We start from the raw sequence: 114,631 nt of genomic DNA, 5'->3' as shown, positions 1-114,631 counted from the left end.
TTTGCAGTAGTGACTGCGCATTAATGGTGGCGTTCAGCGCCTGCTTGTCGACCGAAGGCGTACCGCCAAGCTGCCCGACGGCGATTTGCGCATTCTGCGACTCAATTGCATCGGTCACGTCTTTCGTGGTCATCTGAAAACTATTCAATTTGGCAGGATCGAGCCAGATACGCATAGAGTACTGTGAACCATAAGCGTCAATATCGCCCACGCCGTTGACGCGGCTGAGCGGGTCCTGAATATTACTGGCGACGTAGTCGGCGATATCCTGCTTGTCCATAGAGCCGTCGGTAGAGACGAAAGCGATGGTCAAAATATTGGTATCGCCCGTTTTGCGTACCGTGACGCCTTGATCCTGTACCGCCTGCGGCAGTTTACGCATCGCGGACTGTAACTGGTTTTGCACCTGCTGAACCGCCTCATCAGGATCGGTTCCCGCAATAAAGCTCAGCGTGATGGTCGCCTGCCCGGTTCCGCTGCTTTGTGATGACATGTACATCAGATTATCGAGGCCCGTCATATTCTGCTCAATAACCTGGGTTACGGTATTTTCCAGCGTTTGCGCCGACGCTCCCGGATAATTCGCGGTAATACGTACGTTGGGCGGCGCCAGATCGGGATATTGTTCAACAGGTAAAGAGAAAATGGCTAACGCCCCTGTCAGACACAACAGGATAGCCAGCACCCAGGCAAAAATGGGGCGATCGATAAAAAAATTCGCCATTAAAGGGGAACCTCGTGTTTCTACATATCGTTATAGATTTGAACTGCTTCACTGTAGCGGCAAGCTACGAGCCAAACGTGGAGAAATAAAGGAGATAATGTAAATTATCATGCGCTTTTACAGCATACTTTTTGTGCCAACGCCGGAAAGCCTGACATCTGGCCTTCCGGCGATTTGCCGTTCTTTACGTTAACTGACTCTCTTCCTTGTTGGAGGAGCGAAAACTGATACTGACCAGTGTGCCGCCGCCGGAGGGTTGCGAAAAATTCAGCGTGCCGCCAAGGCGCTCCGCGCGCTCACGCATTATATTCAGACCATAGTGTCCGGCAGGCTCATGCGGTTCGCCGATACCAATGCCATTATCACGAATATAAACGGTATGATCGCCGTCAGGCGCGGTGACGCAGCTCACGGCGATTTCGCTCGCGTTGGCGTGTTTAATGGCGTTCAGGACCGCTTCACGCACAATTTGCAACAAATGCACCTGCATTTGCGCATCCAGCGCCAGCGTGGGTAAACGGCAATCCAACGTGAGTTTGGCCGGGGTCTGACTCTGTAAATCTTCCAGCATCTCATGCAATGCGGAGGGTAAATCGGCCTGCTGTAACGTCAGACGGAACGTGGTGAGTAGCTCGCGAAGCTGACGGTAGGCGTCGTTCAGCGCTCTGGAAAAATCCGCCATGATGCTTTGCGCGCCGGCGTTATCCTGAGGAATGGCGCGCTTCAAAAGCGTTAACTGAATACGTAAATAAGAAAGTACCTGCGCCAGCGAATCGTGTAGCTCACGGGCAATCGTCGCGCGCTCTTCCATTAACAAAAGTTGCTGGAAGTGTTTTTGCGCCTGATTAAAGTACAAACCACGCCCCAGCATCGTGGAGACGCTGTTCAGCAGCGGCGTAGAGGCATTAACGTTGGGGCTTTGCCAGTGGAGTTCGCCATAGACCGTGTCCTGCATCGTCACTGGCAGCATTTGCATCGGCAGGTCGGGGCTTTGCGTGCCTTCGCTAATCCGCCAGTTATCGCCCACGGTTAACTCCAGATACCAGGCGGCGTCATGTTCACGGACAATTTGCAAAATATGGCGAAAACAGTGGACATCGATTTGGCTGGTATTCAGCGCCTGGGAGCACTGGTATAACACCTCCAGGCGGCGATGGGCTTCGTGCAGATCGTGCGTTTTTTCTTCCACCGAGGCTTCCAGCGAACGATAAAGTTTATGCAGCTCGCTCGACATCTGACTAAACGTTTTCGCCAACAATCCCAGCTCATTGGGTAAGCTGGTATCCAGCGGCAGCGGGGCGAACTGACCATGTTCAATACGCTGACTGGCGGTGACCAGTTGATTCAGCGGGCGAACAACCTGCTGGCGAATACGCCGTAGGGTAAAAAAGACCAGCGTAAATATGCCGATACCGCCCGCCAGCGATATGGCGACGACCAGCATGACTTTACGCTCGGCGTAATGCTGTAACGCCAGAACGAAGAGATCAATTTGATCGACGTAATTGTTGATATTGGTCTGATACCAGGCAATGTCGCCGTCCTGTAGGCGGCTATTCATCTCCAGCCAGTTGGCGTGCAGGCGCGCGTAGCGAGTTTTCACCGCCTGCGGCACATACCAGGCGTTGAGATTTTGCAGTACCGGCGAGTTGAGCGCGTGCTGGAAAAGTTGACGATGCGCATTAATCTGCGGGCTACGGCTTTGCAGATCGTAACCCAGCCGATAGCTCTGCATTCGTAGCGAACCGGCGATATTGATCGCTTCGGCATCCCGTAAACTGCTGGTCAGCGTCAGTAATGCGCTGCCGGTGGACAGAATAGACAACAGCACAATATAGAAAAAAGCCTTAGCCAGACTGGCTGAGACCGGGCGTTTAACCGTCACGCTGGCACTCCCCGCATTTAGCTGAATCGCAATTGCATTTGCTTTGAAATAAATTGATCTGCCACAGGTTCTGGACAGATAGTTGTGCTTCCTGGGCAGATGAACATTGCCGACCCCGCCTTCGTCAGTTAATAACAATGCTCATATAAAGAATAAGGTTTTTACAACCGAAACAGAAGGATGCCATGAATCGTTTTATTATGGCCAATAGCCAGCAGTGTCTGGGCTGCCATGCCTGCGAGGTCGCCTGCGTAATGGCTCACAATGATGAGCGACATGTCCTGACGTCACAGCGCTATCAGCCCCGAATTACTGTCATCAAACATCAGCACCAGCGCAGCGCGGTCACATGTCACCATTGCGAAGATGCGCCCTGCGCCCGTAGCTGTCCGAACGGCGCGATCGCGCATATTAACGACAGCGTGCAGGTCAATGCGCAGAAGTGTATCGGCTGTAAATCCTGCGTCGTCGCCTGCCCATTCGGCACCATGCAGATGGTATTGACGCCCGTCGCGCCAAACCAGTTCAAAGCCAGCGCGCATAAATGCGATCTGTGTCAGGGACGTGAACAGGGTCCGGCCTGTGTGGAAAATTGTCCGGCGGATGCGCTGCAACTGGTCACCGAAGACTCGTTGACCCGTCTGGCTAAAACGCGACGGCTGCGTACCGCCCGGCAGGAGATTCGCCCCTGGCATACCGTGGATACACAACACAGTGGGACAGCAAGCAGCAAAGTCGAGCGTATGCAGGCGACGCCGCCGCGCGGCGAACCGGATAAACTGGCGATTGAAGCGCGTAAAACCACCTTTGAGGAAATTTATCTGCCGTTTCGCGCCGCGCAGGCGGAGCGTGAAGCGTCCCGCTGCCTCACATGCGGGGAACACAGTATCTGCGAATGGACCTGTCCGCTGCATAACCATATTCCCCAGTGGATCGAACTGGTGAAAGCCGGCGATATTGATGCGGCGGTAGAGCTTTCCCACCAGACCAACTGCCTGCCGGAAATTACCGGGCGCGTCTGTCCGCAGGACCGGCTATGTGAAGGCGCGTGTACACTCCGCGATGAGTATGGCGCGGTTACCATCGGCAACATTGAGCGCTATATCTCCGATCGCGCTCTGAGCAAAGGCTGGCGTCCCGACCTGTCGGACGTACAGAAGAGCGATAAGCGCGTGGCGATTATCGGCGCGGGGCCGGCAGGTCTTGCCTGCGCTGACGTGCTGGCGCGCCATGGCGTAAGCGCCACCGTCTACGATCGCCATCCGGAAATCGGCGGTTTACTCACCTTTGGTATTCCGGCTTTCAAACTGGATAAATCTCTGCTGGCGCGCCGTCGGGAGATCTTCAGCGCGATGGGGATTCGTTTCGAGCTTAACTGCGAAGTAGGGAAAGATATTTCTCTGGAGACGCTGCTGGAGAGTTATGACGCCGTCTTTGTCGGGGTAGGAACCTATCGTTCCATGAAGGCTGATTTACCGAATGAAGACGCGCCGGGGGTATATGATGCGTTGCCATTCCTCATCGCCAATACCAAACAGGTGATGGGGCTTCCGGCGTTGCCTGACGAGCCGTTTATTGATACTGCGGGTCTTAACGTGGTTGTGCTGGGCGGCGGTGACACCGCAATGGACTGCGTACGTACGGCGCTGCGTCATGGCGCAGCCAACGTCACCTGCGCTTATCGCCGCGATGAGGCCAATATGCCGGGGTCGAAAAAAGAGGTGAAAAACGCGCGGGAAGAGGGCGCGAACTTTGAATTTAACGTTCAGCCGGTTGAGTTGGTGCTGGATACGCACGGGCGCGCCAGCGGTATTCGCTTTTTGCGTACGCGGCTTGGCGAACCGGATGGTCAGGGGCGACGCCGCCCGGTACCTGTACCGGACAGCGAGTTCGTGATGCCGGCGGATGCGGTCATTATGGCATTTGGTTTTCATCCGCATGGTATGTCGTGGCTCGAATCGCATGGCGTGAAGGTGGATAACTGGGGACGTATTGCCGCCAGCGTCGAGAGCGAGTTTCGTTACCAGACGTCCAACCCGAAAATTTTCGCCGGCGGCGATGCGGTGCGCGGCGCCGATCTGGTGGTGACGGCGATGGCAGAAGGCCGACATGCCGCGCAGGGGATACTCGACTGGTTAGCTAAATAAGCGTATTTGTAGGCCGGTTAAGGCCTGGAACGGTTAAATGATTGAGTGATAAAAAATCTTAAACTTATTGGCTAACCTTACTCCGTTTGCAGAAATGTTGACGCTCGCAGGGCTGGACGCCCTGCGATAAACATTTTCCCGTCGGGTCGACGTTTAACAGGCCTGATGAGGCCAATCTTAGTATTGAAAATAGAGTGTAAATTGAAGGAAGGGACGCTATCAGAATCCCTTCTTAGAGCCTATCCCATTAGGGCTATTTTACTTGCCATTTTGGACCTGGGCAGTGCTCGCCAAAACGCGTTAGCGTTTTGAACGCCGCTAGCGGCGGCCCGAAGGGCGAGCGTAGCGAGTCAAACCTCACGTACTACGTGTACGCTCCGGTTTTTGCGCGCTGTCCGTGTCCAAACTGGCTGCGCCAATAACGCCTGGTGGGATAGGCTCTTAATTTTTATTTTAAGGAACCATATATCTGGTCAACAATCCAGCCATACGTCGCCGCAGGTAATAATCCACTGACAAAAACATTCGGATTCACTTTAGGATTTTCTACCGGCGAGTGCGGCCTGTTACCTAAAATCACAATCGCCATATGATTAACCGGATCGATAGACGTCAGCGTTCCGGTCCATCCGGTATGTCCATACGTTTGCGGACTGGCTAATACCCCGAACGTGGGGGTCATTGAGGCGTTGCCGTTAACGCGCCACCCCAGACCAAAGGTAGCGTCTTCTGGCGAGCGGCGAGTAAACTGCGCAACCGTTTTGTCGTCGAATAGCTTCACGTTACCGTAGCCGCCCCCATTGAGCATGACTTGCATTAACACAGCCATATCATGGGTGTCAGAAAACAGTCCGGCGTGTCCTGAAACGCCGCCCATTGAGTACCAGGCTTTTTCATCATGCACCTGGCCCCATAGTGTATTGGTGCGAATATTGGGGAAATGAATCACGCCGTCACGCGTATTGCCGTGTAGTTCCGTTGCGGCGATTTGCGGCGGCGTGAAGCCTTTCATCAGCGGGTTAAAGACGGTATGTTTTAATCCGAGCGGTTTATAAATGGTGGTTTCGACGTAGCGATCTAATGGCATTGCCGTTATCGATTCAACGATAAAACCAAGAATCATATAATCCACGTCGCTGTAGATATGCTTTGACCCAGGTTGATATTCCAGCGGCGTCTTTTTAATCATCTCCAGAGTAGTGCTTTTACTCTGTGAAAATAATTTACCGGCGACGTTTTTATTAGGATATTGTGGGTCGGCAGGAAAGCCCGCGACGTGATGAAGAATATCAATAATGCGGAGTTTATCTTTGCCTTTTATTTTATCCCCAGGCATATCCTTAAAGCCGGGGATGTATTTTGATACCAAATCATTGACATCTATTTTTCCTTCATACACCAGTTTTTGCAATGCAAAGTTAGTGGCATACATTTTTGTGTTTGAAGCCAGGTCATACATCGTGTTAGTGGTCGCCCGAATAGGATAGGCTAACAGCGTGGAACCGTCATATTTTTTGGCATAGCCCCAGGCTTTTTGTAGAACAATATGATTATCTTTTATCACCAGAAGATTAATACTGGGATATCCGGCATCAATTTGATTTTGAATCCAGCCATCAAGTCGGTGAAGTTTTTGGCTATCAAACCCCACCTGATCAGGACTCGCGGTGGTCAATACCGGATACTCAACGGCAAAAGCTGAAAGGGAAAACGTCAGTAGAACCGTCGCAACGAGAGTAAATTTCATGATGATTCCCTCAGTCTCACCCCGGCCGTCAAATCATATCGCGAGCATGGACTCTGCGGCCCGGAGAAGCAGAATATGGTCATGGCAGTGACAGAAAAATATGGCTGTACGTCCGTTCAGTTGGCATTAAGGATTAACCCTTCAGCAGACAAAACCGGCCTCACGGCGTAATATTAATGCTCTTTTTACACCCTGGAGCCAGCATGTCGCAAACCATTACGCTTATTAAGGATAAAATTCTTTCTGATAATTATTTCACTCTGCGCAACATTACCTATGACCTGACCCGTCGTAATGGCGAGGTTATCCGTCACAAGCGTGAGGTTTACGATCGCGGGAATGGCGCAACCATTCTGCTTTACAACTCAACTAAAAAAACCGTGGTTCTGGTTCGTCAGTTTCGCGTGGCGACATGGGTCAACGGTAATCAAGACGGTATGTTAATTGAAACCTGCGCTGGCCTGCTTGATAACGACGAGCCGGAGGTCTGTATCCGTAAAGAGGCCATTGAAGAGACAGGGTATGACGTTGGTGAGGTACGCAAGATATTTGAGCTTTATATGTCGCCAGGCGGCGTCACGGAGCTGATTCATTTCTTCATTGCCGAATATCATGATAGCGAGCGTGCCAGCATCGGCGGCGGCGTGGAGGACGAAGAGATTGAGGTGCTTGAACTGCCGTTTTCCCGGGCGCTGGAAATGGTGCGCTCAGGCGAGATTCGGGACGGTAAGACCGTGTTATTGCTTAACTATTTACAGACATCTCATCTAATGGACTGAAAAAAAAGAAATATATTTCTTTACACAAAAAAGACCAATCCGATAAATCTGATTGAGAACCCTGAGGCGCGCAAGGAAGATACCGCCTTAGCTGTGTTGTTCTGAATCTGGGGTTGTTCCGTTCATGCGCTACCGCGTTATTCTTTTTTGTCTGTTTGGCCTGTTGCCGGTCCAGCTACTGTGGGCTGCGCCAGCGCAACGGACTTTTTCCGACTGGCAGGTCACCTGCAATAACCAAAATTTTTGCGTAGCGCGCAATACTGGCGAACATCATGGGCTGGTGATGACATTAAGCCGCAGCGCCGGGGCGCGTACCGATGCGGTACTGCGTATCGACCGCGGCGGTTTGGCGCCGCCCGACGCTAAAGAAGCCGCAATTGCGCCTCGCTTATTGCTGGATGGCAAACCGCTTTCGTTCAACAGTCCACACTGGCGCGTGTCGCCCTGGCACCTCATGACCGGCGATCCTGCCACCATCACCGCATTTTTACAGACGATTCAGGATGCGCAAGCTATCACCTTAAAAAACGGCGTTCAGACGCTTTCGCTGGCGGGATTAAAAGCGGCATTACTGTTTATCGACGCGCAACAAAAACGTGTGGGCAGCGAAACCGCCTGGATTGAAAAAGGAAACGAACCGCCGCTCAGCGTGCCCCCGGCACCGGCATTAAAGGGGATCGCCGTGATTAATCCAACGCCCGTACCGCTGAGTGAGGAAGAACGCGACGATCTGCTGGACTACGCAGCATGGCGGGTAAACGGCATTCGCTGTTCGCTTGACCCGCTGCGTCGCGAGACGCAGGTCAGCGCGTTGACGGATGATAAAGCGTTATTGATTGTTAACTGCGAAGCCGGCGCCTATAACACTATTGATCTCGCCTGGGTAGTTTCACGCAAAAAAACGCTCGCCTCGCGCGCCGTACGTTTGCGGCTGCCGTTTAATCGCGGCGTCGAAAGTAATGACATGGAGTTGATGAACGCCTTCTTTGACGAGAAAACGCGCGAGCTGGTGACGTTGGCGAAAGGGCGGGGGTTAACCGACTGTGGTATCCAGACGCGCTGGCGTTATGATGGCGATCGTTTTCGTCTGGTACGTTATGCCGAAGAACCGAGCTGCGATAACTGGCACGGGCCGGATGCCTGGCCTACGCTGTGGATCACGCGTTGAATCCTGGTTGTTATCCCCCTTTTCAGAATAGGGATACACCTATTGAGGTTTCATTTATGGTATAGAGATTGCTACGTTACGGTAGGATTGTTATTTTACCCGATAGCCTCACCACAGCAGGAAATAGTATGAAAATAAATAATGGCCCCGTATTATGCCCCCATTGTGGCTGCCTGAGCGCTTATTATGAAATAGATCGGCTGGCGGCGATAAGAGAAAAAGTGAATAAAGAAGGCGGATCAGCGGCGTGGGATTCAACATTGCAGGCGCATAAAAAAAAGGCCTTTTGCCTGATGTGCCATAAATCCATTGATGAGGTCGTCATCGGGCAGTCAGATGCGCCTGAGTCTACGAAGTAATTTTGCACAGCCTACAGAACAGGTCTGCAGACTGCGCAAAGTCTGTGTTGCTAACGCTCGCCTTAGCCTTTGATGTTCAGCACCCGGCGGGCTTTTTCTACAATATTTTCCACGGTAAAGCCAAAATACGGGAACAGTTTGTCAGCCGGGGCGGATTCACCGTATCCCGTCATGCCGATAATTGCGCCTTTTAGGCCAACATATTTATACCAGTAGTCGGCTATACCGGCTTCCACCGCGACGCGGGCGGTCACGTGCGCCGGTAGCACTGATTCGCGATATGCCTCGTCCTGCGCATCGAAAATATCCGTTGAAGGCAACGACACCACGCGAACGTTATGCCCCTCGCCAGTCAATTTTTCCGCCGCCTGGAGGGTAATTTCCATTTCCGATCCGGTAGCGATCAGAATGATATCCGGCTTGCCGCCGCTATCCTTCAGAATATAACCGCCGCGAGCAATTGCTTTCACCTGTTCCGGCGTGCGTTCCACCTGCGCCAGATTCTGCCGCGAGAGAATCAACGCCGTCGGCCCGTGCTGACGTTCAATGGCCAGCTTCCAGCCGACCGCCGCCTCAACCTGATCGCAGGGACGCCAGGTGCTGAAGTTAGGCGTTAAGCGCAGGCCCGCCAGTTGTTCCACGGCCTGGTGCGTCGGGCCATCTTCGCCCAAACCGATGGAGTCGTGGGTATAGACCATAATCTGCCGGGCTTTCATTAAGGCCGCCATACGCGCCGCGTTACGCGCATATTCGACAAACATCAGAAACGTGGCGGTATACGGTACAAAGCCGCCGTGGTGGGCGATGCCGTTGGCAATGGCGGTCATGCCGAATTCGCGCACGCCATAGTGGATGTAATTACCTGCCGGATCCTCTTTCAACGAGGTCGAACCTTTCCAGATAGTCAGGTTGCTCGGTGCCAGATCCGCCGATCCGCCCAACAGTTCCGGCAACAGGGGACCGTAGGCATTGAGCGTATTTTGCGATGCTTTACGGGTGGCGATTTTGGCCGGATTAGCCTGCAAGTCGTTAATAAATTTTTGCGTGGCGGATTCCCATGTCTCCGGCAGTCCGCCGCTCATCCGGCGGGTAAACTCTGCGGCCAGCTCAGGATAAGCCTTCTCATAAGCAGCAAACTTTTCCTGCCACTGCTGCTGCGCTTTCTCGCCTTTTTCACGGCCATCCCACGCGCGGTAAATCTCTTTTGGGATCTCAAACGCCGGATGATGCCATCCCAGCTTCTGGCGGGTCAGCGCCACCTCTTCTTCGCCCAGCGCCGCGCCGTGCGACTCCTCCTTCCCGGCTTTATTCGGCGAGCCAAAACCTATCACCGTCCGACAGATAATTAGCGAAGGTTTATCTTTTACACTCTGGGCTTCGAGAATGGCTTTTTTCACCGCTTCCGGATCGTGCCCGTCAATGTCATGCACGACATGCCAGTGGTAGGCTTCAAAACGTTTGGCGGTATCGTCGGTAAACCAGCCTTCGGTTTCGCCATCAATGGAGATGCCGTTGTGATCGTAAAAGCCGATCAGTTTGCCCAGTCCCAGCGTACCAGCCAGCGAACACACCTCATGCGAGATCCCCTCCATCAGACAGCCGTCGCCCATAAAGACATAGGTGTAGTGGTCGACAATCTCGTGGTCCGGCCGGTTGAACTGTGCGCCTAACGTACGCTCGGCAATCGCCAGCCCGACGGCATTCGCCAGCCCCTGGCCCAGCGGTCCGGTGGTGGTTTCAACGCCGGGCGTATAGCCAATCTCCGGGTGACCTGGCGTTTTGGAGTGCAGTTGACGGAAGTTTTTTAGCTCCTCCAGCGGCAGGTCATAACCGGTTAAATGCAGCAGACTATAGAGCAGCATGGAGGCGTGACCGTTGGAAAGGATAAAACGATCACGGTCATACCAGGTCGGATCGGTGGGGTTATGTTTAAGAAAATCGTTCCATAGCACTTCAGCGATATCCGCCATCCCCATCGGCGCGCCGGGGTGCCCGGAATTGGCTTTTTGAACGGCATCCATGCTCAGCGCACGAATCGCATTGGCAAGGTCTTTACGGGACATAAATCACTCCATGCAAGGTTTATAGTTTGGCGGCAAGCAGGTCTTCCAGTTTGCGCTGGTCAACAGCAAAAAGACGGATACCTTCCGACAGCTTCTCTACGGCCATCGCGTCCTGATTATGTTCCCAGCGGAACTCCGCTTCCGTCATTGGCGTAGGACGGTGGAACATCTGCGAGGAAGGCACCAGTTTACGGATCACCGGTTCTTCTTTTTCTTTCAGCTCTTTAAGCAGATTAGGGGAGATAGTCAGTCGATCGCAGCCGGTTAGCGCGAGGATTTGCTCAGTACGGCGGAAACTTGCGCCCATCACGATGGTTTCATAGCGATGCTGTTTAAAGTAATCGTAGATATTGCGTACCGATTTCACGCCGGGATCTTCCTCCACGACATACGGCTCCAGCGGACTACGCGCCTGATACCAGTCGTAAATTCGGCCCACGAACGGAGAGATCAAATAGACGCCCGCTTCGGCGCAGGCGCGCGCCTGGGCAAAAGAGAACAACAACGTCAGGTTGCAATTAATGCCCTCTTTTTCGAGCTGCCCGGCGGCGCGGATACCTTCCCAGGTTGCGGCGAGCTTGATCAGAATGCGCGATTTATCAATACCCTGCTGCTGGTAGAGATCCACCAGATGGCGCGCTTTCTCGATACTTTTTTCTTTATCGAATGATAACCGCGCGTCGACTTCAGTGGAGACGCGACCGGGAATACTTTTCAGTATTTCCGCGCCAAAATTGACCGCCAGCTTATCGCTGGCTGCTGCAACCTGCTGTTCCTGCGTACCGCCGTGTTTTTTTCCCCAGGCAATCGCATCCTCAATCAAATGACCATACTGCTCAAGCCCGGCGGCTTTCAGCAGTAAAGAGGGATTTGTCGTGGCATCCTGCGGCTGGTAGTGGCGGATGGACTCGATGTCGCCGCTGTCGGCGACGACGGTAGTGAATTGTTTGATGCCGTCTAGCTGGTTCATAGGAAATACTCCTTGAAAAGTAAAGTGTTAGATGAGTGTGTTGATTCACACTTCTGAAAGATTGATACACTACATAACCAAAAAGCATAGCAGACAGGCATGGTATTGCTGGTATAAGCAGGTAACATGACCGTTATAAGTTGATAACAAACTCTTGCGCCGCGTCGTGATAGTTTGCAGACCTTCAAAGTTTGTGTTGCGCAGTACGGTGATAATGTGCGGCGCACCAGGCCGCGTCACTTTTTGAACGATACGTGAAAGGAACAACAAGATGGATGAGCAGTTAAAACAAAGCGCCCTTGATTTCCACGAATTTCCGGTACCCGGTAAAATTCAGGTTTCTCCGACTAAGCCCCTTGCCACCCAACGCGATCTGGCGTTGGCTTACTCGCCAGGCGTGGCGGCGCCCTGCCTGGAAATCGAAAAAGATCCGCTGGCAGCCTACAAATACACCGCGCGCGGCAACCTTGTCGCGGTCATTTCCAACGGTACAGCGGTGCTGGGGTTAGGCAACATTGGCGCGCTGGCCGGCAAGCCGGTCATGGAAGGCAAAGGCGTTCTGTTTAAAAAATTCGCCGGCATCGATGTGTTTGACATTGAAGTCGATGAGCTTGATCCGGACAAATTTATCAATGTGGTCGCAGCGCTGGAGCCGACCTTTGGCGGCATTAACCTCGAAGACATTAAAGCGCCGGAATGTTTCTATATTGAACAGAAACTGCGCGAGCGCATGAACATCCCGGTTTTCCATGACGATCAGCACGGAACGGCGATCATCAGTACTGCCGCCATTCTTAATGGCCTGCGAGTCGTAGAGAAAAATATTTCCGACGTGCGGATGGTCGTCTCCGGCGCAGGGGCGGCGGCAATCGCTTGTATGAACCTGCTGGTCGCGTTGGGGATGCAAAAGCACAACATCGTGGTGTGCGACTCTAAGGGCGTTATTTACAAAGGCCGTGAGCCGAATATGGCGGAGACCAAAGCGGCCTATGCGGTAGACGACAGCGGCAAGCGCACGCTGGATGAGGTCATTGACGGCGCGGATATTTTCCTCGGCTGTTCAGGCCCGAAAGTGCTGACTCAGGAGATGGTGAAGAAAATGGCCCGCGCGCCAATGATTCTGGCGCTGGCTAACCCGGAACCGGAAATTCTGCCGCCGCTGGCGAAAGAAGTGCGCCCGGACGCCATTATCTGTACCGGTCGTTCCGACTATCCGAACCAGGTGAACAACGTATTGTGCTTCCCGTTTATCTTCCGCGGCGCACTGGACGTCGGCGCGACGGCGATCAACGAAGAGATGAAACTGGCGGCGGTCCGTGCGATTGCTGAGCTGGCGCACGCCGAACAGAGCGAAGTGGTGGCCTCGGCCTATGGCGATCAGGACCTGAGCTTTGGGCCGGAATACATTATTCCGAAACCGTTTGACCCGCGTCTGATTGTCAAAATCGCTCCGGCGGTCGCGAAAGCGGCAATGGATTCCGGCGTGGCGACGCGCCCGATTGCTGACTTTGATGCCTATATCGATAAACTGACCGAGTTTGTCTACAAAACCAACCTGTTCATGAAGCCGATCTTCTCGCAGGCACGCAAAGATCCGAAGCGTGTAGTGCTGCCGGAAGGGGAAGAGGCGCGCGTGCTGCACGCAACCCAGGAGTTGATCACCCTGGGGCTGGCGAAACCCATCCTGATCGGACGTCCGAGCGTGATCGAAATGCGTATCCAGAAACTGGGGCTACAGATCAAAGCGGGCGTTGATTTCGAGATCGTGAATAATGAATCCGATCCGCGCTTCAAAGAGTACTGGAGCGAGTATTACCAGATCATGAAGCGTCGCGGGGTAACTCAGGAACAGGCGCAGCGTGCGATGATCGGCAACCATACGGCCATTGGCGCGATCATGGTGCAGCGTGGGGAAGCGGATGCGATGATCTGCGGCACTATCGGCGACTACCATGAGCATTTCAGCGTAGTGAAAGCCGTCTTTGGCTACCGTGACGGCGTGCATACGGCAGGGGCGATGAACGCCTTACTGCTGCCAAGCGGCAACACTTTTATTGCCGATACTTATGTTAACGAAGATCCCACGCCGGAACAGTTGGCGGAGATCGCCGTAATGGCGGCGGAAACCGTTCGCCGCTTTGGTATTGAGCCGAAAGTCGCGCTGTTGTCGCACTCTAACTTTGGTTCCTCAAATTCGCTGTCCGCCAGCAAAATGCGCGAAACCCTTGAGCGGGTACGCGAACGAGCGCCCGATCTGATGATTGACGGTGAGATGCACGGTGATGCGGCGTTGGTGGAAAGTATTCGTAATGACCGGATGCCGGATAGCCCGCTGAAGGGAGCCGCCAATATTCTGGTGATGCCGAATATGGAAGCCGCCCGCATTAGTTACAACTTACTACGCGTCTCCAGTTCCGAAGGCGTCACGGTCGGCCCGGTCCTGATGGGCGTGTCTAAACCGGTACATGTATTAACGCCGATCGCCTCTGTACGCCGTATCGTGAATATGGTGGCGTTAGCGGTAGTTGAAGCGCAAACCACGCCGCTTTAATAACACATTACTCTCTCTTCTGGCGCAGGTTCTCCTGCGCTTTTTTTATGCGCCGTTGGGCTTCGCCATGGCATGAAAGGCTCGGGTGGGGATATTCTGGAACCTATTGCGTTACCCCTACTTATTTCACTGAATCTGTACTATGCACAAATCGCGTGATACGCATTATTTTTATCAATAGTAGTAATACAAAGAATAGCCGGTGGGTATTTATTGCGGAATAAGCTTAAATTCAGAATGACGCCTGAAAATGTGATGCACCACGATATTTATCGGTAACACCTTCGACAGAAGTCCCTTTTATTTTCTTTCTCTTAGTGATCTACCTCACCTTTTACATCACCTTGCCGAATTTTGTTATTTACTCCGACAAAAAATTGCCACGATGACGGCAGTTTCAGTGGAGATGGTGAGCAATGAATAAAGAACGCATTATTCAGGAATTTGTGCCGGGCAAACAGGTCACGCTGGCGCATCTCATTGCGCACCCTGGTGAAGAACTGGCGAAAAAGATCGGCGTTCCCGATGCCGGCGCGATTGGCATTATGACCTTAACGCCGGGGGAAACGGCCATGATCGCTGGCGATTTAGCGATGAAGGCTGCGGATGTACACATCGGTTTTCTCGACAGATTTAGCGGCGCGCTGGTGATTTATGGCACCGTCGGCGCAGTAGAAGAAGCGCTATTACAGACGGTCAGCGGGCTGGGGCGATTATTAAACTTTACCCTGTGTGAGTTAACAAAAAGTTAATTGGTGGCGGTAATGAAACGTATTGCTTTTGTCGGCGCGGTCGGTGCCGGAAAGACAACGCTTTTTAACGCGTTACGGGGAAATTATTCCCTCGCCAGAAAAACGCAGGCCGTGGAATTTAATGACCATGGCGATATCGATACGCCGGGTGAATATTTTAGCCATCCCCGTTGGTATCACGCCTTAATTACCACGTTGCAGGATGTGGACACGCTGATTTATGTCCACGCGGCAAACGATAAAGAAAGTCGCTTACCTGCCGGGTTATTGGATGTTGGAACCCGTAAACGACATATCGCCGTTATCAGCAAAACGGACATGCCGGATGCCGACGTCGCCGCTACGCGGCAGTTGCTTTGCGAGATTGGATTCCGGGAGCCGATTTTCGAGCTCAACGGCCACGACCCGCAAAGCGTGCGGCAGTTGGTGGATTATCTGGCGGCTCTCAGTGAACAGGAGGAAGAGGCAGGTGAAAAAACTTATCACAGCTAACGATATTCGTGCGGCCCACGCCCGCGGCGAACAGGCGATGTCGGTAGTGCTGCGCGCCAGCATTATTACCCCGGAGGCTCGCGAAGTGGCGGAACTACTGGGCTTCACGATTACCGAATGCGACGAGTCCGTCCCGGCATCCACATCGGCGCAGGCGTGTAAAAGCGAAAGCCAGCGCATTCGGGAAGCCATCATCGCGCAGCTCCCGGAAGGGCAGTTTACTGAAAGCCTGGTGGCGCAGCTGATGGAAAAAGTGCTGAAGGAAAAGCAGTCGCTGGAACTGGGGACGATGCAGCCGAGCTTTACCTCCGTCACGGGTAAAGGCGGCGTGAAAGTCATTAACGGCAGCAGCGTGAAATTTGGCCGCTTCGACGGCGCCGAACCGCACTGCGTCGGCTTAACCGATCTGGTTACAGAGCAGGACGGCAGCAGCATGGCCGCCGGGTTTATGCAGTGGGACAACGCCTTTTTCCCGTGGACGCTGAACTACGACGAAATCGACATGGTGCTGGAGGGCGAACTGCACGTACGCCATGAAGGCGAAACCATGATTGCCAAAGCCGGAGATGTCATGTTCATCCCTAAAGGCTCCAGCATTGAATTTGGCACGCCAACGTCCGTGCGCTTTCTGTACGTCGCCTGGCCTGCGAACTGGCAATCCGTATGAACGATTTCATCACCGAAACGTGGCTCAGAGCGAATCATACGCTCAGCGAAGGATCGGAAATCCATCTGCCCGCTGATGCACGACTGACGCCCTCGGCCCGGGAACTGCTGGAAAGCCGCCGCCTGCGCATTAAGTTTCTGGATCAGCAAGGCCGGCTGTTTGTTGATGATGACGAACAGCAGCCGCAGCCGGTACATGGCTTAACCAGTAGCGATACGCACCCACAGGCCTGCTGTGAACTGTGCCGCCAGCCGGTGGTGAAAAAGCCCGATACGCTGACCCATCTGACGGCGGACAAAATGGTCGCCAAAAGCGACCCGCGCCTCGGCTTTCGCGCCGCGCTCGACAGCGCCATCGCGCTGACCGTGTGGCTACAAATCGAACTGGCGGAACCCTGGCAGCCGTGGCTTTTCGATATCCGTTCGCGGCTGGGCAACATTATGCGCGCCGACGCTATAGATGAACCGCTGGCGGCGCAGTCTATCGTCGGGCTGAACGAGGATGAGCTGCATCGGCTTTCCCACCAGCCGCTGCGCTATCTCGACCACGATCACCTGGTGCCGGAGGCCAGCCACGGTCGCGATGCGGCGCTGCTTAATCTCCTGCGAACCAAGGTCCGCGAAACGGAAACCCTCGCCGCACAAGTGTTTATTACCCGTAGTTTTGAGGTCTTGCGCCCGGACATTTTACAGGCGCTGAACCGTCTCTCCAGCACGGTTTACGTGATGATGATTTTGAGCGTGGCGAAACATCCGCTGACGGTCGCCCAAATTCAACAACGGTTGGGAGAGAAGCCATGATCATTGAACGCGCCCGCGAACTGGCGGTACGCGCCCCCGCCAGAGTCGTCTTTCCCGATGCGCTGGACGAACGCGTGCTGAAAGCGGCGCATTACCTGCAACAGTACGGTTTGGCTCGCCCCGTTCTGGTCGCCAGCCCGTTTGCGCTGCGTCAGTTTGCCCTGAGTCATCGTATGGCGATGGATGGCATTCAGGTCATCGACCCACACAGCAACCTGAGTATGCGCCAGCGTTTTGCGCAACGCTGGCTTGCCCGTGCCGGAGAAAAAACGCCGCCGGACGCAGTGGAAAAGCTTAGCGACCCGCTGATGTTCGCTGCCGCCATGGTGAGCGCCGGTGAGGCTGATGTGTGTATCGCAGGCAACCTGTCGTCAACGGCGAATGTGCTGCGCGCAGGGCTGCGGGTGATTGGCCTGCAACCCGGGTGCAAAACATTGTCGTCTATTTTCCTGATGCTGCCGCAGTATGCCGGTCCGGCATTAGGGTTCGCCGATTGCAGCGTAGTGCCGCAGCCGACGGCGGCGCAGCTGGCGGATATCGCTATCGCCAGCGCCGACACCTGGCGGGCTATTACCGGCGAAGAGCCGCGCGTGGCGATGCTGTCATTTTCAAGCAACGGCAGCGCCCGTCACCCCAATGTTGCCAACGTGCAGCAGGCGACAGAGCTCGTTCGCGAACGTGCGCCGCAACTGCTTGTGGACGGTGAATTGCAGTTTGACGCCGCTTTCGTCCCGGAGGTCGCCGCGCAAAAAGCGCCTGACAGCCCGCTGCAAGGCCGCGCCAACGTGATGATTTTCCCGTCGTTGGAGGCGGGCAATATTGGCTACAAAATCGCTCAGCGTCTGGGAGGCTATCGCGCTGTTGGGCCGCTAATTCAGGGGCTTGCCGCGCCGCTTCACGACCTCTCCCGAGGCTGTAGCGTGCAGGAAATTATCGAACTGGCGTTGGTGGCAGCCGTGCCGCGCCAGGCTGACGTGAGCCGCGAACGCAGCTTACACACACTGGTTGAATGAACGGTCCCGTTCTGGACCCCTTTAATGAGAGGAAAACACGATGGAAGCATTAGGAATGATTGAAACCCGGGGCCTGGTTGCGCTGATTGAGGCCTCAGATGCGATGGTAAAAGCCGCACGCGTGAAGCTGGTCGGCGTGAAGCAGATTGGCGGTGGCCTGTGTACGGCCATGGTACGTGGCGACGTGGCGGCGTGCAAAGCCGCAACCGATGCTGGCGCCGCTGCGGCGCAGCGCATTGGCGAGCTGGTCTCCGTACACGTGATTCCACGCCCGCACGGCGATCTGGAAGAAGTGTTCCCGATCAGCTTCAAAGGCGACAGCAACATTTGATGGTAGGCCGGATAAGACGCGCAGCGTCGCCATCCGGCATGAATGCGCGCCATTGCCTGATGGTGCGCAGATTCAAGGCCTACGACCCAACGGGCAATCCATGGAGGCGGATATGAAACTGGCAGTCGTCACAGGACAAATCGTATGTACCGTCCGCCATCAGGGACTGGCGCATGACAAATTGCTGATGGTGGAAATGATCGATGCCCAGGGCAACCCCGACGGGCAGTGTGCCGTCGCTATCGACAGTATCGGGGCGGGAACCGGAGAGTGGGTACTGCTGGTCAGCGGCAGTTCCGCACGCCAGGCGCATCGCAGCGAATTATCACCGGTCGATCTGTGCGTCATTGGCATCGTCGATGAAGTGGTGGCTGGCGGGAAAGTGGTTTTCCATAAATAGGACTGAACATCATGAATCAACAGGATATTGAACAGGTGGTGAAAGCGGTACTGCTGAAAATGAAAGACAGCAGCCAGCCGGACAGCACTGTTCATGAGATGGGCGTTTTTGCCTCCCTGGATGACGCAGTGGCGGCAGCAAAACGGGCCCAGCAGGGGCTGAAGAGCGTGGCGATGCGCCAGCTTGCCATTCATGCCATTCGCGAAGCGGGCGAAAAACACGCCCGAGAATTAGCGGAACTTGCCGTCAGCGAAACCGGCATGGGACGCGTTGACGATAAATTTGCTAAAAACGTGGCGCAGGCGCGCGGCACGCCGGGCGTCGAGTGTTTATCTCCGCAGGTGCTGACCGGCGATAACGGCCTGACGCTGATTGAAAATGCGCCGTGGGGCGTGGTGGCCTCGGTCACGCCGTCCACCAATCCGGCGGCGACGGTGATTAATAACGCCATCAGCCTGATTGCCGCAGGCAACAGCGTCGTGTTTGCCCCGCATCCGGCGGCGAAAAAGGTCTCTCAGCGGGCAATCACCCTCCTCAATCAGGCGGTGGTCGCCGCCGGTGGCCCGGAAAATTTGCTGGTCACCGTGGCGAACCCGGATATCGAAACCGCCCAGCGGCTGTTCAAGTATCCCGGTATTGGCCTGCTGGTGGTGACTGGCGGCGAAGCGGTGGTGGACGCGGCGCGCAAACATACTAATAAACGCCTGATTGCCGCTGGTGCCGGCAATCCCCCGGTGGTGGTGGATGAGACCGCCGACCTGCCGCGCGCTGCACAATCCATCGTCAAAGGCGCGTCGTTTGATAACAACATCATCTGCGCCGACGAAAAAGTGCTGATTGTGGTGGATAGCGTCGCCGACGAGCTGATGCGTCTGATGGAAGGTCAGCACGCGGTGAAACTGACCGCCGCTCAGGCCGAACAGCTCCAGCCGGTGCTACTGAAGAATATCGATGAACGCGGTAAAGGCACCGTCAGCCGTGACTGGGTCGGTCGTGACGCGGGCAAGATCGCCGCAGCCATCGGCCTGAACGTCCCGGATCAAACGCGCCTGCTGTTTGTGGAAACGCCCGCTAACCATCCGTTTGCCGTCACTGAAATGATGATGCCGGTACTGCCGGTGGTGCGGGTCGCCAACGTCGAAGAAGCCATCGCCCTGGCGGTACAACTTGAAGGCGGTTGCCACCATACGGCGGCGATGCACTCGCGCAATATCGACAACATGAACCAGATGGCGAACGCCATCGACACCAGCATTTTCGTCAAAAACGGGCCGTGCATTGCCGGGCTTGGATTGGGCGGAGAAGGCTGGACCACCATGACCATCACCACGCCAACCGGCGAAGGCGTGACCAGCGCGCGTACCTTTGTGCGGCTGCGTCGATGCGTGCTGGTGGATGCGTTTCGCATTGTATAAGGGATGACTCATGGCGCACGACGAACAACTCTGGCTCACCCCAAGACTGCAAAAAGCGGCGGCCCTGTGTAACCAGACGCCCGCCGCCAGCGACACACCGCTGTGGCTGGGCGTCGATTTGGGCACTTGCGACGTGGTGTCGATGGTGGTCGACGGCAACGCCCAGCCGGTGGCGGTGTGCCTTGACTGGGCCGACGTTGTGCGTGACGGCATCGTCTGGGATTTCTTCGGCGCCGTCACCCTCGTGCGCCGCCATCTCGACACCCTTGAACAGCAGCTCGACTGCCGCTTTACCCACGCGGCGACCTCGTTCCCGCCAGGCACCGACCCGCGTATTTCGATCAACGTGCTGGAGTCTGCTGGGTTAGAAGTCAGCCACGTACTGGATGAGCCGACGGCGGTGGCGGATCTGCTGGCGCTTGATAATGCAGGCGTGGTGGATATTGGCGGCGGTACTACCGGCATTGCCATCGTCAAACAGGGCAAGGTGACTTACTCCGCCGATGAAGCCACTGGCGGGCACCATATCTCCCTGACGCTGGCGGGCAACCGCCGTATTCCCCTGGAAGAGGCGGAACAGTACAAGCGCAGCAATGCGCAGGAGATTTGGCCGGTAGTGAAGCCGGTGTACGAAAAAATGGCGGAAATCGTTGCTCGCCACATTGAAGGGCAAGGAATTGCTGATTTATGGCTGGCGGGCGGTTCCTGTATGCAGCCGGGCGTGGAGGCGTTATTTCGCCAGCGTTTCCCGGAGTTACAGGTGCATTTACCGCAGCACAGCCTGTTTATGACCCCGCTGGCGATAGCCAACAGCGGGAGAGCGAAAGCGGAGGGACTCTATGCAAGCTGAACTACAGACGGCGCTGTTTCAGGCATTCGACACCCTGAATCTGCAACGGGTGAAAACGTTCAGCGTACCGCCGGTCACGCTGTGCGGACTTGGGGCGCTCGGCGCCTGTGGACAGGAAGCGCAAGCGCGAGGCGTAAGCCATCTGTTTGTGATGGTCGACAGCTTCCTGCATCAGGCGGGAATGACCGCGCCGCTGGCACGTAGCCTGGCGATGAAGGGCGTGGCGATGACGGTCTGGCCGTGTCCGCCAGGCGAGCCGTGCATCACCGATGTCTGCGCGGCGGTGGCGCAACTGCGTGAGGCGGCGTGCGACGGCGTAGTGGCCTTTGGCGGCGGTTCGGTGCTGGACGCGGCGAAAGCGGTCGCCCTGCTGGTGACTAACCCTGACCAGACGCTGAGCGCCATGACCGAGCGCAGTACATTACGCCCGCGTCTGCCGCTGATTGCGGTGCCGACCACCGCCGGAACCGGTTCTGAAACCACCAACGTGACGGTGATTATCGACGCGGTCAGCGGGCGCAAGCAGGTGCTGGCGCACGCGTCACTAATGCCGGACGTAGCGATTCTTGATGCTGCCGTGACCGAAGGCGTTCCGCCAAACGTGACGGCGATGACCGGTATCGATGCGTTGACGCATGCGATTGAGGCCTACAGCGCGCTCAACGCCACGCCGTTTACCGACAGCCTGGCGATTGGCGCGATAGCGATGATTGGCAAATCGCTGCCGAAAGCCGTGGGTTACGGCCACGATCTGGCGGCGCGTGAAAATATGTTGCTGGCCTCCTGTATGGCGGGAATGGCCTTTTCCAGCGCTGGTCTGGGGCTGTGTCATGCGATGGCGCACCAGCCAGGGGCGGCGCTGCATATTCCGCACGGCCAGGCCAACGCCATGCTGCTGCCAACGGTCATGGGCTTTAACCGGATGGTATGCCGCGAACGCTTCAGTCAAATCGGCCGGGCGTTAACCAATAAGAAATCGGACGATCGCGATGCGATTGCGGCGGTGAGCGAGCTGATTGCCGAAGTAGGGCAGAGCAAACGGCTGGCTGACGCTGGCGCCAAACCCGAACACTACAGCGCATGGGCGCAAGCCGCGCTGGAGGATATTTGTCTGCGCAGTAACCCACGCACCGCCACACAGGCACAGATTATCGACCTGTACGCGGCTGCCGGGTAATGCCTGTAGGCCGGATAAGGTGCTCGCACCGCCATCCGGCAATAACACGGCGTTAATGCCGGAGGCGACGTAAACGTCTTATCCGGCCTACAAATCATAAATGGCAGGGAGTAAGGGCTATGGGAATTAACGAAATCATCATGTACATCATGATGTTCTTTATGCTGATTGCCGCCGTGGACAGAATCCTGTCGCAGTTCGGCGGGTCGGCGCGCTTCCTCGGTAAATTTGGTAAGAGTATTGAGGGGTCTGGCGGCCAGTTTGAAGAGGGCTTTATGGCGATGGGCGCTCTGGGGCTGGCGATGGTCGGTATGACCGCGCTGGCGCCGGTGCTGGCGCATGTACTGGGGCCGGTTATTATCCCGGTATACGAAATGCTGGGCGCGAACCCATCCATGTTTGCGGGTACGCTGCTGGCCTGTGATATGGGCGGATTCTTCCTCGCCAAAGAGCTGGCCGGCGGTGATGTCGCGGCGTGGCTATACTCAGGGTTAATCCTTGGGTCGATGATGGGGCCGACCATTGTGTTCTCCATTCCGGTGGCGCTCGGCATTATCGAACCATCTGACCGCCGCTACCTGGCGCTTGGCGTACTGGCGGGTATCGTCACCATTCCCATTGGCTGCATTGCGGGGGGATTGGTCGCCATGTACTCAGGCGTGCAGATCAATGGTCAGCCAGTGGAGTTTACCTTCGCGCTGATCCTGATGAACATGATCCCGGTATTGATCGTCGCGGTGCTGGTAGCGCTGGGGCTGAAGTTCATCCCGGAAAAAATGATCAACGGTTTCCAGATTTTCGCCAAATTTCTGGTGGCGCTGATCACCATCGGCTTGGCAGCTGCGGTGGTTAAATTCCTGTTGGGTTGGGAGTTGATTCCGGGACTCGACCCGATCTTTATGGCGCCAGGCGACAAACCCGGCGAAGTGATGCGCGCCATTGAAGTGATCGGCTCTATCTCCTGCGTGCTGCTCGGCGCGTATCCGATGGTGCTATTACTGACTCGCTGGTTTGAAAAACCGTTGATGAATGTCGGTAAACTGCTGAACGTAAATAATATTGCGGCGGCAGGCATGGTAGCGACCCTGGCGAACAATATCCCCATGTTCGGCATGATGAAGCAGATGGATACCCGCGGCAAAGTGATTAACTGCGCATTTGCCGTCTCTGCGGCGTTCGCGCTGGGCGACCATTTAGGCTTCGCCGCCGCCAACATGAACGCCATGATCTTCCCGATGATCGTTGGCAAGCTGATCGGCGGCGTGACGGCGATTGGCGTGGCGATGATGCTGGTGCCGAAAGATGACGCCGCCCAGGTGAAAACCGAAGTGGAGGCGCAATCGTGAACACTCGCCAGCTACTGAGCGTCGGTATCGATATCGGCACCACCACCACGCAGGTGATCTTCTCGCGCCTGGAGTTGGTTAACCGTGCGGCGGTGTCGCAGGTGCCGCGCTACGAATTCATCAAACGCGACATTAGCTGGCAAAGCCCGGTCTTCTTTACGCCCGTGGATAAGCAGGGCGGTCTGAAAGAGGCCGAACTTAAAGCGCTGATTCTGGCCCAGTATCAGGCCGCAGGCATCGCGCCTGAATCGGTGGACTCCGGGGCTATCATTATCACCGGCGAAAGCGCCAAAACCCGCAACGCCCGTCCGGCGGTCATGGCGCTCTCGCAGTCGCTGGGCGACTTTGTGGTCGCCAGCGCCGGGCCGCATCTGGAATCAGTCATTGCCGGTCACGGCGCCGGAGCGCAAAGCCTGTCTGAACAGCGGATGTGCCGGGTGCTGAATATTGATATCGGCGGCGGCACGTCTAACTACGCGCTGTTTGACGCGGGAAAAGTCAGCGGCACCGCCTGCCTTAACGTCGGTGGTCGCCTGCTGGAAACCGACGCTCAGGGGCGCGTGGTTTATGCCCATCAGCCGGGGCAGATGATTATCGATGAGGTGTTCGGTTCGGGTACTGATGCTCGCGCCTTAGCTGCCGCACAGTTGGGGCAGGTGGCGCGGCGGATGGCGGATCTCATCGTCGAGGTTATCACTGGCGCGCTCTCGCCGCTGGCGCAATCGCTGATGCAAACCGGGCTGCTGCCCGCCGATATTACGCCGGAGGTGATCACCCTTTCCGGTGGGGTAGGTGAATGCTACCGCAACCAACCTGCCGATCCGTTCTGCTTTTCTGATATCGGGCCGCTGCTGGCGACCGCGCTGCATGAGCACCCGCGTCTGCGCGAGATGAACGTGCAGTTTCCGGCGCAAACCGTGCGCGCCACGGTGATTGGCGCGGGGGCCCATACGCTCTCGCTTTCCGGCAGTACTATCTGGCTGGAAGACGTCCAACTGCCGCTGCGCAACCTGCCGGTGGCGATCCCGCAGGATGACGCCGATCTGGTGAACGCCTGGCGGCAGGCGCTTCTCCAGCTTGATCTCGACCCGCAAACCGACGCTTACGTGCTGGCGCTTCCCGCCACGCTCCCGGTGCGTTACGCCGCATTACTCACGGTCATCAACGCGCTGACGGCTTTTGTCGCGCGTTATCCCAATCCACATCCCCTGCTGGTGGTGGCCGAGCAGGATTTTGGTAAAGCGCTGGGCATGTTATTGCGCCCACAGTTACCGCAACTTCCGCTGGCGGTCATCGATGAGGTGGTCGTGCGGGCGGGAGACTATATCGACATTGGTACGCCTCTTTTTGGCGGATCGGTTGTGCCGGTGACGGTGAAATCACTCGCATTTCCTTCCTGAGGGAACGACTTATGAAACTAAAGACCACATTGTTCGGCAATGTTTATCAGTTTAAGGATGTAAAAGAGGTACTGGCTAAAGCCAACGAACTGCGTTCGGGGGATGTGCTGGCCGGGGTTGCCGCGGCAAGTTCGCAGGAGCGCGTAGCGGCAAAACAGGTACTGTCGGAAATGACGGTGGCGGATATCCGCAACAATCCGGTGATTGCCTATGAAGAGGACTGCGTGACGCGCCTGATTCAGGACGACGTCAACGAAACGGCCTATAACCGGATTAAAAACTGGAGCATCAGCGAACTGCGTGAATACGTGCTGAGCGATGAAACCTCCGTGGACGACATCGCGTTTACCCGCAAAGGCCTGACCTCCGAAGTGGTGGCGGCAGTGGCGAAAATCTGCTCCAACGCCGACCTGATCTACGGCGGCAAGAAAATGCCGGTGATCAAAAAAGCCAATACCACCATCGGTATTCCGGGCACTTTTAGCTGCCGTTTGCAGCCGAACGATACCCGTGACGATGTACAGAGTATCGCCGCGCAAATCTACGAAGGGCTTTCTTTCGGCGCAGGTGATGCGGTGATCGGCGTTAACCCGGTGACCGATGACGTGGAGAACCTGACCCGCGTGCTCGACACCGTTTACGGCGTTATCGATAAATTCAATATTCCGACCCAGGGCTGCGTGCTGGCGCATGTCACCACCCAGATTGAAGCGATTCGTCGCGGCGCGCCGGGCGGACTGATTTTCCAAAGCATTTGCGGCAGCGAGAAGGGCTTAAAAGAGTTCGGTGTGGAACTGGCGATGCTCGACGAAGCGCGGGCTGTGGGGGCGGAGTTCAACCGCATCGCCGGGGAAAACTGCCTGTACTTTGAAACCGGACAGGGCTCGGCGCTGTCGGCTGGTGCGAACTTTGGTGCCGACCAGGTGACGATGGAAGCGCGTAACTACGGGCTGGCTCGCCACTACGATCCGTTCCTGGTGAACACCGTGGTGGGCTTTATCGGGCCGGAGTATCTCTACAACGACAGGCAGATTATCCGCGCCGGTCTCGAAGATCACTTTATGGGCAAGCTGAGCGGCATCTCGATGGGCTGCGATTGCTGCTATACCAACCATGCCGACGCCGACCAGAACCTTAACGAAAACCTGATGATTCTGCTCGCCACTGCCGGCTGTAACTACATCATGGGGATGCCGCTCGGCGACGACATCATGCTCAACTACCAGACCACCGCTTTCCACGATACCGCCACCGTCCGTCAGTTGCTGAATTTACGGCCATCGCCGGAGTTTGAACGCTGGCTGGAAACGATGGGCATTATGGCAAACGGTCGTCTGACCAAACGGGCGGGCGATCCGTCACTGTTCTTCTGATGACGCGGGGATAACACCATGGATCAAAAACAGATTGAAGAAATTGTACGTAGCGTGATGGCGTCAATGGGACAGGACGTACCGCAGCCCGTCGCGCCGTCAACGCAGGAAGGCGCAAAGCCGCAGTGCGCCGTGCCGACGGTGGCCGAAAGCTGCGCGCTGGATTTAGGTTCTGCGGAGGCAAAAGCCTGGATTGGCGTCGAGAACCCGCATCGTGCGGACGTGCTGACCGAACTGCGTCGCAGTACTGCGGCACGTGTCTGTACGGGTCGTGCCGGGCCGCGTCCACGTACCCAGGCGCTGTTGCGCTTCCTGGCGGATCACTCCCGTTCGAAAGACACCGTGCTCAAAGAAGTGCCGGAAGAGTGGGTAAAAGCGCAAGGGCTGCTGGAGGTGCGTTCGGAAATCAGCGACAAAAACCTGTACCTGACGCGCCCGGATATGGGGCGTCGCCTGAGCCCGGAAGCCATTGACGCGCTGAAGTCACAGTGCGTGATGAACCCGGATGTGCAGGTAGTGGTCTCCGATGGCCTCTCTACGGATGCGATCACCGCCAACTATGAAGAGATCCTGCCGCCGCTGCTTGCCGGTCTGAAGCAGGCCGGGCTGAACGTCGGCACGCCGTTCTTTGTGCGCTATGGCCGCGTGAAGATTGAAGATCAGATTGGCGAAATTCTCGGCGCGAAGGTCGTCATCCTGCTGGTGGGCGAACGTCCGGGGCTGGGGCAGTCGGAAAGCCTCTCCTGCTACGCCGTCTATTCCCCGCGCGTGGCGACCACCGTCGAGGCCGACAGAACCTGTATTTCAAACATTCATCAGGGGGGGACGCCGCCAGTAGAAGCCGCCGCCGTGATTGTGGATTTGGCCAAACGGATGCTGGAGCAGAAAGCGTCCGGCATCAACATGACCCGTTAAGGAGACATCATGCCTGCATTAGATTTGATTCGACCTTCAGTGACTGCCATGCGCGTGATTGCCTCCGTGAATGACGGCTTTGCGCGGGAACTTAAATTACCGCCACATATCCGTAGCCTCGGACTCATCACGGCAGATTCTGATGATGTGACCTATATTGCCGCTGATGAAGCGACAAAACAGGCGATGGTGGAAGTGGTCTATGGTCGCTCCCTCTATGCCGGGGCGGCTCACGGGCCGTCGCCGACCGCCGGTGAGGTGTTGATTATGCTGGGCGGACCGAACCCGGCGGAAGTGCGCGCCGGTCTGGATGCGATGGTCGCCAGCATTGAAAACGGCGCGGCGTTCCAGTGGGCGAACGATGCGGAAAATACCGCGTTCCTGGCGCATGTGGTTTCGCGTACCGGCTCGTACCTCTCGTCTACCGCAGGTATCGCGCTGGGCGATCCAATGGCCTACCTGGTGGCGCCGCCGCTGGAAGCGACATTCGGCATTGACGCGGCGATGAAATCCGCTGACGTTCAGCTGGTGACTTACGTGCCGCCGCCGTCGGAAACCAACTATTCGGCCGCGTTTTTAACGGGAAGCCAGGCCGCGTGTAAAGCCGCCTGCAACGCCTTTACCGACGCCGTGCTGGATATCGCCCGTAACCCTGTCCAGCGTGCGTAACGGAGGCTGCCAATGATCAATGCCCTGGGATTACTGGAAGTGGACGGAATGGTCGCCGCCGTCGATGCGGCGGATGCCATGCTGAAAGCGGCCAACGTGCGTTTGCTCAGTCATCAAGTGCTCGACCCTGGCAGGTTAACGCTGGTGGTGGAGGGCGATCTGGCGGCGTGTCGTGCGGCGCTGGATGCCGGAAGCGCCGCCGCGCAGCGCACAGGCCGTGTGATTAGCCGCAAAGAAATTGGTCGTCCGGAAGAGGACACCCAGTGGCTGATTGGCGGGTTTGCGCGTGCGACAACGCCGACTGAGAAAGCGCCCCAGGTACCCGCAACGCCTGAGTTCGCTGAAGCGTTACTGGCGCTGCTGGCATCAGTACGCCAGGGAATGACGGCGGGAGAGGTTGCCGCGCATTTTGGCTGGCCGCTGGAGCAGGCCAGAAACGTGCTGGAACAACTCTTTTCTGACGGAGCGTTGCGTAAACGCAGTAGTCGCTATCGCATCAAAAATTAATCTGTCGGAGGGCCGGGCGTCCTGGCGGGCGTCCGGCATAGAAGATCATGAAAAAGACCCGTACAGCGAATTTGCACCATCTTTATCATGAAGCGTTACCCGAAGACGTTAAACTTACGCCCAGAGTCGAGGTGGACAATGTTCATCAGCGACGGACGACGGATGTCTATGAACATGCTCTGACTATCACCGCCTGGCAGCAGATCTACGATCAGTTACACCCGGGTAAATTTCATGGCGAGTTCACGGAAATCCTGCTTGATGAGATTCAGGTGTTCCGTGAATACACCGGCCTGGCGCTGCGTCAGTCGTGTCTGGTTTGGCCAAACTCTTTCTGGTTTGGTATTCCGGCGACGCGCGGCGAACAGGGATTTATCGGCGCGCAGGGGCTCGGCAGCGCCGAGATTGCCACCCGACCGGGAGGCACCGAGTTTGAACTGAGCACGCCGGATGATTACACCATTCTGGGCGTCGTTATCTCGGAAGATGTTATTTCCCGTCAGGCCACGTTTTTGCATAACCCGGAAAGGGTGCTGCATATGCTGCGTAACCAGTTAGCGCTGGAGGTAAAAGAGCAGCATAAAGCGGCGCTGTGGGGCTTTGTGCAGCAGGCGCTGGCCACCTTCAGCGAGAGTCCTGAAACCCTGCATCAACCTGCGGTGCGTAAGGTCTTGAGTGATAATTTATTGCTGGCGATGGGCACGATGCTGGAAGAGGCGAAGCCGATTCATAGCGCCGAGAGCATCAGCCATCAGGGATATCGTAGGCTACTGTCGCGGGCGCGGGAATATGTGCTGGAAAATATGTCGGAGCCGTTGACGGTGCTCGACTTATGTAACCAGCTACACGTAAGCCGTCGCACGCTGCAAAATGCGTTTCACGCCATTTTGGGCATTGGCCCCAATGCGTGGCTGAAACGTATTCGCTTAAACGCGGTACGCCGGGAGTTGATTAGCCCGTGGTCGCAGAGCACCACGGTCAAAGATGCCGCGATGCAGTGGGGATTCTGGCATCTGGGGCAATTTGCCACCGATTATCAGCAATTATTTGCCGAAAAACCGTCGTTGACGCTGCATCAACGGATGCGGCAATGGGCTTGATATTGATGGGTAGGCTCTCCGGTTGCTGATAACGTGCGCGTGTCGGGAATTGCCCGGTGGCGGCTGGCGCCTTACCGGGCCTACGGATTCGCTGCTGTCTGTGGTTGGTAGCCCGGACAAGGCGCGCCAGCGCCGCCTCCGGGGAACCGCGCGCAATTTTGTCTCCGCAGATAAACCCGTAAAGCATCCCATCGGCATATTTCTCAATATCTTCATAACTTATTTGTGCGAGGAACATCATCGTTTGCGCGCACGTTGGGCACGTTGGATATTCCGCATCCTGAACCCAGGCCGGGTGGCCGCCGAGCTGTGAGAAGGTCGTGGGTGAATTAGGAACGGCCGTGGCGAAAACGGTGTTATATGCCGTACAACACTACCAGGTCAGAATGCGAATTACCGAGTTCTTTATCTACAATGAACTCGTTTATTTCTACGAGCCTGCTTTTATTCAACGACCAACCGGATAGGCGATAAACAAACCGGCTATCGTCAAAATACATGCCAGTATGCATAGCAAGATACAGTTAACGCTTTTACGCGGAATATGAATAATAAAGCAGAGTAATGCTATCAGGGCCATGACCACAGGGATGGTCACCATATTGACAACCAGAAGCACGATCAGACCGAAGCTCACCCCTCCGCTATGAGGGATGAATATTCTTTCTTCAAAATATATTTCTAGCGTAATGGCAAGCAGGCAGCCAATAAAACTTATACCCAGATGGGGATGCCATTTGGCGTCACTGGTTACTACTTTCCGTGTATTTGTTTGCATTGTTTTACTTTATAAATAAGTTACACCCAGTCGCGTACCTGAATAAACTCGCTCAGCGCCGCTTCCGGGCTACCCGCTTCTGGCTGCCAGTCGTACTCCCAGCGCACCAGCGGCGGCATCGACATCAGGATAGATTCAGTGCGCCCGCCGGTTTGTAGACCAAACAGGGTGCCTCTGTCCCATACCAGATTGAACTCCACGTAGCGCCCGCGGCGATAAAGTTGAAAATTACGCTCCCGCTCGCCCCAGACCATCGCTTTGCGTCGTTCGACAATCGGTAAATACGCCTGGGTGTAGCCGTTACCGACCGCCTGCATAAAGGCGAAGCAGTGGTCGAAATCCGGCGTATTCAAATCGTCAAAAAACAGGCCGCCGATACCGCGTTGTTCGTTGCGGTGTTTGAGGAAAAAGTAGTCGTCGCACCACTTTTTATAGCGCGGATACACATCGTCGCCAAACGGCTGGCACAGGTCGCGGGCGGTGCGATGCCAGTGGACGGCATCCTCTTCAAAGCCGTAATAGGGCGTTAAATCGAACCCGCCGCCAAACCACCACACCGGATCGGCGCCCGGTTTTTCGGCAATAAAAAAGCGCACGTTAGCATGGCTGGTGGGAATATACGGATTGTGCGGATGCACCACCAGCGATACGCCCATCGCTTCAAAACTACGCCCGGCCAGTTCTGGCCGATGCGCGGTGGCGGACGCGGGCATTGCATCGCCGTGAACGTGAGAGAAATTAACGCCCGCCTGTTCGAAAATCCCGCCGTTGCGTAATACCCGGCTGCGTCCGCCGCCGCCCGCTTCGCGTCGCCAGCTATCTTCGACAAAGTTTGCGCCATCCACAGCGGATAACGTTTGGCAAATATCATCCTGCAGGCGTAGCAGAAACTGTTTTACGTGATGTGCATCGGGTTTCATGATTACCGTTTCTTCGTGTGTGCTTTCTGATTATCAAACCAGTGAAAATAACTGATGATGCCGTTGGCGATCGCCGTAGCGATTTTCTGGCGAAACGCCGTCGTGCCCAGCAGACGTTCTTCTTCCGGATTGGTAATAAACGAGGTTTCGACCAGTACCGACGGAATTGACGGTGATTTTAGCACCACGAAAGCCGCTTGTTCGGTAGTGCGGCTGTGTAATTTATGTATGGGTTTGATTTTCTTGAGAATATGCGAACCCAGCGTCAGACTGTTTTTAATCGTATCGGTTTGCACCAGATCAAACAAAACTTGTTGTAATAGATGATCCCGGTCAGTGGCTTTTTTACCCGCCACTTCGTCCGCGCGGTTTTCACGCTCGGAGAGATACTTCGCCATGGCGCTACTGGCCCCGCGGTTGGAAAGCGCAAAAACGGAAGCGCCCGCCGCTTTCGGATTGGTAAAACCATCGGCATGAATGGACATAAACAGATCCGCGCCGTGCTTATGGGCGATTTCCACTCGATCGTACAGCGGAATAAAGGTATCCCCTGTCCGGGTTAAACGCGCATCGATTCCGTGATTTCGCAAAATAGCGCGCACGTTTTTGGCAATTGCCAGCACGACGTGTTTTTCCTGAGAACCGTTGCGGCCAATCGCGCCGGTATCGATGCCGCCGTGTCCGGGGTCGAGCATCACCAACCGTTTACTGCCGGTTTTTTTGGTTTTGGGTTTGCTGTGACCATTACTGGTTTTTAGCGTTTCTTCTTTGGCTATTGCGTGCGACATACCTGACAGCGTCAGGGCCGCCAGACCTGTTTTGAGTACCTGGCGGCGCGATGTGAGAGTTTTTAGGAGTTTAAAAGTGCTCATACGGCCTGAGTTGTGAAAATTAAGTTCAAGATGTTATATCGTATCGCGTAATCCGTTACGACGGTTGGTGATGAGAATTGTTTTACTTTTCATTTCAATACGTGACACATCGCCATTATGCCATTTTTTCCGCTACATCGCGTCAGATATTGGCTGAATCAGATGTTTGCGCCATAATCTTGGTTTTTCCACCCGAAAAGGCAACGAATACCATGGAAATACGCGTTTTTCGCCAGGAAGATTTCGAAGAGGTGATTACCCTCTGGGAGCGTTGCGACCTGCTGCGTCCATGGAACGATCCTGAAATGGATATTGAACGCAAGGTGAATCACGATGTCAGCTTGTTCCTCGTTGCGGAAGTTAGCGGCGAAGTCGTCGGTACGGTAATGGGCGGTTATGACGGGCATCGCGGCTCGGCGTATTACCTGGGCGTTCACCCGGAGTTCCGCGGGCGCGGCATTGCGAATGCGTTGCTTAACCGGCTGGAAAAAAAACTCATCGCCCGCGGGTGTCCGAAAATCCAAATTATGGTGCGTGATGATAACGACGTTGTGCTGGGCATGTATGAACGTCTGGGGTATGAGCATTCTGACGCCCTAAGTTTGGGTAAACGCCTGATTGAAGATGAAGAGTACTGAGTTTCATCCAGCCGATTATGATGTACACGGACGTTTACGCCTGCCGTTTCTGTTCTGGTGCGTACTGCTACTTCAGGCGCGCGCCTGGGTACTCTTTGTCATTGCCGGTTCATCCCGTGGACAGGGTAATACTTTGTTAAACTTTTTTTATCCCGACCATGACAATTTTTGGCTGGGGCTGTTGCCCGGCGTTCCGGCGGTAGTGGCCTTTTTACTCAGCGGGCGGCGTGAAGCGGTTCCTGGTGTGTGGCGCTGGCTGCGCGGACTCCTGATCCTTGCTCAACTGGTGTCGTTGTGCTGGCTGCCGGTGATGTGGCTGGGTGGCGACCCGGTCAACGGCGTCGGGCTGGCGCTGCTGCTGGCGGACATCGTCGCGCTGATCTGGCTGTTAACCAATCAACGTTTGCGTGCCTGTTTTTCCTTTGAGAAAGAATAACGGCACTTTTTGGCGAACCCGCACTCCAACCAACGTTAATTAATAAAAGAAAGGAAGTGAGATGAAATCGCTGCGTTTGACTTTACTCGCACTGCCGCTGGCGCTGACCGGCTGCTCGACGCTTTCCTCGGTCAACTGGTCTGCCGCAAATCCATGGAACTGGTTTGGTTCCTCGACAGAAGTTACTGAGCAAGGCGTGGGAGCGTTGACCGCCGCCACGCCGCTGGAAGAGCCGGCTATTGCAGAGGCATTAGATGGCGATTATCGCCTGCGTAGCGGTATGAAAACCGATAACGGTAACGTGGTGCGCTTTTTCGAAGCGATGAAGGGCGACAATGTCGCGATGGTGATCAACGGCGAGCAGGGAACCGTGAGCCGTATTGATGTGCTGGACAGCGATATCCCAACCGCCGCGGGGGGCAAAATTGGTACGCCGTTTAGCGACCTTTACAGCAAAGCGTTTGGTCACTGCGAGCCGGTTTCCAGCGATAGCCATACCAGCGTCGAATGTAAAGCCGAGGGAAGTCAGCATATTAGCTATGTTTTCTCCGGCGAGTGGAGCGGACCGGAAGGCTTAATGCCTCCTGATGACGTCTTAAAAAACTGGGACGTGCGCAAAATTATCTGGCGTCGTTAATTTGCGCCTGAACAAACCGCTTCGCTTAAAAACAAGGTAAAATAGCCTCCATTAATGCCACGACTGCGTGGCATTCTCATTTTCAGGAGGAATCATGTCTCAGGTTCAAAGTGGCATTTTGCCGGAACATTGCCGTGCGGCAATTTGGATTGAAGCCAATGTGAAAGGCGACCTGGACGCCCTGCGCGCGGCCAGCAGAACATTTGCCGATAAACTGGCAACCTTCGAAGTCAAATTTCCGGACGCCCATCTTGGGGCCGTTGTGGCGTTTGGCAACAACACCTGGCGCGCCCTGAGTGGCGGCGTCGGGGCGGAAGAACTGAAAGATTTTATTCCTTATGGTAAAGGGCTGGCGCCGGCCACGCAGTATGACGTGCTGATCCATATCCTTTCTCTGCGCCACGATGTGAATTTTTCTGTTGCCCAGGCGGCGATGGAAGCCTTCGGCGACTGTATCGACGTGAAAGAAGAAGTTCACGGCTTCCGTTGGGTGGAAGAACGCGATCTGAGCGGCTTTGTCGACGGGACAGAGAACCCGGCGGGCGAAGAGACGCGCCGTGAAGTGGCGGTGATCAAAGATGGCGTGGATGCCGGCGGCAGTTATGTGTTCGTGCAGCGTTGGGAACACAATCTCAAGCAACTTAACCGGATGAGTATTCACGATCAGGAGATGATGATCGGGCGTACCAAAGAAGCCAATGAAGAGATTGACGGCGATGCGCGTCCGGCAACGTCTCACCTGAGCCGCGTCGATCTCAAAGAAGATGGCAAAGGGCTGAAGATTGTGCGCCAGAGCCTGCCATACGGCACCGCCAGCGGTACTCATGGTCTCTATTTCTGCGCTTACTGCGCACGTCTGCACAATATCGAACAGCAGCTTCTGAGTATGTTCGGCGATACCGACGGTAAACGCGACGCGATGCTGCGCTTCACCAAGCCGGTAACTGGCGGCTACTATTTTGCGCCGTCGCTGGATCGCCTGTTAGCGCTATAAGGTAAAACCCTGTCGGATGGCAGCGCAAACGCTTTATTCGACCTACGATTGGTAGGACTGATAAGCGCAGCGCCATCAGGCAGAACAGCATAAAAATGCCCATCCCCGCCTCCGCGGGGATTTTTTTACCTAATATTTACCTGAATTAGTGAGCTATTCCTCAGCACTTATTTGTTATTACTGTATTTTCAGTGTTAATGGAGTGTAAGACTCCATATTCAAAAGGAGACATTGAAAATGGGTAAACTCACGGGCAAGACAGCATTGATTACGGGCGCATCGCAGGGCATTGGCGAAGGGATCGCTCGCGTATTCGCACGCCACGGCGCGAACTTAATCTTGCTGGATATCTCCGATGAGATTGAAAAACTGGCGGATGAGCTGGGCGGGCGCGGACATCGCTGTACTGCCGTTAAGGCTGACGTCAGAGATTTTGCTTCGGTGCAGGCGGCGGTTGCGCGCGCCAAAGAGACTGAAGGTAGAATTGATATTTTGGTGAATAACGCTGGCGTGTGCCGTCTGGGCAACTTCCTCGATATGAGTGAAGAAGATCGCGATTTCCACATTGATATTAATATTAAAGGTGTCTGGAACGTCACCAAAGCCGTCCTGCCGGAGATGATTAAACGTAAAGATGGCCGCATTGTGATGATGTCTTCCGTCACGGGAGATATGGTGGCGGACCCGGGTGAAACGGCCTATGCGCTGTCAAAAGCCGCCATTGTCGGTTTAACCAAATCGCTGGCGGTAGAGTATGCGCAGTCCGGTATTCGTGTGAATGCCATTTGCCCCGGTTATGTAAGAACGCCGATGGCGGAAAGCATTGCCCGTCAGTCTAACCCTGACGATCCGGAATCGGTATTAACGGAAATGGCAAAAGCTATTCCGCTACGCCGTCTTGCCGATCCGCTGGAAGTAGGGGAACTGGCGGCATTTCTGGCTTCCGATGAGTCCAGCTATCTTACCGGAACGCAAAACGTCATTGATGGCGGCAGTACCCTGCCTGAAAGCGTAAGCGTAGGCGTCTGATTGATGCCGGTCTCCTCCCCGCGCCGCGTGGGGAGGGATTCTCTTATTCCCTTTTCAACTTTCAAATCATCAAACGGTATATAAAACCGTTACTCCTTTAGCGCTGGTTATAAATATGATGGCCATAAGAAAGTCATTAAATTTATAAGGGTGCGCAATGGCCGTTAACTTACTGAAAAAGAGACCCCTGACGCTGGCAGCAATGCTGTTACTGGTAGGGCAGGCGCAGGCAACGGAGCTGCTGAACAGCTCATACGATGTCTCCCGCGAGCTGTTTGCCGCCCTTAACCCGCCGTTTGAGCAACAATGGGCGAAGGAGAACGGCGGCGATAAGCTGACGATTAAGCAGTCTCATGCCGGGTCATCAAAACAGGCGCTGGCGATTTTGCAGGGACTGAAGGCAGACGTCGTGACCTATAATCAGGTGACCGACGTACAGATTCTCCATGATAAAGGCAAACTGATCCCTGCCGACTGGCAAAGCCGTCTGCCGAACAACAGTTCGCCATTCTATTCCACGATGGGCTTCCTGGTGCGCAAGGGGAACCCGAAAAATATTCACGACTGGAGCGATCTTGTACGTTCCGACGTGAAGCTGATTTTCCCTAACCCGAAAACCTCCGGCAACGCCCGTTACACGTATCTGGCGGCATGGGGCGCGGCGGATAACGCGGACGGCGGCGATAAAGCCAAAACCGAACAGTTTATGACCCAGTTCCTGAAAAATGTCGAAGTGTTTGATACCGGCGGTCGCGGCGCTACGACTACCTTTGCCGAGCGTGGCCTGGGCGATGTGCTGATTAGTTTTGAATCGGAAGTGAACAACATCCGCAAACAATATGAAGCCCAGGGATTTGAAGTGGTGATCCCGAAAACGAACATTCTTGCTGAATTCCCGGTCGCCTGGGTGGATAAAAACGTGCAGGCCAACGGCACAGAAAAAGCCGCCAAAGCTTACCTGAACTGGCTGTATAGCCCGCAGGCGCAGACCATCATCACCCATTACTACTACCGCGTGAATAACCCGGAAATCATGGGCAAGCAAGCAGATAAATTCCCGCAGACCGAACTGTTCCGTGTGGAAGACAAGTTTGGTTCCTGGCCGGAAGTGATGAAAACGCACTTTGCCAGCGGCGGCGAGCTGGACAAACTGTTGGCGGCGGGGCGTAAGTAATGCTTGCCGTTTCTTCCCGACGCGTGCTGCCCGGCTTTACGTTAAGCCTCGGCACCAGTTTGCTGTTTGTCTGCCTGATCCTGCTGTTGCCGTTGAGCGCGCTGGTGATGCAGCTCTCACAGATGAGCTGGGCGCAATACTGGGATGTCGTGACCAACCCTCAGGTGGTGGCTGCCTATAAAGTGACGCTACTGGCGGCATTTGTAGCGTCGATTTTTAACGGCGTGTTTGGCCTGTTGATGGCGTGGATTTTAACCCGCTACCGTTTTCCAGGGCGCACGTTGCTGGATGCGCTGATGGATCTGCCGTTTGCGCTGCCGACAGCGGTGGCGGGGTTAACGCTGGCCTCGCTGTTCTCAGTGAACGGTTTCTACGGTCAGTTTCTAGCGCAGTTTGATATCAAAGTGACCTATACCTGGCTCGGTATTGCGGTGGCGATGGCCTTTACCAGCATTCCATTTGTGGTACGCACCGTCCAGCCGGTACTGGAAGAGCTGGGGCCGGAATATGAAGAAGCGGCACAAACGCTGGGGGCCACCCGCCTGCAAAGTTTTCGCAAAGTCGTGCTGCCTGAGCTGTCGCCTGCGCTGATTGCCGGCGTGGCGCTCTCTTTTACCCGTAGCCTGGGCGAGTTTGGCGCGGTGATTTTTATCGCCGGAAATATCGCCTGGAAAACAGAAGTGACCTCGCTGATGATTTTTGTGCGTTTGCAGGAGTTTGATTACCCCGCCGCCAGCGCCATTGCCTCGGTGATCCTTGCGGCATCCTTGCTGCTGCTGTTCTCTATCAATACCTTGCAAAGTCGCTTTGGTCGACGTGTGGTAGGTCATTAATGGCGGAAGTGACTCAATTGAAGCGATACGACGTCCCCCGCATTAACTGGGGAAAATGGTTTTTGATTGGCGTCGGGATGCTGGTTTCGGCGTTTATCCTGCTGGTGCCGATGATTTACATCTTCGTGCAGGCGTTCAGCAAAGGGTTAATGCCGGTACTGCAAAATCTGGCCGATCCGGACATGCTGCACGCCATCTGGCTGACGGTGTTGATTGCCTTGATCGCAGTGCCGGTGAATCTGGTGTTCGGCATTCTGCTGGCGTGGCTGGTGACGCGCTTTAACTTCCCCGGACGTCAGCTACTGCTGACCCTGCTGGATATTCCCTTTGCCGTCTCGCCAGTGGTGGCCGGTCTGGTTTATCTGCTGTTTTATGGTTCCAACGGCCCGTTGGGTGGCTGGCTGGATGAGCATAATTTGCAAATGATGTTCTCCTGGCCGGGGATGGTACTGGTCACTATTTTTGTCACCTGTCCGTTTGTGGTGCGCGAACTGGTGCCAGTGATGCTCAGCCAGGGCAGTCAGGAAGATGAGGCGGCGATTTTACTGGGCGCATCCGGCTGGCAAATGTTTCGCCGCGTGACATTGCCGAATATTCGCTGGGCGCTACTCTACGGCGTGGTGTTAACCAACGCCCGCGCGATTGGCGAGTTTGGCGCGGTGTCGGTGGTGTCCGGCTCGATTCGCGGCGAAACGTTATCGCTACCGTTACAGATTGAATTACTGGAGCAGGACTACAACACCGTCGGCTCCTTTACCGCCGCCGCATTGTTGACGCTAATGGCGATTATTACCCTGTTTTTGAAGAGCATGTTGCAATGGCGTCTGGAGAATCAGGAAAAACGCGCGCAACAGGAGGAAAATCATGAGCATTGAGATCGCCAGAATTAAGAAATCGTTTGGTCGCACTCAGGTACTGAATGATATCTCGCTGGATATTCCTTCCGGCCAGATGGTTGCCTTGTTGGGGCCGTCAGGTTCCGGTAAAACGACGCTGCTGCGCATTATTGCCGGGCTGGAACATCAGTCCAGCGGCCATATTCGTTTCCACGGTACGGACGTTAGCCGCCTGCACGCGCGTGAGCGTAAAGTCGGTTTTGTGTTTCAGCACTATGCGCTGTTTCGCCATATGACGGTGTTTGACAACATCGCTTTTGGCCTGACGGTGCTGCCGCGACGCGACCGCCCAACTGCGGCGGCGATTAAAACTAAAGTGACGCAATTGCTGGAGATGGTGCAACTGGCGCACCTCGCGGATCGCTTCCCCGCCCAGCTTTCCGGCGGACAAAAACAGCGCGTGGCGCTGGCGCGCGCGCTTGCCGTGGAACCGCAAATTCTACTGCTGGATGAACCCTTTGGCGCGCTGGATGCCCAGGTACGTAAAGAGTTACGTCGCTGGTTGCGCCAGCTACATGAAGAACTGAAATTCACCAGCGTCTTTGTCACCCACGATCAGGAAGAAGCGACGGAAGTGGCGGATCGGGTGGTGGTGATGAGTCAGGGCAATATCGAACAGGCTGATGCGCCGGATCGGGTGTGGCGTGAACCGGCAACCCGCTTCGTACTGGAGTTTATGGGCGAGGTGAACCGCCTGACAGGCACCGTCCGCGGCGGGCAGTTTCACGTTGGCGCGCATCGCTGGCCGCTGGGTTATACGCCCGCGTACCAGGGGCCGGTCGATCTGTTCCTGCGTCCGTGGGAGGTGGATATTAGCCGCCGCACCAGCCTGGATTCTCCGCTACCAGTACAGGTCATTGAGGCCAGCCCGAAAGGTCATTATACACAGCTAGTGGTGCAGCCGCTGGGGTGGTATCACGATCCGCTGACGGTGGTGATGGCGGGTGACGACGTCCCGCAGCGCGGCGAGCGTTTGTTTGTCGGCTTACAGAACGCACGTCTCTATCATGGCGACCAGCGTATTGAGCCCCATGAGGCGCTTGCTCTTGCGGAGTCTGCCTGATAGGTTAATTTGCATAGTTATCGCCCGGTGGCGCTTCGCTTACCGGGCCTACAGCGTATATCGTGATTTTGTAGGCCGGGTAAGCACAGCGCCACCCGGCATTTTTATTGAGCTGAAAACGTGAATACATTAGAACAAACCATCGGCAATACGCCACTGGTCAAATTACAACGTCTGGCGCCGGATAACGGCAGTGAAATCTGGGTCAAGCTGGAAGGCAATAATCCAGCAGGATCGGTGAAAGATCGCGCGGCGCTATCGATGATTGTCGAGGCGGAAAAGCGCGGGGAAATTAAACCGGGCGATGTCCTGATTGAAGCGACCAGCGGCAACACTGGCATTGCGCTGGCGATGATCGCCGCGCTGAAAGGTTATCGCATGAAGCTGTTGATGCCAGACAACATGAGCCAGGAGCGTCGGGCGGCAATGCGGGCCTATGGCGCGGAGCTGATTCTGGTCACTAAAGAGCAGGGAATGGAAGGGGCGCGCGATTTAGCGCTCGCTATGTCTGAGCGCAGAGAAGGTAAACTGCTCGATCAGTTTAATAATCCTGATAATCCCTACGCCCACTACACGACCACCGGCCCGGAAATCTGGCGGCAAACGCAGGGGCGGGTAACGCATTTTGTCTCCAGCATGGGCACGACCGGCACCATTACCGGCGTGTCGCGTTTTCTGCGCGAGCAGGAAAAGCCGGTCACTATCGTTGGCCTGCAGCCGGAAGAGGGCAGCAGTATTCCGGGAATTCGCCGCTGGCCTGCGGAATATATGCCGGGCATATTTAACGCTTCGCTGGTGGATGAGGTGCTGGATATTCATCAGAATGATGCCGAAAACACCATGCGTGAACTGGCGGTGCGTGAAGGGATTTTCTGCGGCGTGAGTTCTGGCGGCGCGGTAGCGGGTGCGTTACGCGTCGCACGAGCCACGCCCGGTGCGGTAGTGGTGGCAATTATCTGCGATCGCGGCGACCGTTACTTGTCTACCGGCGTGTTTGGTGAAGAGCATTTCAGCCAGGGGGCAGGGATTTAAACGAGATGCCATCGTCGTATGACACCCGTGTGTTATAGCGTTTTATCCGTTTCCGCAATAAGCGCATGTAAATAAGGCTGCGCGTTTTCATCGCTTTTACCAGGAATTTTAACGATATAGGGTTTTCCGGTGATGGACGACGACGCGACTTTATCGATAAACTGTTCGGCGGTGTCGATACGATTGCGCGTGTTACCCAGTTTTAAGCGCAGGTGCGATACGGCTTCCTCGCAGTTATGCGCATCACCGTTACGAACGAATGTCAGATCCTGTTTCTGCGCCAGCGCATTCAGCATGGCGTTAATACGCGCTTCTTCATGGGCGTTCAGCTTCGCCCAGGCGGGTAGGGTCAGCAGGAGCGCAACGACGGCGCAGACAATTTTCTTCATGGTAAAATCCTTTTTCATGCGATAATCACTGCACCTCAGACCGTTAGCCGGGTAATAAGTTGCACTCCTGGTGGGGTTATTTCTGTGAGTGCGCCAGCGTGAGTTCATCCAGAAAACGCCACAGCTTTTCATTCATCTGCTGGTAATCCCATGCGCGCATCTCGGCGACCGAGCGGATAAAACGCATCCCTTGCGCGTCGGCCAGCTCCTGCTGCGAATGTTGGATTAATCCTTCAACCGCCTCAGCGGTAAATTCCATATGACACTGGAAGCCGTAGACAAAATTGCCGTACTGCACTATCTGACGTGGACAGCCTTCGCTTTCGGCCAGCACGGTCGCCTGATCGGTGAGTCCTGGCATATCGTTGTGCCAGTGGCCGACGGTTAACGGGGAGCCAAAGTGGGCGATAAGCGGATGCCGCAGACCGGCTTCAGTGAGCGTAATAGGGTAGTGACCAATCTCTTTTTCCGGACTTTGGCACACAGCGGCGCCCAGCGCCTCGCCAATGAGCTGCGAACCAAGACAAATGCCGATAACCATTCGCCGGGCCGTAATCGCCTGATTAATTAAGTGCTGTTCGGCGCGAGAGTCAAAGTACGGGCACTCTTCGCGGGTGGTGCGCGGCGACTGCGGACCGCCAAATACCACGAGCATATCGAACTCATCGGCATTGGGCGGTAGCGCTTCTCCGACATAGACGCGCGACCATGAAATGGTATAACCGCGATCTTCAGCCCATTTCAGATAAGCGCCAGCAGATTCAAACGACTCATGGACAACAAAATGAACTCGCACGTTATTTTCTCCTGTTAGCGATTTAGCGCCTGATGGATATCAGCCGCCAGCGTGTTGATCTCGCTGTCATTTAATGTCGACAGCGTGATACGTAGACCGTGAGACGGCGCGCTTACGCCAAAGGCTTCTCCCTCGCGTACCAGCCAGCCGGATTTTGCCAGCGTAAACGCGGTAGCCTGGCTATGGGTGTCCAGCGGGAGCCAGGCATTCACGCCGTCGCCGGGAGAAAGGGCGATGCCATATTGCTGTAGGGCGCGGGCCAGTTTTTGTTGCCGGGTGGCGTAAAACAGCCGCGTTTGCGCCAGCCTGTGCTGATACTCAGGGTCGGTCAGGCAGGCGTAGACCAGATCCTGTAACAGATGGCTGACCCACTGACTACCGGCATTTAGCCGCAGCCGAAGTTTTGCCGAGGTCGCGCTGTCGCTGGCGACAATAGCAAGACGTAAATCGGGGCCGAGGGCTTTGGAAACGGAGCGTATCACCGCCCAGTGTTGCGTTGTCTGCGCAATAACCGGCTGCCAGGGCGACGAAGAAAGTAGAGCGAAGTGATCGTCGATAATGACCACTACCTGAGGGTAACGCGCCAGCATATTTTGCAGCGCAGCGGCGCGGCGAGCGCTCAGGCTACAGCCGGTAGGGTTGTGTGCGCGCGGCGTTAAGATCACTGCCCGCGCGCCCTGATTTAGCGCCTGCTCCAGCTTTTCAGGCTGCATTCCTTCGCTATCTACGCTGACCGGGCTGGCGCTAAAACCGGCATAGCGCAGCATATTGATACTGCTTAAAAAACAGGGATCTTCCACCGCGACGCTGTCGCCCGGCAGCAGATGCGCGCAAAGCAGTCTTTCGATAGCGTCGATAGCTCCGCTGGTGATATCAATTTCGCCTGCGACGGGAGTGGCATCCCGTAGCCAGCGCGCCGCCCAGGCGTGTAGTTCAGGGGAAACGGGCGCATCGCCGTAGAGATGCGGCGTGCGGTTGAGACGGGCAAAATAATGGCTGAGGTCAGGCAGACGCTGCGGATCGGGATTGCCGCCGGAAAGGTCGTGCAGAGGCGTATGCGGATCGCCGCCTTCCAGCGCTACGGGAGACGGACTGCCTTTAATCACCGTCCCATTGCGGCCTAAACTTTGCGCCAGTCCCGCCGTTATCAGCCGTTTATACGCCGCTGCGACGGTATTGCGGTTCACCTTTAATTCGTTTGCCAGCTCCCGTACCGGCGGGAGCGAATCCTCTGCCCGTAACGTGCCGGCAATAATGTGTTGACGGATACTGTCAAAAATTTCGTTAGCGGTTTTTCCGTCGATCATTATTGACCTATGACAAAATGAATTTTAGCATATGACAATGATAATGAGGCGGTAGCCTGCTGTCCAGCGAGAGGAAAATTTTATGGGACAAGAGAGTGATATTCAGTCAGTGCTCTTCGACGACAACCATCGGGCGTTACAGACCGATATCGTCGCCGTCCAGTCACAGGTCGTGTACGGCAGCGTAGGCAACAGCATCGCTGTTCCGGCCATTAAAGCGCAGGGATTACGCGTGGCGGCTGTCCCGACGGTGCTGTTCAGCAATACGCCGCACTATAAAACCTTTTATGGCGGCATTATTCCCGCCGAGTGGTTTGCAGGCTACCTTACGGCGTTGAATGAGCGCGATGCGCTACGTGAATTAAAAGCGATTACCACCGGTTACATGGGCAGCGCAGACCAAATTGTCTTGCTTTCGAAGTGGCTAATGGCGATCCGGGCTTCGCATCCGGAGGTGTGTATTCTTGTTGATCCGGTCATTGGCGATACCGACAGTGGAATGTATGTGCAGGCGGAAATTCCGCAGGCTTATCGCACACATTTGTTGCCGCAGGCGCAGGGGCTAACGCCGAACGTATTTGAGCTGGAGATGCTGAGTGGTAAACCGTGCCGCACGCTGGAAGAGGCGGTGGCGGCGGCGCAATCGCTGCTTTCCGATACGCTGAAATGGGTGGTTATCACCAGCGCGCCGGGCGAATCTCTGGAGACCATAACGGTTGCCGTCGTTACCGCGCAGGTCGTGGAGGTCTTTGCCCATCCGCGGGTGGCGACGGAGTTAAAAGGGACGGGAGATCTCTTTTGCGCCGAGCTGGTCAGCGGTATTGTGCAGGGAAAAAAACTGACGACCGCGGCAAAAGATGCGGCGCAGCGCGTGCTGGAGGTGATGACCTGGACACAGCAGTGTGGCTGTGATGAGTTAATTCTGCCGCCGGCAGGGGAGGCGCGATGAAGAGTTATCGGCTGGTAGTTCGCCAGCAGGGACGTATCGTGGGGCATTTTGAAACGAGCGGGCTGGACGCGCTGGAAGATATTTGCGTAGCGCGGGCGATGTTTGGTATCACTGGCGGCTATCAGTGCGAGTTGCAAGTGTCCGATTCCGAACGCAGGATGCTGGAGAGTGGCCCGGATGGGATGAAGATCCTGATGCGCGAGAAGTGCTTTCGCCCGGTGACCTCGCAGTTGTAACCCGTGGATTGGCGCTGAAATGTTCGCAACCTTGTAGGCCTGATAAGCGTAGCGCCATCAGGCAGTGCGCCGCACCATCGCCGGATGGCGGCGCAAGCGCCTTATCCGGCCTACAGGCAAAAAAAATGGCGCCCAAAGGCGCCATTCTTCACTGCGGCAAGAATTACTTCTTAATGCGGATAACCGGAGTTTCACCCACGGTCACGCTACCGGACAGTTTGATCAGTTCTTTGATTTCATCCATGTTGGAGATAACAACCGGAGTCAGGGTAGACTTGGCTTTTTCTTCCAGCAACGGCAGATCGAACTCGATGACCGGATCGCCAACTTTCACGCGCTGACCTTCTTCAGCAATACGCTTGAAGCCTTCGCCTTTCAGCTCAACGGTGTCGATACCGAAGTGAACGAACAGCTCAATGCCGCTATCGGATTCGATAGAGAACGCATGGTTGGTTTCAAAGATTTTGCCGATGGTACCGTCAACAGGGGCGACCATTTTGTTACCGGTTGGTTTGATAGCGATGCCATCACCAACGATTTTTTCAGCAAAAACTACATCCGGCACGTCTTCGATGTTGACGATCTCGCCAGAGAGCGGGGCAACAATCTCAATAGTTCCGGTGTCTTTCTTATCATCAGAAACCAGAGATTTTAGTTTATCGAACAAACCCATGATCTTCTCCTAAGCAGTAAATTGGGCCGCATCTCGTGGATTAGCAGATTGTTTTTTCTTCAATGAACTTGTTAACCAGCGTCATTAACTCGTCCGTTGTCGGTTGAGCAAGAGCCTGCTCTGCTAACACCTTCGCATCTTCGAAGTTCGTGTTACGGATAATCTTCTTAATGCGCGGGATAGAAATGGCGCTCATAGAGAATTCGTCCAGACCCATCCCCAGCAACAGAAGTGTAGCACGTTCGTCGCCTGCAAGCTCACCACACATGCCAGTCCATTTACCTTCTGCATGAGAAGCATCAATAACTTGCTTGATCAAGTTCAGTACGGACGGTGACATTGGCTGGTAAAGGTGTGAAATCATATCATTACCACGGTCAACTGCCAGGGTGTACTGCGTTAAATCATTGGTGCCGATACTAAAGAAATCAACTTCTTTGGCTAAATGACGCGCAATTGTCGCCGCAGCCGGTGTTTCCACCATCACGCCAATCTCAATGCTTTCGTCAAATGCTTTACCTTCGTCACGCAGTTCCTGTTTGTAGATTTCAATCTCTTTGCGCAGCGCGCGAACTTCTTCAACAGAGATGATCATCGGGAACATAATGCGCAATTTACCGAAAGCGGAGGCACGCAGAATCGCGCGAACCTGGTCACGCAGGATCTCTTTGCGATCCATGGCGATACGCACGGCGCGCCAGCCCAGGAACGGGTTCTCTTCTTTCGGGAAGTTCATGTACGGCAGCTCTTTGTCGCCGCCAATGTCCATGGTACGGACGATAACCGCCTGCGAGCCGCACGCTTCAGCGACCGCTTTATAGGCGGCAAACTGCTCTTCTTCCGTCGGCAGCGCGTCGCGATCCATGAACAGGAATTCAGTACGATACAGACCAACGCCTTCCGCGCCGTTGCGCTCAGCGCCTTCAACGTCGCGAACGGTACCGATGTTGGCGCAAACTTCAACCTGATGTCCATCCAGCGTGATTGCCGGCAGATCTTTCAGTTTTGCGAGTTCCGCTTTCTCGGTCGCAACCTGCTCCTGGACGGCGCGCAGTTGCTCAATAACATCATTGGTCGGGTTGACGTAAACCTGGTTGTTTACGGCATCCAGAATCAGATAGTCGCCGTTTTTCACCTGAGCGGTGACGCTACCGGTACCTACGATCGCCGGCAGTTCCAGAGAACGCGCCATGATGGAGGTATGAGACGTGCGTCCGCCCGCGTCGGTGATGAAGCCCAGCACTTTCTGCAGGTTCAACTGCGCGGTTTCTGACGGCGTCAGGTCAGCGGCAACCAGGATAACTTCTTCCTGAATCGCGCTCAGATCGATAATGGCCAGACCCAGGATGTTGCGCAGCAGGCGCTTACCGATATCACGTACGTCAGCCGCGCGCTCTTTCAGGTATTCATCATCCAGTTCTTCCAGGGCAGTGGCCTGACCTTCGATAACTTCATGTGCGGCTGCGTCAGCCGTCATGTGCTTATCTTTAATCAGGGCTATGATTTCCTGCTCCAGCTCCTCATCTTCGAGCAGCATAATATGCCCTTCAAAGATGGCTTCTTTTTCTTCACCGAACGTTTCACCAGCTTTTGTCTTGATCGCTTCCAGTTGCGCAGATGCCTTGGCACGACCGCTCAGAAAACGTTCAACTTCCTGATCAACCTTGTCGGCAGAAATTTTTTTCCGGTCAATGACGATTTCGTCTTCTTTCAGCAGCAGTGCTTTGCCGAAAGCGATACCCGGGGATGCTAAAATGCCTGAAATCATAACCCTACCTTACTTGTGACTGATTTTTAAAAGAACCCGGAAAAAAACTTACTCGAGTTCCGCCATCAGTTTGACCAGATGTTCAACCGCTTTCTGCTCATCTTCACCTTCTGCGGAGATGGTGACGACGGTGCCTTGAGTCAGGCCCAGAGTCTGCAGTTTAAACAGGCTTTTCGCGCTGGCGCTTTTGCCGTTGGAAGTCACAGTAATCTCAGAAGTGAAGCCTTTTGCTTCTTTAACAAACTGAGCAGCAGGGCGGGTGTGCAGACCGTTCGGAGCGGTAATGGTAACTTCTTGCTGGAACATTGTATTTCCCCAACTTATAGGTTTAGTGTTGTGGAACTAAAGTCTAGCCTGGCGGCTCAACTTTAGCCTGTATTGTTAGCGCCGGCGTAAACGGGACGCGACACAAAAGGTGTTCTACGCAATCCGTTGCTGGCAACTTATGGCCGCTGACGTTTCGCTCGTCATTAAACATTATGCCGCGAAAGGAAGATTTGAACCAAATCATAAAATCGATTCAGCTAACGCTTTTCCTGTAACGATTAATTTCGCGCATCAAAATAATTAGTCTGGTTAAATACCAGTTCCGGCAGGGTGAATCAATGCCAGGTGAGGTGAAAGTTTGAAGCAGGCCACAAAAAAGCACCCAAAAAGGTGCTTTTTTACGCGTTTTTAACATGCTGGCATCACTGTTGCAGTTCTTTCTCAGTAAAGAGATCGGCGAACAACGCGGTGCTCAGATAACGCTCACCCGATGAAGGTAGGATAACCACAATATTCTTATTGGTAAAGCTTTCATCTTCCTGCAGCTTAAGCGCTGCAGCAACCGCGGCGCCGGAAGAAATTCCTGCCAGAATACCTTCCTCTTCCATCAGACGGCGCGCGGTAGAAATAGCTTCTTCATTGGTGATGCCAACCACTTTATCAATCAGTTTCAGATCCAGGTTGCCCGGGATGAAGCCTGCGCCGATGCCCTGAATTTTATGCGGGCCTGGTTTGATCTCTTCACCAGCCAGCGCCTGGGCGATAACCGGGGAGTCAGTGGGTTCTACCGCAACGGTGATAAGATCGGTTTTACCCTTCGTCCCTTTGATATAACGCGTGACGCCGGTTAACGTACCGCCAGTGCCGACGCCGGAGATAAACACATCCACCTGACCATCGGTGTCTTCCCAGATTTCCGGGCCGGTAGTTTTTTCATGGATTTCCGGGTTGGCAGGGTTGCTGAACTGCTGGAGCAGGAGATATTTTTGCGGATCGCTGGCGACAATTTCTTCGGCTTTCTGAATAGCGCCTTTCATCCCTTTCGCCCCTTCGGTCAGCACCAGATTCGCGCCTAATGCTTTGAGTAGCTTGCGGCGTTCAATGCTCATGGTCTCCGGCATGGTCAGGGTGAGTTTGTAACCGCGCGCGGCGGCGACATACGCCAGCGCAATACCGGTGTTGCCGCTGGTCGGCTCCACCAGTTCCACGCCAGGTTTCAGTACGCCACGCTTTTCGGCATCCCAAATCATATTGGCGCCGATACGGCACTTGACGCTGAAGCTCGGGTTGCGCGACTCCACCTTCGCCAGAATGCGTCCATTACCGATACGGTTCAGTCGAACCAGCGGCGTATGACCGATAGTCAGCGAGTTATCTTCATAAATCTTACTCATGGCCTGTCCTTAACTGTATGAAATTGGGATACCTTCCCAGCATACCTTCCAGCCAGATATGGGGAAGTAAAGATTTCGCATATCTATATGCTGATGGGAAATAATGGTTATCAGTATAGAATAAGAGACAGCATAAGAGCCTATCCCATTAGGGCTATTTTACTTGCCATTTTGGTCCTGGGCAGTGCTCAAAATCCTCACGTACTACGTGTACGCTCCGGTTTTTGCGCGCTGTCCGTGTCCAAACTGGCTGCGCCAATAACGCCTGGTGGGATAGGCTCTAAGCCATCTCTTATTTATACATTTTACGTTATTTCCATAACGCGTGTTTAGCACGCCAGCAATCAACCCACATTGCCGTCGCGCCACAGACGGCGACAGGCATAATGAAAAGGTTAAGCACTGGAATCATCGTAAAGAGGCTGGTGAGCGCGCCAAATTGCATATTCGCCACCTTCTGCGTGCGCAACGCGGCGCGCATCGTTTTAAACGGCACTTTGTGGTTATCAAACGGGTAGTCGCAATACTGGATCGCCAGCATCCAGGCGCTGAACAAAAACCACAGCACCGGCGCGATGGTTTGGCCAATGCCAGGAATAAAATAGAGAACCAGCAGCACAATAGCACGCGGCAGATACCACGCCAGCTTTTGCCATTCACGTTTCATAATGCGCGGTACATCTTTCATGATGCCGAGTATGCCGGTATCTGGCGGCGTGGCGCCGGTTAACCGCGCCTCAAGCTGTTCGGCTAAAAGGCCGTTAAACGGCGCGGCGATCCAGTTGGCGAGGGTAGAGAAAAAATAGCCAAAGACCAGCAGAACAGAAATAACCGCAATCGGCCACAGCAGATAGCTCAGCCATTGCAGCCAGTCCGGCACATGACTCATCAACGAAGGTATCCAGGCGTCAAGCTGGGTAAACAGCCACCAAAATGCGCCGCCCATCAGCACAATGTTGACCAGCAAAGGTAAAATAACAAAGCGGCGGATTCCCGGTAGGGTGACTAACTTCCATCCTTGCGAGAAATAATAGACGCCGCTATGTGGTACGGTTGTGGATGATGAAACCATATGCAGGACATACTCCTTTTTCTTAAAGCCCTGGGTAAACGTGGGATATCTTACCCGGTTATCAGACGGTGGATAGTTCGGAAATGTTCGAAAAAACAGCAAAAAGTACATTTTCCTTCATCTTTATGCTGCGAAAGCCAACAGTACACTTGCACTTGACGTAATCGGCAAATACTCTTAGTGAGTAAATGTTTGCCGTGGTGGCAAGGTGTTAGAACAACAGAGAATATAATGATGCAGGATTTGCGTCTGATATTAATCATTGTTGGCGCGATCGCCATAATCGCTTTACTGGTACATGGTTTCTGGACCAGCCGTAAAGAACGATCTTCTATGTTCCGCGATCGTCCACTAAAACGCATGAAATCGAAACGCGACGACGACTCGTATGACGACGATGTTGAAGAAGACGAAGGCGTGGGTGAAGTTCGTGTTCACCGCGTAAATCATGCCCCCGGCCAGCCGCAGGAGCATGATGCCCCTCGTCAGTCGCCGCAACACCAGTACCAGCCGCCTTATGCGTCTGCGCAACCGCGTCCAGCGGCGCCGCCGCAGCCGCAAGCGCCGATGCAACAGCCGGTTCAGCAACCGGTCCAACCTGCGCCGCAGCCTCAGCAGGTTCAGCCATCTGCGCCGCCGGTACAGCCGCCGCAACAGCAGCCTGCACCGCCGTCGCAAGCGCCGCAGCCTGTTGCGCAGCCCGCGCCGCCGCCATCAGCGCAAACCTTCCAGCCTGCGGAACCTGTGGTTGAGGCAGAACCGGTAGTGGAAGAAGCGCCGGTTGTGGAAAAACCGCAGCGTAAAGAGGCGGTCATCATTATGAACGTCGCGGCCCATCATGGCAGCGAGCTTAATGGTGAAGTGTTACTGAACAGTATTCAGCAGTCAGGCTTTAAATTTGGCGATATGAATATTTTCCATCGTCATTTGAGCCCGGACGGCAGCGGCCCGGCCTTGTTCAGTCTCGCGAATATGGTCAATCCGGGAACGTTTGATCCTGAAATGACGGACTTCACTACGCCTGGCGTCACTATCTTTATGCAGGTTCCGTCTTACGGCGATGCGCTGCAGAACTTCAAGCTGATGCTGCAATCCGCGCAGCATATCGCTGATGAGGTCGGCGGCGTTGTGCTGGATGACCAGCGTCGGATGATGACGCCGCAGAAACTGCGCGAATATCAGGACCGCATCCGCGAGGTGATGGACGCTAACGCCTGAGGTTAACGCAGGTGTGACATTTTTAACGTAACCCCCGCCTGTCGGGGGTTTTTTATCATTGATGGTGTGATATGGAACCAATCGAACAACAACTGACAGAACTGCGAACCACGCTTCGCCATCATGAATATCTGTATCATGTGATGGATGCGCCGGAGATTCCCGACGCCGAATATGACCGCCTGATGCGGGAACTACGAGAGCTGGAGGCGCAACGTCCGGACCTTATCACGCCGGATTCGCCCACGCAGCGCGTTGGCGCGGCGCCGCTGACGGCATTCAACCAGATTCGCCATGAAGTACCGATGCTGTCGCTCGATAACGTATTTGATGAAGAAAGCTTCCTGGCGTTTAACAAGCGAGTGCAGGATCGTCTAAAAAGCACGGAAAATGTCATCTGGTGCTGCGAGCTAAAACTGGATGGCCTGGCGGTCAGCATTCTGTATGAAAACGGCGTGCTGGTGAGCGCTGCGACGCGTGGCGACGGCACCACCGGTGAAGATATCACTTCAAACGTGCGCACGATTCGCGCCATTCCTTTAAAGCTGCATGGCGATAACATTCCGGCGCGTCTTGAAGTTCGCGGAGAGGTATTTTTACCGCAGGCCGGGTTCGAAAAGATCAATGAAGACGCGCGCCGTACTGGCGGCAAAGTGTTTGCTAACCCGCGTAACGCGGCGGCGGGCTCGCTGCGTCAGCTCGATCCACGTATTACGGCGAAGCGACCGCTAACATTTTTCTGCTACGGCGTCGGTATTCTGGAAGGCGGCGAGTTGCCGGATACGCATCTGGGACGTTTGCTGCAATTTAAAGCGTGGGGGTTACCGGTCAGCGATCGCGTGACGCTGTGCGATTCTCCCCAGGCGGTACTGGATTTTTATCGCAACGTCGAAAAAGATCGCCCCACGCTCGGTTTTGATATCGACGGCGTGGTGATTAAGGTCAACTCGCTGGCTTTGCAGGAACAGCTGGGCTTTGTGGCCCGCGCGCCGCGCTGGGCGGTGGCGTTTAAATTCCCTGCTCAGGAGCAGATGACTTTTGTGCGCGATGTTGAGTTTCAGGTCGGGCGCACCGGGGCGATTACACCGGTGGCGCGTCTGGAACCGGTTCAGGTGGCTGGTGTGCTGGTCAGCAATGCCACGTTGCATAATGCCGATGAAATTGAACGGCTTGGCTTGCGTATTGGCGATAAGGTGGTTATCCGTCGGGCAGGAGATGTGATCCCTCAGGTGGTCAACGTGGTTCTGTCCGAACGCCCTGAAGAGACGCGTCCGATTGTGTTTCCAACGCACTGTCCGGTGTGCGGATCGGACGTAGAGCGCGTTGAAGGCGAAGCCGTTACCCGTTGTACCGGCGGGCTGATTTGCGGCGCGCAGCGTAAAGAGTCGCTGAAACATTTTGTGTCGCGCCGGGCGATGGATGTAGACGGGATGGGCGATAAGATCATCGACCAACTGGTGGAAAGGGAGTATGTCCATACGCCAGCGGATCTGTTCCGTCTGACGGCGGGTAAACTGACCGGCCTGGACCGAATGGGGCCAAAGTCCGCGCAAAATGTTGTAAACGCGCTGGAAAAAGCCAAAGCGACGACCTTTGCGCGTTTTCTCTATGCGCTGGGCATCCGTGAAGTGGGTGAGGCGACGGCGGCGGGGCTGGCGGCTTATTTCGGCACGCTGGAGGCGCTGCAGGCCGCCACCATTGACGAGTTGCAGAAAGTACCTGACGTGGGGATTGTGGTCGCTACGCACGTCTTTAACTTTTTTGCCGAAGAGAGTAATCGTGACGTGATTGGGCAGCTACTGGCGGAAGGGGTTCACTGGCCCGCGCCGGTAGTCATTAATGTGCAAGAGATCGATAGCCCGTTTGCCGGTAAAACCGTGGTACTAACCGGTAGCCTGAGCCAGATGTCCCGCGATGACGCTAAAGCGCGTTTAGTGGCGCTGGGCGCGAAAGTGGCAGGCAGCGTATCGAAGAAAACCGATCTGGTGATTGCCGGTGAAGCGGCGGGTTCCAAACTGACCAAAGCGCAGGAACTGGGTATTACCGTGATTGATGAAGCGGAAATGATCCGCTTACTGGGTGCCTGAGATGGAAAAAGAGCAGCTGGTTGAAATCGCCAACACCGTGATGCCGTTCGGCAAATATCAGGGACGTCGATTGATCGACCTTCCGGAAGAGTATTTGCTGTGGTTTGCCCGTAAAGATCAATTTCCGGCGGGTAAACTGGGGGAGTTGATGCAAATCACTCTGCTGATTAAAACCGAGGGGCTGACGCAACTGGTACAGCCCCTGAAACGCCCGCTTTAAGCTTTCGCGGCGCGGCTTTCCTGCTGCGCCTGTAACTTCTCGGTCTGGCGTTTGTAGCGCCGCGCCAGCCCTGCGCAGACCATCAGTTGGATCTGGTGGAAGATCATCAGCGGTAATACCATCATACCCAGCACTGACGTCGGAAAAAGAATATTGGCCATCGGGATCCCGTTGGCCAGGCTTTTTTTCGAACCGCAGAAAACAATAGTGATTTCGTCGGCTTTATTGAAGCCGCATTTACGGGCGACAAAGACGTTAATAGCGATGACGATCGCCAACAGTATGAGGCTGACCACGACGATAAACAGCAGCGATCCCCAGCCGACTTTGTGCCAGATGCCGTTGACCACCGCTTCGCTGAACGCCGAGTAGACCACCAGCAGAATAGAGGTCTGATCCGTTTTCGCGATCCACTTTTTGTTGCGCGCGACCCAGTTGCCGATCCACGGGCGAGACAGGTGTCCCAGCACAAAAGGCAGCAGCAGTTGCAGCATAATTTTGCCCACCTCTTCCAGACTGCCCTGCGCGCCATGAATATTCATTACCAGACCGACCAGCAGCGGCGACAGGAAAATGCCCAGCAGACTGGACGCAGACGCTGAGCACACCGCGGCCGCGACGTTACCGCCCGCGAGTGAAGTAAACGCAATCGCAGACTGCACGGTGGCGGGCAAAATACACAGATACAGAAAGCCGCTGTAGAGCATAGGGTCGACATTGACAGGCGCCCACCAGGCAAACAGTACGCCGAGGACAGGAAAGAGCACAAAAGTGCTGCACATGACCCACAGATGCAACCGCCAGTGGCTGCCGCCAGCGATGATCGCTTCACGCGAAAGCTTCGCGCCATGCATAAAAAACAGCAGAGCGATGGCCGCTGTCGTAATGCCTTCAACGACAGGCACAAAGCCACCTTCCGCCGGGAAAAAAGAGGCCAGCAGTACCACGGTGATAAGTGTCAGCGTGAAAGGGTCAAGGATACGAAAAAGTTTCATAAAAACTCCTGAAAGTCGGTGCAGCTATTTTGCGTTTTTCGCTTTGAGAAATAAAATTGATTTATTGCATCTATATATGAATTTAGTCGATGAACTATTCACTGCGTCAACTGCGTATTTTTATTACCGTCGCCCAGGCCAAAAGTTTTAGTCGGGCAGGGGACAGGATTGGACTGAGCCAGTCTGCGGTCAGTCATAGCGTAAAAGAGCTGGAGCGGCAAACCGGCGTCAGACTGCTGGATCGCACTACGCGTGAGGTGGTGCTGACCGAGGCGGGGCAACAACTGGCGACGCGTCTGGAGCGGGTGCTTGATGAACTGAACAGCATACTGCGCGATGCAGGCAGAGTAGGGACACAATTAACCGGCACCGTGCGCGTTGCCGCGAGCCAAACCATTTCTGCGCATCTTATTCCGCAATGCATTGCCCAAAGTAATTCACTTTATCCCGCTATTGATTTTGTATTGCACGATCGTCCGCAGCAGTGGGTGCTGGAGAGTATCCGCCAGGGAGAAGTGGATTTTGGCATCGTTATCGATCCTGGCGCAGCGGTGGATTTACAGTGTGAAGCCATCTTATCAGAGCCTTTTTTACTGTTGTGTCGCCAGGATCATCCGCTGGCGCATCAGGAATGGGTAAGCTGGCAGGATCTTAAACAGGCGTCGCTGGTCTTACAGGATTATGCTTCCGGCAGTCGACCGCTGATTGATGCGGCGCTGGCCCACTTTTCGATTGATGCCAATATTGTTCAGGAGATTGGTCACCCGGCCACGCTTTTTCCAATGGTGGAAGCGGGAATCGGCATCAGCGTACTGCCCGCGCTGGCGTTACCGCTCCCGCAGGGCAGCCACTTACAGGTTAAACGGCTGACGCCCGTAGTTGAAAGGCAGCTCATGCTGGCGCGGCGAAAAAACCGTTCTTTATCCACCGCGGCGCAGGCGTTATGGGATGTAGTACGCACCCAGGCCAGCGAATTAACCGCCGCGAGGGCGAAAGATCCGTTGTATCAGCTATAAATATCTATCTGTCCGTGCGTGAGGTGCGGTCTTGCCCTGCCATTTTTGACAGGGCAGTGTATTAAAACAGGTATTTGATGGAATAAATAATGCCATCCTGCAGGAAGGATTCTCCTAACTTATTATCAGCGTAACGATATTGTACTCCTGCGGTCAGGTGAGTAGTCGCATTCCACCACAGCGCTACTGCGCCATTAATGCCATCTTTCCCGCCATTGCCCGCAGCGTAGGACGCATCGCGGTCAAACTCATACTCATTCCAGTTCGTTACGCTGAATTTCTCACTACCCAACGAGAAGCTATAGCCGGCCACCCAACCTAATACATAACCATTATCGCCTGTGTAGTAGGTCTGATCGGTATAACGTTTGGCAAAGAAGGGTTTAAACCAGTAACCGTTACCTGTGAAGTTATAGCCTAAACCATAGAGAAACATGTCATCATGGAAATTAGCGCGATGAGGTGAACCGTACGTCCCGTAGGCATGGAGATAGAGGTTTAATCCTGTATCGCCCAGATAAATACGGTTAGTATTTTTAAAGGTGTAACGCTGTTCGCTGCCGGGTTTAGCGTGGCGGCCATTGTAAAAATTTTCCCAGTCGAAAAAACCGTACATTTCTCCCCAGCTAAAATTCGCTCCGCCTTCCAGTTCCAGGTACCCAAAATCATCTTTATGAGATTTTTTACTGGTTTTTTCCGTGGTGTCTGATGTCCAGTCGAGGTAATGGAGGCCGATATCGGCGAACCCGCCTTTAAATTCCGCATGGGTGAGTGTGGGAATAATGAGTAAAGAAGAAAGCGTCAGAGTAAGAATTTTTTTCATAGCATATTTTCCTATGCCAATAATTATTAATGGGTTAATTAAAAAGAGGCAATTTATAAATATGAAAGCGGCATATTGTTAATATGAAGTGCAAGCAAAAACCAATACTGTTTTACCTCTGTATTAATACAGAAGCGATCTAAATCTATCGATATTAAATGGCTATTGATGACACGTGAAAAGTGTATTGGTCAGCAAGGGGCGATGGTCGTTATAAAAAGGAGTCAAATTAAATCCGATAGAACAAGGAAACTTATGCCTCACGCTCTTTTTTCTCATAATCCTGAGTATTGTGTTGATATTATTCATGCACATAAACCGGCATTTACCCCGCGAGTCGCGTTTATTTTAGGTTCCGGGTTGGGTGCTCTGGCGGATCAAATCGAAGATGCGGTAGCCATTTCTTACGAGAAATTGCCGGGATTTCCCGTCAGCACCGTACACGGCCATGCTGGTGAACTGGTGCTCGGCCATCTGGCGGGTGTTCCGGTGGCCTGTATGAAAGGCCGCGGGCATTTTTATGAAGGGCGTGGAATGGCGGTGATGACCGATGCCATTCGCACGTTGAAATTACTGGGCTGTGAAGTGTTGTTCTGCACCAATGCGGCAGGATCTCTGCGTCCGGAAGTGGGGCCGGGTAGCCTGGTTGCGCTTAGCGATCACATTAATACGATGCCCGGTACGCCGATGGTGGGGCCAAACGATGATCGTTATGGCGATCGCTTCTTCTCGCTGGCTAATGCTTATGACGCAGATTATCGCGCCATGCTTCAGTCCGTTGCGGCAGAGGAGGGATTCCCCCTCACTGAAGGCGTATTTGTTTCTTATCCGGGTCCGAACTTCGAAACGGCGGCAGAAATCCGCATGATGCAGATTATTGGCGGCGATGTGGTCGGAATGTCCGTTGTCCCTGAGGTGATTAGCGCACGTCATTGTGGTCTCAAAGTTGTTGCCGTCTCAGCGATCACCAATCTGGCGGAAGGGCTGGGCGATGTAAAACTCTCCCATGCGCAAACGCTGGCTGCGGCTGAACTTTCTCGGCAGAACTTTATAAATCTGATTTGCGGCTTTTTACGTAAGCTGGCCTAAACACAATGACTACGGCCCCGTATTGGGGCTTTATCTCACGGCAAGGAATAAAAAAATGGGTATTACGTCCCGCTTAAAAGTCATGTCGTTCTTGCAATATTTTATCTGGGGGAGCTGGCTGGTTACCCTGGGCTCTTACATGATCAATACACTGGATTTTACCGGCGCGAATGTCGGTATGGTCTACAGCTCAAAAGGACTGGCAGCGATTATCATGCCGGGCATTATGGGGATCATTGCTGATAAATGGCTGCGCGCTGAACGAGCCTATATGCTTTGCCATCTGGTTTGCGCGGGGGCGTTATTGTACGCCACCACCGTTACCGATCCCCAGACGATGTTCTGGGTGATGTTGGTTAATGCGATGGCGTATATGCCAACGATTGCATTATCCAATAGCGTTTCGTACTCCTGTCTGGCGAAAGCAGGTCAGGATCCGGTAACGTCATTTCCGCCTGTGCGCGTTTTCGGCACAATAGGTTTTATTGTTGCGATGTGGACGGTGAGCCTGATGGGGCTGGAACTGAGCAGTGCGCAATTATACATCGCTTCTGGCGCATCGTTATTGCTGGCCCTGTATGCGCTGACGTTACCGAAAATTCCGGTAGCCGAGAAGAAGGCGAACACCACGCTTGCCAGTAAGCTCGGACTGGATGCTTTTGTTCTGTTTAAAAATCCACGCATGGCAATCTTCTTTTTGTTTGCGATGATGTTGGGGGCGGTGCTGCAAATTACCAATGTCTTCGGTAATCCGTTCCTGCATGATTTTGCCCGTAATCCTGAGTTTGCCGATAGTTTTGTGGTGAAGTATCCCTCTATCTTGCTTTCAGTTTCGCAGATGGCGGAAGTGGGCTTTATCCTCACCATTCCGTTCTTCCTTAAACGCTTTGGTATTAAAACGGTAATGCTGATGAGCATGCTGGCATGGACGCTGCGTTTCGGCTTCTTTGCCTTTGGCGATCCATCCCCGTTTGGCTTTGTGCTATTGCTGCTGTCGATGATTGTTTATGGCTGCGCATTTGATTTCTTCAACATCTCAGGGTCGGTATTTGTAGAGCAGGAAGTGGACTCAAGTATTCGCGCCAGCGCGCAGGGGCTGTTTATGACCATGGTTAACGGCGTGGGGGCGTGGATTGGGTCTCTTTTAAGCGGTATGGCCGTGGATTATTTTTCTATTGATGGTGTAAAAGATTGGCAAACCATCTGGCTGGTCTTTGCCGCCTACGCTCTGGCATTGGCCGTTATTTTTGCATTGTTCTTTAAATATCAGCACCATCCAGAAAAATTGTTGACCAAATCATTAGCACATTAATTTTATTTGACTGGCGAGAGGATGTTCGCCAGTCCATTTTTATGAACAAGGACACAGCATGAAAGAAATTATTCTCTCCTCCGGTATTGGATTTGGTATTGGCGCATTTTTTACTTTATGCCGTATACCTATTCCTGCACCAAATGTTTTACCCGGGGTGTTATCTATTGTATTTATGTATATTGGGTATCTTGTCGTTAAATCTATTTTTTACTAGGTAATATGGTAAATTCCAGACGTTATCCCTTATTGCTGGAGTGCGATAGTGATGGAACGAGCCCATCGTATTGATCTAAAGCTATTACGTTATTTCCTCGCTGTTGCAGAAGAATTGCATTTTGGCCGGGCTGCTGCCCGGTTAAATATGTCACAACCTCCCTTGAGTATCCATATCAAAGAACTTGAACAGCAACTGGGTACATTGTTGTTTATTCGTCATTCCCGCAGCGTTGCATTAACCCATGCTGGGAAAGTTTTAATGGAGGAGTCACGTCGCTTGTTAGCCAATGCAAATCAGGCGCTGGCGCGAGTGGAGCAGATTGGTCGCGGTGACGCGGGGCGCATTGAACTGGGTGTGGTTGGTACGGCGCTGTGGGGAAGAATGCGCCCTGCGATGCGTCACTTTTTGAAAGCAAACCCCAATGTTGAAGTACTTTTTCGCGAAAAGTCTCCAGGTATGCAAATGGCGTTGTTAGAGCGTCGGGAGCTTGATGCAGGGATCTGGCGTATGGCTATCGAACCGGCAGTCGGTTTTACCAGCATACGTTTGCATGAATCTGCATTCATGGTTGCAGTTCCGGAAGATCACGATCTGGCATCCAGAGATTCTGTGCCGCTGGCGGCGTTGCGCAATGAATATTTTGTCACGCTGCCTTCCGTGCATTCTGATTGGGGATTTTTACAACGTGTATGCCAACAGGCGGGTTTCTCGCCAATGATTATTCGGGAAGTGGTTGAGCCGCAAACGGTGTTGGCGATGATCAGTATGGGGATTGGGATTACGTTGATGGCTGATGGCTATGCGCAAATGAGCTGGCCGGGTGTGGTGTTCCGTCCGTTAGAGGAACGTATTCCGGCGGATTTGTATATTGTGTATGACCAGCAGCAGGCAACGCCAGCACTGGAGAAACTGGTGGCGGCGTTGACGGTATGATGTCTGCGCCGGATGGCGACTAACGTCTTATCCGGCCTACGCGTGCGGTGTCGTCTGTGCCGGATGGCGACTAACGTCTTATCCGGCCTACGCGTGTGGTGTCGTCTGTAGGCCTGATAAGCGCAGCGCATCAGGCAAGACCCGAACCTGTGGCAGGTTCGAATCTTCCATATCGCAGATAGCAAAAAAGCGCCTTTAGGGCGCTTTTTTACATTGGTGGGTCGTGCAGGATTCGAACCTGCGACCAATTGATTAAAAGTCAACTGCTCTACCAACTGAGCTAACGACCCGAAGTGGTGGGTGATGACGGGATCGAACCGCCGACCCCCTCCTTGTAAGGGAGGTGCTCTCCCAGCTGAGCTAATCACCCACTTCGGTACTTCACAATAAGAAATTTAGCTGGCGAGAAAGTGGTGGGTGATGACGGGATCGAACCGCCGACCCCCTCCTTGTAAGGGAGGTGCTCTCCCAGCTGAGCTAATCACCCACTTCTCAATTTCTTATCTACACGGCGGAGACTACATAAAGTAGTTGGTGGGTGATGACGGGATCGAACCGCCGACCCCCTCCTTGTAAGGGAGGTGCTCTCCCAGCTGAGCTAATCACCCCCGCTGTGTGGAGTCGCATTATAGGGAGAGTTGAAAATGAGTCAACGCATTTTCTAAAGTTTTTGTTTGTTCGTCGTAAAATTAAACAAAACGATCGTGAATTACCCCGCACTGCATGATTTCTATACGGAAATAGCAAAGCGCAGCGTTCTGACCGGATCAACATTGAGGAATCAAGCCACAGTGATAGAATACAAGGCTATTCATCTTTCCAGGATTTGCCGGTTGTCGGCATCTTTATAAACGTAAGGCCATTTCATGAAAATCAAAACTCGCTTCGCGCCTAGCCCGACAGGTTATCTGCACGTCGGCGGCGCGCGTACTGCTCTTTATTCCTGGCTTTTCGCACGTCACCACGGCGGTGAGTTCGTGCTGCGTATTGAAGACACCGATCTTGAGCGTTCCACGCCGGAAGCCATTGAAGCCATCATGGATGGTATGAACTGGCTGAACCTGGAATGGGACGAAGGCCCATATTTTCAGACCAAACGTTTTGATCGCTATAACGCGGTGATTGACGAGATGCTGGAGGCGGGAACGGCCTATAAATGCTACTGCTCTAAAGAGCGTCTGGAGCAACTGCGTGAAGATCAGATGGCGAAAGGCGAGAAGCCGCGTTATGACGGGCGCTGCCGTCACAGTCACGAACATCATGCCGACGATGAGCCATGCGTGGTGCGCTTTGCCAACCCGCAGGACGGTTCCGTTATTTTTGATGATCAGATCCGTGGCCCGATCGAATTCAGCAATCAGGAGCTGGACGATCTGATCATTCGTCGTACCGACGGTTCCCCAACCTACAACTTCTGTGTGGTGGTGGACGACTGGGATATGGAAATTACCCATGTGATTCGTGGCGAAGACCATATCAACAATACTCCGCGCCAGATTAACATTCTGAAAGCGTTAAACGCGCCGGTGCCGATGTACGCACATGTGTCGATGATTAACGGCGACGACGGTAAAAAGCTGTCTAAACGTCACGGTGCGGTGAGCGTGATGCAGTATCGCGATGACGGTTATCTGCCGGAAGCGTTGCTGAACTATCTGGTGCGTCTGGGCTGGTCCAGCGGCGATCAGGAGATCTTCACCCGCGAAGAGATGATCAAGCTGTTCTCCCTCGGTGCGGTGAGCAAGTCTGCGAGCGCGTTCAACACTGATAAACTGCTGTGGCTGAACCACCACTATATCAATACGCTGGCGCCGGAATATGTGGCGACGCATTTGCAGTGGCATATCGAGCAGGAAAATATCGACACCCGTAACGGCCCGCAGCTTGCTGAACTGGTGAAGTTGCTGGGCGAGCGCTGCAAGACTCTGAAAGAGATGGCGCAGAGCTGCCGCTACTTCTATGAAGACTTCAGCGAGTTTGACGCTGATGCGGCGAAAAAACACCTCCGTCCGGTGGCGCGTCAGCCGCTGGAAGTGGTGCGCGACAAGCTGTCGGCGATTACGGACTGGTCAGCAGAAAACGTCCACCACGCGATTCAGGCCACGGCGGATGAGCTGGAAGTGGGGATGGGTAAAGTAGGGATGCCGCTGCGTGTGGCTGTGACCGGTGCCGGGCAGTCGCCTGCGCTGGATGTCACCGTACATGCGATTGGTAAAACCCGCAGCATTGAGCGCATCAACAAAGCGCTGGGCTTTATCGCCGAGCGTGAAAGCCAGCAGTAACGCCAGCTGAAACAGAATAAACGGCAGGGCAGACGCCTGCCGTTTATTATTTGTTAGTCCGCCTCATTGATACCTAAACGCGTCAGAAATCCGCGAATACCTTCCCGCGATAAAAACAGCGCCAGTTTTTCCTGTTCCTGAGCAGACATATTTTCAACGGCATCAATAATTTGTCGATAAGCGTGACTGTGCGCCGCGTTCGCATATTCTGCGAAAGCCTCTTCCGCCTGATAAAACGCAGGCAGTTTGCGAAAAGCCGGAATATTGAGAATAAACTCCCGCACGCTGGCATCAATATGGATGAGTCTTGCGCGTCCGCCTTTGACGCCGGGAAATTTTTCGGTTTTCCAGTGTTGTTCTCTGATCCAGCGATTGACGGTTTGTCTGGCCACGCCGAGGCATTCAGCCAGCTCTTCAGTGGTCATTTTACTGCGTAATCTTTTCATATTATTTGCTATCGCGTATCCCTAAGCGTTGTAACAAACCGGTAATCCCTTCACGCACGAGGAGAGAGGTAAACTGTTTCTGCTCGGATGAGGTCATCTCTTTGGCGAGCGTCATAAGCAGCGCTTCAAGCGATGCGTTGCTGGCAGGCGTGAATGTGTCTGCGTGATGGTCAACTGAACGTTCAGCGCTGCGGATATACTCACGAACCTGTTCGTTTACATGAACCAGACGGGCTTTACCGCCCTGGACGCCAGGTTTGGGCGATGTTGCCCAGCCTTCTTTCCGTACCCATTTATTGATGGTTTGTCGGCTGTAACCGGTGAGATTAGCGAGTTCTTCTGGCGTCATCCGTTCCTTGAACATAACGATTCCCTGAATAGTCGTGGGGTTAATTAGTGGTTCATTTTATAGCACCATTTTAGTCGAAACCGTGACGTGTTTAACTACTGAATGCGAGTTGTGCCGCAATGTCCTTTATTTGAATGCTTTTTCAGCGATTGAATTCGGCAAGTTCATTTTGCCGTTGACACATGCCGAGGGAATTCATATGATGCCGCCCGTCAACTCGACAAGCTTTACGTAGTGGGGCTATAGCTCAGCTGGGAGAGCGCTTGCATGGCATGCAAGAGGTCAGCGGTTCGATCCCGCTTAGCTCCACCAAATTTACTCCCGATAAATTTGGCGTATACGTAAAAGCACTATGGGGCTATAGCTCAGCTGGGAGAGCGCTTGCATGGCATGCAAGAGGTCAGCGGTTCGATCCCGCTTAGCTCCACCAATATTCAAACCCTCGCTGAAAAGCGGGGGTTTTTGCTTTTTGTCACAAAATTCATGGCGTCTGATCTGTTCTTCAGGTGCGTTTGTTTGCCGCTGCTTTTGCGGTCAATATGAGCTTTTGTTAGATTGCTTCATAATGCGAATATACTTATTATTCATGCGCCTTATATAATGATGTGAGCATTAAAGCAATGCCGGATAAGTGTAACGTATTAAAAAATATAAAAATATTTTTACTGGCTTTCTGCCTGACCGTTCCGGCTATTCTGCTATCTCGTCTCATTTCTCCCCGCGCCACAATTGATTCCAGCTATATCTTTCTGGCCTGGCTACCGCTCTGCGTCATGTTTTCCGTGCTGTTCTTATTTGGCCGCCGTGGCGTCGCGCCGATGGTAGGCGGAATGATGTTGACTAATGAATGGAATTTTCATTTACCTCTGCCACAGGCGATGGTGCTGCTATTTTGCCAGACGTTTCCCGTGTTGCTGGTTTGCGCTATCGTACGCTGGCAGCTGGGCGCGCGCTGGCGCTACGGAATACCCAACCAAGGCATCTGGCTACGCGTTTTCTGGTTAGGGTTAATGACGCCGTTTGGCATAAAAATCAGTATGCATCTGGCGGGGCACTACCTGGCTTTCCCGGTGACCATCTCTACCTTCTTTGGCACCGGCACCGCTATTTTCTCGATTGTTGATTTATTGAGTCTGATTTCTGCCGCGCTTATTTTTACCCTCTTTTTCTATTATCCGCTGCGGATGATAGTCAGCCCGCACTATATTCGTATTTTCTGGCGGAGGGATATCGCTCCTTATCTCGCCAAAGAAAAACGCCTGTTTACGCTTCTCTGGTTTGCCACTCTGGCGACGCTATTAGCGGTGCTGTGTACGCCTTTCGAGACAAAGTATATTGCTGGCTATCTGGTGCCAGTCCTGTTCATTGGATTTACCATCGGCGTGGGGAAAATCAGCTATCCGCTATTGAATTTTAGTTGGGCTCTCACTGCGCTATTCCTGCTTAGCTATAACCGCAATTTTCTGCAGGGCGTGGGCTCAGAATATTCGCTGGCATTTATCCTTTCAGTTCTCATTTCTTTTAGTATTTGTTTGTTGTACATGGCGCGGATTAATCAGCGTAGCGAATGGTTGAATCGACAATGGCACTCGCAGGCGTTGACCGATCCGTTGACGCAGCTGCCTAACCTGCGTGCGCTGGAGCAGTTTCTTTTACAGGATGCCGGGCAAAGCGTGTGTTATTTACGCATGGAAAACTTGGAATTTCTGAGCCGTCATTACGGTATGCAGATGCGCGTGCATTGCGAACGCGAGGTGTTTCGCGTGTTGCAGCCGCTGCTGCTGGAAAAGGAGAAAATTTTCCATCTGCCGGGCAGTGAGTTATTGCTGGTATTGACGGGACCGGAGACGGAAGCCCGCCTGCAATATATGCTCAATGTGCTTAATAACCGCAAAATTTACTGGAACAATACCGGTCTGGACATGGAATACGGCGCATCGTGGGGAACATTCGATGGTCGCCAGGAAACCTTGCAACCGCTGTTGGGGCAGTTAAGCTGGCTGGCGGAGCAATCTTGTTCGCATCGTCGGGTGCTTGCACTGACCCAGAGTATTGAAGCCGCTTCCGGGCAGACGACGGAACGGGTGCTGCGGTTGCAGAAAATCCGTCAGGCGCTGGAGCGTGGTGCGCTGGTTTTGTATGCGCAACCCATTCGCGACGCGCAGGGAAAAGGGTATGACGAGATTCTGACGCGGCTTCGGTGCGACGACGGTATCATGATGCCCAATCAGTTCATTCCGCTTATCGCCCAGTTTAACCTGAGTGTACGGTTTGATATGCAGGTGATGGAAGCGCTCCTGCAATGGTTGTCCGCGCATCCTTCGGCGGAGCAGGGGGCGCGTTTCTCGGTTAATTTGATGCCGCTGACGCTGCTGCAAAAAGAGACGGCGTCGCGCATTATGCAGCTTTTTAAACGCTATGGCGTCCCGCCAGCTTCGGTCATCATCGAAATTACTGAAGAACAGGCCTTCTCTCATTCCGAAATCAGTATGCACAATATCAACCAGCTGCGTAAGTTTGGCCTAAAAATCGCCATTGATGATTTCGGTACTGGTTATGCAAACTATGAACGGCTAAAACGCCTCAAGGCGGACATCATTAAAATCGACGGTTGTTTCGTAAAAGATATTCTGACGGACTCCCTGGATGCGATGATCGTGAAATCCATCACTGATTTAGCGAAAGCGAAATCGTTGAGCGTCGTGGCTGAGTTTGTTGAAACGCCTGCGCAGCGCGATCTGCTATTGCAGCTTGGCGTACACAGTTTGCAGGGATATCTGATTGGCCGCCCGCGCCCGTTAGGTAAATAAGCGGCATAAAAAAACCGGGGATAGCTCCCCGGTTTCTACATTAAACGCAGACTTACAGTACCAGCGCCGCGATAGAGGCGGACAGTACGCTCACCAGCGTAGAACCGTACACCAGCTTCAGACCAAAACGGGAAACCACGTTGCCTTGCTCTTCGTTCAGGCCTTTAATCGCGCCCGCAATAATACCGATGGAAGAGAAGTTCGCGAAGGACACCAGGAAGACGGAGATAATGCCTTCAGCGCGTGGAGAGAGGGTAGAGGCGATTTTCTGCAGATCCATCATCGCCACGAATTCGTTGGAAACCAGTTTGGTCGCCATGATACTTCCTACCTGCAGCGCTTCACTGGACGGTACGCCCATTACCCATGCGACCGGGTAGAAGATGTAACCCAGAATGCCCTGGAAGGAGATGCTGTAACCGAACCAACCGGTAACCGTTGCGAACAGCGCGTTCAGCGCCGCGATCAGCGCGATGAAGCCGATCAGCATCGCCGCGACGATAATCGCCACTTTAAAACCTGCCAGAATGTACTCGCCCAGCATTTCGAAGAAACTTTGGCCTTCATGCAGGTTCGACATCTGAATATTTTCTTCGCTGGCATCAACGGTATAGGGGTTGATCAGCGACAGTACGATAAAGGTGCTGAACATGTTCAGAACCAGCGCTGCGACCACATATTTAGGGTCCAGCATGGTCATATACGCGCCCACAATAGACATGGAAACGGTCGACATCGCCGTTGCAGCCATGGTGTACATGCGGTTACGGGACATTTTGCCGAGGATATCTTTATAAGCGATAAAGTTCTCAGACTGGCCGAGGATCAGCGAGCTGACGGCGTTAAAAGATTCCAGTTTGCCCATACCGTTTACTTTGGACAGCAGGAAACCAATAGCGCGGATGACCACTGGCAGAACACGGATATGCTGAAGAATACCGATCAACGCGGAAATAAAGACGATCGGGCACAATACTTTCAGGAAGAAGAACGCCAAACCTTGATCGTTCATACTGCCGAAGACGAAGTTTGTCCCTTCGTTGGCAAATCCGAGCAGTTTTTCAAACATCTCGGAGAAACCTTTTACGAAGCCAAGGCCAACATCCGAGTTCAGGAAGAACCAGGCCAGTAATACTTCGATAACAAGTAACTGAATGACGTAACGAATGCGAATTTTTTTACGGTCGCTGCTAACCAGCAGTGCGAGTACCGCAACAACGGCAAGCGCCAGGACAAAATGAAGGACGCGGTCCATATTTGCTCCAAATATGAGGCAGGTTTAATTTTCGTGCACATTCTATGCAACAGCCGTAAAGAAAACGAGATCCAACACACACTATAATAAGGACCTGTGACGAGATTCAAAATTAGTGATCTGTAATACACTTTTACTGTACTGAATATGAAAATGAAAAGTTATATCAGTGTGCTAATCTTGTAATGTTAAGCCAAACTGTTCTGATACAGGTCGCCATCGTATCGGTCTATCGTTTCACACTATCAAAGTAATCACCCGTACCCATTGAAATGCACTTGATAATCATTATCAATGAACATAGCATAAAACATAGCAAAGGCTATGTTTTTGAGGCAAAAGATGACTGACAATCGCGTAGAGAATAGCAGCGGACGGGCGGCGCGCAAGCTAAGGCTCGCATTAATGGGACCTGCGTTCATTGCCGCGATTGGTTATATCGATCCCGGTAACTTCGCGACCAATATTCAGGCCGGCGCCAGCTTTGGCTACCAGCTACTCTGGGTGGTGGTCTGGGCGAACCTGATGGCGATGCTGATTCAAATCCTTTCGGCAAAACTCGGAATCGCCACGGGCAAAAACCTGGCGGAGCAAATTCGCGACCATTATCCGCGCCCGGTAGTCTGGTTTTACTGGGTACAGGCGGAAATCATCGCGATGGCCACCGATTTAGCTGAATTTATCGGCGCGGCAATAGGTTTTAAGCTGATCCTGGGCGTCTCTTTATTACAGGGCGCGGTATTGACCGGTATCGCGACGTTTCTGATTTTAATGTTACAACGCCGCGGTCAAAAACCGCTTGAAAAAGTCATCGGCGGTTTACTGCTTTTTGTCGCCGCTGCTTACATTGTGGAGCTGTTTTTCTCTCAGCCTGATATGGCGCAGCTCGGAAAAGGAATGGTTATCCCGGCGCTACCGAACCCGGAAGCCGTATTCTTAGCCGCCGGCGTGCTTGGCGCGACGATTATGCCGCACGTGATTTATCTGCACTCGTCATTAACGCAGCATCTGCACGACGGAACGCGGCAACAACGGTACTCAGCAACAAAATGGGATGTCGCTATTGCCATGACGATTGCCGGTTTTGTCAATCTGGCAATGATGGCGACCTCCGCGGCGGCGTTTCATTTTAGCGGCCACACTGGCATCGCCGACCTCGATCAGGCATACCTGACGCTGGAACCGTTACTAAGCCATGCGGCGGCAACGGTGTTTGGTCTTAGTCTGGTAGCGGCAGGGCTTTCCTCCACCGTGGTAGGGACTCTGGCGGGGCAGGTGGTGATGCAAGGGTTTGTCCGTTTTCACATTCCGCTGTGGGTACGGCGCACCATTACCATGCTGCCCTCATTTATTGTGATTTTGATGGGGCTGGACCCTACCCGAATTCTGGTGATGAGCCAGGTGCTGCTGAGTTTTGGTATTGCGCTGGCGCTGGTGCCGCTCCTGATTTTCACCAGTAACGCTACGCTAATGGGCGAGCTGGTGAACACGCGGCGGGTAAAACAGATTGGCTGGATAATTGTCGTGCTGGTCGTCGCCCTGAATATCTGGTTGCTGGTTGGAACGGTAATGGGATTGTCATAAAGACAGAAAGATAGCAGGCCCGATGCGTGGGCGTCATCGGGCTATTATTCAGCAGGAGGCTTAGTGATGATGTTTGTGACCCCGGCCTCGCCCACGATGATCGTCGCGATCGCGCCAGCCTTCCCGATAACCGCGTTCATACGCTTTACGCTTATCCCAGCCGCGATGATAGCCGTTGTCATGACGCCACCAGCGATTTTTACGCCATTCATAATGGTTGTGCCAGTAATCACGGTCGCGCCAGCGACCACCGTCCCAGTAGTTACCGTAATCATCGCGATCGCCAATCTGTAATTTAATTGAGGGCAACAGGGTGATTTCGCCCGCATTCGCGGCAAGCGGTGTAAAAGCCAGCAAGGCTGCCGCCAGAATCAGTGACCTGAACATACTTTCTCTCCTTCACGATCGAGCCGTCGCCGGCCTGTTAATGCAATATTACAAAGCAGTAAAGATTTGTTTCATCGCCTTAACTCTTAAATCATGAAGGAGAGCATTTTTTGCTAAAACCGGCCCTCCAGAATAGCGTCAATTTCTGCACATTCCGCCGCTGAAAAACGGCGATTGGCCAGCATTCCCACGGCGTCTTCGATTTGCGACGGTTTGCTGGCGCCAATCAGTACCGAGGTAACGTTATCGTTACGCAGCACCCAGGCGAGCGCCATCTGAGACAATTTTTGGCCCCGTCGCGCAGCCAGTTCATTCAACTGGCGAACTTTTTCCAGTTTGTCGGCGGTAATCTGTTCTGGTTTAAGGAAACGGCTTCCGCTCGCCGCGCGGGAATCTTCCGGAATGCCATTCAGATAACGGTCAGTGAGCTGCCCGCCCGCCAGCGGCGAGAAGGCAATACTACCGACGCCTTTTTCCTGCAACAGCGCCAGCAGCCCGTCCTCTACCCAACGCTCAAAAAGCGAATATTTAGGCTGATGAATCAGGCAAGGCGTGCCGAGATCCTCCAGAATATCGATAGCTTGTCTGGCCAGATCGGCAGGATAGTTAGAGATCCCCACGTACAACGCTTTGCCCTGGCGCACAAGGTGATCTAACGCTTTCATCGTCTCTTTAAGCGGCGTTTCGGGATCGGGACGATGGTGATAAAAGATGTCGACATACTCCAGCCCCATACGTTTCAGGCTTTGATCGAGGCTGGCGATAAGGTATTTCCGTGAACCCCAGTCGCCATAAGGGCCATCCCACATGGTGTAGCCCGCTTTGGTGGAGATGATCAATTCATCACGCCACGGTAAAAAATCTTCCTGCAGAATGCGGCCAAAATTGCATTCTGCGGAGCCCGGCGGCGGCCCATAATTATTGGCGAGATCAAAGTGGGTAATGCCCAGATCGAACGCGCGTTGCAGCAGCGCCCGGCTATTTTCTACCCGTGTCGCATCGCCGAAGTTGTGCCATAACCCCAGCGAAATGGCGGGAAGTTTGACGCCGCTGCGCCCGCAGCGACGATACTCCATTGTGTGATAACGATTTTCATCGGGCTGATAAATCATGACCTTTCCCCCTGTGGCGTGAATAAATAGTGTATACGGTTACACTCGCCAGGCGGTATCCGGATTTTACTGTTCGCCGCTGTAAACATTGTTTTCCAGGCTTTCATCCCCGTCGTGCTGGACAGCCATCGCCATTCCTTAATACTCAACATAATGTCAACGTCAGAAGGAAAGCTGTCATGCAAAACCCCTATACCGTGGCCGACTATTTGCTGGACAGACTGGCAGGATGCGGCATTGGCCATCTTTTTGGCGTACCGGGCGATTATAACTTGCAGTTTCTTGACCATGTGATTGACCACCCGACCTTGCGTTGGGTGGGATGCGCTAATGAGCTGAACGCCGCTTATGCCGCGGACGGTTATGCGCGCATGTCGGGCGCTGGAGCGCTACTCACCACCTTTGGCGTGGGAGAACTTAGCGCTATTAACGGTATCGCGGGCAGTTACGCGGAATATGTCCCGGTCTTGCATATCGTCGGCGCGCCCTGTAGCGCTGCGCAGCAGCGTGGCGAATTGATGCACCATACCCTCGGTGACGGCGATTTTCGTCATTTTTATCGCATGAGTCAGGCGATATCTGTTGCCAGCTCAATATTGGATGAACAGAACGCCTGTTTCGAGATTGACCGTGTATTGGGTGAAATGCTTGCCGCACGCAGGCCAGGATACATCATGTTGCCCGCCGACGTGGCGAAAAAAACGGCCATCCCGCCTACGGAGGCGCTGGCGTTGCCCGTGCATGAAGCGCAAAGCGGTGTGGAGACGGCTTTTCGTTACCACGCCCGTCAGTGCCTGATGAACAGTCGGCGCATTGCGCTATTGGCCGACTTTCTTGCCGGGCGTTTTGGTTTACGACCACTGTTGCAGCGCTGGATGGCGGAAACGCCCATCGCTCATGCGACACTACTGATGGGGAAGGGGCTTTTTGATGAGCAGCACCCGAACTTCGTTGGCACCTATAGCGCTGGCGCCAGCAGCAAAGAAGTGCGTCAGGCCATAGAGGACGCCGATAGGGTTATCTGCGTCGGCACCCGTTTTGTCGATACCCTTACGGCCGGATTTACCCAACAATTGCCGGCGGAACGCACGCTGGAGATTCAGCCTTACGCGTCGCGCATCGGCGAAACCTGGTTCAACCTCCCGATGGCGCAGGCGGTGTCTACGCTGCGCGAACTGTGCCTGGAATGCGCTTTTGCGCCGCCGCCGACGCGTTCCGCCGGACAGCCAGTGCGGATTGATAAGGGAGAACTGACCCAGGAAAGCTTCTGGCAAACTTTACAGCAGTATCTCAAACCCGGCGATATTATCCTTGTCGACCAGGGGACCGCCGCCTTTGGCGCTGCCGCGCTGTCGCTTCCTGACGGCGCGGAAGTTGTGGTTCAGCCGCTGTGGGGGTCTATCGGCTATTCCTTGCCCGCCGCGTTTGGCGCGCAAACCGCCTGTCCCGATCGGCGGGTGATTCTGATTATCGGCGATGGCGCGGCGCAGCTCACGATTCAGGAGATGGGCTCGATGTTACGCGACGGGCAGGCGCCGGTCATCCTGCTGCTCAACAATGACGGCTATACCGTAGAGCGCGCCATTCACGGCGCGGCCCAGCGGTATAACGACATCGCGAGCTGGAACTGGACGCAGATACCATCGGCGCTAAACGCGGCGCAACAGGCGGAGTGCTGGCGGGTGACGCAGGCTATCCAACTGGCGGAGGTCCTCGAACGTCTGGTGCGCCCACAACGTCTGTCATTTATTGAAGTGATGTTGCCAAAAGCCGATCTGCCGGAATTACTGCGTACCGTGACCCGGGCGCTTGAAGCTCGCAACGGGGGATAATGGCCCCCGCTGCGCCGGATTAGGGTTCGTGACGGTTGGCGGCCAGCAACGGTTTTCCCGCCAGCAATAGCCAGGCGGGGAGCATCACAATGCAGAGCAGCGGCAGCAGATTGGTATCCGGTACGACGACTGCCGCCATAAACAGACTGAGCCAGCCGTCACGTGTCACTACCAGCACTAAGCCAAGAATCGCGCAGGAGACGGTAATCGCCGCGGGTACGGCCTCAACATGGGCATGGAGCATGAGCCCCAGCGCCGCGCCGATAAACACAGCCGGAAAAATGCGCCCGCCGCGAAAGCCGCTCGCCGCCGCGATGACCAGCGCGGCGAGTTTGACGACGGCTAAGGTAAAATAATCTCCCGCGCCCAACGTCTGGCTAAACGCCATTTGTTGCATTTCGTCCAGTCCTTTAAAGAGGGTAAGCGGCCCGCCAATGACGCCCAGAATACCCAGTATAAAACCGCCAATGCCGAGAATCAGGACCGGATTTTTCAGGCGGTGCAGCAACTCATGCAGACGCGGAAGGCACCAGACGGCGACCATCCCGGCGGCAATGGCGATCGCCGCGACGATCGCTCCGCTGGCAATGTCCACCAGCCGCATCTGCGTGTAATGGGCGATGGGTAACGAAAAATGCGGATGAAAGAACAGGCTGGTGGTGAGTGACCCCGCCGCTGCCGCCATTAACGGCGCAAACAGGCGATCCCACATGGGAATATCGTTAGAGCCGCTAAGGGTTTGCGAAAAAATCAGCGCTGCGGCGACGGGCGTGCCGAATAGCGCGCCGATGGTGCCCGCTGAGGCCAGAATCGTCCAGTCTAACGCCGTGATACGCGGAAACAGGCGGGAACCGAAAGCCGCCGCCAGCGCGATATTTATTGTCATTATCGGATGCTCTGGCCCCAAACTTACCCCACCAGCAAGGCCGATGATTAAGGCGAGAAGCAGCCCGGGCAGCGCAGATGGCGAGACCGGCATACTGATTAACGGTTCGATGGCCGGATCGGGGCCAGCGTGTCCGGGACTGTAACGGATAATCAAACCCACCACGATCCCGGTTAGCGTGAGCATACCCACTATCCAGAACGGCGAATCATAAGCGATGCCGATGCTGGCGGGCAGTCGTTGCCAAAGAAATTGCTGAAAAACCGACGCGACTTTCATCGAGGCGATTAAAACCAGGCTTGACGCTACGCCAATAATCAGTGCGGGGAGCGACAGCAGCAGCATCGTTCGGGCACGCGGGTGGAACATAATCTCTTCCTTACACGGGGTCGTATACCTATTTTGCACAGCCTGCCCGACGGCATTGCTGCAATTGGTGCTGAAACAAGAAAGTAATTCTGTGATGAAGATCTATATTTATAGGCAGTCAGCCTGATGGCCGTTGTTGTTATGCCCCCATGAATTTACAGTGTGACAAAGACTTATTTTGACTTTAGCGGAGCAGTAGAAGAATGACAAAGTATGCTTTAGTAGGAGATGTAGGCGGCACGAATGCGCGTCTTGCCCTGTGTGATATCGCCAGTGGAGAAATCTCGCAGGCCAAAACGTATTCCGGCCTGGATTATCCCAGTCTTGAGGCCGTGGTGCGCGTTTATCTCGATGAGCATAGCGTCAACGTGGAAGATGGTTGTATCGCCATAGCCTGCCCGATTACCGGTGACTGGGTAGCGATGACTAACCATACCTGGGCTTTTTCTATTGCGGAAATGAAAAAAAATCTCGGCTTTAGCCATCTGGAAATCATTAACGATTTCACCGCCGTGTCGATGGCGATCCCGATGCTAAAAAAAGAGCATTTAATTCAGTTCGGCGGCGGCGAACCGGTAGACGGCAAACCTATTGCGGTGTATGGCGCGGGAACCGGCTTGGGCGTGGCGCATCTGGTGCATGTGGATAAGCGTTGGATTAGCCTTCCGGGCGAAGGCGGGCATGTCGATTTTGCGCCTAATAGCGAAGAAGAAGCTATGATTCTGGAAATATTGCGCGCCGAAATTGGCCATGTTTCCGCCGAGCGCGTGCTGTCTGGCCCCGGGCTGGTGAATCTTTACCGGGCGATTGTTAAGTCCGACAACCGTCTGCCGGAAAATCTGCGCCCGAAAGATATTACCGAACGCGCCCTGGCGGATAGCTGTATCGATTGTCGCCGCGCGTTATCGCTCTTTTGCGTCATCATGGGGCGATTTGGCGGCGATCTGGCGTTAACTATGGGGACATTTGGCGGCGTTTATATCGCTGGCGGTATTGTCCCGCGCTTCCTGGAATTTTTTAAAGCGTCCGGCTTCCGTGGTGGCTTTGAAGATAAAGGCCGCTTTAAAGATTATGTACACGGTATTCCGGTCTATCTGATTGTCCATGATAATCCTGGCTTGTTAGGTTCCGGCGCGCATCTGCGCCAGACATTAGGTCATATTCTATAAGCCAGATGGTGGCATAAATGCCTTATCCGGCCTACAAAAGTGTGTCATCTGTAGGCCTGATAAGCGCAGCGTCATCAGGCAATTAATCATTCTCTTGCCAGTCTCAAACCGCGTGCCTCACGCGGTTTTTTTCATTGCCGTTCCTGTGCATGAATACTTCAACTGACTGAATTATTTCACTTTACTCTTGCTGAGCGAAAGGTCAAACACCAGCGCGTTGAGTCATCACGTCATGGCGGTTAGTCAGGCGAAAACAGGGATTTATTTTATTATACGTACCCGGTTCGCTGCCTTATTTACGGTTTCATCGCGGCATCTTGCCGGAAAGGATCTTTATTTTCGGGGAAATGTCCCTGAAAAACACCGCAATATGACATGATTGAATACCATTATCCTTAGTAAGGATTTTGGTTAAAGAGGAAAAACCACAAAATCAAAAGGGGATTATTTGAGATAAGGTTTATTGACAGGAAATTATCGTCGGCTGTACCGCTTTAGGTAAATTCAAAGATATCAATTTGTTAATAATATTGTTTTTTTTGATGCTATAACGACACGCTTAAAAAGTAAATTTTTACTGTTGTTCCTCTTTTTCGTCGCTAAAAAATATTTTCATTAGCCTCTCGACAGGAAGAAAATTTTCAGGCTATTTTCTAAAGGAGCCACCATCGTGGCAGCGTCGCTCGGACGGTCCGGGCGCTAACGTTAATCTGAGGATATTATGGCTGACTTCCGCCCTGAACGTCGCTTTACGCGTATCGATCGCCTTCCGCCCTATGTTTTTAACATCACCGCTGAACTCAAAATGGCTGCGCGTCGGCGCGGCGAAGATATTATTGATTTCAGTATGGGTAATCCTGATGGCGCAACCCCTCCCCACATTGTCGAAAAACTTTGCACCGTCGCGCAGCGTCCGGATACGCACGGTTATTCCACGTCTCGCGGCATACCGCGTTTACGCCGCGCGATTTCTCACTGGTATCAGGAACGTTATGATGTCGATATCGATCCGGAAACCGAAGCGATTGTGACCATCGGTTCCAAAGAGGGACTGGCGCATTTAATGCTGGCGACGCTGGATCATGGTGATACGGTACTGGTGCCGAACCCCAGTTACCCGATTCATATCTATGGCGCCGTTATCGCCGGGGCGCAGGTGCGTTCGGTTCCATTGGTAGAGGGGGTGGATTTCTTCAACGAGCTGGAGCGCGCTATTCGCGAAAGTTATCCGAAACCGAAAATGATGATTTTGGGTTTTCCGTCTAACCCTACGGCCCAGTGCGTCGAACTGGAATTTTTTGAAAAAGTGGTCGCTCTGGCTAAACGTTATGATGTGCTGGTAGTGCACGATCTGGCGTATGCCGATATCGTGTACGACGGCTGGAAAGCGCCATCCATTATGCAGGTGCCTGGCGCGCGCGACGTGGCGGTCGAATTTTTCACACTGTCGAAAAGCTATAATATGGCGGGCTGGCGTATTGGGTTTATGGTGGGCAATAAAACCCTGGTCAGCGCGCTGGCGCGCATTAAAAGTTATCACGATTATGGCACCTTTACCCCGCTTCAGGTGGCGGCTATCGCCGCTCTGGAAGGCGATCAGCAGTGCGTGCGCGATATCGCCGAGCAGTATAAACGTCGTCGCGATGTGCTGGTGAAGGGGCTGCATGAGGCGGGCTGGATGGTTGAAATGCCGAAAGCCTCAATGTACGTCTGGGCGAAAATCCCGGAGCAATATGCGGCGATGGGATCGCTTGAGTTTGCCAAGAAGCTGCTGAATGAGGCGAAGGTTTGCGTTTCTCCAGGGATAGGCTTTGGTGATTATGGCGACACCCATGTACGCTTTGCATTAATAGAGAATCGCGACCGCATTCGCCAGGCCGTCAGAGGGATTAAAGCGATGTTCCGCGCCGATGGCGTGCTGCCGTCACATCCAAAACCCGTTGAGGCGAGCACGGAGTAGAAAAGCAAACAGGAGCCCCATGGCTCCTGTTTTTCTTTGCATTGTACTTTTAAATCATCAGGGCGAAAGTACCGGCCCAAACAATGACCATAAATGAAATGCCCATAAAGAAATATTTCACGTTTCATCTCTCCGCGTACCTGTCGTACGCCTAAATGAACTTACACTTACCTGATTATAGAGAGTTGATGCCGGACAATACGAAATTGAGAATTATTCGTGTTTCGACCGCCTGCATCACCTCAGAATTCTGCGCGTCATCGCTCCAGACGGCGCTAATGTACGCCTAAAAATGAGGTGAAACAAGAGGCATTTTCTTATTTACTTTTAGTAACTTACAAGTGTCGGGAATCGGCGACAGTTTAATTTCTGACAGTGATGAATCGCTATTGAGCGACGCCGCCGACACAGTAAAAAATCGCCTGTAAACAGGAGACTTATCGCTAAAAGCAGGAATGAGTAATTTACGATATGAATATTATGACAATGCGAAATGCCAAAATAAAAGGCCTTGCGGCCTTTTTCAGATGTAGAGTGACGCTTCCCCCAACGGGCGAGTCTTGAAACGGCGATGGATCCAGAGATATTGCTCCGGGGCGCGCATGATCTCTTTCTCAATAATTTTATTCATATAGGCAGCGGCTTGATTTTCATCTGCCGGGTAACCTTCCATTTCAGGGGTAATATACAGACGATAACCCGAGTTATCGGATTTCCTTACCATTGTAACGGTCAACATGGCGGCGCCAGACAGCCTGGACAGTACATAGGTGCCGTTGGTGGTGGCGACGTTTTCAACCGCGAAAAATGGCGCAAAGGAGCTACCTTTAGGGCCGTAGTCCTGGTCGGGAGCAAACCAAACGGCTTCCCCTTTTTTTAGCGCGCCCACAATGCCGCGCAGATTGTTTCTGCCAATCATCGCTTTATTTGAGCGCATACGACCGCGCGTCTGTACCCACTCCATGAGCGGATTGTTATGCGGACGATAGGTCGCCATCATCGGCTGGCAGAGACCCATTACCCGGCCTCCCAATTCCAGCGACATAAAATGCACGCCAACGACCATTACGCCGCGATTTTGCGCCTGCGCACGGGTAAGGTTGTCCAGCCCGTCCACATCAAACCATTTGCGAACCCGGCTATCAGGCCAGAACCAGGCCATGCCCGTTTCAAGCAGCGCCATGCCAAGAGAGTGGAAATTCTCGGCGATCAGTTTTTCCCTTTCTTCCCGGGAGAGGGTCGGAAAACAGAGTTCAATATTTTTCTGGGCGATCGACTCACGTCGCTTCAGGAAGGGGCGCGCCAGTTTACCGGTGCGGGTGCCCAGAAAACGCAAAACCGGGTAGGGAAGCTGCACCAGTAACCAGAGGACACCAACGCCAAACCACGTCAGCCAGTAGCGCGGGTGCAAAAACGCGCGTGAAAATTTGCTTTGAGGAAACATAAAATACCTTCTGTAGATACGAAAATAATGTATCGCAGAAGAGTCATTATCCGCAGCGGTACACTCTGAAATACGCATCATCCTTCAAGTTGCGTTCGCTTATCCGAAGCACTTACTTGAGTAAGCCCATCAGGGTAACTTGAATGATTTACGTATAGTTAGGCCATCATGTACGACAATGGTTCCCGTAAGGAGTGTAAAACTAAGTCAGTACTAAACCACGAGGGCATGAACGCCAGGCAAGCTAATGTACCACCAGTTATTTACTCGCGCCCAGAAATTCTTTATCAAGAAGCGTAAATATTTCTCCCGTAGCAAAAATAAGCTAATCATTATTTTTAATGCATTGTTTTTACAGTAATAATTTTATTTCAGACGAAGGTCATTGAAAAATGATTAAAAAAATAAAATGTGAGATAAATGTTATGGAAATGACTTGCTGATAAGGTTTATCTTAAAGGAGAAGTGAGAGGGACCGTAAGGCTATATGGAAGCCTTGCCATAGACAGGAGGTATTATAGATGATCTATTTATGGACATTTCTTGCAATAAGTATACTTGCCGTGAGTGGCTATATCGGTCAGGTGATGGGGGCTTTTTCTGCGGTTTCTTCTTTTACGGGAATGGTTATCCTTGCCGCGCTGATTTATTTACTCAATGTATGGCTGCAGGATGGCGATGACATCGTTAGCGGATTATTGCTTTTTCTCGCACCGGCATGTGGGTTAATTATTCGCTTTATGGTGGGATACGGTAAGCGTTAGTCAGTACATACCCTTCATACTTCAAGTTGCTTATGTGTTGGCTACGGATTACTCGACCCATCCATGGGCCTCGCCCTGACGGGCCGTCGCACGCGACGTTCAAATCTGCTCCCGGCAGATTTGTCGCTCACCCCAGTCACATCGTTATCTATGCTCCTGGGGACTCACTCCCTTGCCGCCTTTAAGCAACTCGAATTATTTTGGGTATATACGATGTCAGCGAATAGATAGCGCCGACAATGTCGGCGCTTCTGTTCCCCGGGAAGGCTAATCGTTTATTGCGCGTCCGCAAGCTGCAGCGAGTCCTGATTATGTAACGCATTCTGGCGCTGGCGTTCCAGTTCCAGCGCGCCGCGATGGGAGAGGTAACAGAATAGAATGCAGCACACGATGCCGCCCATCAGAAGATAAAATCCGCCGTACCAGCCAAGTTTATCCACCATGACGCCAAACAGGCTGGTGCCCAACGAGGCGCCGAAAATATAGCTCATGAACCCACGTAAACCGACGGCGGAACCTACGGCAAAGCTGGGGACTATCTCCATTGTCTGTACGGACGCGAGGAATTGCGGGACGTAAATCAGACAACCTACAATGGCGGCGAAAATCGTTACCATCAGCAAAGATTCACTTTTCCAGTATCCGATCAGACAGACAAAAATCAGCGCCATGCAAATCATGGCTAACGGCATTCTGCGGCCCTTAAACAGTTTATCTGACAGCCAGCCTGCCAGTAGCGTAGAGGGAATCGCCGCCCATTCGAAAAAGAGAAACGCGACGCTCATCTGTTCTTTTGAAAAGTGTTTTACTGTCAACAGATAGATAGGCAACCAGCTAATCATGCCAAACCGCACCATATAGACGAAGACATCCACCAGCGAAATATACCAGGCATTTTTATTGCGCAGCACATAAGTACAGAAGATTTGCCATGCGCTCATATTTTCCGGCGCTTTTGCCATATTCTTCGTTTTCAGTACGACTTTTTCTTCCGGCATCATCTGTTCCAGGGAGGGAAGACCTTCTTCGCGCGGCGAACCTTTTCCCAATACCAGAACAATTAAGGCAAAAATGATGGCGACGCAGGCCGGAACGATATAACTGGCGCTTTGCCAGTGTTCGCTGCCCAATATCGCAAAAGCCGCACCGACGATAGGCGCGACGATCCCGCCGCCAACGTTATGCGAGATATTCCAGAAGGCGCCTACGCGTCCGCGCTCCCGACGAGGGAACCAGTTTGCAATGGTAATAAACGAGGGGCCGACGCCCATGCCCTGAAAAAGGCCATTGAAGACCACCAGAGCGGCAAATATCCAGAATGCGCTACTGAATCCCAGCCCAACGTTAACAATCGCGCAGAGTACCAGACCGCACGCCATGAAGACTTTTGGGCTGGCTTTATCCGCCAGACTGCTCATTACGCCTTTACTGATTCCGTAAGCAATAAGCATACAGCTACTCAGCAGGCCGATTTGCGTAGCGCTGAGATCCAATTGCTCTTTTAAATAAGGCGTCGATAATGTGAAGTTGTTTCTGACTATATAGTAAGCGAGATATCCCAGAAATACGCTTAACAATGCCTGTATACGATATCGACCATACGTAGCCTGGACTTTTTCCGGTGGGACTTTATGCGCCGATTGCCCTGTTTTTAATATTGTTAACATGGAGTCACCTGTATTTTATAGTGAGATGAACATCAGGAGGTTTTGTCGGTAGAGTGAAAGGAGTGACAATAAAATTCAAGTCGAAGAAATGTGTCAAAATTGACTCAATTGGGTGAATTTAAAGGTTATTTTTGACCCATCCTGAAGGGTGTGGTGAAACTTTAATTATTGGCATGGCCGTTTTATCGTTAGCATGTGCGGATATTAACAAATTTGCTGCCAGTAATCTGATACGCTTTATTGATGTTTTCGAGCGACGGACCCGTTATTATTCAAATAACGTTGTTCTGGATGCCAACAGAAATAAAAGGGTAAGTTTTGTCTCAATATTTTCTTTATGTGATATCGATATTTATGAACGGGATCACAAATCGACTTTTCTCATGCTGTGGTCGTTTCGCCAGAGTGGGCGCTTTTACGCTATGGCTGGCGGCGATGTTCGGTTCTTGCCAGGCGTACAGCCGCGAGCTGGTGATGGCAACGACCTTTTCACCCAGCGCGACCGCCTGGATTATCCAGCGCTGGCAGACGGAGCCGGGTTCCGTCATGATTCGTACGCTCAACCGTACCAGCGGTTCTTTAGAGCAATTACTTGATACGGCAAATGCGGAAAATGTCGATCTGATCCTGACGTCATCCCCCATGCTGTTGCAACACCTTCAGGAGCACCAAAAGCTGGCGCTATTGGATAGCGCGCCTGCCGCCAGCCAGAAGCTGGTGCCGCGTTCTATCCGCTCAACTTCAGTGGCGGTAGCGGTATCCGGATTTGGGCTATTGATCAATCGTTCAGCGCTCGCTGCGCGCCATCTTCCGCCACCTGCTGACTGGCAGGATATGGGCCTGCCCAGTTACCAGGGCGCTTTATTAATGAGCAGTCCGTCACGCTCAGACACGAATCATTTGATGGTAGAGTCGCTGTTGCAGCAAAAAGGCTGGACGGCAGGATGGGCGACGCTGCTGGCAATCTCGGGTAATCTGGTCACGATTTCCTCTCGCAGTTTCGGCGTAGCGGATAAAATCAAAAGCGGGCTTGGCGTTGCCGGGCCGGTCATTGATAACTATGCTAATTTGCTACTTAACGATCCTAATCTTGCTTTTACCTATTTTCCGTATTCTGCGGTGTCGCCCACTTACGTCGCGGTGTTGAAAAACAGCCGTCATGCAGACGAAGCGCGTGCTTTTATTCATTACTTATTAAGTCCGAAAGGGCAAAGGATACTGGCTGACGCGAATACCGGTAAGTATCCCGTCGCACCGCTTAGCGCCGATAATCCTCGCGCCGCGCAACAACAGCGTTTGATGGCCCAGCCGCCGTTGAACTATCGTCTGATCCTGAAGCGTCAGCAACTGGTACAACGCATGTTTGATACCGCGATCAGTTTTCGTCTTGCGCAGCTTAAAGATGCATGGCGAGCGTTGCACAGCGCAGAAACGCGGCTTAAACGCCCCTTACCTGAAATCAGAGCCTTATTGACCAGCGTCCCGGTGGATGCGGCAAGCAGCGAAGATGAAACCTGGCTGGCGCAGTTTGATAATAAAAGCTTTGCCGAACAAAAAATGATGGAGTGGCAGATCTGGTTTCTGAACAATCAGCGGCTGGCGATTCACAAACTGGAAGAGCTGAAATGAAGGGGAGATTATTGCAACGGCTTCGTCAGCTCAGTATCAGCAACAGTTTACGGGGTGCATTTTTAACGGGCGCATTACTGACGCTGATTGTCAGTATGGTCAGCCTTTATTCCTGGCATGAGCAAAGTTCGCAGGTTCGTTATTCGCTTGATGAATATTTCCCTCGCATCCATTCCGCTTTTTTAATTGAGGGGAACCTGAATCTGGCCGTGGATCAACTCAATGAATTTTTGTTGGCGCCGAACACGACGGTACGTTTGCAGTTACGTACGCAGATTATTCAGCATCTGGATAAGATTGAGCGTCTCAGTCAGGGGCTTCAGCTTGCTGAGCGCCGGCAACTGGCCGTCATTTTACAGGATAGCCGGACCTTGCTGGCGGAGCTGGACAACGCCCTCTACAACATGTTTTTGGTGCGGGAGAAAGTCAGCGAGCTTTCCGCTCGTATTGACTGGCTCCATGATGATTTCACCACGGAGCTAAATTCGCTGGTACAGGATTTTACCTGGCAGCAGGGGACGCTGCTCGATCAAATTGAGGCGAATCAGGGCGATGCAGCGCAGTATTTGCAACGTTCGCGCGAGGTGCAGAACGAGCAGCAGCAGGTATATACCCTGGCGCGAATTGAAAATCAGATTGTTGACGACCTGCGCGACAGATTGAATGAGCTCAAGTCCGGCAATAATGACGGGATGCTGGTGGAGACCCATATTCGCTATCTGGAAAACCTAAAAAAAACGGCGGATGAGAATATTCGTGCGCTGGATGACTGGCCCAGTACGATCACGCTGCGGCAAACCATCGACGAACTATTGGAAATCGGGATGGTAAAAAATAAGATGCCCGATACCATGCGCGATTATGTTGCGGCGCAAAAAGCCTTACTGGACGCCAGCCGCGCCAGAGAGGCTACGCTAGGGCGCTTTCGCACGCTGCTTGAGGCGCAGTTAGGTAGTAGTCACCAGCAAATGCAGACGTTCAATCAACGCCTGGAACAGATTGTCCGCGTTAGCGGCGGGCTTATTTTAGTGGCAACGCTCCTGGCGTTGCTGCTGGCCTGGGGACTCAACCACTATTTTATCCGTTCCCGGCTGGTAAAGCGTTTTACCGCGCTTAATCAGGCTGTGGTACAGATAGGGCTGGGGAGAACCGACTCGACTATCCCGGTTTACGGGCGCGATGAGCTAGGACGGATAGCCCGTTTGCTACGTCATACGCTGGGCCAGCTCAATATGCAACGCAGGCAGCTTGAACAAGAGGTCGCCGAGCGCAAAGAGATAGAAGCCGACCTGCGCGCCATGCAGGATGAGTTGATTCAGACGGCGAAACTGGCGGTAGTCGGCCAGACCATGACCACGCTGGCGCATGAAATTAACCAGCCGCTGAATGCGCTTTCAATGTATTTATTTACGGCGGGACGCGCGATTGAACAAGGTCAGAGCGGACAAGCGAGAAATACGCTCACCAAAGCGGAAGGGCTCATTAACCGGATTGACGCCATTATCCGTTCGCTGCGGCAGTTTACCCGCCGGGCGGAGCTGGAAACGCCATTGTATCCCGTTGATCTGCGCCAAACCTTCGTGGCGGCATGGGAGTTATTAGCCATGCGCCACCAATCCCGGCAGGGAGCGCTTTCACTGCCAACCGACACCGTATGGGTTAGCGGCGATGAAGTGCGTATTCAGCAGGTTCTGGTGAATGTGCTGGCGAATGCGCTTGACGCCTGTTCGCATGATGCGGCGATCGCGGTGACGTGGCAGACGCAGGGAGAGGCGCTGGAGGTTTATATTGCAGATAACGGCCCTGGCTGGCCTGTGGCGCTGTTGCCCTCTTTACTCAAGCCGTTTACCACCAGTAAAGCTGTCGGGTTGGGTATTGGGCTGTCGATTAGCGTGTCGCTGATGGCGCAAATGAAGGGCGACCTGCGTCTGGCGTCGACGCTGACGCGTAACGCTTGCGTGGTGCTGCAATTCTCGGTAACGGATGTCGATGATGTTGAATGATGAATGTTCTATTTTGCTGATTGATGATGACGTTGATGTACTTGACGCCTATACCCAAATGCTTGAGCAGGCAGGCTACCGCGTGCGTGGCTTTACCCATCCTTTCGAGGCCAAAGAGTGGGTAAAAGCGGATTGGGAGGGGATCGTTTTGAGCGATGTATGTATGCCGGGGTGTTCCGGTATCGATCTTATGACGCTGTTTCATCAGGATGACGATCAACTGCCAATCTTATTGATTACCGGACATGGCGATGTACCGATGGCGGTTGATGCGGTGAAAAAGGGCGCCTGGGATTTTCTGCAAAAACCCGTCGATCCGGGCAAGCTGTTGATATTAATTGAAGACGCGCTACGCCAGCGCCGGTCGGTCATTGCACGGCGGCAATATTGCCAGCAGACGTTACAGGTTGAACTGATTGGGCGCAGCGAGTGGATGAATCAGTTTCGACAACGGTTACAACAACTGGCGGAAACGGACATTGCCGTATGGTTTTACGGTGAGCATGGCACTGGACGTATGACTGGCGCCCGTTATCTCCATCAACTGGGGCGTAACGCGAAAGGGCCGTTTGTACGCTATGAACTCACGCCGGAGAATGCCGGGCAGTTGGAGACATTCATCGACCAGGCGCAAGGAGGTACGCTGGTGTTGAGTCATCCCGAATATCTGACACGCGAACAGCAGCACCATCTGGCGCGTTTACAAAGCCTGGAGCATCGGCCTTTTCGTTTGGTGGGCGTTGGCAGCGCTTCGCTGGTGGAGCAGGCGGCAGCTAACCAGATTGCGGCCGAGCTTTACTACTGTTTCGCCATGACCCAAATCGCCTGCCAGTCTCTTTCTCAGCGACCGGATGATATCGAGCCGTTATTTCGCCATTATCTTCGAAAAGCCTGCCTGCGACTCAATCATCCAGTGCCGGAAATAGCGGGGGAATTACTGAAAGGAATAATGCGACGCGCCTGGCCAAGCAATGTGCGCGAACTGGCTAATGCGGCGGAGCTTTTCGCTGTTGGCGTGCTGCCGCTGGCGGAAACGGTCAACCCGCAGTTACTTCTGCAGGAGCCGACCCCGCTTGACCGGCGCGTTGAAGAGTATGAGCGACAAATCATTACCGAAGCATTAAATATTCATCAGGGACGAATTAATGAAGTGGCGGAGTACCTGCAAATTCCCCGTAAAAAACTTTATCTGCGCATGAAAAAATATGGTCTAAGTAAAGAGCATTATAAATTCTGATATTACAGTTACTTTCAATCTGGCTGACAACATCAGCAACGATGTCGTTAGCCAGATAACGTCGCATCACCGTAATGGTAAATCATTCCATCATGATTATAGCTTGCTTATTATTCTCCTGAGCATCGAATTCTATTTCTTAACTTCAATATAAAGTAAAAATGCGTCAATTTCTCTGGCGTAATAAATGTACTCTTGTCCGACGATTTGACAAGATGAAAACTTCATTACCTCTCCAGATTACATCTGAATATGAGGACAAGAGAAATGAAAAAACATGCTATTGCAGTAATGATGATCGCCGTATTTTCTGAGTCGGCTTATGCGGAGTCTACCTTATTTATTCCGGACGTCTCTCCTGAGAGCGTCACGACATCCCTTTCCGTGGGAGTGTTAAATGGTAAATCCAGGGAGCTGGTTTATGATACCGACACCGGGCGGAAGCTGAGTCAACTGGACTGGAAAATAAAAAATGTCGCCACGTTGCAGGGGGATTTATCATGGGAACCCTATTCGTTCATGACGCTGGACGCCCGCGGCTGGACGTCTTTGGCGTCGGGATCGGGTCATATGGTTGACCATGACTGGATGAGCAGTGAGCAGCCAGGCTGGACCGATCGTTCAATTCATCCGGACACCAGCGTCAACTATGCTAATGAATACGATTTGAACGTGAAAGGTTGGTTATTGCAGGGCGATAACTACAAGGCGGGCGTAACAGCGGGCTATCAGGAAACCCGTTTTAGCTGGACGGCAAGAGGCGGGTCTTATATTTATGATAATGGTCGATATATTGGTAATTTTCCTCATGGCGTGCGCGGCATAGGTTATAGCCAGCGTTTCGAAATGCCCTATATCGGGCTGGCGGGTGATTATCGTATTAATGACTTTGAGTGTAATGTACTGTTTAAATACAGCGACTGGGTAAATGCGCATGATAATGACGAACACTACATGCGCAAACTTACCTTCCGTGAAAAAACGGAAAATTCACGATATTATGGCGCTTCTATTGACGCCGGATATTATATTACCAGTAATGCAAAAATCTTTGCTGAGTTTGCTTACAGTAAATATGAAGAAGGTAAGGGCGGTACGCAAATCATAGATAAAACCAGCGGTGATACGGCGTATTTTGGTGGCGATGCCGCAGGTATAGCTAATAATAACTATACGGTTACCGCGGGGTTGCAGTACCGCTTCTAGACCACATCGGGATGTCATCGGTCATAACCGGCCGATGACGACTTTTTGCTGAACATATGGCATGTCTGGTGATATTGCATAGGGGCAATAAAAGCAACATGAAAGGGGAACCGCTCGAAAGGCTATACAGCAAGAAGAGAATGTCCTGGGTATCAATGGTGTCCCCTGCAGGAATCGAACCTGCAACTAGCCCTTAGGAGGGGCTCGTTATATCCATTTAACTAAGGGGACAACGCGGCGCCAGTATAGCGTTTTTTATTCGCCGGAGTAAGTGTAGCGCCGCCTGACTGGTTAAACCGTCGCCACTCAGCGCTGTTTTTCCGCTTTTTTCCGCTCCCGTTCCAGGCGCTCGCCGTGTAGCCTCGCTTCTTCCTTACGCTTATTGCTCATATCGTTGCGGATCTGCGCGTGGCTCATCAATGCGAAAATAAAGGTGCCGCCGCAGATATTTCCGGCAAGTGTGGGAAGGGCGAAGGGCCAGAGAAAGTCGCTCCAGGGCAGCGTGCCGTTGAAAACCAAATACAAAATTTCAACGGAACCGACGACAATATGGGTGGTATCGCCCAGCGCGATAAGCCAGGTCATCAAAATAATGACCACAATTTTTGCCCCGCCTGCAGCAGGAAACATCCATACCATTGTGGCGATGATCCAGCCAGAGATAATCGCGTTGGCAAACATCTCCGTTGGGCTATTTTTCATGACCTCCATGCCAATTTTGACAAAGGCGTCGCGGGTCTCTTCATCAAATATAGGCATATATTCAAATGCCCACGCCGCAACCCCGGTGCCAATAAGGTTGCCCAATAAGACTACGCCCCATAAGCGCATCAGCAGGCCAACGTTACTCAGAGTGGGATTTTGCATTACCGGCAATACGGCAGTAACGGTATTTTCAGTAAATAATTGCTGGCGGGCCATGATGACAATGATAAAACCAAAGGTATAGCCGAGATTTTCCAGTAAAAAGCCGCCGGGAACGCCTTCAAGCTGCACGTGGAAAATTCCTTTCGCCAGGAGTGATGCCCCCATAGAAAGTCCTGCGGCAATGGCTGACCAGAGCAAAGCCATCGCATCGCGTTCCATCTCTTTTTCACCATCCTGGCGAATATGTTCATGAATCGCCATGGCGCGGGAAGGAAGACGATCTTCATCCACCTCAATCTCTTTACCGCTTTGTTTTTCTTCGCTTTCAACTTCCAGGTCACTGCTGTGCCGGTTAATTTTATCGTCGTTAAGGCTATCCATGATGATCCCTGCTGATTAACACATATTAATAAAGCGTAGCGGTTTTTCATTTACCCAGGCCGGGGCATTCTCCGAAAAAATAAAAATGATCACGCTCGTTTTTATCTGTTTCGTTAGAATAGGGCCGTCACGTTGTTGCGTTACCAGGCTATGCTCAGAGCAATGAGATCGCGCATATAGACATCGTTTGACGTGCTGTTAAAATCGCTCACACCTAAACAGGCGGATACGGTAGCGTTCCGTCATGGATGGCAATCAGCGATAGCCATAATTCACAGGGAGACATCTATGAAGCTTCGCCTGTCGGCGCTGGCGCTGGGAACCACACTGCTGGTCGGGTGTGCGAGTTCCGGTACAGAACAGCAGGGGCGTTCAGACCCATTTGAAGGGTTTAACCGCACCATGTACAACTTCAACTTTAATGTGCTGGACCCGTATGTTGTTCGGCCGGTCGCGGTCGCCTGGCGTGATTATGTTCCACAGCCTGCGCGTAACGGTTTAAGTAATTTCACCGGCAACCTCGAAGAACCGGCGATCATGGTGAACTATTTCCTGCAGGGCGATCCTTATCAGGGTATGGTGCATTTCACCCGTTTCTTCCTGAACACCTTATTAGGGATGGGCGGCTTTATTGACGTCGCGGGAATGGCGAATCCTAAGCTGCAGCGCGTTGAACCGCATCGCTTTGGCAGTACTCTGGGCCATTATGGCGTGGGGTATGGGCCTTATGTGCAACTTCCGTTCTACGGCAGCTTCACGCTGCGTGAAGATGGCGGGGATATGGCGGATACCTTGTATCCGGTGCTCTCGTGGTTGACCTGGCCAATGTCCATAGGAAAATGGACTATCGAAGGGATAGAAACCCGCGCGCAGTTGCTGGACTCCGATGGTTTGCTACGTCAGTCTTCCGATCCTTATATTATGGTGCGCGAGGCGTACTTCCAGCGTCATGACTTTATCGCCAATGGCGGAAAACTCAAGCCGCAGGAAAACCCGAACGCGCAGGCGATTCAGGACGAACTCAAAGAGATCGACTCGGAATAAACGGCAGTAAATAAAAAGGTGAGCGCAATGCTCACCTTTTTGATCCGCTTCAGAAAGAGATTAGAACGCGTAGTTAAAGTTAGTACCGAACAGCCAGGCTTTCCCTTCAGATTCAAACTGATAAGGGCCTTCATTAATTTTCACGCTCTGACCATGCATATAAGAGACGCCAACGTCGACAGACGCATCTTTATTAAAGGCGTAAGTCGTACCGGCGCTCAGCCAGAAACGGTCCTGGTCCGGAATAGAGATAGAACGGTTTTGCGCTGGTACCGGGCTGTCATCGAAGGCGATACCGGTACGGAACGTCCAGTTGTCATCGTAGTAATAGGTGGTACCCAACGCAATGCGATAAGCGTCTTTAAAGCCTTCATGCTTCTCAAAGAGCGTATCGCCAGCGGTCGATTTTGCCTTCAATTCCTGGAACTGACTCCAGCTGGTATAGGCCAGGCTATAGTGGATGGCCCACTGTGGCGCCACACGGTTATAACCGGACACTTCCCACATTTCCGGCAGATTCAGCGTCAGGTAGCCTGACTGCGTCGCGCCGCCGGTTGCCGTTGGGATGGGCAGATTAAATTGGTTTATAGCGATGGGAAGATCGCTACTGTAGTTGCCTTTAAAGTCAATTTTGACTTCCGAGCGGTAGGTCAGCGCGTAGCGGTTATTTTTATCCAGTTCATAAAGGATCCCGGCATTCCAGCCAAAGCCCCACTGATTACCGTTCAGGTGGGCAATCTTGGTATCGCTGGGAATCCGACCCGCGACCGGCGCCAGCGCCGGATTCTGTGCCGCGACCAACTGGCCTAAATCGCCCGCAAAACGTTCGATTTTCGCGCGCGCGTATACCGCATCAAAGCCAAGGCCGAAGCTCCAGGCCTCATTTAAGCGATAAGCGCCGCTTAAATTCAGGTTCATGGTTTCAAGATCGGTCGTACCGCCAACCGAGCCGCCGGCGTATGTGTCGTTAAACTCTGTCGCCAGACCATAGTTAGAGGTAATAGAAGCCCCCCAGCCAAACTGATCGTTAATCGGGGCGACAAAATGGACGTTCGGCACCCAGGCCGTCGGCGCGATGTTATCCGCATCTAACGTCCGACGAGATGGCGATGTCCCGCTAATATTAACATCAGGATCAATATAAACCGCGCCCGCTGAAAACGTCGGGCGGTCAAACATGGTAATTAACGCCGGGTTGCGGCTAACGTTACCCGCATCATCTGCGATTGCGCCTTCACCCGAATAGGCCCGGCCAAGGCCAGAGGAAGAAAATTCGTTTAACTGAAAGCCTGCAGACCAGGCCTGGGTGGAGATGATTGCCACTGCGACTGCGAGAGCAGACTTTGTAAACAGGGTTTTCTGGCTCATGACCATAACCTCATTGATTATTTTTATACAAACTATGTTACATGCTGTAACAGGAGCGCGAAGTGTAGGGTCTGCGGTACGACTTAGAAATCAGACCAGTGGCGAGAGTATAGGTCTGACCAGCTAGAATGTTGCAAGTATGTTTATAAGTTTTTTCAATTGTGATCTTAGAAACGAGATCTGGCTGGCAAAATCGGCGGGCTTAACGGTCACCCGATCGCGCGATTTTTGTTTTAGATCATTTTTAAGTGTGATTTCGGTCACTTAACGCGTTTCCCTCCATTAACGACTGGAGAGGCGAATGCCGGGAGCGTAAAATATCCCCATCGTTTATCTGGCACCCTGGGTGCAAATACAGAGGAAATCTACAATGAGTAAATGCAGTGCTGATGAAACCCCGGTTTGCTGCTGTATGGACGTTGGAACCATCATGGACAACTCCGATTGCACCGCGTCATACAGCCGCGTATTCGCTACCCGCGCAGAGGCTGAAGAGACGCTGGCGGCGTTAACCGAAAAAGCGCGTAGCGTGGAGTCTGAACCTTGCCAAATTACGCCAACCTTTACCGAGGAATCCGAAGGCGTTCGTCTGGATATTGATTTTGTTTTCGCCTGCGAAGCAGAAACGCTGATCTTCCAGCTCGGCCTGCGTTAATCCGTTCATTCACGACGCCTCCGTCATCATCTGGCGGAGGCGTTTTCTTTTTTTGTCGCTTCCCTTCACTGTGCCTTAGCTCCCACTTTCTTTTCTCTCTGCTTGGCTAAATGTAAAAAATTGGTTAAGACTGTGATCAGGTCAGACCACTAATTTATTTTTTACAGGGGAGTACTATGCGTCAGGCTTTACCGTTGGTCACCCGCCAGGGCGATCGCATTGCTATTGTCAGTGGGTTACGAACCCCCTTCGCTCGTCAGGCCACTGCATTTCATGGTATTCCCGCTGTTGATCTCGGCAAGATGGTGGTAGGCGAGCTGCTGGCGCGCAGTGAAATTCCAGCCGATGCCATTGAGCAACTGGTTTTTGGTCAGGTAGTACAAATGCCGGAAGCGCCCAACATTGCGCGCGAAATTGTGCTGGGTACGGGGATGAATGTTCATACCGATGCCTATAGCGTAAGCCGCGCCTGCGCCACCAGTTTTCAGGCGGTAGCGAATGTGGCGGAAAGCCTGATGGCCGGCACGATACGCGCGGGTATCGCTGGCGGCGCAGATTCGTCGTCGGTACTGCCAATAGGCGTGAGTAAAGCCCTGGCGCGGGTACTGGTTGATGTCAATAAAGCCCGGACGACCCGCCAACGGCTGACGCTTTTTTCTCGTCTGCGCTTACGCGACCTGCTGCCCGTTCCTCCCGCCGTTGCTGAGTATTCCACCGGTCTGCGCATGGGCGATACCGCCGAACAGATGGCGAAAACGTATGGTATTACGCGTGAACAGCAGGACGCGCTGGCGCATCGTTCACATCAGCGCGCCGCGCAGGCATGGGCGGAGGGTAAACTGGCGGAAGAAGTGATGACGACCTATGTGCCGCCGTATAAAAACCCCTTTGCAGAAGACAACAACATTCGCGGCGCCTCCACGCTGGCGGACTACGCCAAACTGCGTCCCGCTTTTGACAGAAAACATGGCTCTGTGACCGCCGCCAATAGTACACCGCTGACCGACGGCGCTGCCGCCGTTATTATGATGACCGAATCCCGCGCTAAAGAGCTGGGGCTGCGCCCGCTTGGTTATCTGCGCAGCTACGCCTTTACCGCTATTGATGTCTGGCAGGACATGCTATTGGGGCCGGCCTGGTCAACGCCGCTGGCGCTGGAGCGGGCCGGGTTGACGATGGCCGATCTGGCGCTTTTTGACATGCATGAAGCGTTTGCCGCCCAGACTCTGGCGAACTTACAACTGCTGGGCAGCAAACGATTTGCCCGTGAGGTGCTTGGTCGTGCGCAGGCAACAGGGGAGGTGGATGACGCTAAATTCAACGTGCTCGGCGGCTCAATCGCCTACGGGCATCCTTTTGCCGCAACGGGCGCGCGGATGATAACCCAAACGTTGCATGAATTACGGCGTCGGGGAGGAGGTTTTGGCCTGGTCACGGCCTGCGCGGCTGGCGGTCTTGGCGCGGCGATGGTTCTGGAGGCGGAATAATGACTACCACATCAGCTTTTATGCTTAACGTGCGTCTGGATAATGTCGCGGTTGTCGCTATTGATGTCCCTGGAGAAAAGGTGAACACCCTGAAAGCGGAGTTTGCCGCGCAGGTACGCGCCATCCTGAAGCAGATCCGGGAAAATAAAGCGTTGCAGGGCGTTGTTTTTATCTCAGCCAAAGCAGATAACTTTATTGCTGGCGCTGATATCAACATGATAGGCCACTGCCAAAACGCGCAGGAAGCGGAAACGCTGGCGCGTCAGGGGCAACAACTGATGGCGGAGATCCAGGCGTTGCCTGTTCCGGTTATCGCCGCCATTCACGGCGCCTGCCTGGGTGGCGGTCTTGAAATGGCGCTGGCCTGCCATCGGCGTATCTGTACCGACGACGTTAAAACCGTTCTCGGACTGCCGGAGGTACAGTTAGGGCTTTTACCGGGATCGGGCGGAACGCAGCGACTTCCACGGCTGGTGGGGGTCAGTACCGCGCTGGATATGATCCTGACAGGTAAACAGCTTCGCGCCAGACAGGCGCTTAAAGCCGGGTTGGTTGATGATGTGGTGCCGCAAACTATTTTACTGGAAGCGGCTGTCGAGCTGGCTAAAAAAGAACGTCTGGCGCAACGGACATTACCGGTCCGTGAACGTATCCTGGCGGGGCCGCTGGGGCGCGCGCTGTTATTTCGCCTGGTGCGTAAAAAGACGGCGCAAAAAACGCAGGGTAATTATCCGGCGACGGAGCGGATCATTGATGTGATTGAAACCGGACTGGCGCAGGGCAGCAGTAGCGGCTATGACGCGGAAGCGCGCGCTTTCGGCGAGCTGGCGATGACGCCTCAATCGCAGGCGCTGCGTGCTATTTTCTTTGCCAGTACCGAGGTGAAAAAAGATCCCGGTAGCGATGCGCCGCCCGGCCCGCTGAACAGCGTGGGCATCTTAGGCGGCGGGTTAATGGGCGGCGGTATCGCCTGGGTTACGGCCTGTAAAGGCGGCTTGCCAGTACGAATTAAGGATATAAATACTCAGGGGATCAATCATGCTCTGAAGTACAGCTGGGATCTGCTTGAAACAAAAGTACGCCGCCGCCATATCAAAGCCAGCGAACGCGATAAACAGTTGGCGTTGATATCAGGTTCTACCGATTACCGTGGTTTCAGTCATCGTGATCTGGTCATTGAAGCGGTGTTTGAAGATCTGCCGTTAAAACAACAGATGGTGGCGGAAGTGGAGCAAAATTGCGCTGCTCACACCATTTTTGCCTCCAATACTTCTTCCCTGCCGATTGGCGATATTGCGGCGAATGCGGCCAGACCGGAACAGGTGATTGGATTGCACTTTTTTAGCCCGGTCGAAAAAATGCCGCTGGTTGAGGTTATTCCTCATGCGTCTACTTCCGCGCAGACCATCGCCACGACCGTTAAGCTGGCGAAAAAACAGGGTAAAACCCCGATAGTCGTCAGCGATAAAGCCGGGTTTTATGTTAACCGAATTCTTGCGCCATATATCAATGAGGCGATTCGGATGCTGACTGAAGGCGAACGCGTCGAACATATTGACGCCGCCCTGGTAAAATTTGGTTTTCCGGTGGGGCCAATCCAACTTTTGGATGAGGTAGGAATCGACACGGGCACTAAAATTATTCCTGTGCTTGAGGCGGCGTATGGAGAACGTTTTAGCGCGCCTGCAAATGTTGTCGCTTCAATTTTGAATGACGATCGCAAAGGTAGAAAAAATGGTCGCGGTTTCTATCTTTATGGCGAAAAAGGGCGTAAAAGCAAAAAACAGGTTGACCCTGCTATTTATAAGCTTATTGGCGTGCAAGGGCAGAGTCGACTGTCTGCGCAGCAGGTGGCAGAGCGCTGTGTCATGTTAATGCTTAACGAAGCGGCGCGCTGTTTCGACGAAAAAGTGATTCGCAGCGCGCGCGATGGCGATATCGGCGCCGTGTTTGGTATCGGTTTTCCGCCGTTTCTCGGTGGCCCGTTCCGCTATATGGATGCTCTCGGGCCGGGTGAAATGGTGGCGACATTACAGCACCTGGCCGCACTTTACGGTCCTCGTTACGCGCCTTGTGAACAATTAGTGCGCATGGCGGAGCGCAGGGAGCATTTCTGGACGAATGGGGAAACTGACCAGGGAAATTGAGGTCAAAGAGAATATGAATCCGCACTGAATGCCTCCTTAGTGGCGAAATAATAATCAAGGATTGACTATACTTACGCCATTGAGGTAAAAAACAGCGTTTCATTCAGTGAATGGATAAGGCACAATGCCGGCCACCGCATTTTTGCCGCAGCCAATAGGGGCATGTGGTAAGCGTGTTGGTGAAACTGGTTAACAAAAGCGGTGCAATATGCAAGTTTTTATCATGCGTCACGGCGACGCAGCCCTCGATGCCGCCAGTGATTCGGTTCGTCCCTTGACCTCTTGTGGGTGTGACGAGTCTCGCCTGATGGCGAACTGGCTGAAAGGTCAAAAAGTGGATATCGAACGTGTTCTGGTGAGTCCGTTTCTTCGGGCCGAACAGACGTTAGATGTGGTCGGCGATTGTATGAATCTGCCGGCTCAGGTGGATGTCCTGCCGGAGCTAACGCCCTGTGGCGATGTCGGTCTGGTCAGCGCCTACCTCCAGGCGCTGGCCAATGAAGAGATCGGATCGGTGCTGGTGATCTCTCACTTACCTCTGGTCGGATACCTGGTATCTGAGCTTTGTCCGGGCGAAACGCCGCCGATGTTCACGACGTCCGCAATTGCCAACGTTACGCTTGATGAAAGCGGCAAGGGGACATTCAACTGGCAAATGAGTCCCTGCAATCTGAAAATGGCGAAAGCGATTTAATCTTTGCTGCCTGATGGCGCTTCGCTTATCAGGCCTACGACAGCGCTGGCTGTTCGTAGGCTGGATAAGGCGCTTGCGCCGCCATCCGGCAATTCCGCATCAGGGTAATTCGGGCGGTTGCCACTCTTCCACTTCAATCAACACCAGCAGCGCGGCGTCGCCGCCGTACTCTTTCGGCGCCTGATGAAAGGCCATCACATGCGGATGCTGCGCCAGCCATAACGGCGTTTGCTGTTTCAGAATATGTTTACCGTGTCCATGCATGACGCAGGCGCAAAAAATATGTTCCCGACGGCAGGCGGCAATCAGCGCCCCCAGTTCCTGCTTGGCCTGAAGCTGCGTTAAGCCGTGTAAATCCAGAAACAGTTCCGGCGAATAGTCGCCGCGGCGCATTTTTTTTAGCTCGAAATGGCTGACATCTTCACGGACATACTTTACCGGCCCTTCCGTATTGAGCAGCGGCTGGAACTCATCAGAAAAATAGTGGCTGGCGTCCGCCTGTTCCTGAATTAACCTTCGGGTAGGGACTTCCGTGATTTTCTTGCGCAGTGGCCGATGGACGATAGTATCCTGTTTAATCTTTCGGGTGCCGACCATCAGCTGACGGAACAGCGCCTGGTCCTCCTCGCTGAGCGATGTTTTCTTTTTCATTCGTGGGTCTCGTCTGATCTTTTGCCTTAGTTTACCCGACCCGGAGGATATCCGAACGGTCAAAACGGATTTTTCGTATTCTCCCGCCGCGTCAATGCTGATTTATCCCTGTCTTCGTGGCAAACTAGCCGCCGAATTTAATGCGAGCATGCCCTGGAGGAATACGTGGATAAAATTTTCGTCGATGAAGCAGTAAGTGAACTGCATACCATTCAGGACATGTTGCGCTGGGCGGTAAGCCGCTTTAGCGCGGCGAATATCTGGTATGGACACGGTACCGATAACCCGTGGGATGAAGCGGTACAACTGGTGTTGCCGTCTCTTTATCTGCCGCTGGATATTCCGGAAGATATGCGGACCGCGCGGCTGACGTCCAGCGAAAAACACCGCATTGTCGAGCGAGTGATTCGTCGCATTAACGAGCGTATCCCGGTCGCCTACCTGACCAATAAAGCCTGGTTCTGCGGCCACGAATTTTATGTCGATGAGCGCGTGCTGGTGCCGCGTTCGCCGATTGGCGAGCTGATTAATAACCACTTCGCCGGCCTTATTAGCCAACAGCCGAAATATATTCTGGATATGTGTACCGGTAGCGGCTGCATCGCCATCGCCTGTGCTTATGCTTTCCCGGACGCAGAGGTTGATGCGGTCGATATTTCGCCGGATGCGCTGGCTGTCGCCGAGCATAACATTGAAGAACACGGTCTTATCCATCACGTGACGCCAATCCGTTCCGATCTGTTCCGCGATCTGCCGAAAGTTCAGTACGATCTGATTGTCACTAACCCGCCTTATGTCGATGCGGAGGATATGTCCGATCTGCCGAACGAATATCGCCACGAACCTGAGCTGGGGCTGGCGTCCGGCACTGACGGCCTCAAATTGACCCGCCGTATCCTGGGGAATGCGCCGGATTATCTGTCCGATGACGGCGTTCTGATTTGTGAAGTCGGAAACAGCATGGTACATCTGATGGAGCAGTATCCGGATGTGCCGTTCACCTGGCTGGAGTTTGACAACGGCGGCGATGGCGTCTTTATGTTGACCAAAGCGCAGTTGCTCGCGGCCCGTGAACATTTCAATATTTATAAAGATTAAAACACGCAAACGACAACAACGATAACGGAGCCGTGATGGCAGGAAACACAATTGGACAACTCTTTCGCGTAACCACTTTCGGCGAATCACACGGGCTGGCGCTTGGGTGTATCGTCGATGGCGTGCCGCCCGGCATCCCGTTGACGGAGGCCGATCTGCAGCACGATCTCGACAGACGCCGCCCTGGCACCTCGCGCTATACTACTCAGCGCCGCGAACCGGACCAGGTAAAAATTCTCTCCGGCGTGTTTGATGGCGTGACGACCGGCACCAGCATTGGCCTGCTGATTGAAAACACCGATCAGCGCTCGCAGGACTACAGCGCGATTAAAGATGTTTTTCGTCCGGGACACGCGGATTACACCTATGAGCAGAAATACGGCCTGCGCGATTACCGTGGCGGTGGACGTTCTTCTGCGCGTGAAACCGCGATGCGCGTAGCGGCAGGGGCGATCGCCAAGAAATACCTGGCGGAAAAGTTCGGTATCGAAATCCGCGGCTGCCTGAGCCAGATGGGCGACATTCCGCTGGAGATTAAAGACTGGCGTCAGGTTGAGCTTAATCCGTTCTTTTGTCCCGATGCGGACAAACTTGACGCGCTGGACGAACTGATGCGCGCGCTGAAAAAAGAGGGCGACTCCATCGGCGCGAAAGTGACGGTGATGGCGAGCGGCGTGCCGGCAGGGCTTGGCGAACCGGTGTTTGACCGACTGGATGCGGACATCGCCCATGCGCTGATGAGCATCAATGCGGTGAAAGGCGTGGAGATCGGCGAAGGATTTAACGTGGTGGCGCTGCGCGGCAGCCAGAATCGCGATGAAATCACGGCGCAGGGTTTTCAGAGCAACCACGCTGGCGGCATCCTCGGTGGCATCAGTAGCGGGCAACACATTGTGGCGCATATGGCGCTGAAACCTACCTCCAGCATTACCGTGCCGGGACGTACGATCAACCGGATGGGTGAAGAAGTCGAGATGATCACCAAAGGGCGCCACGATCCGTGTGTGGGGATTCGCGCAGTGCCGATCGCAGAAGCCATGCTGGCGATCGTGCTGATGGATCACCTGCTGCGCCATCGGGCACAGAATGCGGATGTAAAGACAGAGATTCCACGCTGGTAAGAAATGAAAAAAACCGCGATTGCGCTGCTGGCATGGTTTGTCAGTAGCGCCAGCCTGGCGGCGACGCCGTGGCAGAAAATAACTCATCCTGTCCCCGGCGCAGCCCAGTCTATCGGTAGCTTTGCCAACGGATGCATCATTGGCGCCGACACGTTGCCGGTACAGTCCGATAATTATCAGGTGATGCGCACCGATCAGCGCCGTTATTTCGGCCACCCGGATCTGGTCATGTTTATCCAGCGGTTGAGTCATCAGGCGCAGCAACGGGGGCTCGGAACCGTCCTGATAGGCGACATGGGGATGCCTGCCGGAGGCCGCTTTAATGGCGGACACGCCAGTCATCAGACCGGGCTTGATGTGGATATTTTCTTGCAGTTGCCGAAAACGCGCTGGAGCCAGGCGCAGCTATTGCGCCCGCAGGCGTTAGATCTGGTGTCCCGCGACGGTAAACATGTCGTGCCGTCGCGCTGGTCGTCGGATATCGCCAGTCTGATCAAACTGGCGGCACAAGACAATGACGTCACCCGTATTTTCGTCAATCCGGCTATTAAACAACAGCTTTGCCTCGATGCCGGAAACGATCGTGACTGGCTACGTAAAGTACGCCCCTGGTTCCAGCATCGCGCGCATATGCACGTGCGTTTACGCTGCCCTGCCGACAGCCTGGAGTGCGAAGATCAACCTTTACCCCCGCCGGGCGATGGATGCGGCGCTGAACTGCAAAGCTGGTTCGAACCGCCAAAACCTGGCACCACAAAGCCTGAGAAGAAGACACCGCCGCCGTTGCCGCCTTCCTGCCAGGCGCTACTGGATGAGCATGTACTCTGATGGACAATTTTTATGATCTGTTTATGGTCTCCCCGCTGCTGCTGGTGGTGCTGTTTTTTGTCGCCGTACTGGCAGGATTTATTGATTCTATCGCCGGGGGCGGAGGGCTGCTCACTATCCCTGCGCTGATGGCCGCCGGGATGTCGCCGGCAAATGCGCTGGCGACCAATAAATTACAGGCGTGTGGCGGCTCCCTCTCATCTTCGCTCTATTTTATTCGCCGTAAAGTGGTAAACCTGGCGGAGCAAAAGCTCAATATTCTGATGACGTTCATTGGCTCGATGAGCGGTGCGCTGCTGGTGCAGCACGTGCAGGCGGATATTTTGCGCCAGATCTTGCCTATCCTGGTGATTTTCATCGGCCTCTATTTTTTATTGATGCCGAAGCTGGGCGAGGAAGATCGCCAGCGCCGCCTGTATGGATTACCGTTCGCGCTGATAGCCGGGGGATGCGTCGGGTTTTACGACGGTTTTTTCGGGCCTGCCGCCGGGTCGTTTTACGCTCTGGCGTTTGTCACCTTATGTGGCTATAACCTGGCGAAATCCACGGCACATGCCAAAGTGCTTAACGCTACTTCCAACGTTGGCGGCCTGCTGTTATTTATCATCGGCGGCAAAGTGATCTGGGCGACGGGCTTCGTGATGCTGGTTGGTCAGTTTTTAGGGGCGCGAATGGGGTCGCGTCTGGTGTTGAGCAAAGGCCAAAAGCTTATCAGACCGATGATCGTTATTGTCTCGGCGGTAATGAGCGCCAGGTTACTTTATGATAGCCACGGACAGGAGATCCTCCACTGGTTGGGGATGAATTAATGAACAATACGCACCATTACGAACAGTTAATTGAGATTTTTAACGGCTGCTTTGCCGAAGAATTTAATACCCGTCTGATTAAAGGCGACGACGAACCGATCTATCTTCCTGCTGACGCGCAGGTACCGTACCACCGCATCGTCTTTGCGCATGGGTTTTACGCCAGCGCGCTGCATGAGATTTCTCACTGGTGTATCGCCGGTAAGGCGCGCCGCGAACTGGTTGACTTTGGTTACTGGTACTGCCCGGACGGACGCGACGCGCAGACCCAAAGTCAATTCGAAGACGTTGAGGTGAAGCCACAGGCTTTCGACTGGTTGTTTTGCGTGGCGGCGGGGTATCCCTTTAACGTCAGTTGCGACAATCTGGAAGGCGATATTGAGCCGGATCGCGTGGCGTTTCAGCGCCGGGTTCATGCGCAGGTAATGGCGTATCTGGAGCAGGGCATTCCTGAACGTCCGGCCCGCTTCATCAAAGCGCTACAGAATTACTATCACACGCCCGAACTTAAGGCGGAACAGTTCCCGTGGCCGGAAGCGCTTAATTAAAGCCAGCGCCACGTTTACAATGAGGAAAGAAGATGATCGCGGAGTTTGAATCACGCATTCTGGCATTAATTGACGATATGGTAGAGCACGCCAGCGACGATGAGCTTTTTGCCAGTGGATACCTGCGTGGCCACCTGACGTTAGCCATTGCCGAGCTGGAGAGCGGTGATGACCACTCCGTCGAGGCGGTCTATGCCAACGTTAGCCAAAGTCTGGAAAAAGCGATCGGCGCCGGCGAACTGTCGCCGCGCGATCAGGCGTTAGTCAAAGCGATGTGGGACAATTTGTTCGACAAGGCAAAACAATAACGCCGTGGGCCGGAAGGCGACGCTTGCCGCCTTCCGCTATTGACTGACCCATTACTTCACCGCTTTTCCCTTCAATAACTTTCTCACCCATAACCGATTCGGATTTAACGCCGCCAGCGTACCGGCATCCAGTGGAATCGGCTCGTTACTCATCTGCGCCGCCAGAATTTCTGCGCATAATGGCGCTGAGCACAAACCGCGCGATCCCAGCGCGCCGAGCATAAATAAACCTGGATACACAGGCGCAGGCGCCGCCGACGTTTTATTATCGGCTAAATCGGCGTAATGCGTCAGCGTGGCGTGGTAATCCGGGACATTGCCCACCATCGGCAGATGGTCGCGGGTGGCGCAACGCACGCCGCAACGGGCGCTGTTGCCGCTAACGTCAACCTCTGTGGCCCATTTCGCATCCGGAAAACAGTCAAGCAGACGCTGTCGGTTCTGACGCTGATCTTCTTCGCGCCAGACGGTGCTTTCATCGCCCCGGTGATAGCTGGCGCCAATACAGTGCTGCTGATTATGCGGATTTTGCGGCGTCAGATAGCCGTCGTAGCATAACACCTGACGCAACGCCGAGAGGGCGGGGGTGGTGGGAATATGACTGACCTGCCCCCCGACGGCATAAACTGGCAGCGGCCGGGTCTGATCAAAACGGTTAATCTGATGGCCGTTCGCCAGGACGACGGTCTCATGGCTGGCGGTTTCACCTGACGTAAAGCGCAGTTGCCAGCGCGACTCCTGCGCAACGAGCGACGTGAGCGTATGGCAAAAGCGCGTTTGTAAACCCTGTTCGGTCGCCAGTGCGATGACTGCGCGAGTTAATTGTTCCGGGCACAGCCAGCCGCCTGCCGGATAGGTAATTCCTCCGCAGCGTGTCGTCACGCCAACCGCCTGTTCCGCCTCTTCGGCATTGAGCGCCGAGGCCAGTCCGGCGGGCAGCGCCAGGGACAGTATCTGGGTAATTTTCTGCTGGCTTTTCTCATCCCATCCGAGCTGCGTCACGCCGCACCAGTCATGATCAAAAGAGACGGGCAGGGCATCATACAGGCGACGGGCAAAGGTGAATGCGGTCGGGAAAAAGCGATTAATGGCGGCGTCATGTTTGCTAAGGAGCGGATAAAGCGCGCCCTGTCGATTACCGGAAGCGCCCTGGGCGGGCTGGTCGTCCGCGCAATAGAGGGTCACCTGCCAGCCGCGACGCAGTAACGCCAGTGATAACAGCGCGCTGGCGATGCCGCCGCCAATGATCGCCGTTTCACGTTTTTCGCTTCCGCTGCGGTAAAACCAGGGCGCGGAAAGGGTCGGCATGAGGTGTTGTTCCATCACTCCACAAAGCATCTCGCGTTTACGTCCGAAGCCTTTGCGTTTTTGCATGGTAAAACCGGCTTCCTGCAATCCCCGACGGACGAAACCCGCCGAGGTAAACGTCGCCAGCGTTGCGCCGGGCCGCGCCAGCCGAGCCATCGCGTTAAACAGGTTTGGCGTCCACATATCCGGATTTTTCGCCGGGGCAAAACCGTCGAGGAACCAGGCGTCGACTGTTTGATTCAGCGTGGCGTCCAGTTGGTCGGTCAGTTCATTAATATCGCCAAACCACAAATCCAGCGTCACCCGACCCCGATCCAGCAATAGGCGGTGGCACCCCGGGAGCGGCAGCGGCCATTGCGCCTGCAGTTGCTCTGCCCAAGGCGCGAGCTCCGGCCAGTGTTGGTGCGCCAGCGCCAGATCGCCGCGCGTTAACGGAAATTTCTCAAAACTGATGAAATGTAACCTTTGCAGCGTCGCCTGTGGGTGCGCAGAACGAAAGCTGTCAAACGCCTGCCACAGCGTCAGGAAGTTGAGTCCGGTGCCAAAACCGCTTTCCGCGACTATAAATAATGGATGTGAATGTACGGGAAATCGCTCCTCAAGACGATTGCCGCCAAGAAAAACGTAGCGTGTCTCTTCGAGTCCATTGTCATTAGAAAAATAGACATCATCAAAATCTCGGGAAACAGGTGTACCCTCAGCGTTAAATTCGAGTGTGGCGGGTTGTATGGCGTATTGTTTCACGTAAGTTACTCGTCTGACGGGCGGTATCGCGATCTTAACGATGTGTGCCTGACGGCGCAAATTTCCGTACTAAATGGCTGATCGGACTTGTTCGGCGTACAAGTGTACGCTATTGTGCCAATCGAAACTTAAAAATAGTGCGAATTACAGAGGTATTGAATGAAACGTGCAGTGATTACTGGCCTGGGCATCGTTTCCAGCATCGGTAATAACCAGCAGGAAGTCCTGGCATCTCTGCGTGAAGGACGTTCAGGGATCACTTTCTCTCAGGAGCTGAAGGACGCCGGCATGCGTAGCCAGGTATGGGGCAACGTAAAACTGGATACCACTGGCCTCATTGACCGCAAAGTCGTGCGCTTTATGAGCGACGCCTCCATCTATGCTTATCTGTCTATGGAGCAGGCAGTGGCCGACGCCGGTCTGGCGCCGGAAGTCTATCAGAATAACCCGCGTGTCGGCCTGATTGCAGGTTCCGGCGGCGGCTCCCCGAAATTCCAGGTCTTTGGCGCAGACGCCATGCGTAGCCCGCGTGGTCTGAAAGCCGTGGGCCCGTATGTGGTGACGAAAGCAATGGCATCCGGCGTTTCCGCCTGCCTCGCTACGCCGTTTAAAATTTATGGCGTGAACTACTCCATTAGCTCCGCTTGCGCGACCTCCGCACACTGTATCGGCAATGCGGTTGAACAGATCCAACTGGGCAAACAGGACATCGTTTTTGCTGGCGGCGGCGAAGAGCTGTGCTGGGAAATGGCCTGTGAGTTCGACGCGATGGGCGCGCTGTCCACCAAATATAACGATACGCCTGAAAAAGCGTCCCGTACCTATGATGCGCACCGTGATGGGTTTGTCATCGCAGGCGGTGGCGGTATGGTTGTTGTCGAAGAGCTGGAACACGCTCTGGCGCGCGGCGCGCATATCTATGCGGAAATCGTCGGTTACGGCGCAACATCCGATGGCGCAGACATGGTTGCTCCGTCTGGTGAAGGCGCAGTACGTTGCATGCAGATGGCGATGCACGGCGTAGACACGCCGATCGACTACCTGAACTCTCACGGTACCTCTACTCCGGTAGGCGACGTGAAAGAACTCGGTGCAATCCGTGAAGTGTTTGGCGATAACAGCCCGGCTATCTCCGCGACCAAAGCGATGACCGGCCACTCGCTGGGTGCCGCAGGCGTGCAGGAAGCTATCTACTCTCTGCTGATGCTGGAGCACGGTTTTATCGCGCCGAGTATCAACATCGAAGAGCTGGATGAGCAGGCCGCGGGCCTGAACATCGTGACCGAAACGACCGAGCGTGAACTGACTACTGTAATGTCTAACAGCTTCGGTTTTGGCGGCACCAACGCCACGCTGGTGATGCGTAAGTTGTAAGCCTGACTATTACGTTGTAGTATCAATAATGAAACAGGTCGCTAATGCGACCTGTTTTTTCATTCAGGGAACAACAAATTATATGGATATTCTATAAATGCCAACTAATACATTAGATAAAATTAGGCATAGTTTGAGTTGTGTGGCTGTTTTATTTGGTTTGCTTGGCATTTTTGTTTTTGCCTCATTTTCGCCTTCCTATGCCTGGCTTTATTTGGCAGGTCTGGCTGCGCCTTTTATATATAGTATTGTTTTTGTCTATGCGATTGCCGCCTGGAGTATTTATTCAAAGTATTATCCGTTTTTATCATTGGGCCGCTTATCATTTGTGGAATGTTTTTTTCCGGCGTTGGCCCTGGTGTGCCTTACCGTTCTCTACAATGCTTTTAGTGGCCCGGAACCCTGGATGGCCGAGTTATCAAGGCAATTTTTTCTTCATAAATTTCTTAACACGCTGGCGATGTGCTTTCTGGCTCCTGTGGCGGAGGAAATTATATTCAGAGGGTTTTTATTAAACAGCAGTATCGGTTGGGGTCGGTACTCAAGAGTTTCCGGTATTATTATTACCTCACTCGCTTTTGCGTTTATGCATACACAATATCTCTTTGCGGTGACTTTTGTTTATCTGTTTGTTTTTTCATCGATATTATGCGTTGTTCGAATGAGAAGCCGTGGGCTAATGATACCGATAATACTTCATATTTTAAATAATGCCTGGGTTATTTTCGGCTTACTGTTTTCAGCGACGGAATAAGCGCCTGATGCAATAGGCGCTTTAACCTCTCCGGTACGAACAAGAGACCGATGGCGGTTCCCTTTTTTAATGCTTCTTATATTCCGGCGCGACTTTCGCTGACCAGGCCTCAGCTTGGGTGATGGCGCCTGCGTCATAAATCGGCTGTTCATAACCCTTATCAGCATCCCGAACGCGGTAAATTTTCCAGCGTCCCTCTTCCCAACGGGTATAAACTTCCAGGTGGATGGGCGTTGACCCTGTAGCCAACAGAACATCCACTTTTTCTCCGCCGAGGAAAGGGTGTGCCTTCCCAACCCGTAACTGTGGAATCCACTCTGGCGCCGTTTGTATAAGTACAGCGAAGGGAAAGAGGGTGTCAGGCGTAAGCGTGTTAAATCAAAGGCCGAGGAGTTTCATATATCTGTTTTCCCTCTTTATGTTCATCGTTATCTGGACGACAGCGGAGAGGAACCGACGCCAGAACCCATTTCCTTACAGGAAGCGGAGCCTGAAGATATCTGGGAGATGATGTTCAGGTTACTGACGCCAGAACAGCGCAAGCAGGTGACCGGGCGGTTTAAGGTGAGAGGGATGAAAGCGGTCTTTCCCTTTCTGTTTGATGACACGCCGCCGCGTTGATACCCTGGCTGCAATTTCAAGGTTGACAAGTTTCGCGTCTCACAGGCAGACTTCACTCTCTACATTATCCTTCCGATAATGCGTAAGCGTTTAACGTTATCCAACGCACCTTAATCCTGACGTTCAGGTAGAGGGGGGCGTGGCCTTTCCCCGCCTTACTCTGCATTCTGGAGTAATGCATGACAGCAGTTAGCCAAAAAACAACGACCCCGTCTGCGAATTTTTCGCTGTTCCGCATCGCCTTTGCGGTTTTCCTGACCTATATGACGGTCGGCCTGCCGTTACCCGTCATCCCGCTTTTTGTCCATCACGAACTGGGCTATAGCAATACGATGGTTGGGATCGCCGTGGGCATTCAGTTTTTTGCGACGGTACTGACGCGCGGCTATGCCGGACGGCTGGCGGATCAATATGGCGCTAAACGATCGGCGTTACAGGGGATGTTTGCCTGCGGGCTGGCGGGCGCCGCCTGGCTCCTGGCAGCGCTGTTGCCGGTTTCCGCGCCGGTAAAATTCGCGCTGCTTATTGTCGGGCGTTTGATCCTCGGATTTGGCGAAAGCCAGCTGCTGACCGGAACCCTGACCTGGGGACTGGGGCTGGTTGGCCCAACGCGTTCCGGTAAGGTGATGTCGTGGAACGGAATGGCGATTTACGGCGCGCTGGCGGCCGGTGCGCCGTTGGGCTTGCTGATCCATAGCCACTTTGGCTTCGCGGCGCTGGCGGGAACGACGATGGTTTTACCGCTGCTGGCCTGGGCATTCAACGGCACCGTGCGTAAAGTGCCTGCGTATACGGGGGAGCGACCTTCACTGTGGAGCGTGGTCGGGCTTATCTGGAAACCGGGCCTGGGCCTGGCATTGCAGGGCGTGGGCTTTGCCGTCATCGGTACGTTTATTTCACTTTATTTTGTCAGCAATGGCTGGACGATGGCGGGATTCACCCTGACCGCGTTTGGCGGTGCGTTTGTACTGATGCGCATATTGTTCGGTTGGATGCCGGACCGCTTTGGCGGCGTGAAGGTCGCCGTTGTCTCATTGCTGGTTGAGACGGCAGGACTGCTGCTCTTGTGGCTGGCGCCGACGGCCTGGATAGCGCTGGTAGGCGCGGCGCTCACCGGGGCAGGGTGTTCATTGATTTTCCCGGCGCTGGGCGTGGAGGTTGTGAAACGCGTACCTGCACAGGTACGCGGTACGGCGCTCGGCGGCTACGCCGCGTTTCAGGATATCTCCTACGGCGTTACCGGCCCGCTGGCGGGCATGCTGGCCACGTCATGCGGCTATCCTTCCGTATTCCTCGCGGGAGCGATCTCCGCGGTGGTTGGCATCCTGGTGACGATATTATCGTTCCGGCGTGGTTAAGAAACCAGCCAGAAAAGCGCCAGTACAATTATTAGCGCGATAAACAACAGGCCTGGTCGCGCAGACAGATTTTTCACGGTTTCAATCATCGGCGCGAACGGGCGGTAGATGGGTTGAATAGAGAGCGGTTCCAGCTCATTCGCCTCCCGCTCTACGCGACGCAGGAAAATATGGTTAAGTAAGTCCTGTACCTGGGCGGTGGTCAGCACCGTTTGCGGCTGAATTTGATAAGTGTGTTGGGCATACTCTTTGATCGCTGTGAGCTCGTCTGGCTCAAGCGGTTGTTTTAACGCAGCCTGCAGCGTATGTAGCGTAGGCGCGTGTTGTAGTGACAGCGTCTGCCGCGCCTGTAGCCATGTCGCCAGATGGGTAAACTGCTTTGCCGGAATGAGCTCGCCGCTTTTCACGCCGGAGAGTTCCAGCATTGATTGCCAGATAAGTTTGTTTGACTCGCCGGTCGCGGCCGCCAGCTTCGTCACCAACTGATTCAACGTATTATGTTCAGCAGGCAATAATGGCCGATCCGTTGCCGGACGTTGCTGCGGCTGCGGAATGGAAAGCTGCCCCTGTTGCAGGAGCGTCAGCACGTTTTTGAGTTGATCGGGCGTAAGCTGGCTAAGCGCGGTTTGACCGTATTGCTGACGGATAAAATCGCTGACGGCCTGACGATTATTCCCGACGCCAAGCAGCTCTGTTAGCTGTGAAAGCACCTGACGATTGGCGTGATTTTGCTGCGCTACGCCCAGACGCTGGGTAAGATTCTGTTCAGCGGCGGGGAAGTGGCGCGACAGTAGCGGCGCGTCATTTTTTATCCCCAGATCGTGTTTCATTCCGGCCCATACTTCCGCGCTTTGCTGCTGGGTCAGTGAAATCAGGCGCGTGATCAGCCTTTCCAGTACCGTACGCTGTTGCATGGAAAGCGGCTGCTCGCTCGCAGCGGAAAGAGGATTACGCCCTTCGCCTGGAGGCTGTGCAGGGGCACCGGAGATGGGATGCATAATTAATTATCCTTTAACCATAAATCTGAGCAATATATGCCTGGCGGCCAGATTATGGCACACTTGTTCGGTTAACTCTCGTTCTCAAACAGGTACGACAGTCGTGAAAATTCTCGTTGATGAAAATATGCCTTACGCCCGCGAATTATTTAGCCGCCTGGGTGAGGTAAAGGCAGTGCCGGGTCGCCCGATCCCCGTTGAAGAATTGAACCATGCCGATGCGTTAATGGTGCGTTCGGTCACGAAAGTGAATGAATCGCTGCTGAGCGGCACGCCGATTAACTTCGTTGGTACTGCTACGGCAGGCACCGATCATGTGGATGAGGCATGGCTGAAGCAGGCGGGCATCGGTTTTTCAGCCGCGCCCGGCTGTAATGCTATCGCCGTGGTGGAGTATGTGTTTTCCGCGCTGTTGATGCTGGCCGAACGTGACGGCTTTTCGTTACGCGATCGCACTATAGGGATTGTCGGCGTGGGTAACGTCGGAAGCCGGCTACAGACCAGGCTTGAAGCGTTGGGTATCCGCACGTTGCTGTGCGATCCGCCACGCGCCGCACGCGGGGACGAGGGTGATTTTCGTACGCTGGATGAGCTGGTGCAGGAAGCGGATGTCCTGACTTTCCATACGCCGCTTTATAAAGACGGACCGTACAAAACGCTGCATCTGGCCGATGAGACGCTGATCCGTCGACTGAAACCCGGCGCCATTCTCATTAACGCCTGCCGCGGTCCGGTGGTGGATAACGCCGCGTTGTTGGCGCGACTTAATGCCGGGCAGCCGCTGAGCGTGGTGCTTGATGTGTGGGAGGGCGAACCGGATCTTAACGTCGCGCTACTGGAAGCCGTGGATATCGGCACGTCGCATATTGCCGGCTATACGCTGGAAGGCAAAGCGCGCGGCACCACCCAGGTCTTTGAGGCGTATAGCGCGTTTATCGGTCGCGAGCAGCATGTCGCGCTGGAGACATTACTGCCTGCGCCTGAGTTTGGTCGTATTACGCTTCACGGCCCGCTGGATCAACCGACGCTGAAAAGACTGGCGCATTTGGTGTATGATGTGCGCCGCGACGATGCGCCACTGCGTAAAGTCGCTGGAATTCCGGGTGAATTTGATAAATTGCGTAAAAATTATCTTGAGCGCCGTGAATGGTCGTCTTTATACGTGATGTGTGACGACGAAACGGCAGCCGCCTTGCTGTGTAAGCTAGGTTTTAACGCTGTTCATCACCCGGCACATTAATGTCTTCTTAATGCTCCCTGTCGAATAATGCGACAGGGACGCTTATGTATTTCTGGAGTAAATCACCATGTCTGAAGGCTGGAACATTGCCATTCTGGGCGCAACGGGCGCCGTAGGCGAAGCCCTGCTTGAAACACTGGCTGAACGCCAGTTCCCGGTCGGTGAAATTTATGCGTTGGCGCGTCATGAAAGCGCGGGCGAGCACCTCCGTTTTGGTGGCAAGTCGGTCATTGTCCAGGATGCGGCGGACTTTGACTGGACGCAGGCGCAGTTGGCGTTTTTCGTTGCCGGCGCAGAGGCATCGGCTGCCTGGATAGACGACGCGACCAATGCAGGCTGCCTGGTGATAGATTCCAGCGGTCTGTTCGCGCTGGAGCCTGATGTGCCGCTGGTCGTGCCGGAAGTTAACCCGTATGTACTGGCGGATTACCGTAACCGTAACGTGATTGCGGTCGCCGATAGTCTGACCAGTCAACTGCTGGCGGCGCTCAAGCCGTTAATCGATCAGGGGGGACTGTCGCGCATCGCCGTCACCAGTATGTTATCAGCGTCCGCACAGGGGAAAAAAGCGGTCGATGCGCTGGCCGGACAGAGTGCGAAGCTGCTTAACGGCATACCGATTGATGAAGATGATTTCTTTGGCCGCCAGTTGGCGTTCAATATGCTGCCGCTGCTGCCGGATCGTGAAGGCAGCGTGCGCCAGGAACGTCGTATCGTCGATGAAGTGCGTAAAATTTTGCAGGACGATGGCGTGATGATCTCCGCCAGTGTCGTGCAGTCGCCGGTGTTCTATGGCCATGCGCAGATGGTGAGCTTTGAAGCGCTCCGTCCGCTGGCGGCGGAAGAGGCGCGCGAGGCGTTTTCCCGCGGTGAAGATATCGTACTGTCAGAAGAGACGGATTACCCGACGCAGGTGGGCGACGCTTCCGGCAATCCACAGCTCTCTATTGGCTGTGTGCATAATGATTACGGTATGCCGGAACAAATTCAGTTCTGGTCAGTGGCGGACAACGTGCGTTTCGGCGGCGCGCTGATGGCCGTTAAAATTGCGGAGAAGCTGGTGCAGGAGTATCTGTACTGATGTCCGGACAGCAATCATCGCCGGTCTATAAAATTGCGCTGGGTATTGAGTACGACGGCAGCAAGTATTATGGCTGGCAGCGTCAGAATGAAGTGCGCAGCGTGCAGGAAAAGCTGGAAAAAGCGCTCTCGCAGGTGGCAAATGAACCTATTAACGTGTTCTGCGCCGGGCGTACCGATGCCGGCGTTCACGGCACCGGGCAGGTTGTCCATTTCGAAACGACCGCATTGCGCAAAGATGCGGCATGGACGCTGGGGGTAAATGCGAATTTGCCTGGTGACATTGCCGTGCGCTGGGTGAAAACTGTACCGGATGATTTTCACGCGCGATTTAGCGCTACGGCTCGCCGTTATCGCTATATCATCTACAATCATCGACTGCGTCCTGCGGTGTTAGCAAAAGGCGTGACGCATCACTATGAGCCGCTGGATGCAGAGCGGATGCATCGCGCGGCGCAGTGTCTGCTTGGTGAAAATGATTTTACCTCGTTTCGCGCAGTGCAGTGCCAGTCGCGCACGCCGTGGCGTAATGTGATGCACATCAACGTTACTCGCCACGGCCCTTATGTGGTGGTCGATATCAAAGCGAATGCCTTTGTTCATCATATGGTCAGGAATATTGTCGGCAGCCTGCTGGAAGTAGGTGCTCACAACCAGCCGGAGAGCTGGATCGCAGAGCTGTTAGCGGCCAGGGACAGAACGCTGGCGGCGGCAACGGCGAAGGCGGAAGGGCTATATTTGGTTGCGGTGGATTACCCTGACCGGTTTGACCTTCCAAAACCGCCAATGGGCCCGCTATTTCTGGCGGACTAATCCGAATCGTACACCCGAAACGTGTCGGGTAGAAAGGCAAAGACAAATATGGACCTGATCTACTTTATTATTGATTTTATTCTGCACATCGATGTGCATCTGGCGGAGCTGGTCGCGGAGTACGGCGTCTGGGTGTACGCTATTTTGTTTTTGATTCTGTTTTGTGAAACCGGCCTGGTCGTCACGCCGTTCCTGCCGGGCGACTCGCTGCTGTTTGTCGCCGGGGCGCTGGCTTCGCTGGAAACCAACGATCTCAATGTGCATGTTATGGTGGCGTTAATGCTGATCGCCGCAATTGTCGGCGATGCGGTAAATTACACGATTGGTCGACTGTTCGGCGAAAAACTGTTCAGTAATCCGAATTCGAAAATTTTCCGCCGCAGTTATCTGGATAAAACCCACCAGTTTTATGAAAAACACGGCGGTAAAACTATCATTCTCGCTCGCTTCGTGCCGATCGTCAGAACCTTTGCGCCGTTTGTGGCAGGGATGGGGCACATGTCCTATCGGCATTTTGCAGCCTATAACGTCATCGGCGCGCTGCTGTGGGTACTGCTCTTTACCTACGTCGGTTATTTCTTCGGTACGATACCGTTGATTCAGGATAACCTTAAGCTGCTGATTGTGGGGATTATCGTGGTTTCGATATTACCTGGCGTCATTGAGATTGTCCGGCATAAGCGCGCTGCGTCGCGTGCCGCAAAATAGAAAGTAACTCAGCGGTTCGACCACTTTTTTATCCAAAGTTTCGGGCTGTTATGTTTTAATGTGCAACATTCATGGTCTGTTGGGGGCAAAAATGGCATTATGCGCCCCTTATAATAAAGCTGACTAAGGTTCAGGCAGAAAGGTCACCAATGAGCTGGATTGAACGAATTAAAAGCAACATTACTCCCACCCGCAAGGCAAGCATTCCTGAAGGGGTGTGGACCAAGTGTGATAGCTGCGGTCAGGTTTTATACCGCGCTGAGCTGGAACGTAATCTTGAGGTCTGTCCTAAGTGTGACCATCATATGCGCATGTCGGCGCGCAATCGCCTGCATAGCCTGTTAGATGAAGGTTCCCTTGTGGAGTTGGGTAGCGAGCTGGAGCCAAAAGACGTGCTCAAGTTCCGCGACTCCAAAAAATATAAAGACAGACTGGCGTCCGCGCAGAAAGAAACCGGCGAGAAAGACGCGCTGGTGGTCATGAAAGGGACGCTTCACGGTATGCCGGTTGTCGCCGCCGCGTTTGAATTCGCGTTCATGGGCGGCTCAATGGGGTCTGTCGTTGGCGCACGCTTCGTTCGCGCCGTTGAACAGGCGCTGGAAGATAACTGTCCGTTAGTGTGTTTCTCTGCTTCCGGCGGCGCGCGTATGCAAGAAGCGCTGATGTCGCTGATGCAGATGGCGAAAACCTCGGCGGCGCTGGCTAAAATGCAGGAACGTGGTCTGCCCTACATCTCGGTATTGACCGATCCGACAATGGGCGGCGTTTCCGCCAGTTTTGCGATGCTGGGCGATCTCAACATCGCCGAGCCAAAAGCCCTGATTGGCTTCGCCGGCCCGCGCGTTATCGAACAGACCGTTCGCGAAAAACTGCCGCCAGGATTCCAGCGCAGTGAGTTCCTGATCGAAAAAGGCGCTATTGATATGATAGTCCGCCGCCCGGAAATGCGCCTGAAGCTGGCGAGCATTCTGGCGAAGCTGATGAATCTGCCCGCGCCGAACCCGGACGCCCCGCGTGAAGGCGTGGTGGTGCCTCCGGCGCCGGATCAGGAGTCTGAGGCCTGATAACTGAAAAGGGCAGGGCCGCAGGCTCTGCCCTTTTGCTTTTCACCGTAAAGAAGCAGCGGAATCAATGAAAAACAAATCTATACCTCAAGCTGCGTCGCCCCTGGCCTCGTGGCTTTCTTATCTGGAAAACCTGCACAGCAAGAGTATCGATTTAGGCCTTGAGCGCGTAAGCCAGGTGGCAGCGCGTCTGGACATCCTCAAGCCTGCGCCGTTCGTTTTTACCGTGGCGGGAACCAACGGTAAAGGTACGACCTGTCGAACGCTGGAGTCGGTGTTAATCGCGGCGGGATACCGTGTGGGCGTCTATAGTTCGCCTCATCTGGTACGTTACACCGAGCGCGTGCGCGTGCAGGGGAAAGAATTAGCGGAATCCGCGCATACCGCGTCCTTTGCGGAAATAGAAGCGGCGCGCGGCGATATTTCATTGACCTATTTTGAATATGGTACGTTGTCGGCATTGTGGCTGTTTAAACAGGCTAACCTTGACGTGGTGATTCTGGAGGTCGGGTTGGGTGGCCGCCTGGACGCCACGAACATTGTGGATGCCGATGTAGCGGTAATTACCAGCATCGCGCTTGACCATACTGACTGGCTGGGGCCGGATCGCGAAAGTATCGGCCGCGAGAAGGCCGGGATTTTTCGCGCGGAAAAACCCGCTATCGTCGGCGAACCGGAAATGCCGGCAACCATCGCGGATGTCGCGCAGGAGACCGGCGCGCTGTTGCGGCGTCGCGGCGTTGACTGGCGTTATGAGGTGACAGCGACCCACTGGGCGTTTACCGATGGCGACGGTACGCTTGCCGGACTGCCGTTGCCGCAGGTTCCCCAGCCGAATGCCGCCACCGCCCTGGCCGCGCTGCGCGCCAGCAGGTTGAACATTGACGAGCAGGCGATTCGCGACGGTATTGCGCAGGCTACCTTGCCGGGACGTTTTCAAATCGTGAGTGAGTCGCCGCGCGTTATCTTTGATGTCGCCCATAATCCCCACGCGGCGGAATACCTGACGGGTCGTCTGAAAATGTTGCCGAAACGCGGGCGCGTGCTTGCGGTGATTGGTATGCTGCATGATAAAGATATCGCCGGCACGTTAGCCTGGTTGAAAAGCGTGGTTGACGACTGGTATTGTGCTCCGTTAGAGGGGCCGCGCGGCGCGACGGCGGAACAACTTCTGGAACATCTGGGGAAAGGGAATGTCTATGATAGCGTCGCGCAGGCATGGCAGGCCGCTATCGACGCGGCGCAGCCAGAAGATACCGTGCTGGTGTGCGGATCGTTCCACACCGTCGCACATGTTATGGAAGTGATAGACGCGGGGAGAATCGGTGGCGAGTAAGTTTCAGAATCGTTTAGTCGGCACGATTGTGTTAGTCGCGCTGGGGGTTATTGTGCTTCCCGGTCTGCTGGACGGACAGAAAAAGCATTATCAGGATGAATTTGCTGCGATTCCACTGGTACCGAAGCCTGGCGACCGCGATGAGCCGGATATGATGCCTGCCGCAACGCAGGCGCTACCGACACAGCCGCCGGAAGGGGCGGCTGAAGAGGTGCGGGCGGGAGATGCGGCAGCGCCATCGCTGGACCCGTCGCGCATGGCGTCTAATAATGTCGAGCTTGATCCGATACCGGCGGAGACGCCTAAACTGAAGCCGGTTGAAAAACCGAAGCCGCAGCTTAAACCGCAACAGCCGGTTGTCGTCGCTTCCACGCCGACGCCCGCGCCGAAACCGGCCGCCGACGATAAACCTGCGCCGACCGGCAAAGCTTATGTCGTACAGTTGGGCGCGCTGAAAAACGCGGATAAAGTCAACGAGATAGTCGGCAAGCTTCGTTCCGCCGGGTTCCGGGTTTATACTTCCCCCTCAACGCCGGTACAGGGTAAAATAACCCGTATTCTCGTCGGGCCGGATGCGTCGAAAGATAAGATGAAAGGATCGCTTGGCGAGCTCAAGCAGATTTCCGGGTTAAGCGGCGTGGTGATGGGGTATAGCCCGAACTAAGGCGCGTTTTGCCTGAGCGCGCAGCGTTAAAGCCTACGGTGTTCATCTGGTAATAGCCGAAGTTCTGTAGGCTGGATAAGGCGTTTACGCCGCCATCCGGCAGAAGGAATAAACCTGGTATCCTGCGCTTATCAGGCCGATGGCAGCTCTTCTGGTTGTGCCCGAAGAGATAAAAAGTGTGATGGCGTTGAATATTTTTTCAGCGCCATTTTTATTTACGCGTGGGAAGGAAATCCCTACGCAAACGTTTTCTTTTTCTGTTAGAATGCGCCCCGAACAGGACGACAGGGCGTAAAATCGTGGGACATCTATGGTCTGGATTGATTACGCCATTATCGCGGTGATTGCTTTTTCCTGTCTGGTTAGCCTGATCCGCGGCTTTGTTCGTGAAGCGTTATCGCTGGTGACGTGGGGTTGTGCTTTCTTTGTCGCCAGTCACTACTACACTTACCTGTCTGTCTGGTTTACGGGCTTTGAAGACGAACTGGTTCGTAATGGGATTGCTA

General features: G+C 53.8%; 108 protein-coding genes, 7 tRNA genes and 2 pseudogenes (2 of these 117 only partly in view). 78 read left to right on the top strand and 39 right to left on the bottom strand.

Going from position 1 to position 114,631, the window contains the following annotated elements:
- Both acrD and narQ read right to left on the bottom strand, forming a co-directional pair.
- A protein-coding gene (gene acrD, locus J4614_RS17875) for a multidrug efflux RND transporter permease AcrD (protein WP_183052478.1) crosses the window boundary here: on the bottom strand, nt 1-724 show its beginning. It extends 2,390 nt beyond the left edge of the window; only the first 724 of its 3,114 coding nucleotides appear in the window; the start codon lies at nt 722-724; its stop codon lies off the left edge, out of view.
- A gap of 184 nt (nt 725-908) precedes the next feature.
- The gene (gene narQ, locus J4614_RS17870) at nt 909-2,609 is read right to left on the bottom strand and encodes a nitrate/nitrite two-component system sensor histidine kinase NarQ (RefSeq protein WP_000216815.1); all 1,701 of its coding nucleotides are present in this window, start codon (nt 2,607-2,609) and stop codon (nt 909-911) included.
- A gap of 185 nt (nt 2,610-2,794) precedes the next feature.
- On the opposite strand from narQ, the gene aegA reads away from it, so the two are divergent.
- Nucleotides 2,795-4,756, top strand: coding sequence for a formate-dependent uric acid utilization protein AegA (gene aegA, locus J4614_RS17865; protein WP_001078944.1), 1,962 nt, complete (start codon nt 2,795-2,797; stop codon nt 4,754-4,756).
- 448 nt (nt 4,757-5,204) lie between these two features.
- Here aegA and pbp4b read toward each other — a convergent pair whose 3' ends face one another.
- A complete protein-coding gene (pbp4b, locus tag J4614_RS17860; RefSeq protein WP_208293269.1) occupies nt 5,205-6,503 on the bottom strand; it encodes a penicillin binding protein PBP4B in 1,299 nt (432 codons plus the stop codon).
- 203 nt (nt 6,504-6,706) lie between these two features.
- On the opposite strand from pbp4b, the gene nudK reads away from it, so the two are divergent.
- The 3 genes from nudK to J4614_RS17845 all read left to right on the top strand — a co-directional run bounded on the left by nudK (nt 6,707) and on the right by J4614_RS17845 (nt 8,809).
- Nucleotides 6,707-7,282 carry a GDP-mannose pyrophosphatase NudK gene (nudK, locus tag J4614_RS17855; protein ID WP_000084037.1) on the top strand — a complete coding sequence of 192 codons (576 nt, stop codon included), beginning with the start codon at nt 6,707-6,709 and terminating at the stop codon, nt 7,280-7,282.
- A 124-nt stretch (nt 7,283-7,406) separates the two neighbouring features.
- Complete coding sequence (locus tag J4614_RS17850) at nt 7,407-8,450, top strand: DUF1176 domain-containing protein (protein ID WP_001270668.1); 1,044 nt, start codon at nt 7,407-7,409, stop codon at nt 8,448-8,450.
- A 128-nt stretch (nt 8,451-8,578) separates the two neighbouring features.
- The gene (locus J4614_RS17845; protein ID WP_000700635.1) at nt 8,579-8,809 is read left to right on the top strand and encodes a hypothetical protein; all 231 of its coding nucleotides are present in this window, start codon (nt 8,579-8,581) and stop codon (nt 8,807-8,809) included.
- A gap of 62 nt (nt 8,810-8,871) precedes the next feature.
- Here J4614_RS17845 and tkt read toward each other — a convergent pair whose 3' ends face one another.
- The gene (gene tkt, locus J4614_RS17840; protein WP_000087328.1) at nt 8,872-10,872 is read right to left on the bottom strand and encodes a transketolase; all 2,001 of its coding nucleotides are present in this window, start codon (nt 10,870-10,872) and stop codon (nt 8,872-8,874) included.
- Between the two features lie 19 nt (nt 10,873-10,891).
- Nucleotides 10,892-11,842: a transaldolase gene (gene tal, locus J4614_RS17835; protein WP_001072443.1), complete on the bottom strand. Its 951-nt coding sequence runs from the start codon at nt 11,840-11,842 to the stop codon at nt 10,892-10,894.
- Between the two features lie 271 nt (nt 11,843-12,113).
- Here tal and maeB point away from each other — a divergent pair, with 271 nt between their 5' ends.
- From maeB to eutR, 18 genes are all read left to right on the top strand, one after another.
- Nucleotides 12,114-14,393, top strand: a complete 2,280-nt coding sequence (maeB, locus tag J4614_RS17830; RefSeq protein WP_000344299.1) for an NADP-dependent oxaloacetate-decarboxylating malate dehydrogenase — start codon at nt 12,114-12,116, stop codon at nt 14,391-14,393.
- Nucleotides 14,394-14,809: 416 nt separating this feature from the next.
- Nucleotides 14,810-15,145: an ethanolamine utilization microcompartment protein EutS gene (eutS, locus tag J4614_RS17825; protein ID WP_001031445.1), complete on the top strand. Its 336-nt coding sequence runs from the start codon at nt 14,810-14,812 to the stop codon at nt 15,143-15,145.
- 12 nt (nt 15,146-15,157) lie between these two features.
- Nucleotides 15,158-15,637 (top strand): ethanolamine utilization acetate kinase EutP, encoded by a 480-nt coding sequence (eutP, locus tag J4614_RS17820; protein ID WP_000820751.1) that lies wholly within the window; start codon nt 15,158-15,160, stop codon nt 15,635-15,637.
- Nucleotides 15,615-16,304 carry an ethanolamine utilization acetate kinase EutQ gene (gene eutQ / locus J4614_RS17815; protein WP_000733869.1) on the top strand — a complete coding sequence of 230 codons (690 nt, stop codon included), beginning with the start codon at nt 15,615-15,617 and terminating at the stop codon, nt 16,302-16,304. The genes eutP and eutQ overlap by 23 nt, the downstream gene beginning before the upstream one ends.
- A complete protein-coding gene (gene eutT, locus J4614_RS17810; protein ID WP_000997661.1) occupies nt 16,301-17,104 on the top strand; it encodes an ethanolamine utilization cob(I)yrinic acid a,c-diamide adenosyltransferase EutT in 804 nt (267 codons plus the stop codon). The genes eutQ and eutT overlap by 4 nt, the downstream gene beginning before the upstream one ends.
- On the top strand, nt 17,101-18,117 hold the full coding sequence (gene pta / locus J4614_RS17805; RefSeq protein WP_000582927.1) for a phosphate acetyltransferase: 1,017 nt from the start codon (nt 17,101-17,103) through the stop codon (nt 18,115-18,117). The genes eutT and pta overlap by 4 nt, the downstream gene beginning before the upstream one ends.
- A 40-nt stretch (nt 18,118-18,157) precedes the next feature.
- Nucleotides 18,158-18,448, top strand: a complete 291-nt coding sequence (eutM, locus tag J4614_RS17800) for an ethanolamine utilization microcompartment protein EutM (protein ID WP_000387716.1) — start codon at nt 18,158-18,160, stop codon at nt 18,446-18,448.
- A 112-nt stretch (nt 18,449-18,560) separates the two neighbouring features.
- The gene (gene eutN / locus J4614_RS17795) at nt 18,561-18,848 is read left to right on the top strand and encodes an ethanolamine utilization microcompartment protein EutN (RefSeq protein ID WP_001522340.1); all 288 of its coding nucleotides are present in this window, start codon (nt 18,561-18,563) and stop codon (nt 18,846-18,848) included.
- 11 nt (nt 18,849-18,859) lie between these two features.
- Entirely contained in the window at nt 18,860-20,263 is a 1,404-nt protein-coding gene (locus tag J4614_RS17790; protein ID WP_001075649.1) for an aldehyde dehydrogenase family protein, read from the top strand.
- A gap of 10 nt (nt 20,264-20,273) precedes the next feature.
- Nucleotides 20,274-21,113 carry an ethanolamine utilization protein EutJ gene (eutJ, locus tag J4614_RS17785; protein WP_208293268.1) on the top strand — a complete coding sequence of 280 codons (840 nt, stop codon included), beginning with the start codon at nt 20,274-20,276 and terminating at the stop codon, nt 21,111-21,113.
- Nucleotides 21,103-22,290, top strand: coding sequence for an ethanolamine utilization ethanol dehydrogenase EutG (gene eutG, locus J4614_RS17780; protein ID WP_001147505.1), 1,188 nt, complete (start codon nt 21,103-21,105; stop codon nt 22,288-22,290). The genes eutJ and eutG overlap by 11 nt, the downstream gene beginning before the upstream one ends.
- Nucleotides 22,291-22,409: 119 nt before the next feature.
- The gene (gene eutH / locus J4614_RS17775; RefSeq protein ID WP_208293267.1) at nt 22,410-23,636 is read left to right on the top strand and encodes an ethanolamine utilization protein EutH; all 1,227 of its coding nucleotides are present in this window, start codon (nt 22,410-22,412) and stop codon (nt 23,634-23,636) included.
- Nucleotides 23,633-25,036: an ethanolamine ammonia-lyase reactivating factor EutA gene (gene eutA, locus J4614_RS17770; RefSeq protein ID WP_001097518.1), complete on the top strand. Its 1,404-nt coding sequence runs from the start codon at nt 23,633-23,635 to the stop codon at nt 25,034-25,036. Before eutH ends, eutA begins: the two co-directional genes overlap by 4 nt.
- Before the next feature lie 11 nt (nt 25,037-25,047).
- Nucleotides 25,048-26,409, top strand: a complete 1,362-nt coding sequence (gene eutB / locus J4614_RS17765) for an ethanolamine ammonia-lyase subunit alpha (protein WP_000769990.1) — start codon at nt 25,048-25,050, stop codon at nt 26,407-26,409.
- A gap of 18 nt (nt 26,410-26,427) precedes the next feature.
- Entirely contained in the window at nt 26,428-27,324 is an 897-nt protein-coding gene (gene eutC, locus J4614_RS17760) for an ethanolamine ammonia-lyase subunit EutC (RefSeq protein ID WP_000372357.1), read from the top strand.
- A gap of 9 nt (nt 27,325-27,333) precedes the next feature.
- The gene (eutL, locus tag J4614_RS17755) at nt 27,334-27,993 is read left to right on the top strand and encodes an ethanolamine utilization microcompartment protein EutL (RefSeq protein WP_001111056.1); all 660 of its coding nucleotides are present in this window, start codon (nt 27,334-27,336) and stop codon (nt 27,991-27,993) included.
- Between the two features lie 12 nt (nt 27,994-28,005).
- A complete protein-coding gene (eutK, locus tag J4614_RS17750; protein ID WP_000606266.1) occupies nt 28,006-28,500 on the top strand; it encodes an ethanolamine utilization microcompartment protein EutK in 495 nt (164 codons plus the stop codon).
- A 47-nt stretch (nt 28,501-28,547) separates the two neighbouring features.
- Nucleotides 28,548-29,600 (top strand): HTH-type transcriptional regulator EutR, encoded by a 1,053-nt coding sequence (gene eutR, locus J4614_RS17745; protein WP_000753666.1) that lies wholly within the window; start codon nt 28,548-28,550, stop codon nt 29,598-29,600.
- 166 nt (nt 29,601-29,766) lie between these two features.
- Here the strand turns inward: eutR and J4614_RS17740 are convergent.
- The 4 genes and pseudogenes from J4614_RS17740 to amiA form a co-directional block, all read right to left on the bottom strand.
- A pseudogene (locus tag J4614_RS17740) lies at nt 29,767-29,994 on the bottom strand (DUF1963 domain-containing protein); the annotation flags it as partial.
- 54 nt (nt 29,995-30,048) lie between these two features.
- Entirely contained in the window at nt 30,049-30,378 is a 330-nt protein-coding gene (locus J4614_RS17735) for a hypothetical protein (protein WP_001635072.1), read from the bottom strand.
- A 20-nt stretch (nt 30,379-30,398) separates the two neighbouring features.
- On the bottom strand, nt 30,399-31,298 hold the full coding sequence (hemF, locus tag J4614_RS17730) for an oxygen-dependent coproporphyrinogen oxidase (protein WP_000801343.1): 900 nt from the start codon (nt 31,296-31,298) through the stop codon (nt 30,399-30,401).
- 2 nt (nt 31,299-31,300) lie between these two features.
- Nucleotides 31,301-32,170 (bottom strand): N-acetylmuramoyl-L-alanine amidase AmiA, encoded by an 870-nt coding sequence (amiA, locus tag J4614_RS17725; protein WP_000102880.1) that lies wholly within the window; start codon nt 32,168-32,170, stop codon nt 31,301-31,303.
- 212 nt (nt 32,171-32,382) lie between these two features.
- Here amiA and J4614_RS17720 point away from each other — a divergent pair, with 212 nt between their 5' ends.
- From J4614_RS17720 to cysM, 10 genes are all read left to right on the top strand, one after another.
- A complete protein-coding gene (locus J4614_RS17720; RefSeq protein WP_000406008.1) occupies nt 32,383-32,808 on the top strand; it encodes a GNAT family acetyltransferase in 426 nt (141 codons plus the stop codon).
- Nucleotides 32,795-33,244 (top strand): DUF2919 domain-containing protein, encoded by a 450-nt coding sequence (locus J4614_RS17715; RefSeq protein WP_017441396.1) that lies wholly within the window; start codon nt 32,795-32,797, stop codon nt 33,242-33,244. Before J4614_RS17720 ends, J4614_RS17715 begins: the two co-directional genes overlap by 14 nt.
- A gap of 61 nt (nt 33,245-33,305) precedes the next feature.
- Nucleotides 33,306-33,881, top strand: a complete 576-nt coding sequence (locus tag J4614_RS17710) for an RpoE-regulated lipoprotein (protein WP_000838968.1) — start codon at nt 33,306-33,308, stop codon at nt 33,879-33,881.
- A gap of 94 nt (nt 33,882-33,975) precedes the next feature.
- Nucleotides 33,976-34,875, top strand: coding sequence for a porphyrinogen peroxidase (gene yfeX, locus J4614_RS17705; RefSeq protein ID WP_000084583.1), 900 nt, complete (start codon nt 33,976-33,978; stop codon nt 34,873-34,875).
- A gap of 237 nt (nt 34,876-35,112) precedes the next feature.
- Nucleotides 35,113-35,904, top strand: coding sequence for an SDR family oxidoreductase UcpA (gene ucpA / locus J4614_RS17700; RefSeq protein WP_000517460.1), 792 nt, complete (start codon nt 35,113-35,115; stop codon nt 35,902-35,904).
- Between the two features lie 157 nt (nt 35,905-36,061).
- Nucleotides 36,062-37,078 carry a thiosulfate/sulfate ABC transporter substrate-binding protein CysP gene (cysP, locus tag J4614_RS17695; RefSeq protein ID WP_000290284.1) on the top strand — a complete coding sequence of 339 codons (1,017 nt, stop codon included), beginning with the start codon at nt 36,062-36,064 and terminating at the stop codon, nt 37,076-37,078.
- Nucleotides 37,078-37,911, top strand: a complete 834-nt coding sequence (gene cysT / locus J4614_RS17690; RefSeq protein ID WP_000881745.1) for a sulfate/thiosulfate ABC transporter permease CysT — start codon at nt 37,078-37,080, stop codon at nt 37,909-37,911. The genes cysP and cysT overlap by 1 nt, the downstream gene beginning before the upstream one ends.
- Nucleotides 37,911-38,786, top strand: coding sequence for a sulfate/thiosulfate ABC transporter permease CysW (cysW, locus tag J4614_RS17685; protein ID WP_000852705.1), 876 nt, complete (start codon nt 37,911-37,913; stop codon nt 38,784-38,786). The genes cysT and cysW overlap by 1 nt, the downstream gene beginning before the upstream one ends.
- Nucleotides 38,776-39,870 carry a sulfate/thiosulfate ABC transporter ATP-binding protein CysA gene (cysA, locus tag J4614_RS17680; RefSeq protein ID WP_000021072.1) on the top strand — a complete coding sequence of 365 codons (1,095 nt, stop codon included), beginning with the start codon at nt 38,776-38,778 and terminating at the stop codon, nt 39,868-39,870. The genes cysW and cysA overlap by 11 nt, the downstream gene beginning before the upstream one ends.
- Nucleotides 39,871-39,990: 120 nt before the next feature.
- Nucleotides 39,991-40,902 carry a cysteine synthase CysM gene (cysM, locus tag J4614_RS17675; RefSeq protein WP_208293266.1) on the top strand — a complete coding sequence of 304 codons (912 nt, stop codon included), beginning with the start codon at nt 39,991-39,993 and terminating at the stop codon, nt 40,900-40,902.
- 32 nt (nt 40,903-40,934) lie between these two features.
- Here cysM and J4614_RS17670 read toward each other — a convergent pair whose 3' ends face one another.
- The 3 genes from J4614_RS17670 to ptsJ are packed head-to-tail and all read right to left on the bottom strand — an operon-like array spanning nt 40,935 to nt 43,394.
- Nucleotides 40,935-41,309, bottom strand: coding sequence for a YfeK family protein (locus J4614_RS17670; RefSeq protein ID WP_208293265.1), 375 nt, complete (start codon nt 41,307-41,309; stop codon nt 40,935-40,937).
- Between the two features lie 58 nt (nt 41,310-41,367).
- A complete protein-coding gene (locus J4614_RS17665) occupies nt 41,368-42,087 on the bottom strand; it encodes a type 1 glutamine amidotransferase (protein WP_208293264.1) in 720 nt (239 codons plus the stop codon).
- Between the two features lie 14 nt (nt 42,088-42,101).
- Nucleotides 42,102-43,394, bottom strand: a complete 1,293-nt coding sequence (gene ptsJ, locus J4614_RS17660) for a transcriptional regulator PtsJ (protein WP_208293263.1) — start codon at nt 43,392-43,394, stop codon at nt 42,102-42,104.
- Nucleotides 43,395-43,476: 82 nt separating this feature from the next.
- On the opposite strand from ptsJ, the gene pdxK reads away from it, so the two are divergent.
- Both pdxK and J4614_RS17650 read left to right on the top strand, forming a co-directional pair.
- Nucleotides 43,477-44,343, top strand: coding sequence for a pyridoxine/pyridoxal/pyridoxamine kinase (gene pdxK, locus J4614_RS17655; RefSeq protein WP_023214282.1), 867 nt, complete (start codon nt 43,477-43,479; stop codon nt 44,341-44,343).
- Nucleotides 44,340-44,579, top strand: a complete 240-nt coding sequence (locus J4614_RS17650; protein ID WP_000844541.1) for a hypothetical protein — start codon at nt 44,340-44,342, stop codon at nt 44,577-44,579. Before pdxK ends, J4614_RS17650 begins: the two co-directional genes overlap by 4 nt.
- A 163-nt stretch (nt 44,580-44,742) precedes the next feature.
- On the opposite strand, the gene crr is transcribed toward J4614_RS17650, so the two are convergent.
- The 5 genes from crr to cysZ form a co-directional block, all read right to left on the bottom strand.
- Nucleotides 44,743-45,252, bottom strand: coding sequence for a PTS glucose transporter subunit IIA (gene crr / locus J4614_RS17645; protein ID WP_000522253.1), 510 nt, complete (start codon nt 45,250-45,252; stop codon nt 44,743-44,745).
- A gap of 40 nt (nt 45,253-45,292) precedes the next feature.
- Entirely contained in the window at nt 45,293-47,020 is a 1,728-nt protein-coding gene (gene ptsI, locus J4614_RS17640) for a phosphoenolpyruvate-protein phosphotransferase PtsI (protein ID WP_000623114.1), read from the bottom strand.
- 48 nt (nt 47,021-47,068) lie between these two features.
- Nucleotides 47,069-47,326, bottom strand: a complete 258-nt coding sequence (ptsH, locus tag J4614_RS17635; protein ID WP_000487600.1) for a phosphocarrier protein Hpr — start codon at nt 47,324-47,326, stop codon at nt 47,069-47,071.
- A 383-nt stretch (nt 47,327-47,709) separates the two neighbouring features.
- Nucleotides 47,710-48,681 (bottom strand): cysteine synthase A, encoded by a 972-nt coding sequence (cysK, locus tag J4614_RS17630; RefSeq protein WP_000036904.1) that lies wholly within the window; start codon nt 48,679-48,681, stop codon nt 47,710-47,712.
- A 310-nt stretch (nt 48,682-48,991) separates the two neighbouring features.
- A complete protein-coding gene (cysZ, locus tag J4614_RS17625; protein ID WP_000255004.1) occupies nt 48,992-49,753 on the bottom strand; it encodes a sulfate transporter CysZ in 762 nt (253 codons plus the stop codon).
- 231 nt (nt 49,754-49,984) lie between these two features.
- On the opposite strand from cysZ, the gene zipA reads away from it, so the two are divergent.
- From zipA to J4614_RS17610, 3 genes are all read left to right on the top strand, one after another.
- Nucleotides 49,985-50,971: a cell division protein ZipA gene (zipA, locus tag J4614_RS17620; RefSeq protein ID WP_000983114.1), complete on the top strand. Its 987-nt coding sequence runs from the start codon at nt 49,985-49,987 to the stop codon at nt 50,969-50,971.
- A gap of 71 nt (nt 50,972-51,042) precedes the next feature.
- Nucleotides 51,043-53,058 (top strand): NAD-dependent DNA ligase LigA, encoded by a 2,016-nt coding sequence (gene ligA / locus J4614_RS17615; protein WP_000433282.1) that lies wholly within the window; start codon nt 51,043-51,045, stop codon nt 53,056-53,058.
- Between the two features lies 1 nt (nt 53,059).
- A complete protein-coding gene (locus tag J4614_RS17610; protein ID WP_001519708.1) occupies nt 53,060-53,278 on the top strand; it encodes a DUF3820 family protein in 219 nt (72 codons plus the stop codon).
- Here J4614_RS17610 and J4614_RS17605 read toward each other — a convergent pair.
- Complete coding sequence (locus J4614_RS17605) at nt 53,275-54,273, bottom strand: bile acid:sodium symporter family protein (protein WP_000765569.1); 999 nt, start codon at nt 54,271-54,273, stop codon at nt 53,275-53,277. The genes J4614_RS17610 and J4614_RS17605 overlap by 4 nt on opposite strands.
- 89 nt (nt 54,274-54,362) lie before the next feature.
- Between J4614_RS17605 and J4614_RS17600 the strand changes: the two genes are divergently transcribed.
- Nucleotides 54,363-55,289 carry a LysR family transcriptional regulator gene (locus J4614_RS17600; RefSeq protein WP_001109835.1) on the top strand — a complete coding sequence of 309 codons (927 nt, stop codon included), beginning with the start codon at nt 54,363-54,365 and terminating at the stop codon, nt 55,287-55,289.
- Nucleotides 55,290-55,350: 61 nt separating this feature from the next.
- On the opposite strand, the gene J4614_RS17595 is transcribed toward J4614_RS17600, so the two are convergent.
- Nucleotides 55,351-56,112: an outer membrane protein OmpK gene (locus J4614_RS17595; RefSeq protein ID WP_208293262.1), complete on the bottom strand. Its 762-nt coding sequence runs from the start codon at nt 56,110-56,112 to the stop codon at nt 55,351-55,353.
- Nucleotides 56,113-56,367: 255 nt separating this feature from the next.
- Here J4614_RS17595 and xapA point away from each other — a divergent pair, with 255 nt between their 5' ends.
- The 4 genes from xapA to J4614_RS17575 are packed head-to-tail and all read left to right on the top strand — an operon-like array spanning nt 56,368 to nt 59,666.
- Complete coding sequence (gene xapA, locus J4614_RS17590) at nt 56,368-57,201, top strand: xanthosine phosphorylase (protein ID WP_001119755.1); 834 nt, start codon at nt 56,368-56,370, stop codon at nt 57,199-57,201.
- A gap of 55 nt (nt 57,202-57,256) precedes the next feature.
- Nucleotides 57,257-58,513 (top strand): nucleoside permease, encoded by a 1,257-nt coding sequence (locus J4614_RS17585; protein ID WP_023219848.1) that lies wholly within the window; start codon nt 57,257-57,259, stop codon nt 58,511-58,513.
- 58 nt (nt 58,514-58,571) lie between these two features.
- Complete coding sequence (locus J4614_RS17580) at nt 58,572-58,730, top strand: DUF1427 family protein (protein ID WP_000658727.1); 159 nt, start codon at nt 58,572-58,574, stop codon at nt 58,728-58,730.
- A gap of 51 nt (nt 58,731-58,781) precedes the next feature.
- Nucleotides 58,782-59,666, top strand: a complete 885-nt coding sequence (locus J4614_RS17575) for a LysR family transcriptional regulator (protein ID WP_208293282.1) — start codon at nt 58,782-58,784, stop codon at nt 59,664-59,666.
- 214 nt (nt 59,667-59,880) lie between these two features.
- On the opposite strand, the gene J4614_RS17570 is transcribed toward J4614_RS17575, so the two are convergent.
- The 4 genes from J4614_RS17570 to J4614_RS17555 all read right to left on the bottom strand — a co-directional run bounded on the left by J4614_RS17570 (nt 59,881) and on the right by J4614_RS17555 (nt 60,274).
- Nucleotides 59,881-59,956, bottom strand: a tRNA-Lys gene (locus J4614_RS17570).
- A gap of 4 nt (nt 59,957-59,960) precedes the next feature.
- Nucleotides 59,961-60,036 (bottom strand) — tRNA-Val (locus J4614_RS17565).
- A 41-nt stretch (nt 60,037-60,077) separates the two neighbouring features.
- Nucleotides 60,078-60,153 (bottom strand) — tRNA-Val (locus J4614_RS17560).
- Between the two features lie 45 nt (nt 60,154-60,198).
- A tRNA-Val gene (locus tag J4614_RS17555) sits at nt 60,199-60,274 on the bottom strand.
- Nucleotides 60,275-60,532: 258 nt separating this feature from the next.
- On the opposite strand from J4614_RS17555, the gene gltX reads away from it, so the two are divergent.
- A complete protein-coding gene (gene gltX / locus J4614_RS17550) occupies nt 60,533-61,948 on the top strand; it encodes a glutamate--tRNA ligase (protein ID WP_000695623.1) in 1,416 nt (471 codons plus the stop codon).
- Nucleotides 61,949-62,001: 53 nt separating this feature from the next.
- Here the strand turns inward: gltX and J4614_RS17545 are convergent, their stop codons facing one another.
- Both J4614_RS17545 and J4614_RS17540 read right to left on the bottom strand, forming a co-directional pair.
- Nucleotides 62,002-62,394, bottom strand: a complete 393-nt coding sequence (locus tag J4614_RS17545; protein ID WP_000826514.1) for a YfeC-like transcriptional regulator — start codon at nt 62,392-62,394, stop codon at nt 62,002-62,004.
- Nucleotide 62,395: 1 nt separating this feature from the next.
- A complete protein-coding gene (locus J4614_RS17540; RefSeq protein ID WP_000472034.1) occupies nt 62,396-62,758 on the bottom strand; it encodes a YfeC-like transcriptional regulator in 363 nt (120 codons plus the stop codon).
- 221 nt (nt 62,759-62,979) lie between these two features.
- Here J4614_RS17540 and J4614_RS17535 point away from each other — a divergent pair.
- The 3 genes from J4614_RS17535 (at nt 62,980) to J4614_RS17525 (ending at nt 65,553) form a co-directional block, all read left to right on the top strand.
- Nucleotides 62,980-63,055, top strand: a tRNA-Ala gene (locus tag J4614_RS17535).
- A gap of 42 nt (nt 63,056-63,097) precedes the next feature.
- Nucleotides 63,098-63,173: transfer RNA gene (locus J4614_RS17530), tRNA-Ala, on the top strand.
- 190 nt (nt 63,174-63,363) lie between these two features.
- Nucleotides 63,364-65,553 (top strand): sensor domain-containing phosphodiesterase, encoded by a 2,190-nt coding sequence (locus J4614_RS17525; protein ID WP_001112936.1) that lies wholly within the window; start codon nt 63,364-63,366, stop codon nt 65,551-65,553.
- Between the two features lie 52 nt (nt 65,554-65,605).
- Here J4614_RS17525 and nupC read toward each other — a convergent pair whose 3' ends face one another.
- A complete protein-coding gene (gene nupC / locus J4614_RS17520; RefSeq protein ID WP_000376343.1) occupies nt 65,606-66,808 on the bottom strand; it encodes a nucleoside permease NupC in 1,203 nt (400 codons plus the stop codon).
- Nucleotides 66,809-67,150: 342 nt separating this feature from the next.
- Here nupC and J4614_RS17515 point away from each other — a divergent pair, with 342 nt between their 5' ends.
- Nucleotides 67,151-68,392: an Nramp family divalent metal transporter gene (locus J4614_RS17515; RefSeq protein WP_071645630.1), complete on the top strand. Its 1,242-nt coding sequence runs from the start codon at nt 67,151-67,153 to the stop codon at nt 68,390-68,392.
- 60 nt (nt 68,393-68,452) lie between these two features.
- Here J4614_RS17515 and ypeC read toward each other — a convergent pair whose 3' ends face one another.
- On the bottom strand, nt 68,453-68,779 hold the full coding sequence (ypeC, locus tag J4614_RS17510) for a DUF2502 domain-containing protein YpeC (protein WP_000490091.1): 327 nt from the start codon (nt 68,777-68,779) through the stop codon (nt 68,453-68,455).
- 113 nt (nt 68,780-68,892) lie between these two features.
- The gene (mgrA, locus tag J4614_RS17505) at nt 68,893-69,891 is read right to left on the bottom strand and encodes an L-glyceraldehyde 3-phosphate reductase (RefSeq protein ID WP_000640283.1); all 999 of its coding nucleotides are present in this window, start codon (nt 69,889-69,891) and stop codon (nt 68,893-68,895) included.
- Nucleotides 69,892-70,070: 179 nt separating this feature from the next.
- Between mgrA and J4614_RS17500 the strand changes: the two genes are divergently transcribed.
- Entirely contained in the window at nt 70,071-71,723 is a 1,653-nt protein-coding gene (locus tag J4614_RS17500; RefSeq protein WP_208293261.1) for an alpha-keto acid decarboxylase family protein, read from the top strand.
- 19 nt (nt 71,724-71,742) lie between these two features.
- Here J4614_RS17500 and J4614_RS17495 read toward each other — a convergent pair whose 3' ends face one another.
- Entirely contained in the window at nt 71,743-72,978 is a 1,236-nt protein-coding gene (locus J4614_RS17495; RefSeq protein WP_000468932.1) for an ion channel protein, read from the bottom strand.
- Nucleotides 72,979-73,181: 203 nt separating this feature from the next.
- Here J4614_RS17495 and glk point away from each other — a divergent pair, with 203 nt between their 5' ends.
- A complete protein-coding gene (glk, locus tag J4614_RS17490; RefSeq protein WP_000170372.1) occupies nt 73,182-74,147 on the top strand; it encodes a glucokinase in 966 nt (321 codons plus the stop codon).
- Nucleotides 74,148-74,868: 721 nt separating this feature from the next.
- Nucleotides 74,869-76,107 carry an alanine transaminase gene (gene alaC, locus J4614_RS17485; RefSeq protein WP_000763118.1) on the top strand — a complete coding sequence of 413 codons (1,239 nt, stop codon included), beginning with the start codon at nt 74,869-74,871 and terminating at the stop codon, nt 76,105-76,107.
- Nucleotides 76,108-76,156: 49 nt separating this feature from the next.
- On the opposite strand, the gene ypdK is transcribed toward alaC, so the two are convergent.
- Together ypdK and lpxP are read right to left on the bottom strand one after the other, a co-directional pair.
- Entirely contained in the window at nt 76,157-76,228 is a 72-nt protein-coding gene (gene ypdK / locus J4614_RS17480) for a membrane protein YpdK (protein ID WP_010723117.1), read from the bottom strand.
- 402 nt (nt 76,229-76,630) lie between these two features.
- Nucleotides 76,631-77,551: a kdo(2)-lipid IV(A) palmitoleoyltransferase gene (gene lpxP / locus J4614_RS17475; RefSeq protein WP_000484431.1), complete on the bottom strand. Its 921-nt coding sequence runs from the start codon at nt 77,549-77,551 to the stop codon at nt 76,631-76,633.
- Nucleotides 77,552-78,072: 521 nt separating this feature from the next.
- On the opposite strand from lpxP, the gene J4614_RS17470 reads away from it, so the two are divergent.
- Nucleotides 78,073-78,315: a YfdY family protein gene (locus J4614_RS17470; RefSeq protein WP_000639889.1), complete on the top strand. Its 243-nt coding sequence runs from the start codon at nt 78,073-78,075 to the stop codon at nt 78,313-78,315.
- Nucleotides 78,316-78,590: 275 nt separating this feature from the next.
- On the opposite strand, the gene pgtP is transcribed toward J4614_RS17470, so the two are convergent.
- Nucleotides 78,591-79,982 carry a phosphoglycerate transporter PgtP gene (gene pgtP, locus J4614_RS17465; protein WP_000955743.1) on the bottom strand — a complete coding sequence of 464 codons (1,392 nt, stop codon included), beginning with the start codon at nt 79,980-79,982 and terminating at the stop codon, nt 78,591-78,593.
- A 435-nt stretch (nt 79,983-80,417) separates the two neighbouring features.
- Here pgtP and pgtC point away from each other — a divergent pair, with 435 nt between their 5' ends.
- The 4 genes from pgtC (at nt 80,418) to pgtE (ending at nt 86,057) form a co-directional block, all read left to right on the top strand.
- Nucleotides 80,418-81,611 (top strand): phosphoglycerate transport regulator PgtC, encoded by a 1,194-nt coding sequence (pgtC, locus tag J4614_RS17460; RefSeq protein WP_000467983.1) that lies wholly within the window; start codon nt 80,418-80,420, stop codon nt 81,609-81,611.
- Entirely contained in the window at nt 81,608-83,614 is a 2,007-nt protein-coding gene (gene pgtB / locus J4614_RS17455) for a two-component system sensor histidine kinase PgtB (protein WP_000678493.1), read from the top strand. The genes pgtC and pgtB overlap by 4 nt, the downstream gene beginning before the upstream one ends.
- Entirely contained in the window at nt 83,604-84,851 is a 1,248-nt protein-coding gene (gene pgtA, locus J4614_RS17450; RefSeq protein WP_000930843.1) for a two-component system response regulator PgtA, read from the top strand. The genes pgtB and pgtA overlap by 11 nt, the downstream gene beginning before the upstream one ends.
- Before the next feature lie 267 nt (nt 84,852-85,118).
- A complete protein-coding gene (pgtE, locus tag J4614_RS17445) occupies nt 85,119-86,057 on the top strand; it encodes an omptin family outer membrane protease PgtE (protein ID WP_000716005.1) in 939 nt (312 codons plus the stop codon).
- Nucleotides 86,058-86,213: 156 nt separating this feature from the next.
- Here pgtE and J4614_RS17440 read toward each other — a convergent pair.
- Nucleotides 86,214-86,288, bottom strand: a tRNA-Arg gene (locus J4614_RS17440).
- Nucleotides 86,289-86,363: 75 nt separating this feature from the next.
- Nucleotides 86,364-87,305, bottom strand: a complete 942-nt coding sequence (locus J4614_RS17435) for a formate/nitrite transporter family protein (RefSeq protein WP_208293260.1) — start codon at nt 87,303-87,305, stop codon at nt 86,364-86,366.
- Between the two features lie 288 nt (nt 87,306-87,593).
- Between J4614_RS17435 and mlaA the strand changes: the two genes are divergently transcribed.
- Complete coding sequence (gene mlaA / locus J4614_RS17430) at nt 87,594-88,349, top strand: phospholipid-binding lipoprotein MlaA (RefSeq protein WP_000776789.1); 756 nt, start codon at nt 87,594-87,596, stop codon at nt 88,347-88,349.
- Nucleotides 88,350-88,409: 60 nt separating this feature from the next.
- Here the strand turns inward: mlaA and fadL are convergent, their stop codons facing one another.
- Nucleotides 88,410-89,717: a long-chain fatty acid transporter FadL gene (gene fadL, locus J4614_RS17425; RefSeq protein ID WP_001549822.1), complete on the bottom strand. Its 1,308-nt coding sequence runs from the start codon at nt 89,715-89,717 to the stop codon at nt 88,410-88,412.
- 370 nt (nt 89,718-90,087) lie between these two features.
- Here fadL and J4614_RS17420 point away from each other — a divergent pair, with 370 nt between their 5' ends.
- The 4 genes from J4614_RS17420 (at nt 90,088) to sixA (ending at nt 94,700) form a co-directional block, all read left to right on the top strand.
- Nucleotides 90,088-90,372 carry a YfcZ/YiiS family protein gene (locus J4614_RS17420; protein WP_000030904.1) on the top strand — a complete coding sequence of 95 codons (285 nt, stop codon included), beginning with the start codon at nt 90,088-90,090 and terminating at the stop codon, nt 90,370-90,372.
- A 176-nt stretch (nt 90,373-90,548) separates the two neighbouring features.
- Nucleotides 90,549-91,859, top strand: a complete 1,311-nt coding sequence (fadI, locus tag J4614_RS17415; protein ID WP_208293259.1) for an acetyl-CoA C-acyltransferase FadI — start codon at nt 90,549-90,551, stop codon at nt 91,857-91,859.
- Entirely contained in the window at nt 91,859-94,006 is a 2,148-nt protein-coding gene (gene fadJ, locus J4614_RS17410; protein ID WP_208293258.1) for a fatty acid oxidation complex subunit alpha FadJ, read from the top strand. Before fadI ends, fadJ begins: the two co-directional genes overlap by 1 nt.
- Before the next feature lie 208 nt (nt 94,007-94,214).
- Nucleotides 94,215-94,700: a phosphohistidine phosphatase SixA gene (gene sixA, locus J4614_RS17405; RefSeq protein ID WP_001195805.1), complete on the top strand. Its 486-nt coding sequence runs from the start codon at nt 94,215-94,217 to the stop codon at nt 94,698-94,700.
- A gap of 99 nt (nt 94,701-94,799) precedes the next feature.
- Here sixA and smrB read toward each other — a convergent pair whose 3' ends face one another.
- Complete coding sequence (gene smrB, locus J4614_RS17400) at nt 94,800-95,351, bottom strand: endonuclease SmrB (RefSeq protein WP_000730794.1); 552 nt, start codon at nt 95,349-95,351, stop codon at nt 94,800-94,802.
- 165 nt (nt 95,352-95,516) lie between these two features.
- On the opposite strand from smrB, the gene prmB reads away from it, so the two are divergent.
- The 6 genes from prmB to J4614_RS17370 are packed head-to-tail and all read left to right on the top strand — an operon-like array spanning nt 95,517 to nt 100,063.
- A complete protein-coding gene (prmB, locus tag J4614_RS17395; protein WP_001542329.1) occupies nt 95,517-96,449 on the top strand; it encodes a 50S ribosomal protein L3 N(5)-glutamine methyltransferase in 933 nt (310 codons plus the stop codon).
- Nucleotides 96,450-96,484: 35 nt separating this feature from the next.
- The gene (gene aroC / locus J4614_RS17390) at nt 96,485-97,570 is read left to right on the top strand and encodes a chorismate synthase (protein ID WP_000918451.1); all 1,086 of its coding nucleotides are present in this window, start codon (nt 96,485-96,487) and stop codon (nt 97,568-97,570) included.
- Nucleotides 97,571-97,573: 3 nt separating this feature from the next.
- On the top strand, nt 97,574-98,398 hold the full coding sequence (gene mepA, locus J4614_RS17385) for a penicillin-insensitive murein endopeptidase (protein WP_000750428.1): 825 nt from the start codon (nt 97,574-97,576) through the stop codon (nt 98,396-98,398).
- Nucleotides 98,398-99,207 (top strand): sulfite exporter TauE/SafE family protein, encoded by an 810-nt coding sequence (locus tag J4614_RS17380; protein ID WP_000368599.1) that lies wholly within the window; start codon nt 98,398-98,400, stop codon nt 99,205-99,207. Before mepA ends, J4614_RS17380 begins: the two co-directional genes overlap by 1 nt.
- Nucleotides 99,207-99,755: an elongation factor P hydroxylase gene (locus J4614_RS17375; RefSeq protein WP_001066345.1), complete on the top strand. Its 549-nt coding sequence runs from the start codon at nt 99,207-99,209 to the stop codon at nt 99,753-99,755. Before J4614_RS17380 ends, J4614_RS17375 begins: the two co-directional genes overlap by 1 nt.
- A gap of 32 nt (nt 99,756-99,787) precedes the next feature.
- The gene (locus tag J4614_RS17370; protein WP_000559749.1) at nt 99,788-100,063 is read left to right on the top strand and encodes a YfcL family protein; all 276 of its coding nucleotides are present in this window, start codon (nt 99,788-99,790) and stop codon (nt 100,061-100,063) included.
- A 51-nt stretch (nt 100,064-100,114) separates the two neighbouring features.
- On the opposite strand, the gene mnmC is transcribed toward J4614_RS17370, so the two are convergent.
- Nucleotides 100,115-102,115, bottom strand: a complete 2,001-nt coding sequence (gene mnmC / locus J4614_RS17365; RefSeq protein ID WP_196774672.1) for a bifunctional tRNA (5-methylaminomethyl-2-thiouridine)(34)-methyltransferase MnmD/FAD-dependent 5-carboxymethylaminomethyl-2-thiouridine(34) oxidoreductase MnmC — start codon at nt 102,113-102,115, stop codon at nt 100,115-100,117.
- A 159-nt stretch (nt 102,116-102,274) separates the two neighbouring features.
- Between mnmC and fabB the strand changes: the two genes are divergently transcribed.
- Together fabB and J4614_RS17355 are read left to right on the top strand one after the other, a co-directional pair.
- Complete coding sequence (gene fabB, locus J4614_RS17360; protein ID WP_000817161.1) at nt 102,275-103,489, top strand: beta-ketoacyl-ACP synthase I; 1,215 nt, start codon at nt 102,275-102,277, stop codon at nt 103,487-103,489.
- Nucleotides 103,490-103,586: 97 nt separating this feature from the next.
- Nucleotides 103,587-104,243, top strand: coding sequence for a CPBP family glutamic-type intramembrane protease (locus J4614_RS17355; RefSeq protein WP_001142909.1), 657 nt, complete (start codon nt 103,587-103,589; stop codon nt 104,241-104,243).
- Between the two features lie 66 nt (nt 104,244-104,309).
- On the opposite strand, the pseudogene J4614_RS17350 reads toward J4614_RS17355, so the two are convergent.
- Nucleotides 104,310-104,567 (bottom strand): annotated as a pseudogene (locus J4614_RS17350) (DUF3828 domain-containing protein); the annotation flags it as partial.
- Here J4614_RS17350 and J4614_RS17345 point away from each other — a divergent pair.
- On the top strand, nt 104,547-104,864 hold the full coding sequence (locus J4614_RS17345; RefSeq protein ID WP_043942888.1) for a hypothetical protein: 318 nt from the start codon (nt 104,547-104,549) through the stop codon (nt 104,862-104,864). The pseudogene J4614_RS17350 and the gene J4614_RS17345 sit on opposite strands and share 21 nt — an antisense overlap.
- Nucleotides 104,865-105,043: 179 nt before the next feature.
- A complete protein-coding gene (locus J4614_RS17340; protein WP_000127728.1) occupies nt 105,044-106,222 on the top strand; it encodes an MFS transporter in 1,179 nt (392 codons plus the stop codon).
- On the opposite strand, the gene flk is transcribed toward J4614_RS17340, so the two are convergent.
- Nucleotides 106,219-107,220, bottom strand: coding sequence for a flagella biosynthesis regulator Flk (gene flk / locus J4614_RS17335; RefSeq protein ID WP_000553396.1), 1,002 nt, complete (start codon nt 107,218-107,220; stop codon nt 106,219-106,221). The two genes, J4614_RS17340 and flk, sit on opposite strands and share 4 nt — an antisense overlap.
- A 103-nt stretch (nt 107,221-107,323) precedes the next feature.
- On the opposite strand from flk, the gene pdxB reads away from it, so the two are divergent.
- The 8 genes from pdxB to cvpA all read left to right on the top strand — a co-directional run.
- The gene (pdxB, locus tag J4614_RS17330; RefSeq protein ID WP_000699176.1) at nt 107,324-108,460 is read left to right on the top strand and encodes a 4-phosphoerythronate dehydrogenase PdxB; all 1,137 of its coding nucleotides are present in this window, start codon (nt 107,324-107,326) and stop codon (nt 108,458-108,460) included.
- A 67-nt stretch (nt 108,461-108,527) separates the two neighbouring features.
- Nucleotides 108,528-109,541, top strand: coding sequence for an aspartate-semialdehyde dehydrogenase (locus J4614_RS17325; protein WP_001289141.1), 1,014 nt, complete (start codon nt 108,528-108,530; stop codon nt 109,539-109,541).
- Entirely contained in the window at nt 109,541-110,353 is an 813-nt protein-coding gene (truA, locus tag J4614_RS17320) for a tRNA pseudouridine(38-40) synthase TruA (RefSeq protein ID WP_000016628.1), read from the top strand. The genes J4614_RS17325 and truA overlap by 1 nt, the downstream gene beginning before the upstream one ends.
- Before the next feature lie 48 nt (nt 110,354-110,401).
- Nucleotides 110,402-111,061 (top strand): DedA family protein, encoded by a 660-nt coding sequence (locus tag J4614_RS17315; RefSeq protein WP_208293257.1) that lies wholly within the window; start codon nt 110,402-110,404, stop codon nt 111,059-111,061.
- Between the two features lie 149 nt (nt 111,062-111,210).
- Complete coding sequence (accD, locus tag J4614_RS17310) at nt 111,211-112,125, top strand: acetyl-CoA carboxylase, carboxyltransferase subunit beta (protein WP_000118383.1); 915 nt, start codon at nt 111,211-111,213, stop codon at nt 112,123-112,125.
- Between the two features lie 67 nt (nt 112,126-112,192).
- Nucleotides 112,193-113,461, top strand: coding sequence for a bifunctional tetrahydrofolate synthase/dihydrofolate synthase (gene folC / locus J4614_RS17305; RefSeq protein ID WP_000792275.1), 1,269 nt, complete (start codon nt 112,193-112,195; stop codon nt 113,459-113,461).
- On the top strand, nt 113,451-114,125 hold the full coding sequence (gene dedD / locus J4614_RS17300; RefSeq protein ID WP_138019948.1) for a cell division protein DedD: 675 nt from the start codon (nt 113,451-113,453) through the stop codon (nt 114,123-114,125). Before folC ends, dedD begins: the two co-directional genes overlap by 11 nt.
- 310 nt (nt 114,126-114,435) lie before the next feature.
- Nucleotides 114,436-114,631, top strand: partial view of a colicin V production protein gene (gene cvpA / locus J4614_RS17295; protein WP_000262102.1) — the start only. It continues 293 nt past the right edge of the window; the window shows 196 of its 489 coding nt (coding positions 1-196); it begins with the start codon at nt 114,436-114,438; the stop codon falls past the right edge of the window.

This window comes from Salmonella sp. 32031103-2018-00083-FB-01-SM-01, assembly GCF_017571995.1.
Classification (GTDB): Bacteria; Pseudomonadota; Gammaproteobacteria; order Enterobacterales; family Enterobacteriaceae; genus Salmonella; species Salmonella enterica.
The sequence above is the reverse complement of the archived record's forward strand: the minus strand, read 5'-3'. Positions and strand labels throughout refer to the sequence as shown.

What these genes read in the sequence shown, in the direction of transcription:
- aegA (WP_001078944.1), top strand. Translation starts at nt 2,795, where the DNA reads ATGAATCGTTTTATTATGGCCAATAGCCAGCAGTGTCTGGGCTGCCAT.
- pbp4b (WP_208293269.1), bottom strand. Translation starts at nt 6,503, where the DNA reads ATGAAATTTACTCTCGTTGCGACGGTTCTACTGACGTTTTCCCTTTCA.
- nudK (WP_000084037.1), top strand. Translation starts at nt 6,707, where the DNA reads ATGTCGCAAACCATTACGCTTATTAAGGATAAAATTCTTTCTGATAAT.
- J4614_RS17850 (WP_001270668.1), top strand. Translation starts at nt 7,407, where the DNA reads ATGCGCTACCGCGTTATTCTTTTTTGTCTGTTTGGCCTGTTGCCGGTC.
- J4614_RS17845 (WP_000700635.1), top strand. Translation starts at nt 8,579, where the DNA reads ATGAAAATAAATAATGGCCCCGTATTATGCCCCCATTGTGGCTGCCTG.
- tkt (WP_000087328.1), bottom strand. Translation starts at nt 10,872, where the DNA reads ATGTCCCGTAAAGACCTTGCCAATGCGATTCGTGCGCTGAGCATGGAT.
- tal (WP_001072443.1), bottom strand. Translation starts at nt 11,842, where the DNA reads ATGAACCAGCTAGACGGCATCAAACAATTCACTACCGTCGTCGCCGAC.
- maeB (WP_000344299.1), top strand. Translation starts at nt 12,114, where the DNA reads ATGGATGAGCAGTTAAAACAAAGCGCCCTTGATTTCCACGAATTTCCG.
- eutS (WP_001031445.1), top strand. Translation starts at nt 14,810, where the DNA reads ATGAATAAAGAACGCATTATTCAGGAATTTGTGCCGGGCAAACAGGTC.
- eutP (WP_000820751.1), top strand. Translation starts at nt 15,158, where the DNA reads ATGAAACGTATTGCTTTTGTCGGCGCGGTCGGTGCCGGAAAGACAACG.
- eutT (WP_000997661.1), top strand. Translation starts at nt 16,301, where the DNA reads ATGAACGATTTCATCACCGAAACGTGGCTCAGAGCGAATCATACGCTC.
- pta (WP_000582927.1), top strand. Translation starts at nt 17,101, where the DNA reads ATGATCATTGAACGCGCCCGCGAACTGGCGGTACGCGCCCCCGCCAGA.
- eutM (WP_000387716.1), top strand. Translation starts at nt 18,158, where the DNA reads ATGGAAGCATTAGGAATGATTGAAACCCGGGGCCTGGTTGCGCTGATT.
- eutN (WP_001522340.1), top strand. Translation starts at nt 18,561, where the DNA reads ATGAAACTGGCAGTCGTCACAGGACAAATCGTATGTACCGTCCGCCAT.
- J4614_RS17790 (WP_001075649.1), top strand. Translation starts at nt 18,860, where the DNA reads ATGAATCAACAGGATATTGAACAGGTGGTGAAAGCGGTACTGCTGAAA.
- eutJ (WP_208293268.1), top strand. Translation starts at nt 20,274, where the DNA reads ATGGCGCACGACGAACAACTCTGGCTCACCCCAAGACTGCAAAAAGCG.
- eutG (WP_001147505.1), top strand. Translation starts at nt 21,103, where the DNA reads ATGCAAGCTGAACTACAGACGGCGCTGTTTCAGGCATTCGACACCCTG.
- eutH (WP_208293267.1), top strand. Translation starts at nt 22,410, where the DNA reads ATGGGAATTAACGAAATCATCATGTACATCATGATGTTCTTTATGCTG.
- eutB (WP_000769990.1), top strand. Translation starts at nt 25,048, where the DNA reads ATGAAACTAAAGACCACATTGTTCGGCAATGTTTATCAGTTTAAGGAT.
- eutC (WP_000372357.1), top strand. Translation starts at nt 26,428, where the DNA reads ATGGATCAAAAACAGATTGAAGAAATTGTACGTAGCGTGATGGCGTCA.
- eutL (WP_001111056.1), top strand. Translation starts at nt 27,334, where the DNA reads ATGCCTGCATTAGATTTGATTCGACCTTCAGTGACTGCCATGCGCGTG.
- eutK (WP_000606266.1), top strand. Translation starts at nt 28,006, where the DNA reads ATGATCAATGCCCTGGGATTACTGGAAGTGGACGGAATGGTCGCCGCC.
- eutR (WP_000753666.1), top strand. Translation starts at nt 28,548, where the DNA reads ATGAAAAAGACCCGTACAGCGAATTTGCACCATCTTTATCATGAAGCG.
- J4614_RS17735 (WP_001635072.1), bottom strand. Translation starts at nt 30,378, where the DNA reads ATGCAAACAAATACACGGAAAGTAGTAACCAGTGACGCCAAATGGCAT.
- hemF (WP_000801343.1), bottom strand. Translation starts at nt 31,298, where the DNA reads ATGAAACCCGATGCACATCACGTAAAACAGTTTCTGCTACGCCTGCAG.
- amiA (WP_000102880.1), bottom strand. Translation starts at nt 32,170, where the DNA reads ATGAGCACTTTTAAACTCCTAAAAACTCTCACATCGCGCCGCCAGGTA.
- J4614_RS17720 (WP_000406008.1), top strand. Translation starts at nt 32,383, where the DNA reads ATGGAAATACGCGTTTTTCGCCAGGAAGATTTCGAAGAGGTGATTACC.
- J4614_RS17715 (WP_017441396.1), top strand. Translation starts at nt 32,795, where the DNA reads ATGAAGAGTACTGAGTTTCATCCAGCCGATTATGATGTACACGGACGT.
- J4614_RS17710 (WP_000838968.1), top strand. Translation starts at nt 33,306, where the DNA reads ATGAAATCGCTGCGTTTGACTTTACTCGCACTGCCGCTGGCGCTGACC.
- yfeX (WP_000084583.1), top strand. Translation starts at nt 33,976, where the DNA reads ATGTCTCAGGTTCAAAGTGGCATTTTGCCGGAACATTGCCGTGCGGCA.
- ucpA (WP_000517460.1), top strand. Translation starts at nt 35,113, where the DNA reads ATGGGTAAACTCACGGGCAAGACAGCATTGATTACGGGCGCATCGCAG.
- cysP (WP_000290284.1), top strand. Translation starts at nt 36,062, where the DNA reads ATGGCCGTTAACTTACTGAAAAAGAGACCCCTGACGCTGGCAGCAATG.
- cysT (WP_000881745.1), top strand. Translation starts at nt 37,078, where the DNA reads ATGCTTGCCGTTTCTTCCCGACGCGTGCTGCCCGGCTTTACGTTAAGC.
- cysW (WP_000852705.1), top strand. Translation starts at nt 37,911, where the DNA reads ATGGCGGAAGTGACTCAATTGAAGCGATACGACGTCCCCCGCATTAAC.
- cysA (WP_000021072.1), top strand. Translation starts at nt 38,776, where the DNA reads ATGAGCATTGAGATCGCCAGAATTAAGAAATCGTTTGGTCGCACTCAG.
- J4614_RS17670 (WP_208293265.1), bottom strand. Translation starts at nt 41,309, where the DNA reads ATGAAAAAGGATTTTACCATGAAGAAAATTGTCTGCGCCGTCGTTGCG.
- ptsJ (WP_208293263.1), bottom strand. Translation starts at nt 43,394, where the DNA reads ATGATCGACGGAAAAACCGCTAACGAAATTTTTGACAGTATCCGTCAA.
- pdxK (WP_023214282.1), top strand. Translation starts at nt 43,477, where the DNA reads ATGGGACAAGAGAGTGATATTCAGTCAGTGCTCTTCGACGACAACCAT.
- J4614_RS17650 (WP_000844541.1), top strand. Translation starts at nt 44,340, where the DNA reads ATGAAGAGTTATCGGCTGGTAGTTCGCCAGCAGGGACGTATCGTGGGG.
- crr (WP_000522253.1), bottom strand. Translation starts at nt 45,252, where the DNA reads ATGGGTTTGTTCGATAAACTAAAATCTCTGGTTTCTGATGATAAGAAA.
- ptsI (WP_000623114.1), bottom strand. Translation starts at nt 47,020, where the DNA reads ATGATTTCAGGCATTTTAGCATCCCCGGGTATCGCTTTCGGCAAAGCA.
- ptsH (WP_000487600.1), bottom strand. Translation starts at nt 47,326, where the DNA reads ATGTTCCAGCAAGAAGTTACCATTACCGCTCCGAACGGTCTGCACACC.
- cysK (WP_000036904.1), bottom strand. Translation starts at nt 48,681, where the DNA reads ATGAGTAAGATTTATGAAGATAACTCGCTGACTATCGGTCATACGCCG.
- cysZ (WP_000255004.1), bottom strand. Translation starts at nt 49,753, where the DNA reads ATGGTTTCATCATCCACAACCGTACCACATAGCGGCGTCTATTATTTC.
- zipA (WP_000983114.1), top strand. Translation starts at nt 49,985, where the DNA reads ATGATGCAGGATTTGCGTCTGATATTAATCATTGTTGGCGCGATCGCC.
- ligA (WP_000433282.1), top strand. Translation starts at nt 51,043, where the DNA reads ATGGAACCAATCGAACAACAACTGACAGAACTGCGAACCACGCTTCGC.
- J4614_RS17610 (WP_001519708.1), top strand. Translation starts at nt 53,060, where the DNA reads ATGGAAAAAGAGCAGCTGGTTGAAATCGCCAACACCGTGATGCCGTTC.
- J4614_RS17605 (WP_000765569.1), bottom strand. Translation starts at nt 54,273, where the DNA reads ATGAAACTTTTTCGTATCCTTGACCCTTTCACGCTGACACTTATCACC.
- J4614_RS17600 (WP_001109835.1), top strand. Translation starts at nt 54,363, where the DNA reads ATGAACTATTCACTGCGTCAACTGCGTATTTTTATTACCGTCGCCCAG.
- J4614_RS17595 (WP_208293262.1), bottom strand. Translation starts at nt 56,112, where the DNA reads ATGAAAAAAATTCTTACTCTGACGCTTTCTTCTTTACTCATTATTCCC.
- xapA (WP_001119755.1), top strand. Translation starts at nt 56,368, where the DNA reads ATGCCTCACGCTCTTTTTTCTCATAATCCTGAGTATTGTGTTGATATT.
- J4614_RS17585 (WP_023219848.1), top strand. Translation starts at nt 57,257, where the DNA reads ATGGGTATTACGTCCCGCTTAAAAGTCATGTCGTTCTTGCAATATTTT.
- J4614_RS17580 (WP_000658727.1), top strand. Translation starts at nt 58,572, where the DNA reads ATGAAAGAAATTATTCTCTCCTCCGGTATTGGATTTGGTATTGGCGCA.
- J4614_RS17575 (WP_208293282.1), top strand. Translation starts at nt 58,782, where the DNA reads ATGGAACGAGCCCATCGTATTGATCTAAAGCTATTACGTTATTTCCTC.
- gltX (WP_000695623.1), top strand. Translation starts at nt 60,533, where the DNA reads ATGAAAATCAAAACTCGCTTCGCGCCTAGCCCGACAGGTTATCTGCAC.
- J4614_RS17545 (WP_000826514.1), bottom strand. Translation starts at nt 62,394, where the DNA reads ATGAAAAGATTACGCAGTAAAATGACCACTGAAGAGCTGGCTGAATGC.
- J4614_RS17540 (WP_000472034.1), bottom strand. Translation starts at nt 62,758, where the DNA reads ATGTTCAAGGAACGGATGACGCCAGAAGAACTCGCTAATCTCACCGGT.
- J4614_RS17525 (WP_001112936.1), top strand. Translation starts at nt 63,364, where the DNA reads ATGCCGGATAAGTGTAACGTATTAAAAAATATAAAAATATTTTTACTG.
- nupC (WP_000376343.1), bottom strand. Translation starts at nt 66,808, where the DNA reads ATGGACCGCGTCCTTCATTTTGTCCTGGCGCTTGCCGTTGTTGCGGTA.
- J4614_RS17515 (WP_071645630.1), top strand. Translation starts at nt 67,151, where the DNA reads ATGACTGACAATCGCGTAGAGAATAGCAGCGGACGGGCGGCGCGCAAG.
- ypeC (WP_000490091.1), bottom strand. Translation starts at nt 68,779, where the DNA reads ATGTTCAGGTCACTGATTCTGGCGGCAGCCTTGCTGGCTTTTACACCG.
- mgrA (WP_000640283.1), bottom strand. Translation starts at nt 69,891, where the DNA reads ATGATTTATCAGCCCGATGAAAATCGTTATCACACAATGGAGTATCGT.
- J4614_RS17500 (WP_208293261.1), top strand. Translation starts at nt 70,071, where the DNA reads ATGCAAAACCCCTATACCGTGGCCGACTATTTGCTGGACAGACTGGCA.
- J4614_RS17495 (WP_000468932.1), bottom strand. Translation starts at nt 72,978, where the DNA reads ATGTTCCACCCGCGTGCCCGAACGATGCTGCTGCTGTCGCTCCCCGCA.
- glk (WP_000170372.1), top strand. Translation starts at nt 73,182, where the DNA reads ATGACAAAGTATGCTTTAGTAGGAGATGTAGGCGGCACGAATGCGCGT.
- alaC (WP_000763118.1), top strand. Translation starts at nt 74,869, where the DNA reads ATGGCTGACTTCCGCCCTGAACGTCGCTTTACGCGTATCGATCGCCTT.
- lpxP (WP_000484431.1), bottom strand. Translation starts at nt 77,551, where the DNA reads ATGTTTCCTCAAAGCAAATTTTCACGCGCGTTTTTGCACCCGCGCTAC.
- J4614_RS17470 (WP_000639889.1), top strand. Translation starts at nt 78,073, where the DNA reads ATGATCTATTTATGGACATTTCTTGCAATAAGTATACTTGCCGTGAGT.
- pgtP (WP_000955743.1), bottom strand. Translation starts at nt 79,982, where the DNA reads ATGTTAACAATATTAAAAACAGGGCAATCGGCGCATAAAGTCCCACCG.
- pgtC (WP_000467983.1), top strand. Translation starts at nt 80,418, where the DNA reads ATGTTCGGTTCTTGCCAGGCGTACAGCCGCGAGCTGGTGATGGCAACG.
- pgtB (WP_000678493.1), top strand. Translation starts at nt 81,608, where the DNA reads ATGAAGGGGAGATTATTGCAACGGCTTCGTCAGCTCAGTATCAGCAAC.
- pgtA (WP_000930843.1), top strand. Translation starts at nt 83,604, where the DNA reads ATGTTGAATGATGAATGTTCTATTTTGCTGATTGATGATGACGTTGAT.
- pgtE (WP_000716005.1), top strand. Translation starts at nt 85,119, where the DNA reads ATGAAAAAACATGCTATTGCAGTAATGATGATCGCCGTATTTTCTGAG.
- J4614_RS17435 (WP_208293260.1), bottom strand. Translation starts at nt 87,305, where the DNA reads ATGGATAGCCTTAACGACGATAAAATTAACCGGCACAGCAGTGACCTG.
- mlaA (WP_000776789.1), top strand. Translation starts at nt 87,594, where the DNA reads ATGAAGCTTCGCCTGTCGGCGCTGGCGCTGGGAACCACACTGCTGGTC.
- fadL (WP_001549822.1), bottom strand. Translation starts at nt 89,717, where the DNA reads ATGAGCCAGAAAACCCTGTTTACAAAGTCTGCTCTCGCAGTCGCAGTG.
- J4614_RS17420 (WP_000030904.1), top strand. Translation starts at nt 90,088, where the DNA reads ATGAGTAAATGCAGTGCTGATGAAACCCCGGTTTGCTGCTGTATGGAC.
- fadI (WP_208293259.1), top strand. Translation starts at nt 90,549, where the DNA reads ATGCGTCAGGCTTTACCGTTGGTCACCCGCCAGGGCGATCGCATTGCT.
- fadJ (WP_208293258.1), top strand. Translation starts at nt 91,859, where the DNA reads ATGACTACCACATCAGCTTTTATGCTTAACGTGCGTCTGGATAATGTC.
- sixA (WP_001195805.1), top strand. Translation starts at nt 94,215, where the DNA reads ATGCAAGTTTTTATCATGCGTCACGGCGACGCAGCCCTCGATGCCGCC.
- smrB (WP_000730794.1), bottom strand. Translation starts at nt 95,351, where the DNA reads ATGAAAAAGAAAACATCGCTCAGCGAGGAGGACCAGGCGCTGTTCCGT.
- aroC (WP_000918451.1), top strand. Translation starts at nt 96,485, where the DNA reads ATGGCAGGAAACACAATTGGACAACTCTTTCGCGTAACCACTTTCGGC.
- mepA (WP_000750428.1), top strand. Translation starts at nt 97,574, where the DNA reads ATGAAAAAAACCGCGATTGCGCTGCTGGCATGGTTTGTCAGTAGCGCC.
- J4614_RS17380 (WP_000368599.1), top strand. Translation starts at nt 98,398, where the DNA reads ATGGACAATTTTTATGATCTGTTTATGGTCTCCCCGCTGCTGCTGGTG.
- J4614_RS17375 (WP_001066345.1), top strand. Translation starts at nt 99,207, where the DNA reads ATGAACAATACGCACCATTACGAACAGTTAATTGAGATTTTTAACGGC.
- J4614_RS17370 (WP_000559749.1), top strand. Translation starts at nt 99,788, where the DNA reads ATGATCGCGGAGTTTGAATCACGCATTCTGGCATTAATTGACGATATG.
- fabB (WP_000817161.1), top strand. Translation starts at nt 102,275, where the DNA reads ATGAAACGTGCAGTGATTACTGGCCTGGGCATCGTTTCCAGCATCGGT.
- J4614_RS17355 (WP_001142909.1), top strand. Translation starts at nt 103,587, where the DNA reads ATGCCAACTAATACATTAGATAAAATTAGGCATAGTTTGAGTTGTGTG.
- J4614_RS17340 (WP_000127728.1), top strand. Translation starts at nt 105,044, where the DNA reads ATGACAGCAGTTAGCCAAAAAACAACGACCCCGTCTGCGAATTTTTCG.
- flk (WP_000553396.1), bottom strand. Translation starts at nt 107,220, where the DNA reads ATGCATCCCATCTCCGGTGCCCCTGCACAGCCTCCAGGCGAAGGGCGT.
- J4614_RS17325 (WP_001289141.1), top strand. Translation starts at nt 108,528, where the DNA reads ATGTCTGAAGGCTGGAACATTGCCATTCTGGGCGCAACGGGCGCCGTA.
- truA (WP_000016628.1), top strand. Translation starts at nt 109,541, where the DNA reads ATGTCCGGACAGCAATCATCGCCGGTCTATAAAATTGCGCTGGGTATT.
- J4614_RS17315 (WP_208293257.1), top strand. Translation starts at nt 110,402, where the DNA reads ATGGACCTGATCTACTTTATTATTGATTTTATTCTGCACATCGATGTG.
- accD (WP_000118383.1), top strand. Translation starts at nt 111,211, where the DNA reads ATGAGCTGGATTGAACGAATTAAAAGCAACATTACTCCCACCCGCAAG.
- folC (WP_000792275.1), top strand. Translation starts at nt 112,193, where the DNA reads ATGAAAAACAAATCTATACCTCAAGCTGCGTCGCCCCTGGCCTCGTGG.